Annotated in this window: 102 protein-coding genes, 3 tRNA genes, 1 pseudogene and 1 riboswitch (2 of these 107 only partly in view); of the genes and pseudogenes, 71 read left to right on the top strand and 35 right to left on the bottom strand. The window is 71.5% G+C overall.

Going from position 1 to position 113,398, the window contains the following annotated elements; translation table 11 throughout:
* Window positions 1-554 carry the 5' portion of a DUF695 domain-containing protein gene (locus HHX40_RS16735; protein WP_182881348.1) on the bottom strand. It extends 487 nt beyond the left edge of the window, so 554 of the gene's 1,041 nt are visible here — the first part of the coding sequence; it begins with the start codon at window positions 552-554; the stop codon falls past the left edge of the window.
* 76 nt (window positions 555-630) lie between these two features.
* Here HHX40_RS16735 and mnmA point away from each other — a divergent pair, with 76 nt between their 5' ends.
* A complete protein-coding gene (gene mnmA / locus HHX40_RS16740; RefSeq protein WP_259402541.1) occupies window positions 631-1,728 on the top strand; it encodes a tRNA 2-thiouridine(34) synthase MnmA in 1,098 nt (365 codons plus the stop codon).
* A 2-nt stretch (window positions 1,729-1,730) separates the two neighbouring features.
* Here the strand turns inward: mnmA and HHX40_RS16745 are convergent, their stop codons facing one another.
* The gene (locus tag HHX40_RS16745) at window positions 1,731-2,360 is read right to left on the bottom strand and encodes an MBL fold metallo-hydrolase (protein ID WP_182881349.1); all 630 of its coding nucleotides are present in this window, start codon (window positions 2,358-2,360) and stop codon (window positions 1,731-1,733) included.
* A gap of 18 nt (window positions 2,361-2,378) precedes the next feature.
* Here HHX40_RS16745 and HHX40_RS16750 point away from each other — a divergent pair, with 18 nt between their 5' ends.
* The 3 genes from HHX40_RS16750 to ligA all read left to right on the top strand — a co-directional run bounded on the left by HHX40_RS16750 (window position 2,379) and on the right by ligA (window position 6,582).
* Window positions 2,379-3,383, top strand: a complete 1,005-nt coding sequence (locus HHX40_RS16750; RefSeq protein ID WP_182881350.1) for a methionine synthase — start codon at window positions 2,379-2,381, stop codon at window positions 3,381-3,383.
* 121 nt (window positions 3,384-3,504) lie between these two features.
* Window positions 3,505-4,005: a hypothetical protein gene (locus HHX40_RS16755; RefSeq protein ID WP_182881351.1), complete on the top strand. Its 501-nt coding sequence runs from the start codon at window positions 3,505-3,507 to the stop codon at window positions 4,003-4,005.
* A gap of 267 nt (window positions 4,006-4,272) precedes the next feature.
* Window positions 4,273-6,582: an NAD-dependent DNA ligase LigA gene (gene ligA, locus HHX40_RS16760; RefSeq protein ID WP_310738142.1), complete on the top strand. Its 2,310-nt coding sequence runs from the start codon at window positions 4,273-4,275 to the stop codon at window positions 6,580-6,582.
* Between the two features lie 450 nt (window positions 6,583-7,032).
* On the opposite strand, the gene HHX40_RS16765 is transcribed toward ligA, so the two are convergent.
* The 4 genes from HHX40_RS16765 to HHX40_RS16780 all read right to left on the bottom strand — a co-directional run bounded on the left by HHX40_RS16765 (window position 7,033) and on the right by HHX40_RS16780 (window position 9,881).
* Complete coding sequence (locus HHX40_RS16765) at window positions 7,033-7,476, bottom strand: hypothetical protein (protein ID WP_182881352.1); 444 nt, start codon at window positions 7,474-7,476, stop codon at window positions 7,033-7,035.
* Entirely contained in the window at window positions 7,473-7,862 is a 390-nt protein-coding gene (locus HHX40_RS16770; protein WP_182881353.1) for a hypothetical protein, read from the bottom strand. The genes HHX40_RS16765 and HHX40_RS16770 overlap by 4 nt, the downstream gene beginning before the upstream one ends.
* Before the next feature lie 28 nt (window positions 7,863-7,890).
* Window positions 7,891-8,316: a hypothetical protein gene (locus tag HHX40_RS16775; protein ID WP_182875356.1), complete on the bottom strand. Its 426-nt coding sequence runs from the start codon at window positions 8,314-8,316 to the stop codon at window positions 7,891-7,893.
* A 152-nt stretch (window positions 8,317-8,468) separates the two neighbouring features.
* Window positions 8,469-9,881 (bottom strand): glycoside hydrolase family 6 protein, encoded by a 1,413-nt coding sequence (locus HHX40_RS16780; RefSeq protein ID WP_182881354.1) that lies wholly within the window; start codon window positions 9,879-9,881, stop codon window positions 8,469-8,471.
* Window positions 9,882-10,243: 362 nt separating this feature from the next.
* Between HHX40_RS16780 and HHX40_RS16785 the strand changes: the two genes are divergently transcribed.
* From HHX40_RS16785 to HHX40_RS36730, 7 genes and pseudogenes are all read left to right on the top strand, one after another.
* On the top strand, window positions 10,244-12,307 hold the full coding sequence (locus HHX40_RS16785; protein WP_396775866.1) for a putative bifunctional diguanylate cyclase/phosphodiesterase: 2,064 nt from the start codon (window positions 10,244-10,246) through the stop codon (window positions 12,305-12,307).
* 148 nt (window positions 12,308-12,455) lie between these two features.
* Window positions 12,456-12,755 (top strand): Asp-tRNA(Asn)/Glu-tRNA(Gln) amidotransferase subunit GatC, encoded by a 300-nt coding sequence (gene gatC, locus HHX40_RS16790; protein WP_111698808.1) that lies wholly within the window; start codon window positions 12,456-12,458, stop codon window positions 12,753-12,755.
* Window positions 12,752-14,242: an Asp-tRNA(Asn)/Glu-tRNA(Gln) amidotransferase subunit GatA gene (gatA, locus tag HHX40_RS16795; RefSeq protein ID WP_182881356.1), complete on the top strand. Its 1,491-nt coding sequence runs from the start codon at window positions 12,752-12,754 to the stop codon at window positions 14,240-14,242. The genes gatC and gatA overlap by 4 nt, the downstream gene beginning before the upstream one ends.
* Before the next feature lie 25 nt (window positions 14,243-14,267).
* On the top strand, window positions 14,268-15,443 hold the full coding sequence (locus HHX40_RS16800; RefSeq protein ID WP_182881357.1) for an AAA family ATPase: 1,176 nt from the start codon (window positions 14,268-14,270) through the stop codon (window positions 15,441-15,443).
* Complete coding sequence (locus HHX40_RS16805) at window positions 15,440-16,030, top strand: DUF4276 family protein (protein WP_182881358.1); 591 nt, start codon at window positions 15,440-15,442, stop codon at window positions 16,028-16,030. Before HHX40_RS16800 ends, HHX40_RS16805 begins: the two co-directional genes overlap by 4 nt.
* The gene (gatB, locus tag HHX40_RS16810; RefSeq protein WP_262367341.1) at window positions 16,027-17,535 is read left to right on the top strand and encodes an Asp-tRNA(Asn)/Glu-tRNA(Gln) amidotransferase subunit GatB; all 1,509 of its coding nucleotides are present in this window, start codon (window positions 16,027-16,029) and stop codon (window positions 17,533-17,535) included. The genes HHX40_RS16805 and gatB overlap by 4 nt, the downstream gene beginning before the upstream one ends.
* Window positions 17,536-18,202: 667 nt before the next feature.
* Window positions 18,203-19,543 (top strand): annotated as a pseudogene (locus HHX40_RS36730) (VanW family protein); the annotation flags it as partial.
* A gap of 426 nt (window positions 19,544-19,969) precedes the next feature.
* Here HHX40_RS36730 and HHX40_RS36735 read toward each other — a convergent pair.
* Complete coding sequence (locus HHX40_RS36735; protein ID WP_259403680.1) at window positions 19,970-21,190, bottom strand: PQQ-dependent sugar dehydrogenase; 1,221 nt, start codon at window positions 21,188-21,190, stop codon at window positions 19,970-19,972.
* 63 nt (window positions 21,191-21,253) lie between these two features.
* On the opposite strand from HHX40_RS36735, the gene HHX40_RS16820 reads away from it, so the two are divergent.
* The 5 genes from HHX40_RS16820 (at window position 21,254) to ilvC (ending at window position 28,968) form a co-directional block, all read left to right on the top strand.
* Window positions 21,254-22,174, top strand: coding sequence for a 2-hydroxyacid dehydrogenase (locus HHX40_RS16820; RefSeq protein WP_182881360.1), 921 nt, complete (start codon window positions 21,254-21,256; stop codon window positions 22,172-22,174).
* Window positions 22,175-22,475: 301 nt separating this feature from the next.
* Window positions 22,476-25,136, top strand: coding sequence for a bifunctional diguanylate cyclase/phosphodiesterase (locus HHX40_RS16825; protein WP_310738143.1), 2,661 nt, complete (start codon window positions 22,476-22,478; stop codon window positions 25,134-25,136).
* Window positions 25,137-25,325: 189 nt separating this feature from the next.
* Window positions 25,326-27,269 carry an acetolactate synthase large subunit gene (locus HHX40_RS16830; RefSeq protein WP_310738144.1) on the top strand — a complete coding sequence of 648 codons (1,944 nt, stop codon included), beginning with the start codon at window positions 25,326-25,328 and terminating at the stop codon, window positions 27,267-27,269.
* 121 nt (window positions 27,270-27,390) lie between these two features.
* Entirely contained in the window at window positions 27,391-27,915 is a 525-nt protein-coding gene (ilvN, locus tag HHX40_RS16835) for an acetolactate synthase small subunit (RefSeq protein WP_111698790.1), read from the top strand.
* A gap of 60 nt (window positions 27,916-27,975) precedes the next feature.
* Entirely contained in the window at window positions 27,976-28,968 is a 993-nt protein-coding gene (gene ilvC, locus HHX40_RS16840) for a ketol-acid reductoisomerase (RefSeq protein ID WP_111698911.1), read from the top strand.
* A gap of 210 nt (window positions 28,969-29,178) precedes the next feature.
* On the opposite strand, the gene HHX40_RS16845 is transcribed toward ilvC, so the two are convergent.
* On the bottom strand, window positions 29,179-29,712 hold the full coding sequence (locus HHX40_RS16845) for a DUF1707 and FHA domain-containing protein (RefSeq protein ID WP_111698788.1): 534 nt from the start codon (window positions 29,710-29,712) through the stop codon (window positions 29,179-29,181).
* Between the two features lie 229 nt (window positions 29,713-29,941).
* Between HHX40_RS16845 and HHX40_RS16850 the strand changes: the two genes are divergently transcribed.
* Both HHX40_RS16850 and HHX40_RS16855 read left to right on the top strand, forming a co-directional pair.
* Window positions 29,942-30,727, top strand: a complete 786-nt coding sequence (locus HHX40_RS16850) for a hypothetical protein (RefSeq protein ID WP_182881362.1) — start codon at window positions 29,942-29,944, stop codon at window positions 30,725-30,727.
* 395 nt (window positions 30,728-31,122) lie between these two features.
* On the top strand, window positions 31,123-31,908 hold the full coding sequence (locus HHX40_RS16855) for a hypothetical protein (RefSeq protein WP_111698784.1): 786 nt from the start codon (window positions 31,123-31,125) through the stop codon (window positions 31,906-31,908).
* Between the two features lie 87 nt (window positions 31,909-31,995).
* On the opposite strand, the gene HHX40_RS16860 is transcribed toward HHX40_RS16855, so the two are convergent.
* The 3 genes from HHX40_RS16860 to HHX40_RS16870 form a co-directional block, all read right to left on the bottom strand.
* A complete protein-coding gene (locus tag HHX40_RS16860) occupies window positions 31,996-32,889 on the bottom strand; it encodes a CAP domain-containing protein (protein WP_208868241.1) in 894 nt (297 codons plus the stop codon).
* A gap of 365 nt (window positions 32,890-33,254) precedes the next feature.
* Window positions 33,255-34,715, bottom strand: coding sequence for an MFS transporter (locus tag HHX40_RS16865; protein ID WP_220499229.1), 1,461 nt, complete (start codon window positions 34,713-34,715; stop codon window positions 33,255-33,257).
* 79 nt (window positions 34,716-34,794) lie between these two features.
* Window positions 34,795-35,682: a hypothetical protein gene (locus HHX40_RS16870; RefSeq protein ID WP_182875367.1), complete on the bottom strand. Its 888-nt coding sequence runs from the start codon at window positions 35,680-35,682 to the stop codon at window positions 34,795-34,797.
* A 374-nt stretch (window positions 35,683-36,056) separates the two neighbouring features.
* Here HHX40_RS16870 and serA point away from each other — a divergent pair, with 374 nt between their 5' ends.
* The 4 genes from serA to HHX40_RS16885 all read left to right on the top strand — a co-directional run bounded on the left by serA (window position 36,057) and on the right by HHX40_RS16885 (window position 40,482).
* On the top strand, window positions 36,057-37,646 hold the full coding sequence (serA, locus tag HHX40_RS16875; RefSeq protein WP_182881364.1) for a phosphoglycerate dehydrogenase: 1,590 nt from the start codon (window positions 36,057-36,059) through the stop codon (window positions 37,644-37,646).
* A 351-nt stretch (window positions 37,647-37,997) separates the two neighbouring features.
* Window positions 37,998-38,123 (top strand): hypothetical protein, encoded by a 126-nt coding sequence (locus tag HHX40_RS36740; protein ID WP_259402543.1) that lies wholly within the window; start codon window positions 37,998-38,000, stop codon window positions 38,121-38,123.
* 78 nt (window positions 38,124-38,201) lie between these two features.
* Entirely contained in the window at window positions 38,202-39,248 is a 1,047-nt protein-coding gene (locus tag HHX40_RS16880) for a 3-isopropylmalate dehydrogenase (RefSeq protein ID WP_182875369.1), read from the top strand.
* Window positions 39,249-39,390: 142 nt separating this feature from the next.
* Window positions 39,391-40,482 carry a branched-chain amino acid aminotransferase gene (locus tag HHX40_RS16885; protein ID WP_111698108.1) on the top strand — a complete coding sequence of 364 codons (1,092 nt, stop codon included), beginning with the start codon at window positions 39,391-39,393 and terminating at the stop codon, window positions 40,480-40,482.
* Window positions 40,483-40,518: 36 nt separating this feature from the next.
* Here the strand turns inward: HHX40_RS16885 and HHX40_RS16890 are convergent, their stop codons facing one another.
* Window positions 40,519-41,124 (bottom strand): hypothetical protein, encoded by a 606-nt coding sequence (locus HHX40_RS16890; RefSeq protein ID WP_182881365.1) that lies wholly within the window; start codon window positions 41,122-41,124, stop codon window positions 40,519-40,521.
* A gap of 270 nt (window positions 41,125-41,394) precedes the next feature.
* Between HHX40_RS16890 and HHX40_RS16895 the strand changes: the two genes are divergently transcribed.
* On the top strand, window positions 41,395-42,633 hold the full coding sequence (locus HHX40_RS16895; protein ID WP_182881366.1) for a PAS domain-containing sensor histidine kinase: 1,239 nt from the start codon (window positions 41,395-41,397) through the stop codon (window positions 42,631-42,633).
* Between the two features lie 64 nt (window positions 42,634-42,697).
* Here the strand turns inward: HHX40_RS16895 and HHX40_RS16900 are convergent, their stop codons facing one another.
* Window positions 42,698-43,366, bottom strand: a complete 669-nt coding sequence (locus tag HHX40_RS16900) for an O-methyltransferase (RefSeq protein ID WP_182881367.1) — start codon at window positions 43,364-43,366, stop codon at window positions 42,698-42,700.
* A 350-nt stretch (window positions 43,367-43,716) separates the two neighbouring features.
* Here HHX40_RS16900 and cimA point away from each other — a divergent pair, with 350 nt between their 5' ends.
* The 4 genes from cimA to HHX40_RS16920 all read left to right on the top strand — a co-directional run bounded on the left by cimA (window position 43,717) and on the right by HHX40_RS16920 (window position 47,844).
* Window positions 43,717-45,291 carry a citramalate synthase gene (gene cimA, locus HHX40_RS16905; protein WP_111698112.1) on the top strand — a complete coding sequence of 525 codons (1,575 nt, stop codon included), beginning with the start codon at window positions 43,717-43,719 and terminating at the stop codon, window positions 45,289-45,291.
* Window positions 45,292-45,685: 394 nt separating this feature from the next.
* Entirely contained in the window at window positions 45,686-46,081 is a 396-nt protein-coding gene (locus HHX40_RS16910; RefSeq protein ID WP_182881368.1) for a group I truncated hemoglobin, read from the top strand.
* Window positions 46,082-47,203: a globin domain-containing protein gene (locus HHX40_RS37730; protein WP_111698114.1), complete on the top strand. Its 1,122-nt coding sequence runs from the start codon at window positions 46,082-46,084 to the stop codon at window positions 47,201-47,203.
* The gene (locus HHX40_RS16920; RefSeq protein ID WP_310738145.1) at window positions 47,200-47,844 is read left to right on the top strand and encodes a DivIVA domain-containing protein; all 645 of its coding nucleotides are present in this window, start codon (window positions 47,200-47,202) and stop codon (window positions 47,842-47,844) included. Before HHX40_RS37730 ends, HHX40_RS16920 begins: the two co-directional genes overlap by 4 nt.
* A gap of 26 nt (window positions 47,845-47,870) precedes the next feature.
* On the opposite strand, the gene HHX40_RS16925 is transcribed toward HHX40_RS16920, so the two are convergent.
* The gene (locus tag HHX40_RS16925; RefSeq protein WP_138463131.1) at window positions 47,871-49,547 is read right to left on the bottom strand and encodes a heparinase II/III domain-containing protein; all 1,677 of its coding nucleotides are present in this window, start codon (window positions 49,545-49,547) and stop codon (window positions 47,871-47,873) included.
* A gap of 264 nt (window positions 49,548-49,811) precedes the next feature.
* On the opposite strand from HHX40_RS16925, the gene HHX40_RS16930 reads away from it, so the two are divergent.
* Window positions 49,812-50,414, top strand: coding sequence for a cyanamide hydratase (locus HHX40_RS16930; RefSeq protein ID WP_182881369.1), 603 nt, complete (start codon window positions 49,812-49,814; stop codon window positions 50,412-50,414).
* A gap of 48 nt (window positions 50,415-50,462) precedes the next feature.
* Here HHX40_RS16930 and HHX40_RS16935 read toward each other — a convergent pair whose 3' ends face one another.
* A complete protein-coding gene (locus tag HHX40_RS16935) occupies window positions 50,463-50,852 on the bottom strand; it encodes an antibiotic biosynthesis monooxygenase (protein ID WP_310738146.1) in 390 nt (129 codons plus the stop codon).
* Window positions 50,853-50,934: 82 nt separating this feature from the next.
* Between HHX40_RS16935 and HHX40_RS16940 the strand changes: the two genes are divergently transcribed.
* Together HHX40_RS16940 and gltX are read left to right on the top strand one after the other, a co-directional pair.
* The gene (locus tag HHX40_RS16940; protein ID WP_182875380.1) at window positions 50,935-51,705 is read left to right on the top strand and encodes a fumarylacetoacetate hydrolase family protein; all 771 of its coding nucleotides are present in this window, start codon (window positions 50,935-50,937) and stop codon (window positions 51,703-51,705) included.
* Window positions 51,698-53,071 carry a glutamate--tRNA ligase gene (gene gltX, locus HHX40_RS16945; RefSeq protein WP_182881370.1) on the top strand — a complete coding sequence of 458 codons (1,374 nt, stop codon included), beginning with the start codon at window positions 51,698-51,700 and terminating at the stop codon, window positions 53,069-53,071. The genes HHX40_RS16940 and gltX overlap by 8 nt, the downstream gene beginning before the upstream one ends.
* Window positions 53,072-53,083: 12 nt before the next feature.
* On the opposite strand, the gene HHX40_RS16950 is transcribed toward gltX, so the two are convergent.
* A complete protein-coding gene (locus HHX40_RS16950) occupies window positions 53,084-55,066 on the bottom strand; it encodes a M3 family metallopeptidase (protein ID WP_182881371.1) in 1,983 nt (660 codons plus the stop codon).
* Between the two features lie 184 nt (window positions 55,067-55,250).
* On the opposite strand from HHX40_RS16950, the gene HHX40_RS16955 reads away from it, so the two are divergent.
* The 5 genes from HHX40_RS16955 (at window position 55,251) to HHX40_RS16975 (ending at window position 57,147) form a co-directional block, all read left to right on the top strand.
* Window positions 55,251-55,322 (top strand) — tRNA-Gln (locus HHX40_RS16955).
* Window positions 55,323-55,365: 43 nt separating this feature from the next.
* Window positions 55,366-55,438 (top strand) — tRNA-Glu (locus HHX40_RS16960).
* A 13-nt stretch (window positions 55,439-55,451) separates the two neighbouring features.
* Window positions 55,452-55,524, top strand: a tRNA-Glu gene (locus tag HHX40_RS16965).
* Window positions 55,525-55,735: 211 nt separating this feature from the next.
* Window positions 55,736-56,173, top strand: coding sequence for a MerR family transcriptional regulator (locus tag HHX40_RS16970; RefSeq protein ID WP_182881372.1), 438 nt, complete (start codon window positions 55,736-55,738; stop codon window positions 56,171-56,173).
* The gene (locus HHX40_RS16975; RefSeq protein ID WP_182881373.1) at window positions 56,170-57,147 is read left to right on the top strand and encodes an SDR family oxidoreductase; all 978 of its coding nucleotides are present in this window, start codon (window positions 56,170-56,172) and stop codon (window positions 57,145-57,147) included. The genes HHX40_RS16970 and HHX40_RS16975 overlap by 4 nt, the downstream gene beginning before the upstream one ends.
* A gap of 47 nt (window positions 57,148-57,194) precedes the next feature.
* On the opposite strand, the gene HHX40_RS16980 is transcribed toward HHX40_RS16975, so the two are convergent.
* Window positions 57,195-57,917, bottom strand: coding sequence for an MgtC/SapB family protein (locus HHX40_RS16980; RefSeq protein WP_310738147.1), 723 nt, complete (start codon window positions 57,915-57,917; stop codon window positions 57,195-57,197).
* A 37-nt stretch (window positions 57,918-57,954) separates the two neighbouring features.
* The gene (locus HHX40_RS16985) at window positions 57,955-58,746 is read right to left on the bottom strand and encodes a helix-turn-helix domain-containing protein (RefSeq protein WP_182881374.1); all 792 of its coding nucleotides are present in this window, start codon (window positions 58,744-58,746) and stop codon (window positions 57,955-57,957) included.
* 88 nt (window positions 58,747-58,834) lie between these two features.
* Between HHX40_RS16985 and HHX40_RS16990 the strand changes: the two genes are divergently transcribed.
* A complete protein-coding gene (locus HHX40_RS16990; protein WP_182881375.1) occupies window positions 58,835-59,848 on the top strand; it encodes an LLM class flavin-dependent oxidoreductase in 1,014 nt (337 codons plus the stop codon).
* On the opposite strand, the gene HHX40_RS16995 is transcribed toward HHX40_RS16990, so the two are convergent.
* Both HHX40_RS16995 and HHX40_RS17000 read right to left on the bottom strand, forming a co-directional pair.
* Window positions 59,826-61,529, bottom strand: a complete 1,704-nt coding sequence (locus HHX40_RS16995) for a hypothetical protein (RefSeq protein WP_182881376.1) — start codon at window positions 61,527-61,529, stop codon at window positions 59,826-59,828. The two genes, HHX40_RS16990 and HHX40_RS16995, sit on opposite strands and share 23 nt — an antisense overlap.
* Before the next feature lie 73 nt (window positions 61,530-61,602).
* The gene (locus HHX40_RS17000; RefSeq protein WP_111698126.1) at window positions 61,603-62,319 is read right to left on the bottom strand and encodes an IclR family transcriptional regulator; all 717 of its coding nucleotides are present in this window, start codon (window positions 62,317-62,319) and stop codon (window positions 61,603-61,605) included.
* Window positions 62,320-62,455: 136 nt separating this feature from the next.
* Between HHX40_RS17000 and leuC the strand changes: the two genes are divergently transcribed.
* From leuC to HHX40_RS17025, 5 genes are all read left to right on the top strand, one after another.
* The gene (gene leuC, locus HHX40_RS17005; RefSeq protein WP_111698127.1) at window positions 62,456-63,841 is read left to right on the top strand and encodes a 3-isopropylmalate dehydratase large subunit; all 1,386 of its coding nucleotides are present in this window, start codon (window positions 62,456-62,458) and stop codon (window positions 63,839-63,841) included.
* Between the two features lie 28 nt (window positions 63,842-63,869).
* Window positions 63,870-64,457, top strand: a complete 588-nt coding sequence (leuD, locus tag HHX40_RS17010; protein WP_111698128.1) for a 3-isopropylmalate dehydratase small subunit — start codon at window positions 63,870-63,872, stop codon at window positions 64,455-64,457.
* Window positions 64,436-64,696 (top strand): hypothetical protein, encoded by a 261-nt coding sequence (locus tag HHX40_RS17015; protein WP_111698129.1) that lies wholly within the window; start codon window positions 64,436-64,438, stop codon window positions 64,694-64,696. The genes leuD and HHX40_RS17015 overlap by 22 nt, the downstream gene beginning before the upstream one ends.
* A gap of 51 nt (window positions 64,697-64,747) precedes the next feature.
* On the top strand, window positions 64,748-65,044 hold the full coding sequence (locus HHX40_RS17020; RefSeq protein ID WP_111698130.1) for an HU family DNA-binding protein: 297 nt from the start codon (window positions 64,748-64,750) through the stop codon (window positions 65,042-65,044).
* Between the two features lie 303 nt (window positions 65,045-65,347).
* Window positions 65,348-67,459, top strand: coding sequence for a SpoIIE family protein phosphatase (locus tag HHX40_RS17025; protein ID WP_310738148.1), 2,112 nt, complete (start codon window positions 65,348-65,350; stop codon window positions 67,457-67,459).
* 13 nt (window positions 67,460-67,472) lie between these two features.
* Here the strand turns inward: HHX40_RS17025 and HHX40_RS17030 are convergent, their stop codons facing one another.
* Together HHX40_RS17030 and HHX40_RS17035 are read right to left on the bottom strand one after the other, a co-directional pair.
* Window positions 67,473-67,655: a hypothetical protein gene (locus HHX40_RS17030; protein WP_182881377.1), complete on the bottom strand. Its 183-nt coding sequence runs from the start codon at window positions 67,653-67,655 to the stop codon at window positions 67,473-67,475.
* A 243-nt stretch (window positions 67,656-67,898) separates the two neighbouring features.
* Window positions 67,899-68,071, bottom strand: a riboswitch (M-box (ykoK) riboswitch).
* Window positions 68,072-68,104: 33 nt separating this feature from the next.
* Window positions 68,105-68,353 carry a cold-shock protein gene (locus HHX40_RS17035; RefSeq protein WP_259403681.1) on the bottom strand — a complete coding sequence of 83 codons (249 nt, stop codon included), beginning with the start codon at window positions 68,351-68,353 and terminating at the stop codon, window positions 68,105-68,107.
* Between the two features lie 112 nt (window positions 68,354-68,465).
* Here HHX40_RS17035 and HHX40_RS17040 point away from each other — a divergent pair, with 112 nt between their 5' ends.
* On the top strand, window positions 68,466-69,701 hold the full coding sequence (locus HHX40_RS17040; protein WP_310738149.1) for an MFS transporter: 1,236 nt from the start codon (window positions 68,466-68,468) through the stop codon (window positions 69,699-69,701).
* A gap of 3 nt (window positions 69,702-69,704) precedes the next feature.
* Here HHX40_RS17040 and HHX40_RS17045 read toward each other — a convergent pair whose 3' ends face one another.
* A complete protein-coding gene (locus tag HHX40_RS17045) occupies window positions 69,705-70,364 on the bottom strand; it encodes a TetR/AcrR family transcriptional regulator (RefSeq protein ID WP_310738150.1) in 660 nt (219 codons plus the stop codon).
* A 289-nt stretch (window positions 70,365-70,653) separates the two neighbouring features.
* On the opposite strand from HHX40_RS17045, the gene HHX40_RS17050 reads away from it, so the two are divergent.
* A complete protein-coding gene (locus HHX40_RS17050; RefSeq protein WP_182881379.1) occupies window positions 70,654-72,120 on the top strand; it encodes an MFS transporter in 1,467 nt (488 codons plus the stop codon).
* A gap of 89 nt (window positions 72,121-72,209) precedes the next feature.
* Here HHX40_RS17050 and cofC read toward each other — a convergent pair whose 3' ends face one another.
* Window positions 72,210-72,854 carry a 2-phospho-L-lactate guanylyltransferase gene (gene cofC, locus HHX40_RS17055; protein WP_182875390.1) on the bottom strand — a complete coding sequence of 215 codons (645 nt, stop codon included), beginning with the start codon at window positions 72,852-72,854 and terminating at the stop codon, window positions 72,210-72,212.
* A gap of 78 nt (window positions 72,855-72,932) precedes the next feature.
* Here cofC and HHX40_RS17060 point away from each other — a divergent pair, with 78 nt between their 5' ends.
* From HHX40_RS17060 to HHX40_RS17070, 3 genes are all read left to right on the top strand, one after another.
* Window positions 72,933-73,742, top strand: coding sequence for a lysophospholipid acyltransferase family protein (locus HHX40_RS17060; protein ID WP_310738151.1), 810 nt, complete (start codon window positions 72,933-72,935; stop codon window positions 73,740-73,742).
* Window positions 73,743-73,795: 53 nt separating this feature from the next.
* Window positions 73,796-74,803, top strand: a complete 1,008-nt coding sequence (locus tag HHX40_RS17065) for an NAD(P)H-dependent glycerol-3-phosphate dehydrogenase (protein WP_138462887.1) — start codon at window positions 73,796-73,798, stop codon at window positions 74,801-74,803.
* 73 nt (window positions 74,804-74,876) lie between these two features.
* Complete coding sequence (locus HHX40_RS17070) at window positions 74,877-75,992, top strand: D-alanine--D-alanine ligase family protein (protein ID WP_138462888.1); 1,116 nt, start codon at window positions 74,877-74,879, stop codon at window positions 75,990-75,992.
* Between the two features lie 21 nt (window positions 75,993-76,013).
* On the opposite strand, the gene HHX40_RS17075 is transcribed toward HHX40_RS17070, so the two are convergent.
* Complete coding sequence (locus tag HHX40_RS17075) at window positions 76,014-76,466, bottom strand: DUF3515 domain-containing protein (RefSeq protein ID WP_182881380.1); 453 nt, start codon at window positions 76,464-76,466, stop codon at window positions 76,014-76,016.
* Between the two features lie 22 nt (window positions 76,467-76,488).
* On the bottom strand, window positions 76,489-76,722 hold the full coding sequence (locus HHX40_RS17080) for an Lrp/AsnC family transcriptional regulator (protein WP_111698157.1): 234 nt from the start codon (window positions 76,720-76,722) through the stop codon (window positions 76,489-76,491).
* A 47-nt stretch (window positions 76,723-76,769) separates the two neighbouring features.
* Here HHX40_RS17080 and HHX40_RS17085 point away from each other — a divergent pair, with 47 nt between their 5' ends.
* The 3 genes from HHX40_RS17085 to thiD all read left to right on the top strand — a co-directional run bounded on the left by HHX40_RS17085 (window position 76,770) and on the right by thiD (window position 80,043).
* Complete coding sequence (locus HHX40_RS17085; RefSeq protein WP_182881381.1) at window positions 76,770-77,738, top strand: thiamine-phosphate kinase; 969 nt, start codon at window positions 76,770-76,772, stop codon at window positions 77,736-77,738.
* A gap of 142 nt (window positions 77,739-77,880) precedes the next feature.
* On the top strand, window positions 77,881-78,990 hold the full coding sequence (locus HHX40_RS17090) for a hypothetical protein (RefSeq protein WP_182881382.1): 1,110 nt from the start codon (window positions 77,881-77,883) through the stop codon (window positions 78,988-78,990).
* A gap of 255 nt (window positions 78,991-79,245) precedes the next feature.
* Window positions 79,246-80,043 (top strand): bifunctional hydroxymethylpyrimidine kinase/phosphomethylpyrimidine kinase, encoded by a 798-nt coding sequence (gene thiD / locus HHX40_RS17095; RefSeq protein ID WP_396775802.1) that lies wholly within the window; start codon window positions 79,246-79,248, stop codon window positions 80,041-80,043.
* A 56-nt stretch (window positions 80,044-80,099) separates the two neighbouring features.
* Here the strand turns inward: thiD and tsaA are convergent, their stop codons facing one another.
* On the bottom strand, window positions 80,100-80,504 hold the full coding sequence (gene tsaA / locus HHX40_RS17100; protein WP_182881384.1) for a tRNA (N6-threonylcarbamoyladenosine(37)-N6)-methyltransferase TrmO: 405 nt from the start codon (window positions 80,502-80,504) through the stop codon (window positions 80,100-80,102).
* Window positions 80,505-80,592: 88 nt separating this feature from the next.
* Window positions 80,593-80,778 (bottom strand): 50S ribosomal protein L28, encoded by a 186-nt coding sequence (gene rpmB, locus HHX40_RS17105; RefSeq protein WP_030506042.1) that lies wholly within the window; start codon window positions 80,776-80,778, stop codon window positions 80,593-80,595.
* Between the two features lie 205 nt (window positions 80,779-80,983).
* On the opposite strand from rpmB, the gene HHX40_RS17110 reads away from it, so the two are divergent.
* The 13 genes from HHX40_RS17110 to HHX40_RS17170 all read left to right on the top strand — a co-directional run bounded on the left by HHX40_RS17110 (window position 80,984) and on the right by HHX40_RS17170 (window position 95,640).
* Window positions 80,984-82,630 (top strand): DAK2 domain-containing protein, encoded by a 1,647-nt coding sequence (locus tag HHX40_RS17110; protein WP_182881385.1) that lies wholly within the window; start codon window positions 80,984-80,986, stop codon window positions 82,628-82,630.
* Window positions 82,631-82,667: 37 nt separating this feature from the next.
* Complete coding sequence (recG, locus tag HHX40_RS17115) at window positions 82,668-84,830, top strand: ATP-dependent DNA helicase RecG (RefSeq protein ID WP_111698195.1); 2,163 nt, start codon at window positions 82,668-82,670, stop codon at window positions 84,828-84,830.
* Window positions 84,831-85,243: 413 nt separating this feature from the next.
* The gene (rsmD, locus tag HHX40_RS17120) at window positions 85,244-85,813 is read left to right on the top strand and encodes a 16S rRNA (guanine(966)-N(2))-methyltransferase RsmD (RefSeq protein ID WP_138462893.1); all 570 of its coding nucleotides are present in this window, start codon (window positions 85,244-85,246) and stop codon (window positions 85,811-85,813) included.
* Between the two features lie 17 nt (window positions 85,814-85,830).
* Window positions 85,831-86,307: a pantetheine-phosphate adenylyltransferase gene (coaD, locus tag HHX40_RS17125; RefSeq protein ID WP_111698171.1), complete on the top strand. Its 477-nt coding sequence runs from the start codon at window positions 85,831-85,833 to the stop codon at window positions 86,305-86,307.
* 69 nt (window positions 86,308-86,376) lie between these two features.
* Window positions 86,377-86,931 carry a YceD family protein gene (locus HHX40_RS17130; protein WP_111698197.1) on the top strand — a complete coding sequence of 185 codons (555 nt, stop codon included), beginning with the start codon at window positions 86,377-86,379 and terminating at the stop codon, window positions 86,929-86,931.
* 1 nt (window position 86,932) lies between these two features.
* Entirely contained in the window at window positions 86,933-87,112 is a 180-nt protein-coding gene (gene rpmF, locus HHX40_RS17135; protein ID WP_111698173.1) for a 50S ribosomal protein L32, read from the top strand.
* A gap of 287 nt (window positions 87,113-87,399) precedes the next feature.
* Entirely contained in the window at window positions 87,400-88,149 is a 750-nt protein-coding gene (rnc, locus tag HHX40_RS17140; RefSeq protein WP_182881387.1) for a ribonuclease III, read from the top strand.
* Window positions 88,150-88,168: 19 nt separating this feature from the next.
* Complete coding sequence (gene mutM / locus HHX40_RS17145; RefSeq protein WP_182881388.1) at window positions 88,169-89,050, top strand: bifunctional DNA-formamidopyrimidine glycosylase/DNA-(apurinic or apyrimidinic site) lyase; 882 nt, start codon at window positions 88,169-88,171, stop codon at window positions 89,048-89,050.
* Between the two features lie 70 nt (window positions 89,051-89,120).
* Window positions 89,121-89,390, top strand: coding sequence for an acylphosphatase (locus tag HHX40_RS17150; protein WP_182875400.1), 270 nt, complete (start codon window positions 89,121-89,123; stop codon window positions 89,388-89,390).
* Window positions 89,391-89,578: 188 nt separating this feature from the next.
* Complete coding sequence (locus HHX40_RS17155) at window positions 89,579-89,773, top strand: hypothetical protein (protein WP_079312688.1); 195 nt, start codon at window positions 89,579-89,581, stop codon at window positions 89,771-89,773.
* A gap of 190 nt (window positions 89,774-89,963) precedes the next feature.
* Window positions 89,964-93,677: a chromosome segregation protein SMC gene (gene smc, locus HHX40_RS17160; protein WP_182881389.1), complete on the top strand. Its 3,714-nt coding sequence runs from the start codon at window positions 89,964-89,966 to the stop codon at window positions 93,675-93,677.
* A 113-nt stretch (window positions 93,678-93,790) separates the two neighbouring features.
* Entirely contained in the window at window positions 93,791-94,963 is a 1,173-nt protein-coding gene (gene ftsY, locus HHX40_RS17165; RefSeq protein WP_117408422.1) for a signal recognition particle-docking protein FtsY, read from the top strand.
* A gap of 134 nt (window positions 94,964-95,097) precedes the next feature.
* Window positions 95,098-95,640 carry a dihydrofolate reductase family protein gene (locus HHX40_RS17170; RefSeq protein WP_182881390.1) on the top strand — a complete coding sequence of 181 codons (543 nt, stop codon included), beginning with the start codon at window positions 95,098-95,100 and terminating at the stop codon, window positions 95,638-95,640.
* A 94-nt stretch (window positions 95,641-95,734) separates the two neighbouring features.
* Here the strand turns inward: HHX40_RS17170 and HHX40_RS17175 are convergent, their stop codons facing one another.
* Window positions 95,735-96,805, bottom strand: coding sequence for a PLP-dependent cysteine synthase family protein (locus tag HHX40_RS17175; RefSeq protein WP_182881391.1), 1,071 nt, complete (start codon window positions 96,803-96,805; stop codon window positions 95,735-95,737).
* 288 nt (window positions 96,806-97,093) lie between these two features.
* On the opposite strand from HHX40_RS17175, the gene HHX40_RS17180 reads away from it, so the two are divergent.
* The gene (locus tag HHX40_RS17180) at window positions 97,094-97,687 is read left to right on the top strand and encodes a sigma-70 family RNA polymerase sigma factor (RefSeq protein WP_117408425.1); all 594 of its coding nucleotides are present in this window, start codon (window positions 97,094-97,096) and stop codon (window positions 97,685-97,687) included.
* Between the two features lie 91 nt (window positions 97,688-97,778).
* Here the strand turns inward: HHX40_RS17180 and HHX40_RS17185 are convergent, their stop codons facing one another.
* Window positions 97,779-98,639: a DMT family transporter gene (locus HHX40_RS17185; protein WP_220499233.1), complete on the bottom strand. Its 861-nt coding sequence runs from the start codon at window positions 98,637-98,639 to the stop codon at window positions 97,779-97,781.
* A gap of 44 nt (window positions 98,640-98,683) precedes the next feature.
* Between HHX40_RS17185 and HHX40_RS17190 the strand changes: the two genes are divergently transcribed.
* From HHX40_RS17190 to HHX40_RS17200, 3 genes are all read left to right on the top strand, one after another.
* Window positions 98,684-99,259, top strand: a complete 576-nt coding sequence (locus tag HHX40_RS17190; protein ID WP_182881392.1) for a helix-turn-helix domain-containing protein — start codon at window positions 98,684-98,686, stop codon at window positions 99,257-99,259.
* Between the two features lie 161 nt (window positions 99,260-99,420).
* Window positions 99,421-99,726: a hypothetical protein gene (locus HHX40_RS17195; RefSeq protein WP_117408427.1), complete on the top strand. Its 306-nt coding sequence runs from the start codon at window positions 99,421-99,423 to the stop codon at window positions 99,724-99,726.
* Between the two features lie 34 nt (window positions 99,727-99,760).
* Window positions 99,761-100,597, top strand: a complete 837-nt coding sequence (locus HHX40_RS17200; protein WP_182875404.1) for a polysaccharide deacetylase family protein — start codon at window positions 99,761-99,763, stop codon at window positions 100,595-100,597.
* Window positions 100,598-100,661: 64 nt separating this feature from the next.
* Here the strand turns inward: HHX40_RS17200 and HHX40_RS17205 are convergent, their stop codons facing one another.
* A complete protein-coding gene (locus HHX40_RS17205; RefSeq protein ID WP_165900795.1) occupies window positions 100,662-101,300 on the bottom strand; it encodes a superoxide dismutase family protein in 639 nt (212 codons plus the stop codon).
* 136 nt (window positions 101,301-101,436) lie between these two features.
* Window positions 101,437-103,290, bottom strand: a complete 1,854-nt coding sequence (typA, locus tag HHX40_RS17210) for a translational GTPase TypA (protein ID WP_117408430.1) — start codon at window positions 103,288-103,290, stop codon at window positions 101,437-101,439.
* Window positions 103,291-103,593: 303 nt separating this feature from the next.
* Here typA and HHX40_RS17215 point away from each other — a divergent pair, with 303 nt between their 5' ends.
* The 4 genes from HHX40_RS17215 to HHX40_RS17230 all read left to right on the top strand — a co-directional run bounded on the left by HHX40_RS17215 (window position 103,594) and on the right by HHX40_RS17230 (window position 106,909).
* Window positions 103,594-104,037 carry a hypothetical protein gene (locus tag HHX40_RS17215; RefSeq protein ID WP_182881393.1) on the top strand — a complete coding sequence of 148 codons (444 nt, stop codon included), beginning with the start codon at window positions 103,594-103,596 and terminating at the stop codon, window positions 104,035-104,037.
* Entirely contained in the window at window positions 104,034-105,257 is a 1,224-nt protein-coding gene (locus HHX40_RS17220; RefSeq protein ID WP_182881394.1) for an NRAMP family divalent metal transporter, read from the top strand. The genes HHX40_RS17215 and HHX40_RS17220 overlap by 4 nt, the downstream gene beginning before the upstream one ends.
* Before the next feature lie 22 nt (window positions 105,258-105,279).
* Window positions 105,280-106,086: a hypothetical protein gene (locus tag HHX40_RS17225; protein ID WP_182881395.1), complete on the top strand. Its 807-nt coding sequence runs from the start codon at window positions 105,280-105,282 to the stop codon at window positions 106,084-106,086.
* Window positions 106,087-106,153: 67 nt separating this feature from the next.
* The gene (locus HHX40_RS17230; protein ID WP_259403682.1) at window positions 106,154-106,909 is read left to right on the top strand and encodes an alpha/beta hydrolase; all 756 of its coding nucleotides are present in this window, start codon (window positions 106,154-106,156) and stop codon (window positions 106,907-106,909) included.
* 239 nt (window positions 106,910-107,148) lie between these two features.
* Here the strand turns inward: HHX40_RS17230 and HHX40_RS17235 are convergent, their stop codons facing one another.
* Together HHX40_RS17235 and HHX40_RS17240 are read right to left on the bottom strand one after the other, a co-directional pair.
* Entirely contained in the window at window positions 107,149-108,585 is a 1,437-nt protein-coding gene (locus HHX40_RS17235; protein WP_182881396.1) for an aldehyde dehydrogenase, read from the bottom strand.
* 147 nt (window positions 108,586-108,732) lie between these two features.
* Window positions 108,733-111,795, bottom strand: coding sequence for a M14 family metallopeptidase (locus HHX40_RS17240; RefSeq protein ID WP_182881397.1), 3,063 nt, complete (start codon window positions 111,793-111,795; stop codon window positions 108,733-108,735).
* A 213-nt stretch (window positions 111,796-112,008) separates the two neighbouring features.
* On the opposite strand from HHX40_RS17240, the gene HHX40_RS17245 reads away from it, so the two are divergent.
* Window positions 112,009-112,905 carry a coiled-coil domain-containing protein gene (locus HHX40_RS17245; protein ID WP_182881398.1) on the top strand — a complete coding sequence of 299 codons (897 nt, stop codon included), beginning with the start codon at window positions 112,009-112,011 and terminating at the stop codon, window positions 112,903-112,905.
* Here HHX40_RS17245 and HHX40_RS17250 read toward each other — a convergent pair.
* On the bottom strand, window positions 112,887-113,398 hold the end of the coding sequence (locus HHX40_RS17250) for a GH1 family beta-glucosidase (protein ID WP_182881695.1). The gene runs 769 nt beyond the window's last position; only the last 512 of its 1,281 coding nucleotides appear in the window; its start codon lies beyond the right edge, outside the window; it ends in the stop codon at window positions 112,887-112,889. The two genes, HHX40_RS17245 and HHX40_RS17250, sit on opposite strands and share 19 nt — an antisense overlap.

The raw sequence follows: 113,398 nt of genomic DNA on the forward strand, positions 1-113,398 counted from the left end.
GCCCGGATCTCGCCGACCCAGCGGGCCACCTCGTCCTCGCCCAGCAGCCAGTCGAGGGCGGTGAGGGCCGCCTCCATCCGGGCGTCGTCATCGATGTCCGGAAATATGGGGTGAAAGGCGGTGACGTCCACGCGCGGCGTGCCGGGCGGCACGCGCAGCGCCACCACCAGCCGGTCGAGCCCGAACTCCCGCCCGGCGACGCCGACCGTGAGGTTCGCGGCCTGCGGGTTCGCCTGCCGGGACGGGTGGAACTCCCACATCGCGTCGACCGGCGGCGCGGCCAGGGCCCAGCGGTGGGCGAACGGCCGCAGCTCCGGATCGCCCGACGCGCTGACGACCAGCGCGTGCACGGCGAGACGCCCGGGCACGACCTCCCAGACGAGGGACGGGTGCAGCGCGGCGACGGCCGGGCCGATGGCCTCGGCCAGGGCCTCGGGATCCTCCGCCTCCACGTGCGCGTCGATCCCCGGACGGGCCTGTTCCCACCAGGCCCAGAACGCGGCGATGGCCTCGGCGGGGTCGGCGGACTCGCTCTCGCGCCCGAACAGTCGCATGACCCCGCATCCTCCCAGTCCGCCCGCCCCGATGCCAACGCGGGCGCGCGCCCGCGGGCGGTAACCTCGAACTGTTATGGCTCCCACAGCAAAGCCCACGGGAAAGCTCCGCGTCCTCGCCGCCATGTCCGGCGGGGTCGACTCCGCGGTGGCCGCCGCCCGGATCGCCGAGGCGGGGCACGACGTGACCGGCGTCCACCTGGCGCTGTCGTCCAACCCGCAGTCCTACCGCACCGGCGCGCGCGGCTGCTGCACCCTTGAGGACGCCCGCGACGCGCGCCGCGCCGCCGACGTCATCGGCATCCCCTTCTACGTGTGGGACATGGCCGAACGGTTCCACCGCGACGTGGTCGAGGACTTCGTCGGGGAGTACGCCGCCGGGCGCACCCCCAATCCCTGCCTGCGCTGCAACGAGAAGATCAAGTTCGAGGCGGTGCTCGACCGGGCGCTCGCGCTCGGCTTCGACGCCGTCGCCACCGGCCACCACGCGCGGCTCGAGGACGGCGTGCTGCGGCGCAGCGTCGACGACGCCAAGGACCAGTCGTACGTGCTGGGCGTGCTCACCCGTGAGCAGCTCGCGCACGCGATCTTCCCGCTGGGCGGCTCGACCAAGGCCGAGGTGCGCGAGGAGGCCGCGCGGCGCGGGCTGACCGTGGCCGACAAGCCGGACAGTCACGACATCTGCTTCATCGCCGACGGCGACACCCGGGCGTTCCTCGCCGAGCGGCTCGGCGCCGCCGAGGGGCCGATCGTCGACGCGCTCACCGGCCAGGTGGTCGGCAGCCACCAGGGGGCGTACGGCTTCACGATCGGGCAGCGCAAGGGCCTGCGCGTCGACCGGCCCGCCGCCGACGGCAGGCCGCGCTACGTGCTGTCGATCGAGCCGGTGTCCAACACGGTCACCGTCGGGCCGCGCGCCTCGCTGGAGGTGCGCGCCGTCGTGGGCGAGCGCCCGGTGTGGAACGGGCCGCTGCCGGAGCCGTACGAGCCGATCACGTGCCGGGTGCAGCTACGCGCGCACGGCGAGGTGTACGACTGCCGCGCCCAACTGTCCGGCGGCGAGCTGCACATCGAGCTGGACCGTCCGGCCACCGGCGTCGCGGCGGGCCAGGGGGCCGTCCTCTACGACGGGGACGCCGTCCTCGGCTCCGCCACGATCGCCTCGGCCGTCTGAGGTCAGACCTCCACGCTCTCGCCGACCGGGATGCGGCGGAAGTCGGCCTTCTGCCGGCCGGCCTCCATGCCGAGCCAGTTGTCGATCAGCGTCGCGCCGATGTCGTTGACGATGCCGTCATGGGTCGAGTACGCCCGCGCGGGACGGACGTACCGCAGGTAGAGCAGCATCTCGGCGGCCTTGAGCCATGGCGCGCTGGTCGGCACGAGCAGCGTCGGGACCTCGCGTCCCGGCGGCGTGAGGGCGTCGCCGGGGTAGAACACCTCGTCGTCCACGAAGAAGCCGATGTTCTCCACCGGCGGGACGTCGGGCAGGTTGAGCGCGTGCCACTCGCCGATCGCGCTGACGTGGAAGCCCGCCGTGTCGAAGCCGTCCCCGTGGGTGACGACCTGGACCTTCGCCGGGATGTCGCCGAGCTGGTCGGCGACGGCCCGGCAGGTGAAGACCTCCAGGTCGGGGCTCGCGTTCGCGAGCAGGCCCGCGTCCACGTGGTCGAAGTGCTCGTGGGTGATCAGCACCGCGTCCGCGCCGTCGAGAAGCCCCGGGCCGCTGAATGTGCCGGGGTCGATGACGAGCGTCCGCCCGTCCTTCTCCAGCCGCCAGCACGCGTGACCGAGTTTGGTGAGTTTCATGTCTCTAAGCTAGTGACCGTGAGCGAGTACCCGTGGAGCGAGGCCACGGCCACCGGGGTGGGGTCCTACCCGGGCGAGGACCATCTTGAGGCGTTGCGCACCGCGTTCGGCGAGCTGCCGATGCCGTATCTGCCCGAGTTGCCCGCCCGCGGAGTCGGCGCGGACATGATCGGCCGTACGGCGTCGCTGCTGGTCGAGCTGCCCGTCGAGGTGCAGCCGTCCGGCTGGCGGCTCTCCGACCGCCCGGGCCGGGATTTCAAGCGGGCCAGGGACCATCTCACCCGCGACCTCGACGGCTTGGAGGAGGTGACCCAGGGCTACCGGGGGCCGTTCAAGATCCAGGCGTGTGGCCCGTGGACGCTCGCCGGGGCGATCGAGCTCAGGTACGGCGACAAGGTGCTCGCCGACGCCGGAGCCGTACGCGACCTGACCGAGTCACTGGCCGAGGGACTGGCGCAGCACGTGGCGGAGGTCCGGCGGCGGGTCCCGGGAGCGGACCTCGTCGTCCAGATCGACGAGCCGGGGCTGCCCGGCGTGCTGGCGGGCACGGTGCCGACCGCGTCCGGCTTCGGGCGGCTGCCCGCCGTCGAGTCGCCCGTCGCGGCCGAGCGGCTGCGGACCGTGCTGTCCGCGCTCGCGCCCGCGTTCCCCGTCGTCCACTGCTGCGCGCCGGGCGTGCCGTACGAGGTGATCCGTACGTCGGGCGCGCGCGGCGTCTCGGTGGACGCGGGGCTGCTGCGACGCAGGGACGAGGACGAACTGGGCGAGACGATCGAGAAGGGCCTCGCGCTGCTGCTCGGCGTCGTGCCCGGCACGGACACCCGGCTGGCGGACGTCGGCGTGGTGGCGCGGCCGGCGGTGGAGCTGTGGCGGCGCCTCGGCTTCCCGCCCACCCGGCTCGCCGAGCAGGTCGTGCTCACCCCCGCCTGTGGCCTGGCCGGGGCCTCGCCCGCGTACGCCAGGGCGGCGCTGGCCCGGTGCCGGGAGGCGGCCCGGGTCCTGCGCGAGGACCCCGGCGAGTAAGAGGGGCGAGTGGGGGCGCCAGGGTGATCCAAGCGATCTCCCAGCCCGTTCCCAAGTGATTCACAAGCCCCGGGGCCTATCTCTTGACGTGCTGGAAGTTCACCCGTCAGGAGAAAGACCCATGCGAAGCGCCGCGCGCCTTCTGCTCCCTCTCGCCGCCACCGGCCTGTCCGCCGCCCTGTCCGTGGGGCTCGCCGCCGCTCCGGCCTCGGCCGCCACGGCAGCCACGTCGGCCACGGCCGCCACGTCAGCCACGGCCGCTTCCACCGCTTCCGCCGTTTCCGCCGCGGAGACCTGGAAGTGGGGGCCGACGGCGTCCTCCGACTACAAGGGCTGGGCGAGCGGATCGGTCCGGTCGACGTCGTCCGGCCTGCGTGTCGCCGGTGACCTCTACGACGCGGGCGGGGCCAGGACCTGCTCGTGGGTGACGATCAAGTGGCTGACCGACCACGGCAGGTACCGCACCGCGACCTTCCGCAACTGCTCGCAGTCCACTCCGCGCGCCTTCAAGGTGAACGCCGGATACATGCTGCTCGCCAAGGCCAGGGTCTGCCGGGGCACCGCGACCCGCGTCACCGGCCGTTGCTCGCGCTGGGAACGGGTCTGGACCCAGGGCGGCTGAGCTCTCGGGCCGGTCCCCCTCCATCCACCCTGACCGGCCCGAGTTGACCCGGACAAAAAGGAATGAAAGTGGGCTGCAAGCGGTCTACCGTAATTCTCGATCGCTCCTGAAAACGAGGGGCCGCGCGGTCTGGAGCGGTCCCCTCGCGGAGTGGTCCGGCGGGAGCCGTTCCTCGTCCTCGGCGCGGCTCCCGCCCCCGTCCTTCGCGTTCTGTCGGCCGCCGGAGATACGGTTGGCCTGGGTCGTTGACGAGGGGAGACGGGCGACGTGACCGACAGGGCGGACGGGCTCGACGACATCGTGGACGAGTTCGGGGATGTGACGGGCGAGCTCGCGGGGAGCGCGGAGAGCTCGGGAACGTCGCAGAGCGGGCAAGTCGCGGAGAGCGCGGAGGGCTCGGGAGGTGCGCAGAGCGCGCCGAGCGAGGCGCGGGAGCGGCACGCCGAGCTCGCGGAGCTGCTTCAGGACGCCAACTGGCGCTACTACGTGCTCGACTCGCCCACGGTGAGCGACGCCGAGTACGACGGCTGGATGCGGGAGATCCTCGCGCTGGAGGAGAGGCATCCCGACCTGCGGACGCCCGACTCGCCCACGCAGAACGTGGGAGCGCCGATCTCCACCGAGTTCGCCCCCGTCACCCATCTCCAGCGCATGGAGAGCCTCGACAACGCCTTCGACGACGCCGACCTCGCCGCCTGGCAGGCCAGGGCGGAACGGCTCATCGAGGCCGACCCCGGGCCCTACCTGTGCGAGCTGAAGATCGACGGCCTGGCCGTGGCGCTCGTGTACGAGAAGGGCCGCCTGGTGCGCGGCGCGACCCGGGGCGACGGGCGTACCGGCGACGACATCACCCCGAACGTCCGCACGCTCGGCGACGTGCCCGACCGCCTGACCGGGGACGACGTACCCGACCTGCTGGAGGTTCGCGGCGAGGTCTTCCTGCCGGTCGAGGGCTTCAAGAAGCTGAACGAGCAGCTCATGGACGCGGGCAAGCCGCCGTTCGCCAACCCGCGCAACTCGGCCGCGGGCTCGCTGCGGCAGAAGGACCCGCGCGTCACCGCGCAGCGGCCGCTCCGGATGATCGTCCACGGCGTGGGCAAGTGGGAGGGCGGCGGGCCGCTGCCGGGCACCCAGTCGGCGGTCTACGAGCGGCTGCGCGACCTCGGCCTCCCCGTCAGCGACCGCTACAGGGTCGTGGAGAGCCTCGACGAGATCCGCGGGTTCGTCGCCCACTACAACGAGCACCGGCACGATCCCGAATACGAGATCGACGGGGTGGTCGTCAAGATCGACCGGATTCCCGTGCAGCGGCAGCTCGGATCGACCAGCAGGGCGCCTCGCTGGGCGATCGCGTTCAAGTACCCGCCCGAGGAGGTCACCACGAAGCTCCTCGACATCCAGGTCGGTGTGGGCAGGACGGGCCGGGTCACGCCGTTCGGCGTGATGAAGCCGGTGGTGGTGGCGGGGTCGACCGTAGAGCGGGCGACGCTGCACAACGCCTCGGAGGTGGCGCGCAAGGGCGTGCTCATCGGCGACACCGTGGTGCTGCGCAAGGCGGGCGACGTCATCCCCGAGATCGTCGGTCCGGTCGTCGACCTGCGGCAGGGCGGCGAGCGGGAGTTCGTCATGCCCACACACTGCCCGGAGTGCGGCACCGCGCTGGCCTACGAGCGGGAGGGCGATGCCGACCTGCGCTGCCCGAACGCCCACTCGTGCCCCGCGCAACTCCGTGAGCGGATCTTCTTCGCGGCCGGGCGCAACGCGTTCGACATCGACGGGCTGGGCTATGTGGCCGCGACCGCGCTGACCCAGCCGCTGCCGCCGCAGGAGCCGCCGGTCCGCACCGAGGCCGACCTGTTCGACCTGACGATCGACAAGCTGCTGCCGATCAGGTCCGTGGTCCGCGACGCCGACACGGGTCTGCCGAAGACCGATCCGGAGACCGGCGAGCCGAAGGTGGTCTCGTTCTTCGCCAATATGTCCGGCGAGCCGAGCAAGCACGCGGAGCTGATCCTCCAGCAACTGGAGGAGAAGAAGGACCAGCCGTTGTGGCGGGTGCTCGTGGCGCTGACGATCCGGCACATCGGGCCGCCGACGGCCCGCGCGCTGGCGGACGAGTTCCGTTCGATCGACGCCATCGCCAAGGCGTCGGAGGAGGAGCTCGCGGCGGTGGAGGGCATCGGCCCGAGGGTCGCCGCCACGATCAAGGAATGGTTCGAGGTCGACTGGCATCGGGAGATCATCGAGAGATGGCGGGCCGCCGGAGTCCGGATGGCCGACGAGTCGGCGGCCGACGAGGGACCGCGCCCTCTTGAGGGGCTGACGTTCGTCGTCACCGGCACGCTCGCGGACTTCAGCCGCGACGAGGCGAGCGAGGCCATCGCCGCCCAGGGCGGCAAGGTCACCTCGTCGGTGTCAAAGAAGACCGGCTTCCTGGTGGTGGGGGACAACCCCGGCTCGAAGTACGACAAGGCGGTCAAGGCCGGCGTTCCCATCCTCAACGAGGAGGGTTTCCACACGCTCCTCCGTGAGGGCCCGGACGCCGCCCGCGCCGCCGCCGTCACCCCCGAGGACTGACCCCGGAGGGCTCCCCCACGCGCCCCAGTGTCCGCACCCGGAGTCAACAGTGTCTGCACCCGAGTCGCCGGCGCCCGCATCCGGTATTCGCCGCGAGTCCGATCAGTGGTGCGCGAGGTCTAGGGCTGCCAAGACGGCCGGCCCCGGGCCGTCACGGCCAGGCGGCCAGCAGCTCTTCGGGGCCCCAGTGCGCGGCGAGCGGCAGGTTGTCGTCGACACCCGACCGGGAGACGGCCGCGCCCGTAGGACTGCATCGCCTCAATTACCGAGAGGTGGCTGCCGACTAGGTCGTCCCGGATATACGTAGAACCGATCTAACGTAGATGCGACCTTACTTTGTGCGGTCCAGGTGCCTCCTGAGCCGGTGTCCGCAGAGCAGCGAAACAGCGCCCCCCGTCCTGTGCGGATCGGGGCGCGCCGTTGACCGACGGCTGCCTGAGGGAGCCGTTGTCAGCAGTCGACCAACTGCGCCATCGCGTTCTTGGTCTCGCTCGCGATGTCGAGGCCCATCGAGAGCTGGTCGAATACCGCTTTCAGCAGCCCCAGGCGCCGGATCGTCTCACCTTCGACGGGAGCGCCCGAACGAAGTCGCGCGTTGATGGCGAGAGCCGCCATGATCTGCTTGCCAGTGAACGCTTGATCGAGCAGGCGAGTGAAGTCTTCACCCTGGGCTTCCTGGATCTTCTGCGCCTCGGTTGCGTCAACGTGGGCATACACCCACACGTTGCCTTCCATGGCGTGGCCTTCAAGGCAGTCGAACACGAAGAGCTTGTGGTTCTGCCTGATCAGGCCGGCGGTAGGCATGTTGAGACGGTCGAAGACCTCGATCATCTTCGAGTCGAGGGTAGGCACCCAAGGGCGTTCTCCGATACCCAGCTTGATCAGGTCGCTCACAGGATGCCTTCCTTCCAGCTTGTCGACTCGAAGCAGGCGTCGAACCTGTCCCTCTCATCATTGGTCCACAGCCGGGCGTCGTCTACCAGTGCTACGGAGACATGCCCCGGTATACGCCTCGTTGGACTGGCCCATACCCGAAAACCGGCAGCTCGCAGCTTGCCGACCAGCGCATAGCGTACGCCCTCTCCCGGGATCGCTCCTTGAGCGCGTCGATGGTTCACCGCCATCGCTGCTTCGTCTGGCGTCTTCTTGCCACTGAGGAGGGAAAGCTCGCGTGGAACTTCGTGGGCCGAGGGACACCGTTTGAACGGTGTACCTTCGATCGGCTTGTGGATCGTTCCATACTGTGTGACCCAGTCCTCATCGCTGAGGTCGTCATTCATCTGCTCGCCTGTGGGGGTCGTCTTATGTTCAGGAGTTGATGGGGGCGCTTGACTCGATGAGGTTGTCGAAGGCGAGGGCGGCCATGGAGGGTCTGTCGGCGAAGAGCCCGTCCAGCAGGCGGATGAGGTCGTCACCCGCGGCGTTCTGGAGGCGGCTCACCTCGATCGCGTCGACCTGGGTGTAGGCCCAGAAGCTGACTTTCGACCCGCGACCGTCGATGCAGTCGAAAACGTAGAGCCTGCCGTCCTGTTCGATCAGTCCCGCCGTGGGCGGGTCGCATTCCTCGTAGATCTCGACCACACGGGTGTCGGAAGTAGGCCGCCAGGGGCGCTCTCCGATCTGCAGCCGGATCGGGTCACTCCCTCGCCGCCTGAAGGGGCGCAGCTCGACCACTTTGCCGTCGATCGCGTCGCGCCGGCTTGCCTGCTCTTCGCACAGGGCGTCGTCACCCATGAGCACCTACTGGGGGAGTAGTGACGGTAGTTGCAACACATCCTAAACGCTTCGCTGTCGATCGATCACCCAATGTGAGTGCCGGTGGGTAAAGCGAAGGCGTGCCGTACGGCTGGGGAGGACCGTACGGCACGCCTGGTTTCACGCGGGGATCAGGAAGCGGTGCAGCTCAGCGGGTTGGGAGTGGAGGGGGTTCCGCTGGAGTTGGCGAGGAAGCCGAACGTGGTGCTGGCACCCGGGGCGAGGTTCCCGTTCCAGTTCAGGTTCGAGGCCGTGATGCTGGTGGTGCCGGTCAGGTTGGCGTTCCACGACTGGGTGATGGACTGCCCGCCGGGCATGTTCCACTTGACCGTCCAGTTGCTGATCGCCGAGGAGCCCGCGTTGGTCACGGCGACCTCACCCTGGAAACCGCCGCCCCACGCGCTGACGACCTTGTAGACCGCCGTGCAGCCCTTGTCGCCGGTGAAGGTCGGCGACGCCGAAGGCGAGGCGGAGGGCGACCGGGTGGGCGAAGTGGACGGAGAGGGGGAGGGAGTCGGGGAGGGCGACGGCGACTGAGACGGGGACCGCGTCGGCGAGGCCGACGGGGACTGCGGCGGGGTGTACGGGGCGGCGATCGCCAGGTCGTACGCCCGCTGCGGGACGAACTGACCGGCCGGGGCGATGCAGCCGTCGGACTCGCCCGGAGGCTTGACCCACAGGTACGCGGCGATCGCCGAGTCGCCGGTGTTGGTGGTGCTCCAGGTGCCGGTGGCGCGGCCGGCCGGGTCACACCACTCGCTGCCGACCGGGCCGTTGCCGTTGCGGCTGGTGTCGATCACGGCCTTCAGCCAGGACAGGCCGGTGGCCCCGATGACGTTCTTGGCGTAGGAGACCGTGGGGGAGGTGGACCGGTAGTTGGAGACGTTGAGCGAGATGCCGTCCGCGCTGTTGGCGATGTCGGCGCCCCGCAGGCGGTTGGCCATGTCGGAGGCGCCCACCCAGGCCTCGTTGCCCGCGTCGAAGTAGACCTTGACCTGCGAGGAGGTGGCCTTGAACTTCTTGCCGGCGTACGCCATGGAGGCCTGGACCTCGGCCTGCTGCGAGGAGTTCATGCAGTTCGGCATGATCGCCAGCGCGTCGGGCTCCAGGATGATGTAGGCCGGACGCCCGCCGAGGCCCGCGGCGACCTGGTCGATCCAGGCGCGGTACGACGCGTGGTCGGGAGCGCCACCCGCGCTCGCGCCGCCGCAGTCGCGGTTCGGCATCTCGTAGACCACCATGATCGGGATCTTGCCGGCCGCCGCCGCCGCGCCCACGTAGGCGTCGACCTGGCTGCGCACCGCGGAGGGGTTGTAGCTGGCGAACCAGCGGCCCTGCGGGACGGCGGCGATGCGGTCCCGGATCACCGCGGTCTTGCTGTCATTGGGGTTGGCGGCGACCCACTTCGCGGCGCTGGTCGTCGGATCCACGTAGAAAACGGAGTCGGCGGCCTGGGCCGCGGTGGAGGTCACAACGGCCGCTCCCACCGCGGCCGTGGTGGCCGCAGCGAGAATGGCCGCCGTCAAGGGCCTTCTGCGAGACATGGAATTACTCCGTCCGGTAATGTGGGAGCGCTCCCACAGTTCCCTCGGATCGTAGGGACCGGGACGGGGGTCCAAGAAGGGCCGATGTGAGTTCGGCTGGACGATCAACCTAATAGGCGCAGGCGGGCGGGGGAATGGGCGCGTGGATCACTTGAAACTTTCACCACGAGTCCAGCCGTGCCGTGATTTCTCCGGAAATCATGGTAACTCAGTGTGCCCAACCGGTTTCGCGAAGTGGCCCACAGGCCGTACCCTCCGATAGTGACCTCTTGGGGGGTTTCTTACCTATGACGCTTTCACGCGGTCTCATGCCGCTCACCGGGGTGCCACGCGTTCTCCTCCCGGCCGCCGACCTGGGCGAACTGAGTGCGCCCGTCGACACCCGGGACACCGGACCACGCCCCGGATCGCCTTTATGGGCGTACCTCACGGTGGTCAGCGCCGCCGGCGTCTCCGCGCTCGCCATCGCCGAGTTCGGGCTGGGCGCCGGCCCGCTGGCCGAGGCCGCGCGCACCCCGTTGTTCTGGATGCTGACCGTCCTCGTGGTCCTCGGCGAGCTGCGTCCGATCATGTTCAGCTCCTCGACGCTGGTCGGGGGCACGCCGACCTCCACGATGTTCACCTTCGCCGTGCTCATGTACCAGGGCCTGCCGACGGCGGCGCTGATGCAGGCGGTCGCCGTGGTGGTCAGCGGGCTGGTGCACCGCAGGGCCTGGCACCGGGTGCTGTTCAACCTCGCCCAGGTGACCCTCGCCTGCACGGCCGCGGCCGGCGCCCTGGCCGCGTTCGGCGCGCACCCGGGGCCGCGCTCGCCGTGGACGCCCGACGGCATGGACATCCCCGCCATCGCGCTGGCCGCCGCGGCGTACTTCGTGGTCCGCGCCGTCCTGGTCTGCCAGGCGGTGGCGCTGCACGAGCGCCGCCCCCTGCTCCGGGTGATGAAGGCCTCGATCGGCCCGCAGGCGCTCGTCTACGGGACGCTGCTCGGCCTCGCGCCGCTGGTCGTGGTGGTGATGGCGCATTCACCCGCGCTGGTCCCGCTGTTCGTCGCGCCGCTGGCCGCCGTCCATTGGACCGCGACGCTTTCGCTCCGCCGCGACCACCAGGCGACGCACGACGGGCTCACCGGCCTGCCGAACCGAAAGATCCTGATCGTACGCACGGAGGAGGCGCTGGCCGAGGCGCGCGCGCACGAGCGGGTGGGGCTGCTGCTGCTCGACCTCGACCGCTTCAAGGAGGTCAACGACACGCTCGGCCATCCGGTCGGCGACCGGCTGCTGCAGATCGTGGCCCACCGGCTCACCCACAGCGTACGGCCGGGCGACGTGGTCGCCCGTCTCGGCGGGGACGAGTTCGCGGTGCTGCTCCCGTCCATCAGGGACGCGCAGGCGGCCAGGGAGGTCGCCTCGCGGCTGCGGGTCGCGCTGACCGAGCCGGTACGCCTTGAGGGCATGACGTTCGACCTCGACGCGTCGGTCGGCATCGCGCTCTATCCCGACCATGCCCCGGACTTCGAGCTGCTGATGCAGCGCTCCGACGTCGCGATGTACCTCGCCAAGGAGGGCCGCACCGGCGTCGAGTTCTACCTGCCGGGCAAGGACCGCAACTCGCCCGAGCGGCTGAGCCTGCTCGGTGACCTGCGGCGGGCCATCGACGCCGACGAGCTGGAGCTCCACTATCAGCCCAAGGTGAGCCTGGAGGACGGCAGGGTCGAGGGTGTCGAGGCGCTGCTGCGCTGGTGGCACCCGGTGCGCGGGCCGATCTCGCCCGCCGAGTTCATCCCGCTGGCCGAGCAGTCGTACCTCATGCGCGAGCTCACCCAGCACGTGATCGGGAAGGCGCTGCGGCAGGCGGCGCGCTGGTGGCACGCGGGCCTGGACGTGCCGGTCTCGGTGAACGTGTCGGCCCGCGACCTGCTCGACTCGGGCCTGCCCGAGCAGCTTGAGGCGGGGCTGGAGAAGCTGGACCTGCCGCCGGAGGCCATCCGGCTGGAGGTCACCGAGCGCATCCTGATGACCGACCAGGCCTACAGCGCCGAGGCCATCCGCACGCTGGCCGGGCTCGGCGTCCAGCTCTCGCTGGACGACTTCGGCACCGGCTACTCCTCCCTGGTCCGGCTCCAGCGGCTCCCGGTCTCCGAGGTCAAGATCGACGCGTCGTTCGTACGGCGGCTGGGGGAGCCGGGGGACGACGAGCGGATCGTCCGCTCGATCATCGACCTCGTCCGGTCCCTCGGGCTGAGGTCGGTCGCCGAGGGCGTCGAGTCGCCCGAGATCGCGGAGTCGCTGCGGGAGATGGGCTGCCACGCGGGGCAGGGGTGGTGGCTGGCCAAACCCATGTCCGCCGCCGATGCCACCACCTGGCTGCGCGACCGGCTCGGCGCCGCCCTGGGCTCCGCGGGTGACACCCGGCTCGCCTCGCACTGAATCGCCGTGGGCCGCCGGGTTCCCCGCCTCGGGGTGGGAAAGCTCGTATTAAGACCGTGTGACGCGGCGTCGCCGGGTCGGCCGCGCTCGGCGGCGAGCCCTAGGATGGGTGGGTCCAATCTCCATCATGAAACGGGTTCGACGACTCATGTCCGCCATAACCCGCGATGAGGTCGCTCACCTCGCCCGGCTGTCCCGGCTGGCACTGGCCGACGACGAGCTCGACCACTTCGCCGCCCAGCTCGACCAGATCGTCGGCGCCGTCGCCCGCGTCTCGGAGGTGGCGGCCGGCGACATCCCGCCGTCCTCGCACGCGCTGCCGCTGACCAACGTCTTCCGTCCCGACGCCGTACGGCCGGGTCTGACACCCGAGGGAGCCCTGTCCGGCGCGCCCGCGGTGGAGGACGACCGGTTCCGCGTGCCGCGGATCCTCGGGGAGGAAGAATGAGTTTGATCCGGAAGACCGCCGCCGAACTGGGCGCGCTCATCGCCGCCCGCGAGGTCAGCGCCGTCGAGGTCGCCCAGGCCCACCTCGACCGGATCGCCGAGGTCGACGGCCGCGTCAACTCCTTCCTGCACGTCGACGCCGAGTCGACGCTGGCCCAAGCCCGCCAGGTGGACGAGCGCCTGGCCGGGGGCGAGAACCCCGGCCCGCTGGCCGGGGTGCCCATCGCGCACAAGGACGTGTTCACCACGGCCGACATGCCGACGACGGCCGGTTCGAAGATCCTCGAAGGCTGGCGCCCGCCGTACGACGCGACCGTGACCGGCCGGCTGCGCGCGGCCGGGCTGGTGATCCTGGGCAAGACGAACCTCGACGAGTTCGCCATGGGGTCGTCCACGGAGAACTCGGCGTACGGGCCGACGCACAACCCGTGGGACCTGTCCCGGATCCCGGGCGGTTCGTCGGGTGGCTCGTCGGCCGCTGTTTCCGCCTACGAGGCGCCGCTCTCCACCGGCACCGACACCGGCGGCTCGATCCGCCAGCCGGCCGCGGTGACCGGCATCGTCGGCATGAAGCCGACGTACGGCGGCTCGTCCCGCTACGGCCTGATCGCGTTCGCGTCCTCGCTCGACACGCCCGGGCCGTTCGCCCGCACCGTGCTCGACGCGGCGCTGCTGCACGAGGCGTTCTCCGGCCACGACCCGCTCGACTCGACCTCCGTCGACGCGCCGGTGCCGCCGGTGGTGGAGGCCGCGCGGCAGGCCGACGTGGCGGGCATGCGGATCGGCGTGGTCAAGGAGTTCGCCGGGGAGGGCTACCAGCCCGGCGTGCTCGCCCGCTTCCACGAGGCCGTTGACCTGCTGGAGTCGCTCGGGGCCAAGGTCGTCGAGGTCTCCTGCCCGGCGTTCTCCTACGCGCTGCCCGCGTACTACCTCATCGCGCCGTCGGAGTGCTCGTCCAACCTGGCCCGCTTCGACGCCATGCGGTACGGCCTGCGCGTCGGCGACGACGGCACCCGCAGCGCCGAGGAGGTCATGGCGCTCACCCGCGCGGCCGGCTTCGGACCCGAGGTCAAGCGGCGCATCATGCTCGGCACGTACGCCCTGTCGTCGGGCTACTACGACGCCTACTACGGGCAGGCGCAGAAGGTCCGCACGCTGATCATGCGTGACTTCGAGGCGGCCTTCCAGCAGGTGGACGCGCTGGTCTCGCCGACCACGCCGACCACCGCGTTCCCGATCGGGGAGCGGGCCGACGACCCGATGGCGATGTACCTCGCCGACCTGTGCACGATCCCGACCAACCTGGCCGGAAACGCCGCGATCTCGGTGCCGTGCGGCCTGGCGGACGAGGACGGCCTTCCGGTCGGGCTCCAGGTCATGGCCCCGGTCCTCGCCGACGACCGCTGCTACCGCGTCGGCGCGGCCGTGGAGAAGGCCTTCGAGAGCCGGTGGGGCGGCCCGCTGCTGTCCCGCGCGCCCGCGCTCTGACCGCCGAGGGGAGGGGAACGGCGGCATGATCACCCGCATCGAGATCGACGGCTTCAAGTCCTTCCTGGACTTCCAGCTCGACATCCCGCCGTTCCTCGCCCTCGTCGGCCCCAACTCCAGCGGCAAGTCCAACCTTCTCGACGCGCTGGGCTACGTGCGCAGTGCCGGCTGGGGTGACGAGGAGGCGTTGACGTCCCGCCGGGGCCGGCCGCACGAGCTGTTCCACCGGGTCGGCAAGGGGCCGGCCACCAACTGCTTCGAGATCACCGTTCACGCCCTTCAGCAGTTGGGAGACACCGTCCTCACGCAGGTACTCGGGAGCGGAGCCGAGCTGGGGGAAGACGGGGTGCCGCGAGAGACCAGCTTCCGCTTCAACCCCAGTGCCAGCGTCACCGGACTGCCCCATTGGGTGATCGAACAGCGGCAAAAGGGGCTGGAGGTCCTGGGGCAGGCGGTGCAAAAGCTCATGGAGGAGCAGGTCGGTAGCCCCCGCCTTCGGCGCTTGCTGTACGGGGAACTGAGCAACTGGCGCCTGCATCAGCCGGATCCGAAGAACCTGCGTTCCCGGTCTTCGGCGGTGTCTGACGGGCCACTGGAATCTGGTGGCGGGAACCTGGCCACCGTCCTCGGCAGGCTCGCGGCGCACGGTGCCATCGAGGAACTCCTGGTGGATCTCGTGGCGCTCATCCCGGACATCGCCGGGATACAGCCTCTGCTGGACGACCGTTACCAGGAGTGGACGTTCGACGTGCTCGTGGACGGCCAGGGCAGCGTGCCGAGCACGCTGCTCTCGGACGGCACGCTCCGGGTCATCGCGCTGCTGGCCGCACTGCACGACCCTGACCATGCCGGGGTGCTGCTCATCGAGGAGATCGAGAACGGCCTGCATCCCAGCCGCCTGGCGGAACTGCTCCGCAGGATCCAGGAGAGGGTCACCGACCTCGACGACCCGGAGTGCGTCAACCGGCCACTGCGGCAGGTGATCCTCACCACGCATTCACCCGTTGTCGTCTCGGAGCTGTACCGCCTCAGGCCGGACGCGCTGGTGTTCCTCGACACCGCCGTACGCGTCGATCCCGAGAACGACAGGATCTCGCGGGTCACGGTGGCCAAGCCGGTGCGGTCGGAGGGAGAGCCCGGCACGTTCGTCTCTCCCCGTCAGGTGCGCAAGTATCTGAGCGCGGTGGGCGAGGTGCCATGAGCAGGCCGCTCGTGCCCGGACTCGTCGCCGAGGGGGAGACCGACGAGGTCTTCCTCGGCGTCGTGATCTCGCGGCAGCTCCGTGAGATCACCGTCCAGTCCTCTCGCTGCGCCGTCGACGTGGAGAGCACCGAGATCGGCTCCGGCCGATCGATCTACGACCACGACCGGACGGCGGGTGCACTCCGCGAGTTGGCGGGCGACTGTCATCTGCTCTTCGTGCACAACGATCACAGAGAGCGGGACAAGGCGGAGCGGGTCGTGCGCGACTCGGGCCTGTCCACGCCGGTGATCGCGCTGGTGCCCGTCCAGGAGACGGAGGCGTGGCTCCTGGCGGACGCCGGCGTGTGGCGCCGGTTGAGCGGGAGCGACCACGGACGGATGCCCGCCCGGCCCCGGGACGTCGAGAGGATCGCCGATCCCAAGAAGGTGCTCGCCGAGGTGGCTCCCCGTCGTGGGAAGCCGGTACGCGACTACTTCGAATACATCGCCAGAAACATCGACCTCGCAACCCTCGCGAAGGTGCCCGCGTACGCGGAGTGGGTCGTCGACGCGAGAAACGCATTGAAGGGACTTGGTTACCTGTGAGCAGCACTGAGACGCTCATGCCGTACGACGAGGCGCTGGAGCGCTTCGAGCCGGTGCTGGGGCTGGAGACGCACGTCGAACTGGGCACCGCGTCGAAGATGTTCTGCGGCTGTCCGACGGCCTTCGGAGCACCGCCGAACACGCAGGTCTGCCCGGTGTGCCTGGCGCTGCCCGGCTCGCTGCCGACGGCCAACGAGCAGGCGATCGAGTCGACGATCAGGATCGGCCTCGCGCTGAACTGCACCATCGCGACGTGGTGCAGGTTCGCCCGGAAGAACTACTTCTATCCGGACATGCCGAAGAACTACCAGATCAGCCAGTACGACGAGCCGCTGTGCGTCGACGGCTACCTCGACGTCGAGGTGGACGGCAGGACCGTCCGCGTGGAGATCGAGCGGGTGCACCTGGAGGAGGACACCGGCAAGTCCACCCATGTCGGCGGTGCGACCGGGCGCATCCACGGCGCCGACTACTCGATCGTCGACTACAACCGCGCCGGCATCCCGCTCGTCGAGATCGTGACCAAGCCCATCGCGGGCACCGACCGGCTCGCCCCCGAGGTCGCCCGTGCGTACGTGACCGAGCTGCGCGAGCTGATGCGCTCGCTCGGCGTGTCGGACGTGCGGATGGAGCAGGGCTCGCTGCGCTGCGACGTGAACGTCTCGCTGATGCCGCGCGGCGCGTCCGAGTGGGGCACCCGTACGGAGACCAAGAACGTCAACTCGCTGCGCAGCGTCGAGCGCGCGGTGCGCGGCGAGATCGAGCGCCAGGCGGGCGTCCTCGCCGCGGGCGGCCGGATCGTGCAGGAGACCCGCCACTTCCACGAGGACACCGGGCAGACGACCTCCGGGCGGTCGAAGGAGGAGGCGCAGGACTACCGCTACTTCCCCGAGCCCGACCTGCTGCCGATGGCGCCCGACCCGGCCTGGGTCGAGTCGCTCAAGGCCGCGCTGCCCGAGCTTCCGTCGGCCCGGCGCAGGAGGCTGCAGGACGAGTGGGGCGTGTCCGACCTGGACATGGCCGCCATGCACAACGCCGACGCGATCGACCTGGTCGAGGCGACCGTGGCCGCCGGAGCCCCGGCCGCCGACGCCCGCAAGTGGTGGATGGGCGAGCTGGCCCGGCGGGCCAACGAGTCGGCGACGACCCTCGCCGACCTGCCGATCACCCCGGCGCAGGTCGCCCGGGTGACGGAACTGGTCGCCTCCGGCGCGCTCAACGACAAGCTGGCCCGTCAGGTGCTGGAGGGCGTGCTGGCCGGTGAGGGCGGCCCGGACGAGGTCGTGGACAAGCGCGGGCTCCAGGTCGTCAGCGACGAGGGCGAGCTCATGTCGATCATCGATCAGGTGCTCGCGGACAACGCCGACGCGGCGGAGAAGGTGCGCGGCGGGAAGATCGCGGCCGTGGGCGCGCTGGTCGGCGGCGTGATGAAGGCCAGCCGCGGCAAGGCGGACGCGGGCCGCGCCCGTGAGCTGATCCTGGAGCGGCTCGGCGTCCAGGGGTAGTGAGCGTCCCGCGCCGCCCGCCGCGTAAGCGGTCGTCCGGCGCGGCGTTCGCTGTCCGGGTGACGCGCGCGTCGCGGCCCGGCGTTTTCGCCCATGCGCGCGCCGCCCGGGCCGGCTCCGCCGTGCGCGGGGCTGTGACCGGTCGGGCGGCGAAGGCGTGCGCGCTCCACGGAAAGAGCAGCAGAGCTGTTGCTTCCGGAGATATCCAGCGGAGGGTGTTTTAGGGTTAACTGATCGGAGTTGACCTTGAGCCTGAGGAGAGCGAGGCGTGCGTAACGCCGGAGCGTCCGTCGACCCGCCAACGGATCCCCCGGATCCGTCCGGGACCGCGCCCGCCCCGCCGCGTGTCCACCCGGTGCGCCGGGCCACGTCCCTGCCTCGGGGGGTGTCGGCGTTGCCCAAGGGGGTGTCGGCCGACATCTTCGCCGAACCGCCCGCCCCCGCGCCGCCCGCGTCCCGGCCGTCCGGCGCGGGCGCCGCTCCGCCGTCGGCGCCGCCGATCGAGCCGTGGCCGGTGCCGGACCGCACCGTCCGGGAGGAACCGGTCGTCGTCGGGACACCGGACCTCGACCTGCTCGACCCGCCGAAGAAGGGCGGCGTTCTCCGCCGCACGCTGATCGGCCTGGTGGCGCTGCTCGTCGTGCTCTATGTCGTGCCCGCCCTCACCATGGCAGGGAAGGTCCTGCCCGGCACCAGCGTGCTCGGCGTGGACATCGGCGGCCAGAGCCGGGCCGAGGCCGCCGCCACCCTCAACGAACGGCTGTACGCCCAGACCAGGACGCCGGTGATCGTACGGCAGGGAACGCGGCGGCTGACGGTGAGCCCGCGGGACGCCGGTCTCTCGCTCGACGTCGACGAGACGATTGGCCGGGCGGTGACCGGTTTCCCGAGCCCGTGGGCGGTGTGGGCCGCGCTCACCGGCAGCCGTGAGGTGGAGCCCGCGGTGTCGGTCGACCGGCGTCGCCTCGACGACCTGGTGGCGGACATCGCCGAGCGGCTGGAGAACCCGGCGCGGGAGGGCGGCGTCTCGTTCGACGGGATCACCCCGGTCCCGGTCTATCCAAGGGTGGGTCGCCTGGTCGACCGGAAGCTCACGGCCGAGCAGATCGTCAAGGGATACCTCGATCCCGAGATCGTCGTCGTGGCCCCCACCCTGCGGGACCTGCCGCACATCACCCGCGCCGAGGTGCACCGCGCCCTGCGCTGGGCGGGCCGGGCGGTGTCCGCGCCGCTCACGCTGACCAGCGGGACCGGCTCCGTCTCGCTGCCGCCGGCCGTGCTGGCGCGGCACCTGACGTTCACGCCGGACGGCGCGGTCCTGCGTCCCCGTTTCGACGCCGTCGCGGCGGTCGCCCCCGTCACGCCGAGACTGCTCGACCCCGGGCGGGCGTCCCGCGACGCCTCCTTCACGATCAGGGGCGGACGGCCTGCACTGGTCGGCGGGAGGCCGGGGGAACGGGTCGACACCGACCGCCTCGCGGCCGACGTGGTGACCGCCCTCGGCGCCGGCGACCGTACGGTGGCCGTGCGTGTCGTGGACGGGCCGCCTCGGAGCGGTGACGACGACGTGCGCCGCATGGGGATCAAGGAGGAGGTCGGCCGTTTCACGACCTCCTACGCCTGCTGCCCCCAGCGCGCCGGCAACATCCGGGCCGCGGCCGCGCTCCTGGACGGCCGCCTGGTCCGTCCGGGGGAGACCTTCTCCTTCAACGAGGCGCTCGGGCGGCGCGACGTGGACGCGGGGTTCGACGGCATCGTCCCCACGATGATCGACGGAAGGGCCGGCACCGACGCGCCGGGCATGTCCCAGGTCGCGACCACCCTGATGAACGCCGTGATCCGGGCCGGGTTCCAGGTCACCGAGCACACTCCGCCCGAGGTCCACGCCCCGCAGCTGCCGGTCGGCACCGAGGCCGCGGTGTCCTTTCCCGATCCGGACCTACGGTGGAAGAACGACTCGCCGTACGGGGTCTTCGTCCAGGCCTCGGCCACCGGCAGGTCGCTGGCCATCGCGTTGTGGAGCACCCGCCGGTACGCGGTGGACCTGCAGGGACCGGTCTCCGGCACCCGGGTCAAGCTGCCGACGATGACCGGGCACGGGCCCGGCTGCGTCGAGGCGCCGGGGCAGCCCGGGTTCACCGCCACCGTGACCCGCGTGCTGCGGCAGGGCGGCGAGGTCGTCTCCCGGCAGACCTTCCGGACCTCCTACCAGGCCCAGGCCAAGGTCGTCTGCCGTGCTGCCAAGGCACGCGGCGGCGGCAGCGGATCAGGACAAGGTCAGGGACAAGGCCAGGGTCAGGGTCAGGGTCAGGGACAAGGACAAGGACAAGGACAAGTCCAGGGACAGGGACAGGGACAGGGCCAAGGTCAGAGGCAGGGCCAAGGTCAGGGACAGGGACAGGGCCAAGGACAGGGCCAGGGGCAGAGCCACGGATCAGGACGAGGGAGCGGTGGGGGCAACCACCAGAATGCGGTCGTCGCCGTCCCTGGGAGAGCCCCGTCCGTCGCGGTTGCTGGTGCTCACCCACAGGGCGCCGCCGGGCGCGACGGCCACCGCGCGCAGCCTGCCGTACTCGCCTTCGTATAGCGCGGTGGGCCGCCCGGCGCGCCCTGACCCGTCCACCGGGACCCGCCAGAGTCGCTCGCCGCGCAGGGCGGCGGCCCACAGCGCTCCCCCCGCGTACGCGAGACCGGACGGCGACGCCTGGTCGGTCGACCAGGTCAGCAGGGGATCGGCGTATTCGGGACGGCCGCCCACGCCCTCGACCTCCGGCCAGCCATAGTTCCGGCCCTTCTCGATGAGGTTGATCTCGTCGTAGGTGTTCTGGCCGAACTCGGTGGCGTACATGTGGCCGCGTTCGTCCCAGGCGAGCCCCTGCACGTTGCGGTGGCCGTACGACCAGACCAGCGTCCCGAAGGGGTTGCCCGGTGCGGGCCGGCCGTCGGCGGTCATGCGCAGGATCTTGCCGCCCAGCGCGTTCCGGTCCTGGGCCATGCCGCGCTCGCCGGTCTCCCCGGTCGAGGCGTAGAGGTAGCCGTCGGGCCCGAAGGCGAGGCGGCCCCCGTTGTGGATGGCCCCCTTCGGGATGCCGCTGACGATCACCCGGCGCTCGGAGAGCCGTCCGTCGTAGCGGTAGCGGACGATCCTGTTGTCGCCGCCGGAGGTCAGGTAGACGAAGACGTGGTGGTCGCTCGCGTAGCGGGGCGACACGGCCACGCCCAGCAGGCCGCCCTCGCCGGCCGCCGACACCCCCTCGATCACTCCCGCCTCCCGGACCCCGCCTTCCGGCGTGATCCGCAGGAGCCGCGCCGACTCGCGTTCGGTCACCAGCGCGTCGCCGCCGGGCAGGAACGCGATCGCCCAGGGAACCGAGAGGCCGCGGACCAGCGTGCGCGGCCTGGCCGGGGCGACGGCGGTCGCGGCGCCGTCCGGGCCGGTCCCCGCGTCAGCGCCGGGGCTGCCCGCGCCGCTGGAGCCGCTGGAGCCGCTGGAGCCGCCGGGGCTGCCCGAGCCGCCGGTGGCGCTCGCGGCGGGTAGCGGCGGGGGAGTCCTGCCCAACTCTCCGGCCTGCCCGCACCCCGCGACCACCGGCAGAGCGACCGCCAGCAGCGCCGCCGCCGACAGGGCCGTGCCCGCGCCGTGCCTGTCCGTCATCTCGCGACCTCCTCGTCCATCCCTACTCGCGGGCCGTCGCGATGGTTCCCTAGGTTGTTACGTGTGAACATCTGGGTCGCCTCACAGGACATCGCCGACGATCTGTCCAGCCTGCCGGACGGGCTGCCCGTCCTCGACCGGAAGGTCTACGACGGGACGGGCCCGCTGCCGGGGCCGCCCGAGGAGGTGGAGATCTGGGTGCCGCCGCTGGTCCCGGTGCCGGGCATCCCCGGCCTGCTGAACCGCATGGGCAACCTCCGCCTGCTGCAGACCGTCACCGCGGGAGTCGAGCCGTACCTGCCGCACCTCCCGCCGAAGGCGGTGCTGTGCAACGCGCGCGGGGTCCACGACGCGGGTACGGCGGAGTGGGCCGTGGGCGCGATGATCGCGATGCGGCGGGACTTCCCCGGCTTCGTGGCCGCGCAGGCGCGCGGGGAGTGGAGCTACCACCACACCGGGGTCCTCGCCGACTCCACCGTGCTGATCGTCGGGTACGGCTCGATCGGCGAGGCGCTGGAACGGCGCCTGGCCGGGTTCGAGGTGGAGATCGTCCGGGTGGCCCGGACGGCCCGGGAGAACGTCCACGGCCAGGACGAGCTTCCCGCGCTGCTCCCGCACGCCGACGTGGTCGTGCTGCTCGTCCCCGCCACCGCGGGCACGTCCGGTCTGGTGGACGCGGAGTTCCTCGCCCGGATGAAGGACGGCGCGCTGCTGGTGAACGCGGCGCGCGGATCGGTGGTGGACGGCGACGCGCTGCTGGCGGAACTGCGGGCGGGCAGGTTGCTGGCGGCCCTCGACGTGACGCCGGTCGAGCCGCTGCCCTCCGATCACCCGCTGTGGACCGCGCCGGGAGTCTTCATCACGCCGCACGTGGCGGGAAGCACCCCCGCCTCCGTCCGGCGTATCCGCGTACTGGTACGCGAGCAGATCATCAGTCATCTGGCGGGCCGGCCCCTCGCTAACATGATCACCGGGCATTACTGACCGCTCCGTTAAGGATTCCGGAACGTGGCTGCGCCGTGACCTGCGGTGCGTAGGGTGAGGCTCATCGTGCACGGCTTGGTTATCAGATCGGTGACGACTCGTCGGTTGTCCTCCTCTCGATCAGCGGCTGTGCGCACACTGGCCATGTGACAGGGAGAGTAAAGCCGAGTCGGGGACGGGAGGGGCAGTGACGGCACACCCCACCGGAACCGGCGACGCTGACGCGACTCCGGACCCCGCCGAAACCCCGGCAGGCGCCTCCGCCACGGGTGAGGCGGCGACAGGTGCAGAGGCGACGCACGTGAACGTCAGGAGAGACCCCAGGGTCCCCCTCACCACCGCCGCCGGGCTCGGCGCGGTGGCGATCGTCGTGGCCCTGGTCACCGGGGGCTCCGCCCCGGTGGTGACCGCGGTCGCGGGAGTCGTCACCGGTCTTCTCTCGGCGGTGTCACTGATCATGGCCGCTTCCCGCGTGACTCCCGGTCACCGGCGCCAGCCCGCCGCCTGGCGGTGGATGGCCGCCGGGTCGCTCACCTGGCTCCTCGGCGTGGGCGTCCGCCCGGTGGCCGACGGCACGCCCTTCGTGCTCACCTTCGCCGACCTGCTCATACTCGCCGGATCCGTGCTGCTCGCGATCGGCTGCGGCCTCTCGGTGAAACCCCCGGCGTACACGCGGGGGGTGATCCGCCAGGCCGCCGACGCCTATCTCGGCGCGGCGTCGGTGTTCGCCGTGGCCTGGGTCGCCGTCCTCGGCCCGGCGTTCCGCCGGGCCGAGGACACCGGCGCGTTCTTCGTCGCGCTCGCGCTCCCCGTGATCTGCCTGCTCGCGACCTGCGCGGTGACGCCCGCGGTGGCCGCGTCCCGGTCGGGCAACCGGGTGGTCGGGCTCACCGGCGTCGGAGTGCTCGCCGCGATAACCGTCGCGGAACTCGCGACCGCGCTCGCCCGGCTCGGCGGCGACCATCCGCCCCTCGTCGCCGGACTCCTCGTGCCCGCCCTGCTGCTCGTCCTCGCCGTCACGCCGTGGGTGGAGCAGGACCGGCCGGCGAGGCCGCTGACGGCGGCGCTGACCGCCGCCGCCCCGCTGGTGCTGGTCGCCGTCGCGACGCTGGTCGCCACCCTGCACGCGATCGGGGGCAGCCGCGACGCCGCCCTGGCGGTCGTCGCCGCCTCGGTCGTGCTCGTCCTCCTCGGCCGCCTGTTCGTGCTGCTGGTCGAGACCGCCGGAATGCGCCGTCTCGTCGACGTGGGGGAGCAGCAACTGCGGCGGCTCGCCGAGAACACCGGCGACGTGGTGCTCGTCTGCGACCCCGAGGGGGTCGTCCAGGAGGCCGGTCCCGGCCTGGAGGCGACGTACGGCTACCGCCCGGAGGACCTCGCCTGCCGGCCGATCTTCGACTACGTCCACCCCGAGGACCTCCCGGCCGTGCAGGCGCTGCTCAGTCGCATGACGGACGAGGACGACGGGCCGGAGCAGGAGGGCGGCACCCGCGTCTCCTGCCGCTTCCGGGCCTCCGACGGCACCTGGCGGCCGACCGAGACGGTCGCCGCCCGCCACGTGCGCGACGACGACCTCGTCCTGGTCACGATCCGAGACCTCAGCGACCAGGTCGCCCTGCGCAACCAGGTCACCCATCTGACCTTCCACGACGGGGTCACCGGACTGCCCAACCGGGCCTACTTCGAGGAGCGGGCCCGCGAAGTGCTCACGCGCCGCGGCGCGGCCGGCACCGCGGTGATCTTCCTGGACCTCGACGGCTTCACCGCCGTCAACGACTCCGTCGGGCACGCCAGCGGCGACCACCTCCTCGGCCAGGCCGCCCGCCGCCTGCGGTCGGCCGTACGGGCCGACGACACGCTGGCCCGGTGGGGCGGGGACGAGTTCGCGGTGCTCCTGGAGGGCGGCGCGTCAGGCGGCATGTCCGGGGGCGCTTCCGGCGGCGGCGACGCGCAGACCGCCATCGACCTGGCCGAGCGGCTCGTCCGCGCGGTCTCCAACGAGCCCTTCCGGGTGGCCGACCGGGACATCGCGCTGACGGCCAGCGTCGGCGTCGCCTTCGCCGAGGAGGACCTGTCCTCCGGGGACCTGCTGCGCAACGCCGACGTGGCGATGTCGCGGGCCAAGGAGCTCGGCGGACGCCGGGTGGAGGTCTTCGCCACCCACATGCACGCCGACGTCGTACGCCGCCTGGAGATCGCCTCGGACCTGCAGCGGGCGCTGCTGGAGAACCAGTTCGCGATCGAATACCAGCCGGTCGTCGACCTCGCCACGTCGCGGGTGACCGCCGTGGAGGCGCTGATCCGCTGGTGGCGGGGAGGCACGTTCGTGCCGCCGGAGCAGTTCCTCGGGCCGGCCGAGGACACCGGGATCATCGTGCCGCTGAGCGAGTGGATCCTGCGCGAGGCGTGCCAGGAGGTGGCGGCCTGGCGCGCGTCCTCCTGGGACATCGGGCTCGCGCTGAACCTGTCCGCACGGCAGATCATGGCCCCGCGTTTCGTGGAGACCGTGTCGGAAGCCCTGAGCGACAGTGGGCTGCCGGCCAGCGCGCTCACCCTCGAAGTCATCGAGGAGATGCTGGTCGAGGACGCCGGCGAGATGATCGGCAGGCTGTCGGAGCTGAGAGCTCTCGGCGTACGGCTGGCCATCGACGACTTCGGCACCGGCTACGCGTCGCTCGCGTTCCTGCGCCAGCTTCCGGTCGACATGATCAAGATAGACCCCTCGTTCGTCTCCGGGCTGGGGCGCGACGACACGCTGACCCTGCTGACGAGGACGATCGTGCAGCTTGGCAACGACCTCGGCCTGATCGTCGTCGCCGAGGGCATCGAACGTCCCGAGCAGCTCGACCTGCTCCGTAAGATGGGCTGCACGCGTGGGCAGGGCTACCTGGTCGCCCGCCCGATGACCGCCCGCGGAGTCGACGACCTCATGCCGGGCACCCCCCTCCAGAACACCGCCTGACGCACGCGAAGCGTGCAATCCGAGCGAGCCGGAGGGGCGCGCCGGCGGTCTGGACTGAGGAGCGAGGGACGAGCGACGAGGGAAGCGCTCATTGCGCGCCTTCGGCACGACCAGCCGGGTGTGAGCGCCCCGACGGTGAGCGGGAAACACAGTCTCGATTGATGAGATGGGCGTCCCAGATGATTTGACGTGAGGGCGGTCCATCGGACATCGTGTAGCCATGCATCGCGGTGGGATCCTCGTAGTACTTCGCAGGCGCGCAGCCTGACGAAGTCCTCAGTCCTGCGCGCGCCCCAGCTCCGCTCAGCGGAACGGGGCATTTTTTATGCCGGTACAAGACCAGCCACCAGCACAGCCACCACAAGCTCAGCCACAAGGAACGAGCCGATGACCGAAAAGATGACAGGTGCACAGGCCCTGGTGCGGGCGCTGGAGCACGTCGGGGTCGAGACGGTGTTCGGGATCCCGGGCGGCGCCATTCTCCCCGCCTACGATCCCCTCTATGACTCGACCAAGGTCAGGCACGTGCTCGTACGGCACGAGCAGGGCGCCGGCCACGCGGCCGAGGGCTACGCGCAGGCTACCGGCAGGGTCGGGGTGTGCATGGCCACCAGCGGGCCGGGGGCGACCAACCTCGTCACCGCCATCGCGGACGCCTACATGGACTCGGTGCCGATCGTGGCGATCACGGGGCAGGTCGCGACCCCGCTCATCGGGACCGACGCCTTCCAGGAGGCGGACATCTCCGGCATCACCATGCCGATCACCAAGCACAACTTCCTGGTGACCGACGCCGACGACATCCCGCGGACGATCGCCGAGGCGTTCCACATCGCCGCGACCGGCCGCCCCGGGCCGGTCCTGGTGGACATCGCCAAGGACGCCCTGACGGCGACGACCACGTTCTCCTGGCCCCCGGTCATGCAGCTGCCCGGCTACCGCCCGGTGACCCGGCCTCACTCCAAGCAGATCCGCGAGGCCGCCCGGCTGATGACCGAGGCGCAGCGGCCGGTGCTCTACGTCGGCGGCGGCGTGCACAAGGCGCGGGCCTCGGCCGAACTGCTGGAGCTGGCCGAGCTGACCGGCATCCCGGTGGTCACCACCCTCATGGCGCGCGGCACCTTCCCCGACAGCCACCCCCAGCACATGGGCATGCCCGGCATGCACGGCAGTGTCTCGGCGGTCGGCGCCCTCCAGCGCTCGGATCTGCTGATCGCGCTCGGCACGCGGTTCGACGACCGCGTGACCGGCCAGCTGGCCAGCTTCGCCCCGCACGCCAAGGTCATCCACGCCGACATCGACCCGGCGGAGATCTCCAAGAACCGCCACGCCGACGTGCCGATCGTGGGCGACTGCCGTGAGGTGATCGGCGACCTGATCACCGCGGTCCGGGCCGAGCAGGCCGACGGGCGCAAGGGCGACTACACCGACTGGTGGCGGGTCCTCAACGGCTACAAGGAGACCTACCCGCTGGGGTACGAGGAGTTCGCCGACGGGTCGCTGGCTCCGCAGTACGTGATCGAGCGGCTGAGCGCGCTGGTGGGCCCGGAGGCGATCTACACGGCGGGCGTCGGCCAGCACCAGATGTGGACCGCGCAGTTCATCAAGTACGAGCACCCGGGGACGTTCATCAACTCCGGCGGCGCCGGCACGATGGGCTTCTCGGTCCCGGCCGCGATGGGCGCGAAGATGGGCTGCCCGGACAAGGTCGTGTGGGCGATCGACGGCGACGGTTGTTTCCAGATGACCAACCAGGAGCTGGCGACCTGCGCCATCGAAGGTGTGCCGATCAAGGTCGCTGTGATCAACAACGGCAACCTCGGCATGGTCCGCCAGTGGCAGACGCTGTTCTACGACGAGCGGTACTCCAACACCGACCTGCAGCAGGTCAAGCGGATTCCGGACTTCGTGAAGCTCGCCGAGGCGTACGGTTGTGTCGGCCTGCGGTGCGAGCGTCCCGAGGACGTGGACGCGACGATCGCGAAGGCGATGGAGATCAACGACGTGCCGGTCGTGATCGACTTCGTCGTCCACAAGGACGCCATGGTCTGGCCGATGGTCGCGGCCGGCACCAGCAACGACGACATCAAGTACGCCCGCGACATGGCGCCGAACTGGGAGGGCGGAGAATGAGCGCGATCCCGTCCCGAGTCCGGCCCGCAGCACGAGGAGTTGGCATGAGCGAGCGCAGCGAGCGAATCAGTGAACGCGGCTCCTGGCGCATGCCGCTCCGAGCCGAAGGCGAGGAGATGGCATGAGCCGCCACACGCTGTCCGTCCTGACGGAGAACAAGCCGGGCGTGCTGGCCCGGGTCGCCGCGCTGTTCAGCCGCCGCGGCTTCAACATCGACTCCCTGGCGGTCGGGCCGACCGAGCACGACGACATCTCGCGGATGACCATCGTCGTGAACGTCGAGGAACTCCCGCTGGAGCAGGTCACCAAACAGCTCAACAAGCTGGTCAACGTCATCAAGATCGTCGAGCTCGACAACAGCCAGTCGGTGCAGCGCGAGCTGATGTTGATCAAGGTGAGGACCGACTCCGAGAGCCGGTCCCACGTCCTCGAACTCGTGAACCTCTTCCGGGCGCGCTGCGTGGACGTGGCCCCGGACGCGGTCACGATCGAGGTCACCGGGACGACCGACAAGCTGGACGCGTTCGTCCGGGTCCTTGAGCCGTACGGCATCAAGGAGCTCGTGCAGTCGGGCATGGTGGCCATCGGCCGCGGCGCCCGTTCCATCACCGACCGCTCGCTCCGCGCGATCGACCGCAGCGCATAGCGCCGCGGTGGGACCGTACGGCGCGAGGGCAACTGTTCGAAAGGCAAGCATGTGACTGAGATCTTCTACGACGACGACGCCGATCTGTCGATCATCCAGGGCCGCCACGTCGCGGTGCTGGGCTACGGCAGCCAGGGCCACGCGCACGCGCTGAGCCTGCGTGACTCGGGCGTCGACGTCCGGGTCGGTCTGCCCGAGGGCTCCAAGAGCCGGGAGAAGGCCGAGGCCGACGGGCTGCGCGTGCTGTCGCCGGGCGAGGCCGTCGAAGAGGCCGACCTCACGATGATCCTCGCGCCGGACCACATCCAGCGGCACCTGTACGCCGAGCACGTCGCGCCGAACCTCGTCGAGGGCGACGCGCTGTTCTTCGGCCACGGCCTCAACATCCGCTACGGCCTCATCGAGGCTCCGTCGGGCGTCGACGTCGCCATGGTGGCGCCGAAGGGCCCCGGCCACCTCGTCCGCCGTCAGTACGCCGCCGGCCGCGGGGTGCCCTGCCTGGTCGCCGTCGAGCGCGACGCCACCGGCAGCGCCTGGCCGCTCGTGCTGTCGTACGCCAAGGGCATCGGCGGCACCCGGGCCGGCGCGCTCAAGACGACCTTCACCGAGGAGACCGAGACCGACCTGTTCGGCGAGCAGGCCGTGCTGTGCGGCGGTGTCTCCGAGCTGATCAAGGCCGGGTTCGAGACGCTGATCGAGGCCGGCTACCAGCCGGAGGTCGCCTACTTCGAGTGCCTCCACGAGATGAAGCTGATCGTCGACCTGATGTACGAGGGCGGCGTCTCCAAGATGTACTGGTCGGTGTCCGACACCGCGGAGTACGGCGGCTACACCCGTGGCCCGCGCGTCGTGAACGAGGAGACCAAGAAGGAGATGCGCCGCATCCTGGACGAGGTCCAGGACGGTCGCTTCGCCCGCGAGCTGGTCGAGGAGTTCGACGGCGGTCAGACCAACTTCAAGCGCTACCGCGAGGAGCTGGCCGCCCACCCCATCGAGGAGACCGGCGCCAAGCTCCGCCCGATGATGAGCTGGCTCAAGGGCGAGCAGGCCTGATCCTCCGGGCCGGGAAGCGTCTGACGCGACCTGAGGCCCGTCTGACCGCGGCGCCGTTCCCTGCCTGTGCGGCGGGGAGCGGCGCCGCGTCGCGTTTCCGGCTCCGCGTTCGTCAGCCCCGTGTCCGCCGGCCCCGTGTCCGCCGGCGCCGCGTTCACCGGCCCTGCGGGCGCGGTGCCGCGCCCTGATCAGACCTGCCCTCGCGGCTGGTCAGGCCGGCATGGAGACCAGGAACTCGCAGTCGCCGAAGGCCACCTCGTCGCCGGCCCTGACGGTGGCGGGGCCGACCAGCCGCCAGCCGTTCAGCCGGGTGCCGTTCATCGAGCCGAGGTCGACGAGCAGCCAGGAGTCGTCCTGCCGCCGCAGTTCGGCGTGCATCCGGGAGACGGTCAGGTCCGCGAGGACCAGGTCGCAGGCGGATCCACGGCCGACCAGATAGCGGGCCCGTCCGTCCGCGGGCAGGGCGAGGCGGGGGAGCCGCGGGCGCCGCCAGGCGGTCTCGATGCGGTTGCTCAGCTCCGACACCGAGGCGACCGCCTCGGTGATCCTTCTGCGCCAGCGCCCGCGCTGCGGGAGATCGGCGACCAGTTCGTCCAACTCGCCGCGGCTGCGCGCCCGAAGCGCCAGGTCGACCCGGCCGACGAAGGTCTCCATGGACAGGCGTCCTTCGGCGGCCCGGTCGCGGAGTTCGCTCAGCGCACGCTCGCGGTCCCCGTCGGAGGCGCGCACCGGGGGAGAGCTCATGACTGGAGTATCCGCCGCAGTGGTCCGAGGTGTCCAGAAGACGCCGTATTCCGCCGCCCCCGGCGTCGTCACGCACCCGTTCCCTCGCTGTGCGTGATCACCCTCTCCGGGTCCGACAAGATCGGTCGTCCGCAACATCAAGATCTGTGTCGTGTACCGAACGTGTACTCCGACAACTAGATCGTCTTTGACACTGACCTTTCGGTATTCCCTACTTAAGGAGAGACCGTTGGTCCGCTCCCTCCTCCGTGTCCGGTGGTTGGCCGCCGCTCTCATCGTGGCCTGCGTCGCGGTGTTCGGCACGACCCCGGCGAACGCCGTTCCGCACCCTCCGCCGACGGGCGTGACGACGGCAGGCGTGTACGCGCTCACCACGGGGTACAACGGCACGGTCGGCAACACCCGTGGCTGGACGGTCACCTGGAAGATCCCCACCCTCAGCAACGGCAGCACCGCCTGGGGTGCTGTCGGACAGTGGTACTACAACCTCGAGTCCGGCATCTATCACACACCCGGCGCCTGGTCGGTCTACTACTTCGGAGACGACAACGGCACGACCGGGAACAACTCGCTCTGCAACGCGAGCCTCTGGGGGACCGGGGGCACCTGCACCGGCGCCCTGACGGGCCTCAGCGCCGGGCAGGAGCTCACCTTCGTCTACGAGTGGTGTGACTCCAACCACTCGGCCAACGTGAACGGTGCCTTGATCTGCCTGTACGTCGACCTGAAGGACGGCAACGGCAGGCGCTTCCTGGCGGATGACAGCCGGTCGACCGTGGAGATGTACGCCCACGACATCGAGGACTTCTCCGACTCCGGTCCGTCGTACCCGATCCCGTCGATCAGTTGCACCCAGCCGACCGTCATGGTCGCGCAGACGGTGAAGTCCACGTCCGGCACCTGGAGCAACATGACCGGCAGCCAGTGGAACTTCAACGACAGCACGCCGAACTACAAGTTCCAGAACACCAACACCTCGGCCAACCCGGCCACCTGGCAGTCGTGCACCGGCTGACCTGATCCCCACTGATCGGCTCGCGCCGATCGACTCGCACCGATCCCGGCCCGCGGCACCGCCGCGGGCCGGGACCCCTGCACCCCCGCCTGGGCCGAGGGGTAGCCATGGCGATGTTCTCGGCGGCGGCGCGGAAGGAGTGGCCCGCGGCCTGGATGCGGTCCGCGAAGGACCGGCCGTCCTTGGCGGGGAGCCGCCGTATTCCGCCGCCCCCGGCCCCGTCGCGCACCCGTTCCCTCGCTGTGCGTGATCACATTTAAGCCTCCCTCGGGGAATCTGACAAGATCGGTTACCTCCAACATCAAGATCTTTGTCATGTGCCGAATGTGCATTCCGATCGAATAGATCGTCTTTGACACTCGATTTGTCGGCATTCCCTACTTAAGGAGAGACCGTTGGTCCGCTCCCTCCTCCGTGTCCGGTGGTTGGCCGCCGCTCTCATCGTGGCTTGCGTCGCGGTGTTCGGCACGACCCCGGCGAACGCCGTCCCTCACCCCCCGAAGTCGGGCGTGACGACGGCAGGCGTGTACGCGCTCACCACGGGGTACAACGGCACCATCGGCAACACCCGTGGCTGGACGGTCACCTGGAAGGTCCCCGCCCTCAACAACGGCGGCACCGCCTGGGGTGCCATCGGGCAGTGGTACTACAACCTGGAGTCCGGCATCTACCGCGGGCCCAGCTCCTGGTCGGTCTACTACTACGGAGACGACAACGGCACGACCGGGAACAACTCGCTCTGCAACGCGAGCCTCTGGGGAAGCGGGGGCACCTGCACCGGCGTCATGACGAACCTCAACGTCGGACAGGAGCTCACCTTCATCTACGAGTGGTGTGACTCCAACCACTCGGCCAACGTGAACGGCACCCTGCTCTGCCTGTACGTCGACCTGAAGGACGGCAACGGCAGGCGCTTCCTGGCGGACGACACCCGGACGACCGTGGAGATGTACGCCCACGACATCGAGGACTTCTCCGACTCCGGTCCGTCGTACCCGATCCCGCAGATCAGCTGCACCCAGCCGACCGTCATGGTCGCGCAGACGGTGAAGTCCACCTCCGGCACCTGGAGCAACATGACCGGCAGCCAGTGGAACTTCAACGACAGCACGCCGAACTACAAGTTCCAGAACACCAACACCTCGGCCAACCCGGCCACCTGGCAGTCGTGCACCGGCTGACCTGACCCGCACTGATCGGCTCGCGCCGATCGACTCGCACTGATCCCGGCCCGCGGCACCGCCGCGGGCCGGGACTTTGTGCGGGGGTTACTGCCGGCCGAAGTCCTGCGTCCAGTAGTTGCCGGAGGCGACGTATCCCACGCCGATGTCGGTGTAGGTGCAGTTGAGGATGTTCTGCCGGTGTCCGGAGCTGTTCATCCACCCCTGCACCACCGCCTGGGCCGAGGGGTAGCCCATGGCGATGTTCTCGGCGGCGGCGCGGAAGGAGTAGCCCGCGGCCTTGATGCGGTCCGCGAAGGACCGGCCGTCCTTCGACGTGTGGTCGAAGTACTTCTGCGCGGACATGTCGGCCGAGTGGCCGTACGCGGCGGTGCGCAGCCGCGCGTCGTGCTTCAGCGGGCCGCAGCCCGCCTTGGCCCGCTCGACGTTGGTGAGGCGGACGACCTCGTTCTCGACGGCGGTGCCCACCGTCGTGCCGCTCGTCGGAGAGGCGCTGGGCGCCTGACTGACGGTCGGCTTCGCCGACGGGCTGGGGGCGGGGGTCCCAGGGGTGGGGGTCACGGGACCGGGTGTGGGGGTGGTCGCCGAAGGACTCGGCACGGGTGTGGGGGAGGAGCAGTCGAGCCGCACCGGCTTCGACCGCGACACGTGGCCGCGGTAGTCGGTGACGAAGCTGTAGTAGACGCCGTTGACGCAGGTCACGTTCACCGTGACGCGTGCGTTGCGGACCGCCTTCGAGCCGCTCTTGACCACGCGGTCGGGGCCCGGCCTGCTCTTCAGGATCCGGACCCGGAACCGGGCGCCGTTCTCGCAACCGGCCCGCGAGCCCGCCGCGCGGATCTTTCCGTCCACGGTGACGTACGGCTTCGCGGCGGCGACCCGGCAGCCCGCGTGCTGGACCTCGGCCTGAGCGGGGCCGGCGGACAAGCCGATGGCCGCGACGCTCCCGAGGCACAGGACCGCTCCGAGCGCTCTGTTCACGATCATTCCTCCAGTGGGGGTTAGACGCTGGGGAAGTCGTCATTATGGTGCGCTCCGACCTCACATGTCCGGAAAAATCCCCCCGACCTCGTAAATATCTACCTTCCCTTAAGTTTCACTTATCCCTCCCACCTCAAGCGACGGCGGATAACCCGCAGGTCACGGTCGTGTTACGAGGAGGGGGCCGCCTTAAGGTCCGGTCAACCGTCCGGGGGCGCCTCGGAGGGTCTCGGCGCGGCGTGTGGAGCGGCCGGGGAAGCGCTCCAGCTCAGCGGCGCGGCCAGGGGAGCGGCGCGGCCGGGGGAGCAGAGCGGCTCGGCGCTCCGGAGAGGTGTGGTCCCGCCGGAGAAGGAGGGGGCAGGTCGCTATGCGCCGGACCGCTCGGAGCCGGACCACTCTGAGCCGGACCGCTCCGAGCCGGACCGCTCCGAGCCGGACCGCTCCGAGCCGGACCGCTCCGAGCCGGACCGTTCTGGGCGCGCGTGCGCCATCGCCTCGGCCAGGCGGGCGGCGGTCAGGTCGTACCGGAACGTCATCAGCACGCCCGCGAACGTGATCAGGGCGGGCACCGCCGTCACGCCGATCATCACGGCGAGGTGGGCGCTCTCGGGCTGGGTCACCGGGTGGTCGGGATCGGACGACAGGAAGCCTCCGGCGCTCAGCACCCAGCCGTAGATGGTCGCGCCCAGCGCCGCCACCGCGTTCTCCACGGCCGTCCACAGGCCTGTGAAGACGCCGCCCCTGCGCTCGCCGCTCACCACGCCGTCATGGGCGATCACGTCGGCGAGCATGGAGTACTGCAGCAGCTGCAGACCGGCGTAGCCGATGCCGACGACCATCACGCACAGGTGCGCGTACAGGGCGCCGAGGGCCGGCGTCGCGAGGAGCAGCAGCCCGCCGCCCGCGAACATCGTGCCGGAGAGGATCATCGCGCCGCGCTTGTCGAGTCTGCGGGCCAGCCACACCCACAGCGGCATGGTGACCAGCATCGGGCCGACGAGCGCCGCGAAGAGCGTGGTGGTGGCGTCCGGGTCGCCGATGATGTAGGCGGCGAAGTAGGGCGAGCCGGCCAGCATCACGCCCACCCCGAGCGTCTGCGCCGAGCTCAGCCCGAGCAGCCACATGAAGGGCCTGCTCGTGCGAGCCGCGGCGAGTTGCTCCCGCAGCGTCCCCTCGGACTTCTGCTGCCCGGTGAAGGGGGCGCGGGCGGTGCCGAAGAACGAGGCCAGCATCGAGGCGAGCAGGACCAGGCCGAAGACGACGCCCATGGTCCGGTATCCCCCGGCCGTCCCGCCGGCGATCGCGGGCGCGAGGATGCCGCTCATCGCGATCGAGATCGCGATGAGCACCATGCGCCACTGCAGCAGCGAGGTCCGCTCGTGGTAGTCCGTGGTCATCTCCGCCGGCATCGCCTTGTACGGCACCTCGTACAGGGCGTATCCGGTCGCGGCGGCCAGGAACGTGAGGCCCACGTAGACGGCGGCGGGCGCCCCGGTCAGCGGCGGCCCGGCGAACATCAGGGCGAACGACACCGGCAGCACGACCGCCCCGGCGAGCAGCCAGGGACGGCGGGGACCCCAGCGCGAGACCGTGCGGTCCGACCAGCGGCCGACCAGCGTGTTGGCGATCAGGTCCCACGCCTTGGGGAGGAAGAGCACGACGCCCGCGAGCGCGGCCGGCACCGCCAGCACGTTGGTCATGTAGAAGAGCAGCAGCAGCCCGGGGATCGTGGAGAAGTTGGCCGTGCAGAACGAGCCGACGGCGTACCCGAGGCGCACACCGAGGGACACTGCGGAGGGGGAGGGCGTCGCCGCGGTGGGAGCCATGGCGTCATTCAAGCCGAGCGCGGGCTCCGCCGGAAGATCCCCCCGGCAACGGTTCGGCGGCTACCGGCTCCGGGCTCGCTCAGTCGCGTACGTCGGGGCAGACGACGTGCGCGCCGATCTCGATCAGGCGGCGCTCGGTGTGCGCGTCGGCGACGCGGGCCATGAGCACCGGGGCCTCGCTCGCGGCGAGCTGCGGCAGCCGGGCCCGCACGCGGCGGTGCAGTTCCTTCACGATGTCGTCGGCGACGGGGGTGCGCACCTTGACGTGCAGCATGATCCCCCACAGGCCCGCGGCGGTCCGCGCCTCGCAGATCCACACGTGGTGGACGAGGGGATACTCCCGCAGCAACTCGGCGATCGCCACCCGCAGCGCGGGCAGGATCGGGTGACTCGTCCTGCGGTAGCCGGGATCGACGACCTGCATCGCCCCCGACAGGTGCTGGCGGGGCGCCGGGATCCACTGCGACGGCAGCCCGGCGGGCGCGGCCGGAGCCGGGGCCGGGGCGGGCGGCGGAGCGGCCGGCCGCGCGGCCTGCGCGCGGCTCACGGTCGCCATCGCCCCCGTGGCGTACGCCGTGGGGACGGGTGAGCCCAGGGCCGACAGGGCCGGTGTGGGCCCGGTGCGGGTCGCCTCCAGGTAACGCCGCAGGTCGTCGATCGGCACCGCGGCGGCGGCGGGACCGGCCGCGTCGATCACGATCTCCCGCACGCCGGTGACGCGCTGGATGTCGAGGACGGTGTCGGCGTCGCAGGCCGACAGGGAGTGGCTGCCACGGTGCCGGGCGTACGTCGCCTCGGACGTGTAGCCGAGCAGAACGCGTTCGCCGTTCTGCGTCGTGCCGAGCACCACGGAGCGGTCGGGACGGACCGCCACCAGGATGCCCCACTCCGCGAGGGCCGCCAGGAGCTGCCGGGGGCTGCCATGCCGCGCGAGAACGTCGCCCAGGGAGGGGTTCCCGATGCTCATAGCCAGCACGATAGGGACTGGACCATGGCGAAACAGGCTAATCCCCAAGATTAGGTGCGATCAATACCAAGATGGCGACAGTCCGGATGGGATCTCGCGAGGCGGGGTACACCGACCGATCGGGCCTTTACATGAGGGAGTCTCATGACTCCCCTCCGTCACAGAGGCACCTCCGCCGCGGCCCTCGGCCGCGGCGCGGGCCCGGCGGAACCGGCCGCGCCGGGGGCGCCGATCTGAGACCTGGTCGTCGTGCCGCCGCGACGCCTACGTGACCTTGGCCGCCGTCTCGTATGCCGGGCTCTCGTGAGGACTTTCACAAGCCCCGGATAGACTCGCGTCGTCCAGGCAGTCGCACCTCACGAAGGACTCATCCAGTGACCAAGCCCGTCGTACTCGTCGCAGAAGAGCTCTCCGAAGCGGGCCTCGCCGTGCTCGGCGCGGATTTCGAGGTCCGGCAGACCGACGGCGCCGACCGGTCGCAGCTGCTGCCCGCCCTCGCCGACGTGGACGCCCTGATCGTCCGCAGCGCCACCCAGGTGGACGCGGAGGCCATCGCCGCCGCGCCGAAGCTGCGCGTCGTCGCCCGCGCGGGCGTGGGCCTGGACAACGTCGACGTCGAGGCCGCGACCAAGGCCGGCGTGATGGTCGTCAACGCGCCCACCTCCAACATCACCAGCGCCGCCGAGCACACGGTCGCCCTGATCCTCGCCAGCGCCCGCAACGTCGCCCAGGCGCACACCGCGCTCAAGGGCGGCGAGTGGAAGCGCTCGAAGTACACCGGTGTCGAGCTGGACGAGAAGGTCGTCGGCATCCTCGGCCTCGGCAAGATCGGTCAGCTCGTGGCGCAGCGGCTCCAGCCGTTCGGTGTGGAGCTGATCGCCTACGACCCCTACCTGCAGCCGGCCCGCGCCGCCCAGATGGGCGTGCGGCTGGTGTCGCTGGACGAGCTCCTCCAGCAGGCCGACTTCATCACGGTCCACCTGCCCAAGTCGAAGGAGACCGTCGGTCTCATCGGCGACCGCGAGCTGCACATCGTCAAGCCGACCGTCCGGCTGGTCAACGTCGCCCGCGGCGGGATCATCGACGAGAACGCCCTCTACTCCGCGCTGAAGGAGGGCCGCGTCGCGGGCGCCGGCATCGACGTCTTCGCCAAGGAGCCCTGCACCGACAGCCCGCTGTTCGAGTTCGACCAGGTCGTGGCCACGCCGCACCTCGGCGCCTCCACCCACGAGGCCCAGGAGAAGGCCGGCACGCAGGTCGCCCGCAGCGTCAAGCTCGCGCTCGCCGGGGAGTTCGTGCCCGACGCGGTGAACGTCCAGGGCGGCGCGGTGGCCGAGGACGTCAAGCCGGGCCTGCCGCTCACCGAGAAGCTCGGGCGCATCTTCACCGGGCTCGCCGGGGAGGTCGCGACCAGCCTGGACATCGAGGTGCGCGGCGAGATCTCCGCGCAGGACGTGCGGGTGCTGGAGCTGGCCGCGCTCAAGGGCGTCTTCTCCGGAGTGGTGGAGGACGCGGTGACCTACGTCAACGCGCCGCTGCTGGCCAAGGACCGCGGGGTGGTCGTCGAGCTGGTCACCAGCGCGGAGAGCCCCGACTGGCGCAACGTCATCACGGTCCGCGGCGTGCTCGCCGACGGCCGTACGGTCTCGGTCTCCGGCACGCTGTCCGGCCCGCGGCAGATCACCAAGATCGTCGAGGTCAACGGCTACGCGATGGAGATCGAGCCCACCGAGCACCTGGCGTTCTTCACCTACGCCGACCGTCCCGGCATCGTGGGCACCGTCGGCCGCCTGCTCGGCGAGCACGGCGTGAACATCGCCTCGATGCAGGTCTCCCGTGACGTGAAGGGCGGCAAGGCGCTGATCGCGCTGACCGTCGACACCGCGATCCCGTCCGAGGTCGTCGAGCAGATCGCCGGGGAGATCGGGGCCGACAGCGGCCGCTCGGTCGACCTGGAGGACTGATCCCCCGGAGGTCCGGTCATTCGGAACCGTCGAGAACGGCCCGGCGCGCACGCGCCGGGCCGTTCTGTTCTCCTCCCGTTCGCGGACCGATGTCTCACGATGCGAGATACTAGGTCGTCCTAAGAGATTCTGGGGTACTGTTTCAGATGACGCCCCGCACTTCGCACCTGCCGCGACGGAGCCTGATCAGGGCAGGCCGGTCCGCCGTGGAGCGTGACGTCATCGGCCTTCGGCCCACCTGTGGCGCGTGACCCGCGGTCCACCGGTGGCCCGGGTACCAGGATCCGCGACGCGCGGAGACGCACCGCAGACGTACGGACATTCACTCCTCGGTCGAAGTGGGATTTCGCCATGTACGAGATGTATCCCTGGAACCGCGCCCCCTCGAACCGCGCCGACGAGGCGGAGGACGAGGCGGCCGCCGCCCTGCAGATCGCGCTGGACCGCCGCGACAACGGGGGCGCGCCCCAGCGCTGACCCCGGCGCCGACCCCGGCAGCGGACCGAATGGTGAGATCGGTGTTTCGGTCTCCGAGACAACCGGTAAGGTGAACGCATGGAGTCGAGCAACATCCGCCTGGCAGTCATCCCCGGTGACGGTATCGGCACCGAGGTCGTCGCCGAAGGCCTCAAGGTCCTCAACGCCGCGGGCGTCAAGTCCGAGACCACCGAATACGATCTCGGCGCCAGGCGTTACCACGCCTCCGGTGAGACGCTTCCCGACGAGGTGCTCGACGAGCTGCGCGGCTACGACGCGATCCTGCTGGGCGCGGTGGGCGACCCGAGTGTGCCGCCCGGCGTCCTGGAGCGCGAACTGCTGCTGCGCCTGCGCTTCGAGCTCGACCACTACGTGAACCTCCGCCCGGTCAAGCTGTTCCCCGGTGTGGCGACCCCGCTCGGGCAGGCGGGCCCCGAGGACATCGACATGGTCGTCGTCCGGGAGGGCACCGAGGGCCCGTACGCCGGGGCGGGCGGCGTCATGCGCCGCGGCACCCCGCACGAGATCGCCACCCAGGAGTCGCTGAACACGGCTTACGGCGTCGAGCGCGTCGTGCGCTACGCCTTCGAGAAGGCGCTGGCCCGGCCGCGCCGCAAGCTGACCCTCGTGCACAAGACCAACGTGCTGACCTACGCGGGCGACCTGTGGGCCCGCACCGTCGACCGGCTGAGCCTGGAGTTCCCGGAGGTCGAGACCGACTACTGCCACGTCGACGCGGCCTCGATGTTCTTCGTCAGCCAGCCGCAGCGCTTCGACGTCATCGTCACCGACAACCTGTTCGGCGACATCCTGACCGACATCGGTGCGGCGGTGGCGGGCGGCATCGGCCTCGCGGCCAGCGGAAACGTCAACCCGGCCCGCACGGCGCCGTCCATGTTCGAGCCCGTCCACGGCAGCGCCCCCGACATCGCCGGCCAGGGCAAGGCCGACCCGACCGCCACGATCCTGTCGGTCGCCATGCTCCTCGACCATCTCGGCCACGCCGGGACCGCGGCCCGCGTCGAGCAGGCCGTGGCCGACGACCTGGTGGAGCGCCAGAGCGCCTGGACCGCCCGGTCCACCCGTGAGATCGGCGACGACATCGCCGCCCGAGTAGCCGGCTGATCCCGGCCGCTCATCCAGACGACGCGCATGGCGGCCCGGTATGGGCCGCCATGCGCTTTTTCATACCTGTCGAATGCCCTAGTTTTCCCTTAGCCGACTCGTCGCACAATGACTACGACGACGAAGAGAGAAGGACCTCGCCATGACCACCCATCTCAGGTTCGACGTGCAGCACAACCCCCAGGCCCGCGGTGCGGCCGAGCGTGAGCGGATGCTGGCGAGCCCCGGCTTCGGCCAGGTCTTCACCGACCACATGGTCTCCATCGACTACACCGAGGGGGAGGGCTGGCACGACGCGAGGCTCCAGCCGTACGGCCCGCTGGTGCTCGATCCCGCCACCGCGGTGTTCCACTACGCCCAGGAGCTGTTCGAGGGGCTCAAGGCCTACCGGCAGTCGAACGGGTCGATCGTCGCCTTCCGGCCGTACGCGAACGCGGCGAGGTTCAACCAGTCCGCGGCCCGGATGGCGATGCCCGCGCTCCCGGAGGAGACGTTCGTCGAGTCGCTCGAACTCCTCGTCCAGACCGACCGCGAATGGGTGCCGACGGCCGAGGGCCACAGCCTCTACCTACGCCCCTTCATGATCGCCACGCAGACCGCGCTGGGGGTGAACCACCCCTCGCAGAAGTACAAGTTCCTGGTCATCGCCTCGCCCGCCGCGTCGTACTTCACCGGCGGCCTGAAGCCGGTGTCGGTCTGGCTGTCCACCGAGTACACCCGGGCGGCGCCCGGCGGCACCGGGTTCGCCAAGTGCGGCGGCAACTACGCGGCGGCCTTCGTGGCCCAGCGGCAGGCCGTCGAGGAGGGCTGCGACCAGGTGGTCTGGCTCGACGCCTTCGAGCACCGGTGGGTCGAGGAGATGGGCGGGATGAACCTGTTCTTCGTCTTCGGCGACCGCCTCGTCACCCCGTCGCTCACCGGGACCCTGCTGCCGGGCATCACCCGTGACTCGATCCTGAGCCTCGCCGGCGAGCTGGGCTACACGGTCGAGGAGGGCAAGATCTCGATCGAGGACTGGCAGGCGGGCTGCGAGTCGGGCGAGCTCACCGAGGTCTTCGCCTGCGGCACCGCGGCGGTCGTGACCCCCGTCGGCTCGGTGAAGGGCACCGACCGGAGCTGGACCGTGGGCGACGGCACCCCCGGCCCCGTCACGATGCGGATCCGCGAGGAACTCGTCGGCATCCAGTACGGCGCCCGCCCCGACACCCACCACTGGGTGCACAAGATCTGCTGACCTGGGTCGCGGCGGCCCGCGCCGCCGGACTCACACTCAGCCGGGACAGGTCGTGCCCCCTCCGAGGAGGGACAGCGACAGCAGCCCGCCGAGCAGGCCGGCTCCGCCCCTGCCGTCGTCACCCAGCAGGGGCCGGGGGGCCGGGCACGGCGCCGGCGTCGCCGGAACGGTGGGAGAGGTCGGAAGGGGCGCCGGCGCGGGTGCCGGGGTCATCGTGACCGTGACGGTGACCGTGGGCACCGGAGCCGGTCTGGCCGCGGGCGTCGCTCGCGGCGAGGGGGCGGCACTCACGGTCACGCGGGGGCCGGCGATGGTGACGTGCTGGGTGATGTTGCAGACCCGGGCGCGCCGGCACAGCGCGTTCTGCACGTTCGAGGAGCCGCCGGAGGTGTTCGCCGAGGTGTGCTGGTAGCCGTGGTTGCGGGTGGAACCGCCCGTGACCGACCTGTTCCCCTGGGCGTTGCCCGGCTGCTCCCCACCGGGGGCCCGGACGACGTTCCGCTCGGCGCGGCCGTGCCCGTTGTCGGCGGCGGCGCCCATCGGAGCGACGCCGCTGATGAAGGCGGCCGAGGCCGAGGCGCCGGCGACGAGGAGACCGGCGACCCTGCCTGTGAGAAAAGCCCCGCCGCGCCGGTGAGTCATTCGTCGCCCCCTGCTTCTTCCTGTGCGTCACGCTTTCCGGGCATGACGTTCTCCCGCGAACGAGCCGGGTGGTCGGCCCGCGAACAAGAACCGCTTCGCGAGCGTACTCGCCGAAGGAACGCCGATCATGAGTCCGGCGCCTTCATGGCGGGTTATTACTCCGCCATTGCCCTGGCGCGTACGGCCGCGCGCCGAGGGTTGCCACAGCAGGGGTGACCTGGGCGTTCGCCTACTCTGGAAAGGGGAGGCGGGAGGAAGGGCGCCGCGGTGATGAAGCCGACGATCGACTACGAGGCGGTGTTCAGGGCGGGCCAGGCCCCCTCGCTGATCCTGACTCCCGATCTCGTCATCGTCGCCGCCAACGACGCGTACCTGAAGGTGGTCGGCCGTACGGCGAAGGACCTGCTGGGCAGGCCTCTGTTCGCCGCCTTCCCGCCCAACCCCGGGGTGCCCCCGGACGCCGGGGCGCAGGGGGCGGACAGCCTGCGCACCTCGCTGGAGCAGGTGCTCACCACGCGGCGGCGGGACTTCATGCCGCTGCAGCGGTACGACGTCGAGGCGCCCGGCAGCCCGGGGGTGTTCGAGGAGCGCTACTGGAGCACGGTCAACACACCCGTGCTCAGCCCGCACGGCGAGGTGCTGTGGATCATCCTCAGCACCGAGGAGGTCACCGATCTCGTCGAGACGCTTCGGCGGCAGCCGCCGGCGGACGCCGAAGGGGGCAGGGCCGGCGAGGGCGGTCCCCCGGCCAGGGACGTGGACGCCTTCGCCCGTGGGTTGCAGGCGCTCAACGAGGAACTCAGGCAGGCGCACAGGGAGCAGCGCGAAACGACCTCCGCGCTGCGGGAGGCGATCGAGCGGCAGCGGCGGCTGGTCTTCGAAGCCTCGCACGACCTCCGCAACCCCATCACCGGCCTGATGATCGAGCTGGAGTGCGCGCTTTCCGAACCCGGCATCGACCTGCAGCGGATTCTGCGGAAGTCCCTTTGCGACGCCGAACGGCTCAACGACATCGTGGCCGACCTGCTCGACCTCGCGCGGCTGGACGCCGAGTCCGGCGAGCCTCCCGCCCAGACGGTCGACCTCGCCGAACTCGTCGCCGACGAGCTGGACCGCCACGCTCCGGCCGCCGCGGTCGCCGTCCACACCCGCCTCGCCCCTGACGTACCGGTGCGGGCCTCGCGGATCCGGCTGGCCCGCCTGCTGGGCAACCTGATGGCCAACGCCGAACGGCACGCCCGCACGAAGATCGAGATCCTCGTGTGCGCCGATCCGCCCGACGCGGTCCTGGAGGTCGTCGACGACGGTCCCGGAATCCCTCCGGCGGACCGCGAGCGGATCTTCGAGCGAATGTACCGCGGGAAGGGCGCCAGGGAACGGGACCCCGGCGGCTCGGGGCTCGGCCTGACCATCGCACGGTCGATCGCCGAGAAGTACGGCGGCACCGTGTACGTCGCCGACAGCCCCGTCGGCGCCAGGCTCGTCATGCGGCTGCCCCTCGCGTCGTAGAGGCGGGCCGGTCAGGCGGAGCGCCAGGGGGTCCGCGGGCGGTGGACGCGGTTCCGCGTTCCGATCAGCGGGTGCCGCCGGCGTGCTTCCGGATGAGGGTGAGCCCGTCGGCGACGGACAGCAGCACGCTGGTGACCCTCTCGTCACGCGCCACCAGGGCGTTGAACTCCCGCATCGCCGGGACGTTGCCGCCCGCGGCGGGGTCGGTGATCGCACCGTGCTGGAGCGTGTTGTCCACCGCGATCAGGCCGCCGGGCCGCAGCCGGGTCAGGACCTCCTCGTAGTAGACGGGATAACCCGCCTTGTCGGCGTCGATGAAGGCGAAGTCGATGTGCTCGTCCGTGGGCATCGCCCGCAGCGTGTCGGCGGCCGGGCCGAGGCGCAGCTCGACGCGGCCGTCGAGCCCCTCCTTCGCCCAGTAACGCCGGGCCACGGAGGTCCACTCCTCGCTCACGTCGCAGGCGATCAACCGGCCGTCGGCGGGCAGCCCTCTGGCGATGCAGATGGAGGAGTACCCGGTGAAGGTCCCCACCTCGACGGCAAGCCGGGCACCGCTGAGCTGGACGAGCAGGGTGAGCAGGGTGCCCTGCTCCGGGGCGATCTGCATGGTGCTGCGGTCGCCCATCAGCCGGCGGGTCTCCTCCGCCAGTTCGGCGAGCAGGGCGTCGGGCGGGGTGGTGTGCGCGGTGGCGTACTCGGCGACGGCGGGCGTGATGAATTCGGCGGCCTTCATGGTGATCACTCTAGGCCGTGACCCGCTGAGCTGGCCGGACACTCGCGCACATCTCGTAGGATGAGATCGATGTGCCAGAGGGTGACCGGCTGTGGCAAACTGCTGAGCACCATGAACAACGGTCTGCTCATTATCGGCAGGCGCGCCGGCTGAAGGACATCGCCGGCGCGCAGACCTCTCACGTCCGTGAGGGGTCTTTTTGTTTGGGCCCCGCACCGGTGAACAGGTCGGCGAAGACAGTTCCGTGAACACAGGCCAACGAACCCAGGCCAACGAATACAGGCCGACGAACACAGCCCGGTGAACATAGCGCGCGGCGAGACACGCGACCCCGCGAAGGAGACACAGAGATGGCCGACGACCGCTTCCACGTGTACGACACGACGCTCCGGGACGGGGCCCAGCAGGAGGGGCTCAACCTGAGCGTCGCCGACAAGCTGGCCATCGCGCGGCACCTGGACGGCCTCGGAGTCGGCTTCATCGAGGGCGGCTGGCCGGGCGCCAACCCCAAGGACACCGAGTTCTTCCGGCGGGCTCAGACCGAGCTCGACCTGAAGCACGCGCAGCTCGCCGCTTTCGGCGCGACCCGCCGGGCGGGCCTGAAGGCCGCCGACGACCCTCTGGTGGCCGCGCTGCGCGAATCCGGCGCGCCGGTCGTGACGCTTGTCGCCAAGAGTCACGACCGGCACGTCGAACTGGCCCTGCGGACCACGCTGGAGGAGAACCTCGCGATGGTCCGCGACACGGTCTCCCACCTGGTCACGGAGGGCCAGCGGGTCTTCCTCGACGCCGAGCACTTCTTCGACGGCTACCGGTCGAATCCCGCGTACGCGCTGGAGGTGCTGCGCACGGCGGCGGAGGCGGGGGCCTCGGTGATCGCGCTGTGCGACACCAACGGCGGCATGCTCCCCGACGAGCTGGCCGACGTGGTGCACGACGCGGTCGGCACGGGGGCCCGCGTCGGCATCCACTGCCACGACGACACGGGCTGCGCGGTCGCCAACACCCTCGCCGCGGTCAGGGCCGGCGCCACCCACGTGCAGGGCTGCGCCAACGGGTACGGCGAGCGCTCCGGCAACGCCAACCTGTTCACCGTGGTCGCGAACCTCCAGCTCAAGCGGGGTTTCGACCTGGTGCCGCCGCAGTCGCTCCGCGACATGACCCGCATCGCGCACGCGATCACCGAGGTCACCAACGTCACGCCCAACTCCCATCAGCCGTACGTCGGCATGTCGGCCTTCGCGCACAAGGCGGGCCTGCACGCCTCCGCGATCAAGGTGGACCCGAACCTCTACCAGCACATCGACCCCGCCCAGGTCGGCAACGACATGCGCATGCTCGTCTCCGACATGGCCGGCCGGGCCTCGGTCGAGCTCAAGGGCCGCGAGCTGGGTTACGAGCTCAGCGGCGACCAGTCGCGGTGGCTGGTCGAGCGGGTGAAGGAGCTGGAGGCCAAGGGGCACACGTTCGACGCCGCCGACGCGTCCTTCGAGCTGCTGCTGCGCGACATGGTCGAGGGCGGGAACCGGCGCCACTTCACGGTCGAGTCGTGGCGGGTCATCGTCGAGCGCCGGCCGGGCGGCGACGTGGTCAGCGAGGCGACGGTGAAGCTGCACGCCAAGGGGGAGCGGATCGTCGCGACCGGCGAGGGCAACGGCCCGGTGAACGCGCTCGACCGCGCGGTGCGACTCGGCCTGGAGAAGCTGTACCCTGAGCTGGCCGAGGTCGAGCTGATCGACTTCAAGGTGCGGATCCTCGAAGGCACCCACGGCACGGACGCGGTGACGCGGGTGCTGATCACCTCCAGCGACGCGACCGGCGAGTGGGCCACGGTCGGTGTCGCGGAGAACGTCATCGAGGCGTCCTGGCAGGCGCTGGAGCAGGCGGTGACCTATGGTCTGCTGCGGGCCGGCCACAGCGCCTGATCCTGCGGCGCCCGACGGGCCGGGATGCTCGGATTGCGACCGGATGCTCACGGGACGTGAGAAAACGTCTGTGGTTTTAGTGACATTTGGTCTACTTAGTGCTTAGATAGGCGAAGCTCCTGAGGCGGTCTTCGCCATGACGGCGATCCCGGCCACGGTTCCAGCCTCAGCGTCCATGCTCTGGCTCAACGGAGGGTGACGGCAAGAAGCATCTGCGCACCGAACCCCGTGCTGTCGCGACCTGCCCGGCTTCTGATCGTCCCCCCGGGAGCGGCCGGCGTCGCGAGAGCCGAGCCACGTCCATCACCATGACCAGCCACGTGACTGCTTTGGTTCGAACACTTTTCGGACATCAGTCATCCCCTCGCTGGCACACCCGGAATGGGAGGGTCTTGTGATCACCTCGCCGTCTTACTACGACCAGATCGGTGGCGCGCCGGTCGTGCGCGACGTCGTCGACGCCTTCTACGTGCGCGTGCTCGCCGACGACGACCTGAAGCCGTACTTCGCCGGCATCGACATGCCCAGGCTGAAGCGGCACATGGTCGTGCTGCTGTGCTCCGTCCTCGGCGGCCCGGAGCCGTACGAGGGCCGTGACCTCGGAGAGGCGCACGCCGGCATGGGCGTCACGTCCGAGCACTACGACAAGGTCGGCGAGCACCTGTTCGCCGTCCTGGAGGCGGGCGGCGTCGGCGAGGACATCCTGCGTGACGTCGGCCTGGTGCTGGGCAAGGTGAAGCCGTCCATCGTGGCCGGCCCCTCGGATACGACGGCGGAAACGGCCGGCTGAGTGGACACGCAGGCTCTCAAGGACAGCTGGCACCTCGTCTCCCGTTCGGGTGACCAGGTGCCGCTGTACTTCTACTCCGTTCTTTTCCTGATGAATCCGGACGTGCGGGACATGTTCCCCGTGTCCATGGCGCGTCAGCGCGACCGGCTCGTGGGCGCGCTCGGGCACGTCGTCAGCAACGTCGACCAGGTGGAGGACGTCGTCCCGTTCCTCCAGCAGCTCGGCCGCGACCACCGCAAGTTCGCGGTGACCGCCGCGCACTACCCCGCCGTCGGCCAGGCCCTGCTCGCCACGCTCGAACACTTCCTCGGCGACCGGTGGACCCCCGCCCTCGCGCACGACTGGACGCAGGCCTACAACCTGGTCGCCCAGGTGATGGTCGAGGCGTCCAACGAGGCCGCGAAGGTGTCCCCGCCGTGGTGGGAGGCCGAGATCATCGGCCAGGAGAACCGCACGCTCGACATCGCCGTCATCCGGGCGCGGCTGAACTACCAGTACCCCTTCCGCCCGGGACAGTCGGCGTCGATCTCCTACTCCATGCGGCCGCGCATCTGGCGGTTCTACTCGTTCGCCAACGCCCCGCGCCAGGACAACACCATCGACCTGCACGTACGCATGGTCGACGGCGGCGCGCTCAGCTCCGCGCTGGTGATGGGCGCGCGCCGCGGCGACGTCCTGCGCGTCGGCGCGGCCGTGGGCGAACGGCTGACGCTCGCCCCGGAGGTCCAGGGCGACCTGCTCATGATCGCGGGCGGCACCGGCCTCGCGCCGCTCAAGGCCCTGGTGGAGCAGATCGCCTTCGAGGGCCCGTCGCGCAGGGTGGACCTCGTCGTCGGCGCCCGTACGTCGAGGGACTTGTACGACCTGGAGGCGCTGGGCAAGATGGCGGCCGAGCACCCCTGGCTCAACGTCGTCCCGGTCGTCTCCCACGACCCGTTCTACCGGGGCACCCGCGGATACGCCGTGGACGTCGCGTTGCAGGGATGGCGTGGCCAGCACGTCTTCGTCTGCGGCTCGGAGGAGATGGTGCAGGCCACGAACGGACGGCTGCTGGACGCCGGCGTGCCGTCCGAGCAGATCCACTTCGACGAGTTCACGAGCGACAGAGGTCGGGAGTCATGACGGCGGAGATGCCTTGGGGAAGCCCGGCGGGTGAGCGCCAGCCCCTCACCCCGGATCGGGTACGCAAGCACGAGTTCACGCGCACCCCCCTTGGGCGCCGTGGCTACAGCGAGGACGAGGTCCGGGCGTTCCTGTACCGGGTCGCGGACGACATGGCCGCCAGCGACAAGGAGAAGGCGGACCTGCGGGCGTACATCGACCGCATGAAGCAGTGGTACAAGGAGCACGGCCTCAACCCCGAGCAGGCCACCGGGCCGCAGACCCCGAGCGTCGACGCGATCAACATCCTCTCCCGCGCGCAGCAGACCGCCGACGCCCAGATCGCCGAGGCGGAGGACTACGCCCGGCGGATCGTCGGCCAGGCCCGCCAGCAGTACGAGGAGATGCTGACGGAGGCGCAGCGCCAGGCGGAGGAGGCGGCCAACCAGGCGGTCGGCGCCTACCGCGCGGGCGACGGGGTCCAGAGTGCCGAGGCAGAGGAGCTGGAGCGCCGGATCGCCTACCTGCGTACGTTCGCCGACGTCACGCAGGTGCAGTTGCGCGCGGTCCTGGAGGGGCTCGCCAACGAGGTCGGCAAGCTCGGCCACGTGCCGGACAAGGCCAAGCAGGTCGCGGCCGGCTCCCCTTCGGTCTACGGGTAGCCGCCCGCCGGCCCCCAGGGGGAGGGCTACGACAGCGTGCCGGACGAACTCGTGCGCAGCGTGACCGGACCGGCCGGAGTGTGCACGATCAGCGTGCGTCCCGAGCAGGTGACATCCGGCCGGTCGGTCCCGGGCACCACCACGGTCAGCAGCGAGCGGGCCACGGGCGAGACGATCACGCCGGCGGGCTCCTTGCGCATGTATCCCGGCGAGATCCAGCCCTGGTAGGGCGAGGTCCGCCCGCGCACCACCCGCTGGCCTCCGACCGGCCGGCACGACGGCATCGCGAGCTGGACGATCGACGCCTTCCACCCGCCGTCGGCGACCACCACCCGGCCGCCCGCGTTCGACACGACCTTCAGGTCCGGGGCGAGGTGCCACAGGTTGCGCAGCTTGCCGCCGCCGCCGTCGAGCACCGCCATCACGTCCTGGTGATGGCTGACCAGCACCGACCGCGTGCGCGCCACGCCGTACGCCCGGTCGGTGAACGTGAACGACTGCCGTTCCTTGTCCAGCGACCGGCGCACGAGCTTGGTGGGGGTGTGCCCCCGGAACCTCCGGCCCACGAGGACCGGCACGTTGTGGGCCTCCGGGCTCAGCGTCCACCGCCGGTACGGCGTGTTCTCGTAGGAGTGGAAGCCCGCCTCCGTGAGGATCGAGCGGCCCTGGGCGTAGTAGGTGACGCCCATGTGGTCCTCGTGGCCGTGGAACTTCAGCGCCGGGCCGAACCGGATCGAATAGTAGGCCGACTGCGGGTCGGCCCAGGCCGTACGGCCGAAGACGTATCCCGCGTCGAAGACCTGCACGGTGGCGTCGGCGTGGTCGAACGCGGCGGGCTGGACGTCCGCGGGCCCGTCGCCGATCGGCACCATGTAGCCGTTCGGCTGGGTCGCGGCGCTGATGTGCCGGGGCAGGCTCTCCCAGCGGCTCGCCAGCGCCGCCGGCACCTTCATCCCGCAGTCCTTGATCGTGTCGACCGCCACCCTGAGCCGGTCGTGCACGTAGATCGCGTAGCGCGGCGCCTGCTCGCGCAGGGCGCCCTGCCCGTCGATGTCGAGCGTCATCGACTTGACCATCCGGCGTACGGCGAGGTTCTTCCACGCCGGGTTGCCGTAGCGGCAGCCGATGCGCAGCAGGCCGATGTCTTGGTCGAGCCCGTGGTTGTGGCCGAGTTCGTAGTGCTTGGGGTCCGCCAGCAGCTTCGCGTGCAGGGCGAGGCTCGACGTGAGCCAGCGCTCCTTCACGTACCTGCTCAGGCACACCAGGGCCGGGGCGCGCAGCGCGATGGGATGCTCGGCCCAGGCGTACCTGGCGGTCGTCCGGCCGCCGTACGGGTTGTCCGCGACCCAGTCCCTGGCGATCTCGACGGCCCGGTCGAGGTAGTCGGTCTTGCCCGTCGACTCGTAGTCGGCCACGAGCCGGCCCATCCACCGCAGCGACTGGAACACCATCTGCCAGGACCGGTTCCGGTACGGGTCCAGGCGCCAGTTGACGTCCTTGCCCACGGTGACGGCGGGGAGAGCGAGGAAGGACAGCCTGCCGTTCATGATGTCGGGGGAGGTGGGGGTGGCGGGCAGCCAGTCCCCCTGGCACTCCGGCGTGCGCTGCGGCGTCCGGGCCGCGGCGGGCACGGCCGTCGTGGCGGCGAGCGCGCTCAGGGGGAGCGCGGCCGACAGGAGGAGGGCGGTGAGGCGGCGGGGCACGCCGGTTCCTTCCGGGATTCAGGGCAGGGGTGCGCCATGCTGTCCGGTTTTTGATGATCTGGTCAAGCCGCTTTGATCACAACTACGCAACTGACCTCGGTCTTCGCCCTGTCGTCACCCGGTGATCGCCCCGCTGTCGCCCCGCCGTACCTCCGTCGTCGCTCACCGTGGCGAACGCGCCCTGCCGTCCTTGGCCGGATCCTTGCGCGAAACGGCCGTCCGGCCGCTCGTGCGTCCCGGACGGGGTCTGCCAGCCTGGTCGCCATGCTCGCACCGTTCCCCGAGACTCCCGCCGCCGCGGCGGCGCTGGCCACGGCGACCAGGTTCTGCCCGCCCGCGCTGCTCAACCACTCGATCAGGTCCTACCTGTGGGGCGCCGGGTACGCTCGCGCGCACGGGATCGGCTTCGACGACGAGCTGTACTACGTGTCGTCCCTGCTGCACGACGCCGGGCTGACCGAGACGTTCGACAGCCACCGCGTGCCGTTCGAGGAGGCGGGAGGACGTCTCGCCTGGGTCTTCGGCCTGGCGGCGGGATGGCCGGCGGAGCGGGCCGCGCGGGCCGAGGAGATCATCGTCCTGCACATGCGCGACGACGTCTCCGCGTCGGAGGACCCCGAGTCGCACCTCCTGCAGGTCGCCACGTCCTGGGACGTGTCCGGGCGGCGGCCCGGGGAGTTCCCGGAGGACGCCCGGGCCGCCGTGCTGAGCCGCTATCCCCGGCTCGGGTTCGGCGCGGAGTTCCTGGCCGCCTTCGAGGAGCAGGCGCGGCGCAAGCCGGGCTGCGCGGCGGCCCGCTCCGTCGACGGCGGCGTCGGCGCCCGGATCGCCGCCAACCCCCTGGACGCCAACCCCCTGGACGCCTGATCCCGCCGCCTGGCCGACCGCCCGGTGCGACCGGGCGGCCCGGCCGGGTCAGCCCTCCTTGGGCCCGGCGCTCTCGACCACCTCGAAGGACCACAGCTCGGAGCCGGTCGCGGCGGGACCGCCGTGCCCGTGGCCGTGACCCTGCCCGTGCCCGTGCCCATGGCCCTGGTTCTCCCCCTGTGCGGCGGCCTCGGCCGCGGCCCGCGCGTGTCCCGCCTGGAACGCCTGGCTCTCCTGCCAGCGCCGGAAGTCCTCCTCGCTGCGCCAGCGGGTGTAGACCAGGTAGCGGTCGCCGCCCTCGACCGGCCGCAGCAGCTCGAACCACTCGAACCCGTCGGCGGACTCCACCATCCCGGCCCGGCCCGCGAACCGCTGCTCCAGTTCGCGCCGCATCTCCTCGGGCACCGTCAGCACGTTGATCTTCACGACCGAAGGCACATCGACTCCCGTACGCTCGACTTCATCCGACAGCAGACCACCTTAAGCACGTCCATTGGGCGTACCCCACTAGGCTCGTGACGTGCGTATCGCGAGGTTCTCGATGGGCGACCAGGTCGCCTTCGGCGTGGTGGAAGAGGGCGAGCAGGTCATCGCCAGGATCGGCGGGCACCCCTTCCACGGGGTGGAGTTCACCGGTGAGCGGTTCCCGCTGGCCGAGGTCCGCCTGGTCGCCCCCATGTTGCCCAGCAAGATCATCGCAATCGGCAAGAACTACGCCGACCACGCCAGGGAGATGGGCGGCGAGCCCCCGGCCGAGCCGGTCGTGTTCCTCAAGCCCAACACGACCGTGATCGGGCCGTCGGAGGCGATCGCGTACCCGGGGAAGCTGTCGGAGCGGGTCGACTTCGAGGGCGAGCTCGCCGTGGTGATCGGCCGGCTCTGCCGCGACGTGCCGGCCGAGCGGGCCGGTGAGGTGATCTTCGGCTACACCTGCGCGAACGACGTGACCGCACGCGACCTGCAGGCCAGGGACGGCCAGTGGGCCAGGGCCAAGGGCTTCGACACGTTCTGCCCGCTCGGCCCCTGGATCGAGACCGAGCTCGACCCGGCCGACCTGGCGATCACGACCACGCTCAACGGCGAGGTCAGGCAGAGCGCCCGCACCTCCCTGCTGCTGCACGACATCCCCGCGCTCGTCGCGTACGTGAGCGCGGTCATGACCCTGCTGCCCGGCGACGTCATCCTGACCGGCACCCCCGCCGGGGTGGGCCCGATGTCCGTCGGCGACGAGGTCGGGGTCTCCATCGAAGGAATCGGAACTCTCACTAACCGGGTGATCTCACGTGACTAGGGTGCGCTTCGCCCCTTCGCCCACCGGCATGTTCCACGTCGGTGGCGCTCGTTCGGCGCTTTTCAACTGGGCGATCGCCGAGCGGTCCGGCGGCACGTTCGTGCTGCGCATCGAGGACACGGACGCCGCGCGCAACCGGCCGGAGTGGACCGAGGGCATCATCTCGGCCCTCGCCTGGATCGGCATCAACGGCGACTCGCCCCGGTTCGAGGGGCCCTACTTCCAGTCGGCGTACGAGCAGCAGCACCGCGAGGCGGCCGCGAAGCTGCTCAAGGACGGCAAGGCCTACCACTGCACCTGCACGCGGGACGACGTGAAGGCCAGGACCGGCTCCGAGCACCAGGGCTACGACGGGCACTGCCGCGACCTCGGCCTGACCGAGGGCGCCGTGCGGTTCCGCACGCCCGACGAGGGCGTGACGGTCGTGGACGACAAGGTCCGCGGGCGGGTGGAGTTCCCGAACGCCGCGATGGAGGACTTCGTCATCGTCCGGGGGGACGGCTCACCGCTGTTCATCCTCGCCAACGTGGTCGACGACATGGAGATGCGGATCGACCACGTGGTCCGCGCCGAGGAGCACCTGTCGAACACGCCCAAGCAGCAGTTGCTGTGGCGGGCGCTCGGCGCCGAGCCGCCGGTCTGGGCGCACGTGCCCGTGATCGTCAACGAGAAGCGGCAGAAGCTGTCCAAGCGGCGTGACAAGGTCGCCCTGGAGTCCTACCGCGACGAGGGCTACCTCGCCGAGGCGATGGTCAACTACCTGATGCTGCTCGGCTGGGGGCCGGGCGACGACCGCGAGATCATGCCGTGGTCGGAGATGATGCCGCTGTTCCGGCTGGAGGACGTGAACCAGGCCCCGGCGTTCTTCGACGAGAAGAAGCTGCGGGCCTTCAACGGCGAGTACATCCGGGCGCTGCCCCGCGAGGTGTTCGCCGCCCGCTGCGAGCCGTGGCTCGACCCGTCCTGGGACAGCGACGTGTTCGCCCGCGTGGCCGACCTGGTGCAGACCCGGGTCGCGGTGCTGTCGGAGGTCACCGCCAACGTCGACTTCCTGTTCCTGGACGAGCCCGTCTTCGACCAGCAGTCCTGGGACAAGGCGATGAAGCCGGGGGCGGACGCGATCCTCGCCGGGTACGCCGAGCGCCTGGAGACGGTGAGCTGGGACCCCGACTCGCTGAAGACCGCGCTGGAGGAGGTGGGCCTCGCCCACGGCCTCAAGCTCGGCAAGGCGCAGGCGCCGGTCCGGGTGGCGATCACCGGCCGGACCGTGGGCCTGCCGCTCTTCGAGTCGATCGAGGTGCTCGGCCGGGAGCGTTCGCTCGACCGCCTCCGCGCCGCCCTCACCCGCCTCCAGGGCGCGTCCTGATCCCCTGAGGGATCAGCGGAGGCCGCGGCGGTCGAGGAGAGGGGCGATCTCCGGGTCCCGGCCGCGGAAGGCCCGGAACGCCGCCATCGAGTCCACGCTGCCGCCCCGGGAGAGCAGGGCCGCACGGAAGGCGTCCCCGTTCTCCCGGCGCAGCCCGCCGTTCTCGCCGAACCACTCGACCGTGTCGGCGTCGAGCACCTCGCTCCAGATGTAGGAGTAGTAGCCGGCGCTGTAGCCGCCCGCCCAGATGTGGGCGAAGTACGTGCTGCGGTACCTCGGCGGGACGGCGGGCAGGTCCACCCCGGCGTCCCTGAGCGCCCGCCGCTCGAACTCCTCCACGTCTTCGTCGCCGTCGTACGCCGTGTGCCAGGCCCAGTCGAGCAGGGTCGCGGCGAGGTACTCCAGTGTGGCGAAGCCCTGGCCGAACTTCTGGGTCTCCAGCATCCGGTCGACGAGGTCGCGCGGCATCGGCTCGCCCGTCTCGTGGTGCCGCGCGTACTCCGCCAGGATCTCCGGATGCGTCGCCCACATCTCGTTGACCTGCGAGGGATACTCCACGAAGTCGCGCGGCACGGCCGTACCGGAGAACCGGGGGAACCGCACGTCGGAGAACAGGCCGTGCAGCGCGTGCCCGAACTCGTGGAACATCGTGTTGACCTCGTCGAACGTCATGAGGGTCGGCTCGCCCCTGACGATGTTGAGGTTGTTGACCACCACCGGCCGGGTGCCCTCCAGGCCCGACTGCTTCACGAGGCTGTTCATCCACGCCCCGCCCCGCTTGGACGCCCTGGTGTGGAAGTCGCCCAGGAACAGGCCCAGCGGCGAGCCGTCCTCGTCCCGCACCTCGAATACCCGCACCTCCGGGTGGTAGCCCCGCAGGTCCGGGCGCTCGTGGAAGGTGACGCCGTAGAGGCGCGTCGCCGCGTTGAAGACGCCCTTCTCCAGCACGGTGTTCAGCTCGAAGTACGGCCGCATGCGGCGGCTGTCGATGTCGTGGCGGGCCTTGCGCACCTTCTCCGCGTAGAACGCCCAGTCCCACGGCTCGATCGGGTGCCCGGCGATCTCCTCCAGGTCGGCCTGCTCCTTGCGGGCGTTGGCCACGGCGGGCGGCACGAGCCGGTCCAGCATCTCGGTCACGGCCCGTGTCGTGCCCGCGGTCTGGTCGGCCAGGACGTACTCCGCGTGGTTCTCGTAGCCGAGCAGCCGCGCCCGCTCCCGGCGCAGGGCGGCCATCTCCCTGATGAGGCCGGCGTTCCCGGCGCCGCGTCCGGCGGAGGCGCGGTAGATCCGCTCGCGCAGGGACCGGTCGGTCAGCTCGGCCAGGGCGGGCTGACCGGTGGGCAGGACCAGCGAGATCAGGTAACTGCCGTGCAGGCCGCGCTCCCCGGCCTGGTCGGCGAGCGCCTGGACGGCGTCCGGCGAGAGCCCGTCGAGCTCGGCGACGTCCTCGACCACCACCGCGCGCTCGTTGGTGTCGGCGAGCAGGTTCTGCTGGAACGTGGTCCCGAGGGCCGAGAGCCGCTCGTTGATCTCCCTCAGCCGGTCCTGGTCCCGCTCGTCGAGCGTGGCGCCCGCGCGGGTGAAGTCGGTGAGGTAGCGCTTCAGCAGCCACCGCTGCTCCTCGTCGGCCGCCTCGACCGCCTGGACGCGCTCGAACAGCCTCCGGTCGAGGTGGATCGCGTCGGCGTGCTGGGCGAGCCTGGGCGTGACGGCCTGCTGGATCTCCTGCACACCCGGAGTGGTGTCGGACGACGCCTGGTTGAAGAACACCGCCGAGACGCGGTCGAGCAGCCCGCCCGACCTCTCCATCGCCTCGATGGTGTTCTCGAACGTCGGAGGCTCCGGATTCGCGGCGATCGCCTCGACCTCCGCGAGGTGCTCGGCCATGCCCTGCTCGAACGCCGGCGCGTAGTGCTCCTCCCTGATCTCCTCGAACGGAGGCAGCCCGTACGGCAGGTCGCTGGGGCTGAGGAAGGGGTTCGCGGCCGAGGTCATGGCGGGCGGCTCCTCACGTGGCGCTGGCGTTTGTCCCAGCCTCGCACAGAAGCGCCGGAGCCTTCGCCCGGGAGGATCGGATCACGAGATCGCGGGGCGCGCCGCAATCGTTTTGGTAGTGGGTCGCAAGCTGGGCTATCCTTTCGGAGTCGCAAGCGGGAGCCGCGAGGCCCCCGCGAGCAGATGGGGTATGGGGTAATTGGCAGCCCGACGGATTCTGGCTCCGTTAGTCTAGGTTCGAGTCCTGGTACCCCAGCTGGATCCCCCCAAGGGATTCTGCTGGAAGCAGCGCAGTGCATGGTCCCGTCGTCTAGTGGCCTAGGACGCCGCCCTCTCAAGGCGGTAACGGCGGTTCGAATCCGCTCGGGACTACTTCACTGCACTCGGCTCCGTCGTCTAGTGGCCTAGGACGCCGCCCTCTCAAGGCGGTAGCGCCGGTTCGAATCCGGTCGGGGCTACATCTCCGAAACCCTCGGCACCTCCCCGTGCCGGGGGTTTCGTCGTTACGAGGACGCCGCACCCTGTTCATGGCCCGCAGTGCGGGCGCGAATCCGGTCGGGGCTACCTCACCGAAACCTCGGCACCTCCCCGTGCCGGGGGTTTCGCCGTGACAAGGGACCGACGGTCCGCGGTTGACTTCAAGCGCTTGAGGGATGTTCTGCTGGGCGCATGACGAGCTTCACCATCCAGGACGTTTCCCGGCACAGCGGGCTGAGTGAGCCGACGCTGCGCTACTACGAAGAGGCCGGGCTGGTCGGGCCGATCGGCCGTGACGAGAGCAGCGGACATCGCCGCTACCAGGACGAGGACCTTGAGGTGATCGAGGTGCTGGCCTGCCTTCGCGCGGTCGGCATGGGCATCGAGGCCATGCGTACCTACCTGGCCAACCGCACGCGCGGGCGGGCCGCGGCGGCGGAGCAGCGCGACCTGCTGCTGCGACAGGCCGAGCGGATCGAGGCCGAGATCTCCGCTCAGCGGGCGCGGCTCGGCTACCTGCGCGAGAAGGCGGCCCTGTGGGACGCCCGCGACCGGGGCGACGCCGGCGCGGAGGCCGAGGCGATGCGGCGAGTCATGGACGCGGTGGCCCGTCTGGAGCTGCCGCGATGAGCCGGGTTCTGGTCACCGGCGGGTCCGGTTACCTGGGCACGCATCTGGTCGCCGCGCTGCTGCGGGCCGGTGGCGAGGTGCGTGCCACGGCGCGCTCGGCGGCCCGCGAGGCGGAGCTGCGCGCGGCGGTGCGTCGCGGCGGTGCCGACGACGCCGGCTTGGAGATCGTCGCCGCGGAGCTGACGACCGACGACGGGTGGGCCGCCGCGCTGGCGGGTTGCGACGAGGTCCATCACGTCGCGTCGCCCATCCCCGTCGTCCAGCCGGAGGACCCCGACGAGCTGATCGTCCCCGCCCGTGACGGTGCGTTGCGGGTGCTGCGCGCCGCGCGGGACGCGGGAGTCCGGCGCGTCGTGCTCACCTCGTCCTTCGCCGCGGTCGGATACACCCCCAAGCCCGGCGCCGAGTTCACCGAGGCCGACTGGACCGACCCCGACATGCCGGGGCTGGCGCCCTACCCACGCTCGAAGACGATCGCCGAGCGGGCCGCGTGGGACTGGACGAAGCGCGAAGGCGGCGACACCGAACTCGTCGTGGTCAACCCGACCGCCATCCTCGGGCCCACCCTGACGACCGGCCTGCGCTCCTCGACCCAGCTGGTCAAGGCGATGCTCGACGGGAGCATGAGCGTCGCGCCCCGGCAGCGCTTCGGCGTCGTAGACGTGCGCGACGTGGCCGACCTGCACATCCGCGCCATGGCCGCGCCCGAGGCCGCGGGCAAGCGCTTCCTGGCCGTCGCCGACGGTCCGGTGCTGAGCTTTCTGGAGGTGGCCGAGATCCTGCGCCGGCGGCTCGGTACGCTCGCCGCACGGGTTCCGACGCGGGAGGCGGCGGGGGACGAACCGCCACGGCCGGTCATCCACAACGATCGAGCCCGCGACGAGCTCGGATGGCGTCCGCGCCCCGCCGAGACGGCGATCGTGCAGACGGCCGAGAGCCTGCGCGAGCTGGGTCTGCTGGAGGCGGAGAGCTGACGGCGCGAGAGCCGCGGACGCACGGCCACCGGGGTTCGTGTCGTGCCCTAGAGATGCCGGGCGCCGGCGTCCAGGCTGGAGACGGTCAGCACGCCGTCGATGCCGGCGAGCGCGGCGGTGAGGTCGCCGATCGAGCCGGGGCCGTGGACCGTCATGGAGACGGTGACCGTACGGCCCTCGCGGAGTTCGCCGGGCTGTTCGAGCGACAGCTCGCTCACGGCGAAGTCGCGTGCGCCGCACTCGGTCAGGATCCGGGAGAACGCGCCGCGGCCGTCGACGTAGGACAGCGTCAGGGCATACGGCGTGTGCCGGGAGCGGGGGAACCGGGCGGCCAGCGGGGTGAGCCCGAGCATCACGACGAAGTGCCCCACGGTCGCCAGGGCGGCCAGCAGCCACAGACCGGCGCCCGCGGCCATGCCCACACCGGCGGTGAGCCAGACGGCGGCGGCGGTGGTCAGTCCCTTCACCGCGTCGCGCCGCACGAAGATCAGTCCACCGCCGATGAAACCGATGCCGGAGATGATCTGGGCGGCCACCCGGGACGGGTCGAGTGTGACGTGCTCACCGAGGACGTCGGAGAAGCCGTGCTTGGACACGAGCATGAACAGCGCGGCCCCGAACCCCACGAGTGTGTGCGTGCGCAGCCCGGCGCTCTTCTGCCGGATCTCCCGTTCCGCCCCGATGGCGGCCGACAGCACCAGCGCGATGCCGAGGTCCACCGCCTGCTCCAGTTCCGGGACCGCCTCCACGGCCAGTGATACGGGCGTCACGAGAACCAGCCTAAGACCGGCCCCGGCCACCGGCCGGTCATCCGGGCTCCTGAGCCCGGCCCGGCGCCGCCCCGGGTCCGGTGCCGTCCGTTCCGCCGGCGAGCGTCCGGAGGATCCCGGCCGTCGTGGTGTCCACCGGCAGGAACGCCTCCAGTTTCAGCTCGGAGAGCGTGACGTCGACGGCGGTGGCGAAGGTCGTCACGGTCGTCATGAGACGCAGCTCGCCGAGCGAGGTGCGCAGGTGGAGCGGCACCGCGAAGCCGAGCTGCCCGGCGGACGGCTCCGGCGCGGGCACGTACCGCGTCAGCTCGTCGCGCAGCTCCGGCAGGTGGCCAAGGCGCGTCAGGATGTGCCGGGCCCATTCGGCGAGGTTCCCTATGCGCGGCGCCAGGCCGCGCGGATGCAGCGCGAGGCGGTACACGTTCGCCCCGGCGCCGAGCAGCTCGGGATCCGCGCCCTCGGTGATCAGGCCGAAGGCCTCGTTAGCGGCGATCAGGCCGCCGTCGCGGTCCACGACCAGCGCGGGGTACGGCAGGTGCCCGCGCAGGATGTGGCCGATCGCCGTGCGCACCGGGGCGAGCACCGGGTCGTCGAGCGGGCTTTCCGGATAGGCGGGGGCGTACCCGGCCGCCACGAGCAGTTCGTTGCGTTCGCGCAGCGGCAGTTCGAGCCCTTCGGCGAGCCGTACGACCATGTTCCGGCCGGGCACGGACCTGCCGGACTCGATGAAGCTGAGGTGCCGCTGGGTGGTGCCCGCCCGCAGCGCCAGCTCCAGCTGGCTGAGGCGACGGCGGGTCCGGCGGTCGCGGAGCGCGCGGGGGAAGTCCACGGTGACCCTTTTAGCGGCATCCGCGGCGTCCCGGCCATTCCCTGCGGGGAATTGCCGCCGGCCCGCGCGGATCGCGAGCATCGCCGGCATGGACATCGGTGTACTGCTTCCGACCGGAACCGCCCAGTGGGGCGCGGACGGCGATCCCAGAGAGCTGGTCGCCCTCGGCCGCCAGGCGGAACGCGCGGGGTTCTCCTCGCTCTTCGTCAACGACTCCCTGATCAGCCCGCGCGTCGAGGCGCTGACCATGCTGGCGGCGCTCGCCCCGGCGACCGGCCACGTGACCCTGGGGACGGGCGCGCTGCTGCCCTTCCTGCGGCGGCCGATCCAGGCCGCCCAGTCCCTCGCGTCGATCGACCTGCTCAGCGGGGGCCGGCTGACGGTCGCGGTCGGCGCCGGGTTCCCCGGCCGGTTCGGCCGGCCGTTCTACACCCTGTCGGAGGTGCCGTGGGAGCGCCGCTTCACGCGGCTCGACGAGACCGTGGCGCTCTGGCGCGCGCTGTGGAAGGGCGAGACCTCCTTCCGCGGCGAGATCCTCCGATTCGACGACATCCCGCCCGCCACCCGGCCGTTCCGCCCCGGCGGGCCGCCGATCTGGCTCGGCGGCGCCACACCGGCCGCGCTCGCCCGCGCGGGACGGCACTACGACGGGTGGCTGCCCTATCCGCCCGACCCGGCCGACTACGCCGCCGGGCTCGCGGCCGTACGGGAAGCGGCGGGCACGGCGGGCCGGCGGCCCGAGGACGTCACCCCGGCCCTGTTCGTCTCCGTGTGGATCGACGAGGACGGCCCCGAGGCCGGTCGCCGGGCCCTCGACGCGTACGCACGGGCCGCGTACGGCATGCCGCTGGAGGAACTGGAGCGGATCCAGGCGGTCGTCACCGGCACCGCCGATCAGGTGCTCGCGGGCCTGTGCCGCTACGTGGCCGCCGGGGCGCGGCACCTGGTCGTCCGCCTGGGCGCGCTGAGCCTGCACGGCCAGCGCGACCAGCTCGACCGGGTCGCCGAGCTGATCGCACCCCTCCGACGGGCCCGGCCGGAGCCGGAGGCCGGGCTCGCCTACGAAGGGGTGGGGCCGGTCATCGTCCCGAGCGCGCCTTGAACAGGGCCCGCTTGGCGGCCTTGCCCACCTGCTTGTCCGGGTGGGCCTCGTCGATGAGCTCCAGCAGCTCCTCCAGGTGCGGGTGCCGGACCTTCCAGATCACGTCGAGCAGCCCGATGAGCGTCGGCGCCGGGCCGATGTCGTGCAGGCTGGACACGAACTCCGGCCGGCCGAGCCCCGCGGAGATCGTCCACATGTCCAGGATCAGCCAGTGGGTGTCCGCCTGCGTGGGCTCGGGGGCGTCCTCGACGTCCATCTGGGTGAGGTGCGTCGCGGCGTACGGCCGCAGGGACGGCTCCTTCAGCGCCTCCTGCCAGGCCGGTATGGCGGCCTCGCCCAGCGAGCCCACCAGGCTGGCCGCCTGCACCCGGACGAGGGCGTCCGCCTCCTCCTCGGCGGCGGCGCCCAGCAGCTCGGCGGCGGCCCGCGCCGGGTCGCGCAGGGCGAGCCACGCGGCGAACTCCTCGTCGGCCTCCTCCTCGGACATGTCCGCGCTGAACGACAGCAGGTCGAGGGCGGTCATCGCGTCGATCGCGGGCCGGGCGTCGACCTCGATGTCCTCGTCGTCCAGCAGGTGGACGAGGCCCTCGGCGCCGAGCGGCGTCAGGGTCACCGTGTCGTTCTCTACGGTCACCATGCCGTACCCGGTCAGCCAGGCGAGGACGGAGGCGAGCGGGTCGCCCGCGGCGGCCCAGGCGTCGGCGCCGAGATCGTCGTACTCGGCCGCCGCCTCGGCCAGTTCCTCACGCAGCTCGGGCACCCGCCGGCCGCCCCCCGCCAGCAGCAGGCGGACGAGCAGCGCACGGGTCAGGCCGGACAGGGCCAGCGTGAGGTCGTCGTCGTCCAGCTCGGGGTCGCCGTAGTCGACCGAGTGCAGGCCGAGCATCCAGACGTCGAGGACGTCGTCGTCGTCCTCGTAGGGCCAGCCCTCGGTGTCGGAGTCGACGCTGACCGTGTCGTCGCCGTCGGGGGCGAGGAACTCCAGGTCGATGGCGAGGTTCCAGAGGTTCCAGATGTTGCGCGGATCGGACAGGCCGATCGTGCGCACGGCCTCGTCCACCTCGGCCTCGCCGAGCAGGGTCTCCTCGCCCACCTTGCGCCCGGTGCCGACCCACAGGGCCAGGTCGCGGGCCTGGGCGATGAGCGTGACCCCGCGCGCCGCCTCGGCCAGCTCGACGTCGGGGCGCAGCCGGACCGTGGGCAGCGCCGCGATCTCGTCGGCGAACGGCTCGAAGTCGCCGAGGCCCTCGTCGGACCCCTCCTCGTCGAGCTCGTCCTCCTCCTCGTCCCAGTCGCGTTCGGCGATGACGTCCTCCATCGCCTCCACGAAGTCGTCCTCGACCTCGTCCAGCTCGGCCAGCAGGGTCTCCAGGGAGTCCGAGCCGGGCGTGAGCCGTCCGGTGCCGGACAGGAAGGTCAGGTAGGCCCGGACGGCCGGGATCATCCCGTCCGCCGCGGCGTCGGGGTCCTCCACGACCTGGGGCATGCGTTCGAGGAGGATCGTGCGCAGATCGCCGCGCTTCCAGAGCCCGACGTCGGTACGGGCGATCAGGCGATGCCACAGTGCCACCGGACCCACGAGATCGGGGTCGCTGCCCGGCGCGTTGCCCGGCGTCCAGAGGATGAATTCTTGGAGCAGGGGGCGCAGTTCAGCGGCGGCTGCCTCGATGCGATCTGTCACCCCGCCAGCCTAGGGCTATCGGGAGGCCGCTCTCCAATCAGTTCGGCCCCTCAGTTGCACCCGGTTCGCGGGTTCAGTTCGCCCGGCGCATGGCCTCGGTGATCCGCTCGGCCGCGGTGACGACCGGCGCGGCGTGCATGCGGCCGGGCGTACGGGTCAGCCGCTCGATGGGCCCGGACACGGAGACCGCGGCGATCACCTTGCCGCCCGCGCCGCGGATGGGCGCCGACACGCTCGCCACGCCCTGCTCGCGCTCGCCGACGCTGTGCGCCCAGCCCCTCCTGCGTACGCTCGCGAGCGTGGCGGCGGTGAACTTGGCGCCGCGCAGGCCGCGGTGCAGCCGGTCGGGCTCCTCCCAGGCGAGCAGGATCTGCGCGGCGGACCCGGCGGTCATGGGCAGCGCGGAGCCGACGGGCACGGTGTCGCGCAGGCCGCTCGCGCGCTCGGCGGCGGCCACGCAGACCCGCTCGTCGCCCTGGCGGCGGTAGAGTTGGGCGCTCTCGCCGGTGAGGTCGCGGAGCTGGATGAGCACCGGCCCGGCGACGGCCAGCAGGCGGTCCTCGCCCGCGGCGGTGGACAGCTCCGAGAGCCGGGGGCCGAGGATGAAGCGGCCCTGCGTGTCGCGGGAGACGATGCGGTGGTGCTCCAGGGCGACCGCCAGCCGGTGGGCCGTGGGCCTGGCCAGACCGGTCGCCTGGACGAGCTGTGCCAGGGAAGCGGGGCCCGCCTCCAGGGCGTTTAGCACGAGAACCGCCTTGTCGAGTACTCCGACCCCGCTAGAGTTGTCCATACCCCGATACTGCCGTCTCGCCATACGAGATGCAAACGCAATGGTGGGGATAACTAGATAGACTGTCCATATCCCGATATATCCGTCTCATCATGAGAGACATTGCCGGGGGCCTGAGCGCGAGGAGGCGTCAACCATGGGTCGAACACTGGCTGAGAAAGTCTGGGAGCAGCACGTCGTACGCCGGGCCGAGGGCGAGCCCGACCTGCTCTACATCGACCTGCACCTCATCCACGAGGTGACCAGCCCGCAGGCGTTCGACGGCCTGCGCATGGCCGGCCGTCCCGTGCGCCGTCCGGAGCTCACGATCGCCACCGAGGACCACAACGTGCCGACCGTGCTCGGGCCGATCGCCGACCCGGTGTCGCGTGCGCAGGTCGAGACGCTGCGCAAGAACGCCGCCGAGTTCGGTGTCCGCCTGCACCCGATGGGCGACGCCGGCCAGGGCGTGGTGCACATCATCGGCCCGCAGTTCGGGCTGACCCAGCCCGGCATGACCATCGTCTGCGGCGACTCGCACACCTCGACCCACGGCGCGTTCGGGGCCATCGCGTTCGGCATCGGCACCTCCGAGGTCGAGCACGTGCTGGCCACCCAGACGCTGCCCGCCTACCGGCCCAAGACGATGGCCATCGAGGTCAAGGGCGAGCTTCCGGTCGGCGTGACCGCCAAGGACCTGATCCTCGCGATCATCGCGAAGATCGGCACCGGCGGCGGGCAGGGTCACATCGTCGAGTACCGCGGCGAGGCCGTGCGCAGGCTCTCCATGGAGGGCCGCATGACCGTATGCAACATGTCGATCGAGGCCGGCGCGCGGGCGGGCCTGATCGCCCCCGACGAGACCACGTTCGAGTACCTGCGCGGCCGTGCGCACGCGCCTTCCGGCGAGGCCTGGGACCGGGCGGTCGAGTACTGGAAGACGCTGCGCACCGACGACGACGCCGTGTTCGACAAGGTCGTGGAGATCGACGCCGCGACCCTCACGCCGTTCGTCACCTGGGGCACCAACCCGGGACAGGGCGCGCCGCTCGGCGCCGCCGTGCCGTCGCCCGAGCAGTTCGCCGACCCGGTCGAGCGGGCCGCCGCCGAGCGGGCGCTGGAGTACATGGGCCTCACCGCCGGCACGCCGCTGCGCGACGTCCAGGTCGACACGGTCTTCGTGGGATCGTGCACCAACGGCCGCATCGAGGACCTGCGCGCCGCCGCCGAGATCCTGCGCGGCCGCTCGGTCGTCACCCGTACGCTGATCGTCCCGGGCTCCATGGGGGTCAAGAAGGCCGCGGAGGAGGAGGGCCTGCACGAGGTCTTCACGGCGGCCGGCGCCGAGTGGCGCGAGGCCGGCTGCTCGATGTGCCTCGGCATGAACCCCGACACGCTGAAGCCGGGTGAGCGCAGCGCCTCGACCTCCAACCGCAACTTCGAGGGCCGCCAGGGCAAGGGCGGGCGCACTCATCTCGTGTCGCCGCAGGTCGCGGCGGCGACCGCGGTGACCGGCCGGCTGACCGCCCCCGCCGACCTCTAGTCCGCCCACGTCCCAGGAGAAGATCATCATGGACGCCTTCACCACGCACACCGGCCGGGCCGTGCCGCTGCGCCGCAGCAACGTGGACACCGACCAGATCATCCCGGCCGTCTGGCTCAAGCAGGTCAGCCGTACGGGCTTCGAGAAGGGCCTGTTCGCCGCCTGGCGGGAGGACCCGTCGTTCGTGCTCAACGACCCGGCGTACGAGGGCGCGTCGATCCTCGTCTCCGGACCCGACTTCGGCACCGGCTCCTCGCGTGAGCACGCCGTCTGGGCCCTGCAGCAGTACGGCTTCCGCGCCGTGATCGCCTCGCGGTTCGGCGACATCTTCCGCAACAACTCCACCAAGATGGGCCTGCTGCCGGTCGTCCTGCCCGAGGACGTCGTCAAGAGCCTGCAGGACGCGGTGGAGGCCGACCCGAAGACGGAGATCACCGTCGACCTCGTGGAACGCCAGGTGCGCGCGGGGGACCTGGTCGCGTCGTTCGAGATCGACGACTACACCCGCTGGCGGCTGCTGGAGGGTCTCGACGACATCGGCCTGACCCTGCGTCACGCGGACGCCATCGAGGAGTACGAGAATGGGCGGCAGCCATGGCTGCCGACGACCGTCTGAACGAGCCTCAGACCGAAGACGCGCTGCTGGCGCGGCGACTGCGTGATGCGCACCGCCGCGTCAGGGCGTTAGCCTTACCACAGGAGGAGCAGGCCCGCCTGGCGCGACGGCTGCTTGCTATCTGTGACGTGGCAAAGCGGGACATAGCCCATGCGGCCGCCCGGCTGGACGTCTTCATCGCCTATCTGGACGGCGCATCCGACACGCCGAGCAGGCGAAACATGCCCCCCGGTGATTGAGTCCCGCGACCTCGTCCCCTAATTTCAAGCGCGTAAGGGGGAGGAACCGAAATGAACAAGAAGGAACTCGTCGACGCGATCACGGATCGTGTCGGTGACAAGAAGACGGCCACCGAGGCCGTCAACGCCGTCCTCGACGCCATCCAGGGTGCCGTCGCCAGTGGCGACAAGGTCTCGATCACCGGCTTCGGCGCCTTCGAGATGGTGCACAAGCCCGCCCGTACGGCTCGCAACCCCTCCACAGGCGACCCGATCAAGGTGGAGGAGAGCTGGGCGCCAAGGTTCCGCCCTGGCGCGGACTTCAAGGAGCAGGTCAACGCGGGCGGCAAGGCCGCCAAGAAGAAGTAGCCGGCCCGCGGGGTCCGGCGACGGCCGGCCCTGTGGTCGTCGCCGGCGTTGTCGTCTCTGCAAGGGCGTTCCGGCAGGAACGTTCAAGCGGGATCGTTCAAGCAAGGCTCACGCAGGTTCAGCACTGTGGACGGCGCTCGGGTTCCCGGGCGCCGTTCGTCTTGTGCCCGTCATGACGGGGTAAACAGCGCGAAACTCCACCCTGAACTGCGCAAACGTGTGCAACCATCGGGAAAGCGAATCGCCGGGGCGCCTCCCGGACCCCCGGTGGTCCGCGCGCGATGCGACCGGGGGATTGAGTCAGTGCACGTCGGCCACGAACGAGAGACCAGCCGCATTCCACTGGACCTGTTCGACCAGGCGCCGGTCGGGGTCCTGGTGACCCGGGGCGAGGACCATCGGCTCGTCTACACGAACGCCGCCGTCGCCGCCATGTTCGGCGAGCGGCCGGACGGTGAGTGGTCGGTCGACGGGTGGACGTGCGGCGACCGTGCGGCCGGCGGGTGGCCGGCCGGGACGCCCGTCCGGGAGGCCCTCCCCGGCCTCGTCCGGCGGCTCTCGCCCGGCACGCTCGGCCACGTCCTGGAGACGGGGGAGGCGGCCTGCCTCGACGAGGTCGTCGTCACGGTGACCGGTCCCGGCGGCGCGTCCCGTGAGGGCTCCTTCCGCCTGAGCCTGTCCAGGGTGCCCCTCACGTGCGGGGAGAACGGTCTGCTGGCGGTGGTCCAGGAGATCACGGCGCATCTCGCCGCCGCCCGGCGCGTCCGGGTCATGGAGAAGGAGTGGCGCCGCATCCAGCGCCGCTACCAGAGCATGGTGTGGGCGGACGCGCATCTGGTGTGGGTGACCGGCCCGCACGGCGAGGCCAGGGAGATGAGCCAGGGCTGGCAGCGGCTGACGGGGCAGAGCGTGGAGGAGAGCCTCGGCGACGGGTGGTTCCGGGCCGTCCACCCCGAGGACCGCGCGGCCGCCGTTGAGTCCTGGGACAGGGCCACCGAAGAGGCCGTCTCGCTCTACGAGCAGATCTACCGCGTCCGCACCCCCGACGGCCGCTACCGTCACGTCCGCTACCGGGCCGTGCCCGTGCACGAGGACGGCGAGGTGGTGGAGTGGGTGGGCGCCTCCACCGACGTCGAGCAGGAGTGGCAGGAGGCCCGGCGTCGCCGGCTGCTGGACCGCGCCGCCGCCGCCGCGAGCGACATCTCCAACATCGAGGAGATGTGCCAGGAGTTCGCCAACGTGATCGTGCCGGAGCTGGCCGACTCGTGCTACGTCTACCTGCTGCCCGAGGCGATCGGCGCGCCGCCCGCGTCGATCGTCACCGAGCGCGTCGCCTCCGCCGTACGGGAGGGGCTGCCGAGCCTGCCGGCGCGGCGCAAGGAGTACCACCCCGCCGACAGCGGGTTCGTACGCGCGGTGCGGCAGCGCCGGCCCCTGCAGGCGACCTTCCCGCCGGGACGGCCGCCGTTCCCCTGCGCGGACAACGTGACGGCCTGGATCGAGGAGGCCGGGGAGCACAGCCTGGCCATCATGCCGGTCGTCGTCGAGGGCGAGGTGGCGACGGTGGTCGTGACCGGAGTCTGCGGGGACCGCCCTCCGATCGCGCCGGACGACGTCCGGTTGATGCGGGAGATGCTCGACCACACGCACGACGCGGTCAGCAAGGCCCTGCGGTTCCGCCGCAACCAGAGAGTGGCGCTGGCCCTGCAGCACAGCCTGCTGGCGGAGCCGCCCCGGGTGCCCGGCCTGGAGATCGCCGCGCGCTACCAGGCGAGCCCGACCGCCGCGGAGATCGGCGGAGACTGGTACGACGCGTTCGTGCCGTCCGGCGGCGCCCTCGACCTGGTGATCGGTGACGTGGCCGGGCACGACCTCGCCGCGGCCGTGTGCATGAGCCAGGTGCGGAACATGCTGCGGGCGCTCGCCGTCGACCGCGACGAGTCCCCCGGGCACGTCCTGCGGCGGCTCAACACGGCCCTGGGGACCCTGAACGGCGAGAGCACCGCGACCTGCGTCCTGACCCGCGCCGAGAGGGACGAGAAGGGCGGCTGGCGGCTGGCCTACTCGGTGGCCGGGCATCCGCCGCCGTTGCTGGTGACCGGCGACGGGCGGAGCCGCTTTCTGCGGGACGGGCGCAACCCCCTCCTCGGCCTGGATCACGACAGGCCGTGGGCCAGTGCCGTGGAGCCGCTGCCGCCGCACGCCACCCTGCTGCTCTACACCGACGGCCTCGTCGAACGGCGGGGCGAGGACATCGGCGACGGGCTCGAACGGCTGCGGCGGTGCGCCGAGCCGCTCGCCCGCGCACCCCTGGGCCGGTTCTGCGACGAACTGCTCACCGGGATGCCCCTGACGGGAGAGGACGACATCGCCATGATCGCCCTGCGTCTGCCACCGGCGGCCGCCCTCTCCTGATGCCGTACGGCGGTCAGGTCCCCAGCAGATGCCGCAGGATCGCGAGCCCGATCTCCAGCCCCACGACGAGGCCGACTCCCGCGTCGGCGGTGCCCACCAGCGCGAGGGCCAGCGGCATCAGGACGGGGAACAGGGCGCGAGCCGCCCTGACCAGGGTCGGCGGCAGCGCGAACGGGACAGAAATCGTGATGGTCATGACGGACCTCCTGTCACGCGCCGGACATCCGGGCACGGATGGGCACCCGTCACACGCCGGGCGGCGGGGCCGGACGCGCCTGCGCGGTCTCGGCCCGCGCGACGAGCCGGATCACCTCCGGCGGAGCCCGCCGGGCGCGGGAAGGGTGACGGGACGGAACGGATGTGGACTGCCGGAACTCATCCCGACCACCTCCTCACGGTCATGGGGCGACGACCGCGCCCCTCGCCGTACCGCGTCGCGCACGCACCCCTCACGTAAGAGCTTCGGCACTGCGCGGCGTGATCCCCGCGAGCGGGGAAGCCACTTGGGGTCACCCCTTAAGCCGGGGAGACCTGTCCTGACCCGGGACGTCTCTCGACGAGGAGGGTCAGTGGCCTGTGTCCGCGCAGACGCCTCACCGAACGAGATGCCTGCCCTTTCAGTACACCCCTGGCCAGGGCGTCCGGTCAAACCCGCCCGGTGTCAACCATGAGGTCCCCTTCTCCGGGCACCGGGAAGGTCGACAGCGTGAGGTAGGAGACCCGGCCGTCCGCCATGAGGAGGGCGACCCGCTGACCGGGACGCAGGTGTCGCAGCGGCCCGGCGTCGAACGCCTCGCGGTCGAAGGGGACGCGGGCGCCGTCGTCGAGGAGGACCACGCCCGACCGGCTCTCCGGATCGAAGCTCCGCACCGTAGCCTGCACCGTCACCCGCACGTCGTCAGCCTATCGCCGCGTCCCGTACCGCCGTGAAACTCCGTTGACGTCCTGATCGTGCGGGTGCCAGCATCGTCCGGCGTGACCACGACGGCGAGCCGGAGCCTGTGGCGTGCCCGGGACTTCCGGCGCTACGCCGGCGCCGACGCGATCAGCAAGGTCGGCAGCCAGGTCTCCCTGGTCGCCCTGCCGCTCACGGCGGCGATCACCCTGCACGCGAGCCCCGTTCCAGGTGGGCCTGCTCACCGCCGCGGAGATGCTGGCCTTCCTGCTCGTCGGGCTGCCCGCCGGAGCCTGGGTCGACCGGATGCCGCGCCGTCCGGTGCTGGTCGCGGCCGACGTGGTCCGCGCGGCGGCGCTGCTGTCGATTCCCGCCGCCGCGGCGGCCGGCGCGCTCGGACTTCCGCAGATGTACGCGGTGGCCCTGCTGACCGGGTTGTGCACGGTCTTCTTCGACGTGGCGCACCAGAGCTACCTGCCCGCCATCGTGGGCCCGCGGGGCCTCGCCCGCGGGCACGGCGTGCTGGCCGCGAACGTCTCGGTCGCCGAACTGTCGGGCCCCGCGATCGGCGGCTGGCTGGTCCAGGCGCTCACCGCGCCCATGGCGGTCGTCGCCGACGCCCTCAGCTACGCCGTCTCCGCGCTGCTGCTCGTCCGCGTACGGACGGACGGGGGGCGAGGACGGGCCGGGAGCCCGGGCGAGAGGCAGGGCACAGAGCAGGGCGAGGCGGCGCGCGGCGGGTTGCGGTCCGAGATCGCCGAAGGGCTCCGGTTCGTCCTCGGGCAGCCCGTCCTGCGCCGCGTCGCCATGGTCGGGGCGCTGACGATGACGTCGTTCGGCCTGTGGTCGGCCACCGTGCCGCTGTACCTCGTCCGTGAGGTCGGCGTGTCCCCGGGCGCGTACGGCACGCTGCTGTCCGCGGGCGCGGCCGGCGGGGTGTTCGGCGCCTGGCTCGGCCCGAGAGCCGTCGCCCGGATGGGCACGGGCCGGGCCATGTACGCGTCGGCGCTGGCGGCCACGCTGTTCATCCCTCCGCTCGCGTTCACCGGGGGAGGCGCGCGCCTGCTGATCTTCCCGGCGGCCCTCGCTGCCAGTGGGGTCGCGACGACCGTCTTCTCCGTGGCGCAGGGGACCTACCGTCAGTCGATCTGCCCACCGCACCTGCTCGGCCGCCTGAGCGCCACCATGCGGTTCCTCATGTGGGGCCCGGCGCCGCTCGGCGGCCTGCTGGCGGGCACGCTCGGGCAGCTCGCCGGGGTGCGCGTGGCGTTCTGGACGGCCTGCGGCGCGTACGCGCTCGCGCATCTGCCGATCCTGCTGGCGCCGGGCATCCGCCGGGTGAGCTGAGGCTCAGCCCGGTTCCGGCTGGTCGTCCCCGGGGTCCGGCTCGCCGATGTAGGAGGCGATGCCGCGCAGGATGATCTCGACGCCGAGCTCGAACCGGTAGTCGTTCGACTCGTCCACCATGACGTCGGCCAGCTCCACCAGGTTCGGGAACCGGTCCGGCGGCAGCGAGGCGAAGTAGCTCTGGATCTCCTCGCGCATCTTCTCCGGGGCCGCTCCGCCGTTCTCCGGATAGCGGTCCCGCCAGAGGCTCTCCTCCAGCACGAACCCGTCCATGTACGTCGACAGCAGGTCGCCCGCGATGGCGACGACCTTCCGCGGCAGCCCGGCGGCGGTGAACATCGCCAGCATCCGTTCGACGTGGGGGAGCAGCTCCGGGGTGAAGGGGACGTGGGCCATCGAGATCTTCGCCATGTCCCGGTGGCTGAGCAGGCGCTGCCTTCCCTGACGGGCGAAGTTCCTGAGCTGCTCCCTCCACTGCTCGGGATCGGGTTCGGGCAGCTCGTAGCCGTCGAAGAGCCGGTTGTACATCAGCTGCAGCAACTCGTCCTTGTCGCGCACGTGGACGTACAGCGCCGAGACGGCGACGTGCAGCTCGGCGGCCACCTGGCGCATGCTCAGCCCGTCGTAGCCCTCCCGGTCGAGGACCGCGTACGCGGCGTCCACGATGCGCTCCCGGCTCAGGGGCGCCCTGGGCGGCCTCCGTCGCTTCGGCGGGCGTTCCCACGGCGGCGTCGGCATGTCCGGCTGCGTCAACGAGAACCTCCCACTCTCACGCCCATGGTAGTGAACACCGCTCCTGCTCAGCGAACACCGCTCTCCAAACGAGATATATCTTGTGTGTCGCGGGAACGAGATATATCGTGAGAACAGCGGACTTTGAACTGAACGCTGTTCAATGATAGAACAGCGCTCAGTTATTGGTGAACACTGTTCAGAAACTCAAGGAGGGGTGATGGCGAACACCGTCAGCACCGCGGCGTCCGAGGCGCCGGTGGATGAGGCGCCCGCGTACCGGTGGCGCTGGGCCGCTCTCTTCGTGATCCTCGCGGCCGAGATCATGGATCTGCTCGACGCGATGGTCACCAACATCGCGGCCCCGAGCATGCGCGCCGACCTGGGCGGATCGGAGTCCGTCATCCAGTGGCTGGGCGCCGCCTACACGCTGGCCATGGCCGTGGGCCTGATCACCGGCGGCCGGCTGGGCGACATCTTCGGGCGGAAGCGGATGTTCCTGATCGGGGCCGCCGGATTCACCGCGGGCTCCCTGCTGTGCGCCGTCGCGCAGTCGCCCGAGATGCTCATCGGAGCCCGGGTGGTGCAGGGCCTGTTCGGCGCGGTCATGCTGCCCCAGGGGCTCGGCATGATCAAGGAGATGTTCCCGCCGTCCGAGATGGGCAAGGCGTTCGGCATGTTCGGGCCGATGATGGGCCTGTCCGCCGTGGGCGGCCCGATCCTGGCCGGCTGGCTCGTGGAGGCCGACTACTGGGGCACCGGCTGGCGCATGATCTTCCTGGTCAACCTGCCGCTCGGCCTCGCCGCGCTGGCCGCCGGTCTGCGCTTCCTGCCCGAGTCGCGGTCGCCGCACCCGCTGCGGCTCGACCTGGGCGGCGTCGTCCTCGCCTCCCTGGGCGGCTTCCTGGTGATCTACCCCCTCGTGCAGGGGCGTGAGCACGACTGGCCGGCGTGGGCGTTCGTCATGCTCGCCGCCTCGGTGGTGGTCTTCGCCGCCTTCGGGTGGTTCCAGTCCCGCAGGAGCCGCGCGGGCGGCGACCCGCTGATCGTGCCGAGCCTGTTCCGCAAGCGCGCGTTCACCGGCGGCCTGTTCACCGGGCTGGTGTTCTTCTCCGGCATGGCCGGGTTCATGCTGGCGTTCAACCTCTACTGCCAGATCGGGCTGCACTACTCCGCGCTGAAGGCCGGCCTGGTGATGGTCCCGTGGTCCGCCGGCATGATCGTCGGCTTCGGGGTCGCCCAGCCGCTGCAGAAGCTCGGCCGCCGGCTGCTGCACCTCGGCACGCTGGTCATGACGCTGGGGGTCCTCGGCGTCCTGCTCACGCTGACCGTCACCGGGACGCAGGTGACCGCCTGGCAGCTCGTCCCCGCCCTGCTGGTGAGCGGGGTCGGCATGGGCATGCTGATGTCGCCGTTCTTCGACATCGTCCTGGCCGGGGTGGAGGAGCACGAGACCGGCTCGGCCTCCGGCACGATGACCGCGGTCCAGCAGCTGGGCAACGCCTTCGGCGTGGCCCTGCTCGGCACGATCTTCTTCGACCTGCTCGGCGACCTGCCCACAGCCGCGAGCTTCGACCAGGCCATGAAGGTCACCCTCTGGGTCGTCGCCGGGATGCTCCTCGTGACGTTCGCGGTGGCGTTCCTCCTGCCCAGGCACGCCCGCGAGAACGCGGAGGCGACCCACTAGCGGGCACGACGGAGTCGCGGGCGGTCATGCCGGAGCGGGGGCTCGGCGTGACCGCCTTTCCCTGCCACCACGGTCTGGCCGCTGACGCGTCAGCGCGGTGCGCCGCCGAGGATCCGGGCGGCGACCTCGGCGGTCGCGGGGCCGACTCCGAGGGCGAGGGCCTCGCGCAGGTCCTCGACCGTGTCGACGTCCCGGCGTACCGAGGCGATCCCGGGCGGGGCCAGCTCCTTGGCCCCCCGCGAGAGGTGCCGGGCCCGTGACTCGCCGCCGAATCCCGGCCGGAAGGGCACGCCGGGCCGTACGCCGTAGAACGTGGTGCCGACCTCGGCGGCGTCGGGGACGAACGCCTGGTCGAACTCCGGCGCGGCCCCGAGCACCGTCTCCAGCTCCGCGGGCCGCAGGGCGGGCAGGTCGGCCTGCAGGGCGCCGACCGCGTCGCCCGGCGCGAGCCGTACGGCCTCCTCCGCGCCGGTCCGCAGGGCCGTGTTCAGGCCCCGGTCGGGATCGGCCACCACGTGGGCGCCCAGGGCGGCCAGCCGCCGCGCGGGCAGCGGGTCGGCCGTCACGACCACCACCCGCGCCACGAGGCGGCAGCGCAGCGCCGCCGCCACGGTGTCGAGGGCCACCGCCACCGCCAGGTCGGCGCGGTACGGCCCCGCCGCGGCGGCGAGCCGGGTCTTGGCCCGGATCAGGGTCTTCACCGGAACCACAATTGACCATCGCACCAGGGGCATGGTTGTAGCATCCCGCCTCGACATCGCGCATGGCCAACCGGGAGACTTGTCCCGGATTCTGGTGATTTTGGAGACCTTGTGAGCCACCCCAGCGACCCCGCACCCGACCCGAGCACTCCCGCACCCCGCGCCGTCGACCCCGGTTCCGGTCGTCCCCAAGGGGTGGTGAGCCGGCGGGCCGGGCGGCCGCCCCGCCGGTGGGAGGCGCTCGCGGTCGTCGTCGTCAAGCCGATCTCCCGGCTGTTCGTACGGCGGAAGTGGCGCGGCGGGGAGAACATCCCGCGCACGGGAGGGCTGATCATCGCGGCCAACCACCTGTCGTGGTCCGACCCCGTGCTGCTCGCCCACTACCTCTACAACAACGGGCGGTGGCCGACGATCCTGGCCAAGGCCGGCCTCTTCCGGCTGCCCCTCCTCGGCCGCGCCGTCAGGCAGCTCCAGGCCATCCCGGTCGAGCGCAACAGCACCGAGGCCACGCGGTCGCTCAAGATCGCCGAAGAGCGGCTGCGGAACGGCGCCTGCATCATGTTCTATCCCGAGGGCACGATCAGCCGCGATCCCGAGATGTGGCCGATGGCGGGCAAGACCGGCGTCGCCCGGCTGGCCCTGACGAGCGGCGTGCCGGTCATCCCGATCGCTCACTGGGGCGCCCAGGAGCTGCTGCCGTACGGCGAGAAGAAGCCTCGCCTCCTGCCCCGCACGACCTTCCACGTGCTCGCCGGGCCGCCGGTCGACCTGTCCCGGTACGCCGGACAGCCCCTGCGCGGCTCGGTCCTGCGCGACGCGACCGCGGACATCATGGCGGCCATCACCGCCCTGCTCGCCGAGATTCGGGATGAGAAGGCGCCAGAGGTCCCCTATGACCCGAAGAACGACTCCAACGGCTGACCGGAGCGTACGGTGAGGGGTGAGCGCGCGAGGCAAGAGGAGTGGTGCGTCCAGTGACCAGGGCGGCTGTGTTTGGTACGGGCTCGTGGGGCACCACGTTCGCGATGATCCTCGCCGAGGCGGGCACCACTCCGACCCTCTGGGGCAGGCGGGCGCAGATCGTCGACGCGATCAACGAGACCCGGGAGAACCCGGAGTACCTGCCGGGGACGCGGCTGCCCGACACCCTGCGCGCGACGACCGACCCCGCCGAGGCCATGGACGGCGCGGACTTCGTGGTCCTCGCCATCCCGTCCCAGACGCTGCGCGGCAACCTCCAGGTGTGGAAGCACCACATCCCGCCCGGGGCCGTGCTGGTCAGCCTGATGAAGGGCGTCGAACTCGGCACCTGCAAGCGAATGAGCGAGGTCGTCTGCGAGGTGGCGGAGGTGCCGGAGAGCCGGGTGGCCGTGGTCTCCGGGCCCAACCTGGTCCCCGAACTGGCCCGGCGGCAGCCCGCCGCGGCCGTCGTCGCCTGCACCGACGAGGAGGTGGCGGCCCGGCTGCAGGAGGCGTGCCACCTGCCGTGGTTCCGGACGTACACGAACCCGGACGTGGTCGGCGTCGAACTTGGCGGCGCGGTCAAGAACGTCATCGCGCTGGCCGTCGGCGTCGCGGCCGGCATGGGCCTGGGCGACAACGTGCGCGCCACGCTCATGACCCGGGGGCTCGCCGAGATCGCCCGGCTGGGCGCGGCGCTCGGCGCCGACCAGCACACCTTCGCGGGCCTCGCCGGCATGGGCGACCTCGTCGCGACCTGCACCTCGCCGCTGTCGCGCAACCGGACCTTCGGCGAGAACCTGGGCCGCGGGATGACGATGGCCGAGGTCGTCGCGGCCACGAAGCAGACCGCCGAGGGCGTCAAGTCGTGTGAGTCGGTGCTCGAACTGGCCAGGAAGCACGATGTGGAGATGCCGATCACCGAGGTGGTCGTGGGGGTCGTCCACGACGGCATGACCCCCGGAGAGGCCGCCGTGCTGCTCATGTCCCGCACGCCGAAACCGGAGCGCTACGGCGTCTGACCAGCCGTCCGGCTCTCCGCCGCGCGCGGCTGACAAGCCGTTATGCCCCTCGAACACGGTAGATTCGGGCATCATGAATGAGGATCGCGAGTCCCCGTCACGCGTGCGCGTGGCAGTCGTCTTCGGCGGGCGCAACTCCGAGCACGCCGTCTCGCTGATGGGCGCGGGCAGCGTGCTGCAGGCCATCGACCGGACGAAGTACGAGGTCGTCCCCATCGGCATCGCCCAGGACGGGCGCTGGGTGCTGGCCTCCGGCAGCCAGACGTACGCGATCGAGTCGGGCCGCCTCCCCGTCGTGGACGACTCGGGCACGGCGCTCGCGCTGCCCGCGGATTCGGGCGCGCTCGTGGCCCTGGAGCCCGGCGAGATCCCGCTCCCGCTCGGGCAGGTGGACGTCGTCTTCCCGGTCATGCACGGCCCGTTCGGCGAGGACGGAACCATCCAGGGCCTGCTGGAGATGGCCGGGGTCCGTTACGTCGGCTCGGGCGTGCTGGCCAGCGCGGTCGGGATGGACAAGGCGTACATGAAGCTCGTCCTGCGCGCCGCCGGCCTGCCGGTCGGCCCGTTCGTGGTCGTACGGGACCGCGACTGGCGCCTCGACCGCGGCCGGGTGCTGAAGGAGATCGAGGAACTGGGCTGGCCGGTGTTCGTCAAGCCGTCCAGGGCCGGGTCGTCGCAGGGCATCTCCAAGGCGCACGATCCCGAGTCGCTGGAGCAGGCGATCGAGCGGGCCCGCGAGCACGACCCGAAGGTGCTGGTCGAGGCCGCCGTCGTCGGCCGGGAGATCGAGTGCGCGGTGCTGGAGTCGCCGGACGGCGCCGCTCCCGAGGCCAGCGTCCCCGGCGAGGTGCTGGTGCGGGGCGAGCGCGAGTTCTTCGACTTCGAGGCCAAGTATCACCCCGGCCAGATGGAGCTGCGGGCCCCGGCCGACATCCCCGCCGAGGTGGCCGAGACGATCCGGGCCATGGCGGTGCGCGCGTACGAGGCGCTCGGCTGCGAGGGACTGTCGAGGGTCGACTTCTTCTACACGCCGTCCGGGGAGCTGATCGTCAACGAGATCAACACCATGCCGGGCTTCACCTCGCTGTCGGTCGCGCCGCAGCTGTGGGCCGCCACCGGGCTGCCGTACGCCGACCTGGTGGACCGCCTGATCCAGCTCGCCCTGCGCCGCCCCGCCGGGCTGCGCTGACCGTGCCGTCCCAGGCGCCGACTACTCGGGGACGTTGCGTTTGACCGGCCCGGCGAGATCGACCAGCACCGCGGCCGGTTGGTGGTTCTTGGCGATGGTGACCTCGACGTACGCCACCCGGTTGACCGAGGTGAACAGCGTCGGCAGCCGGGGGTCCTGGAACCAGCCGACGCCGTTGACGTCGACGACCTCGGCCGTCGGCTCCATGGCGGCCGGCCGGGGCACACCGCAGCGCAGGGCGATCTGGCCGTCGCCCCAGACGGCGACGTACGGCGAGGGCGGCTCGGAACCGGCCCGGCCGAGCCCGTCGAGCGTCTCCGGCAGGGCCGCGCCGAGCCTGCGGCAGGCCGCCGCGGCCTCGCCGGCGGGAGTGGGCGGCTCCACGTGGACGGTGGACGAGCAGGCCGCGAGCAGGGCCAACGTCACACCCGCCGCGGCCGTGCCCACCGCCCCGGGCCGCCTCGCCACGCGCATCGTCCCCCCGGTCGGTTCGCGGTCAGATGTGGACGATCGGACACGTCAGTGTACGAGTGATGCCCTGCACCGCCTGGATCTGGGCCACCACGAGCTTGCCGAGTTCGTCCACGTTGTTGGCCCGGGCGCGGACGATCACGTCGTAGGGGCCGGTGACATCCTCGGCCTGCGTCACCCCAGGGATGGACGAGATCTCCTCGGCCACGTTGGCCGCCCTGCCGACCTCGGTCTGGATAAGGATGTAGGCCTGCACCATGATGCCCTCCGGGTAGAGATCAGTGCCGGAGCGTAACCGTACCTCGGATGCACAAGGGGTGTGCTATCACAGTCGGAGAACTGGGCGAATTCGGAGTAATTCAGCGAATATCGGGACGGCTTACCCAGGGTGCGGCCGTGCTGCTGGGCCCCGGTGACGACGCCGCGATCCTGCGCGCGCCCGACGGCCGGGTGGTGGTGAGCACGGACCTTCTGGTCGAGGGACGGCACTTCCGCCGCGACTGGTCGGGTGGCTACGACATCGGCCGCAAGGCGGCGGCGCAGAACCTCGCCGACATCGCCGCCATGGGAGCCGATCCCACCGCGCTGGTGGTCGGGCTCGGCCTGCCCCCGGACGCCGCCGCCGACTGGCTGGACGCGCTGACCGACGGCTTCCGCGACGAGTGCGACCTCGTCGGCGCGACCGTGGCGGGGGGCGACGTCACGCGTTCGGAGATCGTCGTGCTCGGGGTGACCGCGCTCGGGGACCTCGGCGGACGGCCGCCGGTGACCCGGTCGGGCGCGCGGCCCGGGGACGTGGTCGCGGTGGCGGGACGCCTCGGTCACGCGGCGGCGGGTCTCGCCCTGCTCACGGCGGGGGCGGGCGCCGGGGCGCCGGAGTTGCGGGAGCTTCCGGAGGCGCACCGGCGCCCCCGGCCGCCGTACGCCTGCGGGCCCCGGGCCGCGCTGCTCGGCGCGACGGCCATGCTCGACGTGAGCGACGGCCTGCTGCAGGACCTCGGGCACGTCGCGGAGGCCTCGGGAGTGGCCGTCGCCCTGGACGCCGCCGCCCTGCCCGTGGCGGAGGTCCTGGCCGCGGCGGCCGGCGAACTGGGGGCCGACCCGCTGGAGTGGGTGCTGACCGGCGGCGACGACCACGCGCTCGCCGCGACCTTCCCTCCCGCCGTACGGCTGCCGCCGGAGTGGACGGTCATCGGCGAGGTCGAGCAGGGTCAGGGCGTCCGCGTGGACGGGCAGGTCAGGACGGTGGGGGGATGGGACCACTTCCGTGAATGATGTGAAATTTGTGACATACGTGTATTAGATCTGTTATTAAGTATGGCGGTCGGCGACAGAGAGGACCGCCATGGGCCGTCACGCGGCAGGACGAAACACCGGAGAAGGTCACCTCCCCCCGGCAGGGGAGGGGACGCCGGACGTGGGTGACCCCGGCGACCCGGAACCGGGGCCGGGCACCAGGACCTTCGCCGCGCTGTCTCCCGAGAGCCTCGCCTCCCACGACGACGCCCCTCGCGGCTTCCTCGGAGCCGGCTGGAACGACCGGCCGGAGCCGCCGAAGCGCCTGCGGCGGATGGCCTTGGTGTCCGGCCTGTCGGTGCTGCTGGCCGTCGGCGTGACGACGGGCGGGGCGCGGCTGATGGCCGGGCGGACCACGCTGACCGTCGACCCGCCCCGGCAGGCCTGCGTGTCCACCGCGGAGTGTGCCGCGAACAGCGCCCCCTCTCTCGGCGCGGGGGCGCCGCAGGAGACCGGCTCCGCCCCGCAGACAGGCGACGCGGCGGGAAGCGCTGTGGGAGACGGAGCCGCGGACGGCCGGACCGGCGAGGACCCGGCACAGGGCGACACCGGTCCCGGCGCGTCACCCCGTCCCGACTCCCAGCCCGATTCCGGCCCCGTCCCGGGCGCCGATCCGGGTCGTGGCCGGGAGAAGGCGCGGACCTCGTCCTCCGCCTCCCCGAAGCCGCGTGCCACGTCGCCCGCCGGGAACCGGAGCGGCGCGCGGACCGGCGCCGGATCCACGCCCGCCGACGTCGGCGCTCCCGCGACGGCCGACGCCCCCGGAGCGGGCGGCACGACGGGTGGCACGGACCCGGGCGGCCCCGTCGCCCTGGACACCTCGGAGCCGGACGAGGCGGGCTCGGCGAACTCTGGCGGGGAGGCCCCGCACACCGACTCGGCCGCCCCAGCCGCCGCGCGGGGCGGCGGCGCCGTCCGCGTGACCTACTCGGCGGCGGGCAGGCGCGGCGCGGCCTACACCGCCAGGCTCGCCGTACGCAACGAGGGCCCGGCGCTGCCCTCCTGGACGCTCCGGCTGCCGGTCGGCGGGCGGGTGACGGCGGTGCGGGGCGCCTCCGGCTGGGAGCAGCAGGGGGACACCCTGGTCGTCACCGGCGAGTCGCTCGCCGAGGGCGGCGAGATCGGCGTCGCCTTCGACGCGGAGGGCACCTCCCGCACCCCGGCCGAATGCTCACTCGCCGAAGGGAGCTGCGCCGTCGCGAGCGGCTCGTCCCGCCACCGTCACCGCTGACGCTCGCGCCCAGGTCCCGTGCCCCGGCGGCGGTCACCGAGGAGTGACGCGCCGCTGCGTGCCTCGCCGCCACCGCTGACCCCGCCGGGAGGTGCCTCGCCGGCGTGGTCACCGAGGTGTGGTGTGCCGTCGTGGGCGGCTCGCCGCGCGTCACGGCGTGCGGTGAGGTCAGCGCCGGAGCCCGGGTGGCCGGGCCCGGGTGTACCCGCGAAGGGGCGCGGCTCGCGTCAAAGGGGACCTGGTTGGATGGTGGCCATGACCACCCCACCACGTGTTCTGACGATCGCGGGCTCCGACTCCGGCGGCGGCGCCGGCATCCAGGCCGACCTGAAGACCATGCTGGCCCTCGGCGTGCACGGCATGAGCGTGATCGCCGCGGTGACGGCGCAGAACTCGCTGGGCGTGCAGGGCTACTGGGAGCTGCCCCCGGAGGCGGTGCGGGCGCAGCTCGACTCGGTCCTCGGCGACATCGGAGCGCAGGCGATCAAGACGGGCATGCTGGCCTCGCCGGCGCTGGTGGAGACCGTCGCCGAGGTCCTCGCGGGCGTGGCCGTTCCCGTCGTGGTGGACCCCGTCGGTGTGTCCAAGCACGGTGACAGCCTGCTCCGGCCGGAGGCCGTGGAGACGGTCAGGAGGACGCTGCTGCCCACGGCGACCGTGGTCACCCCCAACCTGTGGGAGGTCGAGCAACTCACGAACGTCAAGGTCGAAGACGAGGCCGACCTGCCCCGCGCCGCCGAGGCGGTGCTGGCGCTCGGCCCGAAGTGGGCGCTCATCAAGGGAGGGCACCTGCCCGGCGAGCCGGTCGACCTGCTGACCGACGGATCGGCCGAGCACCGCTTCACCGCCGAGCGGCTCGACAACCGGCACACCCACGGCACCGGCTGCACGCTCGCCTCCGCCATCGCGTCCTACCTCGCCCTCGGCGAGGACGTCCCCGGCGCCGTACGGCGGGCCAAGGAGTACGTCACGGGCGCGATCGCGCACGGGTTCCCGCTGGGCGCGGGCATCGGCCCCGTGGACCACGGCTGGCGAACGCGCGCGGACGTCTGAGCGGGATCACGCCGACCGCGCCCGTACCGTGGCGCGGCCGGCGGCGGTCCGTCGCGTCACCGGTCCGGCGTGAGGAGAGGCTTGACGTCGAGGATCGGGGTTCCGTCGAGAGCTTCGAGGTTGCCGACCTGGACGCGCGTTCCGGCGATGGCGAGGATGCGGACCTCGTGCAGGCCGATCGGGTTGGGCCGGTCGGGACTGCGGGTGGTGAAGACGCCGGCGCGCGGACGCGTGGCGTCGCCGCGCGGGTGGACGGCGAGTGTGTCGCGGTCGGCACGGTCGAGCCAGGTGAGCAGGAGCACGTCGGTGCCCGGCGACAGGCCCTCCAGGGCGGGCGCGTACCGCTCGTCGAAGACGAGCCAGGCGCCGGGGGCGCCTTCGTCGGCTTGCAGGGGTGCCGCCGCTCGGTCGGTGAGGGGCGACTCCACTCGCCCGATCACGCGCAGCGTGTATTCGCTCAACAGCCCGAACCCTTCCTGGCTCGCCGATGTCCCGGGAGTGCGAGAGCCCGCCACCGAACCGGTGGCGGGCTCTCGCGGAGTCACACGGTCAGCGGGTGACCTTGCCCGCCTTGATGCAGGAGGTGCAGACGTTCATCCGCTTCGGCGTCCCGTTGACCACCGCGCGCACGGTCTGGATGTTGGGGTTCCAGCGGCGGCGGGTGCGGCGGTGCGAGTGGGAGATGTTGTTGCCGAAAATCGGCTTCTTGGCGCAGACGTCGCAGACGGAAGCCACGGTAATCGCTCCTTTGAATCAGTCGATCGGCCCGGCGCCGGTGCAGCGGCTCATCCGAGCAATGCCGGGACAACCGGCTGGCCACACGAGGATATCCGATGTGCGCCGGTCCACGCCAAACGGGAGCCCGGCGAACGGGGATAGTCTCGTACCCGCCAACGGTAGCGCATCGCGGGGCCGGAGCGCGCGGAAGGAAGGACGGCGGATGCTCAAGGAGCTCGATCCCCCCGCCGTACGGCGCTGGTCCCGGCACTGCGCCACGTCGCTCGGCCGGGCCAGGGCGGAGATCGACGCGCTCAACGTCTTCCCTGTGCCGGACGGGGACACCGGGACGAACCTGCACCTCACGCTCCTTTCCGCGGCCGACGCGCTGGACGCGCTGCCCCCGGGCGCGGACGCCGGCGCCACCTGGGCGGCGCTGGCACGCGGGGCGCTGCTCGGCGCGCGGGGCAACTCCGGCGTGATCGTCAGCCAGGCGCTCAAGGGGCTGGCCGACACGCTCGGCCCGGCCCGGGGCGACGGCGCCGGCCTGCGCGCCGGCCTCGTGAGAGCGGCCGAGACGGCCAGGGCGGCGGTGGCCAGGCCGGTGGAGGGCACCCTGCTCACCGTGCTGTCCGCCGCCGCGCGGGCCGTACGGGACGCGCCGGACGACCTGGCCGGGGTGGCCCGCCTGGCGGCGGACGAGGCACGGCGGGCGCTGCGCCGCACGACCGGGCAGCTCGACGTGCTGTCCCGCAACGGGGTGGTCGACGCGGGCGCGGCCGGGCTGGTGATCGTCCTGGAGAGCCTGGCCGAGGTGGTGACCGAGGCGTACAGCGAGCGGCACGAGGTGCCCGCCCCGGCCGGTCGGGTCGCGCCGGAGGCCCGCGTTGAAGTCGCGCCGGAGGCGCGCGGAGGGATCGCGCCGGAGGCGCGCGGGAGCATCGCGGAGGAGGAGGCGGGGCGGCGGCACGGGGACGGCCCCGGTTACGAGGTCATGTACCTCCTGGACGCGGGCGCGGACGAGGTGGGCCGGCTGAGGGCGGAGCTGGACGCGCTCGGGGACAGCCTCGTGATCGTCGGCGGGGAGGACCTGTGGAACGTCCACGTCCACGTGGACGACGCGGGCGCGGCCGTCGAGGCCGGGCTGCGGGCCGGGCGCCCGCACCGGATCAAGGTCACCTGGCTCGGGGGACGGCCGCACGAGCCGGGCCCGGCCAGGGGAGTGGTCGCGGTCGCCGCCGGAGATGGCCTGGCGGGCCTGTTCGCGGAGGCGGGAGCGGTGGTCGTACGGCGCGAGCCGGGGTCGGTGCCGCCGGTCGCCGCGCTGGTGCGGGCGATCCGCGGGGCCGGCGCCGAGGTCGCGGTGCTGCCCAACGACGCCGCCGTGTACGACGTGGCCGTGGCCGCCGCCGAGATCGCCAGGGAGGAGGGCGCGACCGTCAGCGTCCTGCCCACCCGGGCCTCTGTGCAGGGCCTCGCCGCGTTGGCCGTGCACGACGCCCTCCGCCGGTTCGACGACGACGTCGTGGCGATGACCGACGCGGCCGGGCACACCCGCCACGGGCACGTGTGGGTGGCCGACCGGGCGGCGGTGACCAGTGCCGGCCTGTGCCGTCCCGGCGAGGTCCTCGGCGTGGTGGACGGCGAGGTCGCGCTGATCGGCGCGGACCTGGCGGAGACCGCCGTCGAGGTCGCCCGGCGCCTGGTGTCGGGCGGCACCGAGATGGTCACGCTGGTCGTCGGCGCGGGCGCCCCGCCCGAGGTCCCGCGGGCCGTCGAGGACCACCTGGAGCGGACGCGGCCCGACCTGGAGATCGTCGTCTATGAGGGCGGGCAGGGCGGGTATCCCCTCCTGATCGGCGCCGAGTGAGCCCGATTGTCGGCGCGTACGGGTAGTAATGAGTGTCGTGACGAGCTTCGACGAGCCGCTCAAGAAGGCGGTCGGCAGGTCCGCCGCCCCGCTGGAGAGCGCGCTGGGCATCAGCACGGTCGGCGAACTGCTGCGCCACTATCCGCGGCGCTACGCCCAGCGGGGTGAGCTGACGTCGATCGCGTCGCTGGAGCACGACGAGCACGTGACCGTGGTCGCCAAGGTGTCGTCCGCGGTCCGCCGGCCGATGAAGAACCGGCAGGGCACCTGGCTCGACATGGTGGTGACGGACGGCAGGGAGCGGCTGCACCTGGCCTTCTTCGGCAAGGGCGCCTACGTCGCCGAGCAGCGGCTCCCGCCGGGCACCGAGGCGATGTTCTCGGGGAAGGTCAACGTCTTCGTCGCCGGGAAGTCCCGGCGCGTCTCGCTCACCCATCCCGAGTACGAGTCGTTCGACGAGACGGCGGAGACGGCCGAGGAGTTCGCCTCCGCGCTGGTGCCGATCTATCCCTCGGCCCAGGGGCTGCCGAGCTGGAAGATCCGCCGGGCCGTGCAGACCGTGCTCGACGTGCTCAGCCTGGACGACCCCGTCCCCGGCGAGCTGCGGGAGCGGCTGGGCCTGCTGCCGATCGAGGACGCCCTGCGCCTGGTCCACCGGCCGCGCGGCCAGGGGGACGTTGCGCGGGCCCATGACCGGCTGAAGTTCGACGAGGCGTTCGTGCTGCAGGCCGTCCTGGTGCGGCGGCGGATCGAGGCCTCCGCGTGGGCCGCCACACCACGCGCCCCGCGCGACGGCGGGCTGCTCGGGGAGTTCGACAAGCGGCTGCCGTTCGAGCTCACCGAGGGGCAGCGGCGGGTCGGCGAGGAGATCGCGGCCGACCTCGCCCGCGCGCACCCCATGCACCGGCTCCTGCAGGGCGAGGTCGGCGCGGGCAAGACCGTGGTCGCGCTGCGCGCGATGCTCCAGGTGGTCGACTCCGGCGGCCAGGCCGTGCTGCTCGCCCCCACCGAGGTGCTCGCCCAGCAGCACCACCGGTCGATCGTGGCCATGCTGGGCGATCTCGCGGGCGGCGGCATGCTCGGCGGCACGGCGGTCGCGCTGCTCACTGGGTCCATGGGCGCGGCGGCGCGCAGGAGCGCGCTGCTCGACGCGGCCTCCGGCACGGCCGGCATCGTGATCGGCACCCATGCCGTGCTCCAGGAGCACGTCCAGTTCTTCGACCTCGGGCTGGTCGTGGTCGACGAGCAGCACAGGTTCGGCGTCGAGCAGCGCGACGCGCTGCGCGAGAAGGGCGGCGGCGGGCGGCCCCACGTGCTGGTCATGACGGCGACGCCGATACCGCGCACCGTCGCGATGACCGTGTTCGGCGACCTGGAGGTCTCCACGCTGTCCCAGCTTCCCTCCGGCCGCGCCCCGATCACCACGCACGTGGTGCCCGCCGCCGAGAAGCCCCACTACCTCGACCGGGCGTGGCAGCGGGTCCGCGAGGAGACCGGCCTCGGCCGTCAGGCGTACGTGGTGTGCCCGCGGATCGGCGACCAGGAGGGCGACGAGGGCGACCTGGCGAAGGCCGACGACGAGCGCCGGCCGCCCCTGGCGGTGCTCGACGTCGCGCGGACGCTCGCGGAGGGGCCCCTCGCCGGGCTGCGGATCGAGGCGCTGCACGGCAAGCTGGCGCCCGAGGACAAGGACGCGGTGATGCGCGCCTTCGCCCGGGGGGAGATCGACGTCCTGGTGGCGACCACGGTCATCGAGGTCGGCGTCGACGTCCCCAACTCGTCGGTCATGGTCATCATGGACGCCGACCGCTTCGGCGTCTCCCAGCTGCACCAGCTGCGCGGCCGGGTCGGACGGGGCGGCCTGCCCGGGCTGTGCCTGCTGGTGAGCGAGGCGCCGGAGGGCACCGCGGCGCGCCGCAGGCTCGACGCGGTGGCGACGACCCTCGACGGCTTCGAGCTGTCCCGGGTCGACCTGGAGCAACGCCGGGAGGGCGACGTGCTCGGCGCCGCCCAGTCCGGGCGCAGGTCGTCGCTCAAGCTGCTGCAGTTGCTGCGGGACGAGGACGTCATCGAGGCCGCCCGCGCCGAGGCGACCTCGCTGCTGTCCGCCGACCCCGGGCTGTCGGGCCACCCGGCGCTGCGCGCCGAGATCGACGCCCTGGTCTCCGACGAACGCGCCGAGTTCCTGGAGAAGGCCTGACCGGCCCGATCGGCAGTCCGGCGGCGTGGGGCTCGATGGAAGCCCGGGGAAAGCCTGGGAGAGCCGGGGAAGCCGGAGGAAATTGGAACGGGCGCCGTGCGAACACGACGCCCGTGTGACGACCCAGAGCCCGGCTCAGGGGACGGCCTCCCCCCGAATGCCGTCCCCGGCCGGGCCCGCCTCCGGGTCAGGTGCCGGAGGCGCCGACGTGCGGAAGGGCTCACGATCACGCCGGCCGGCCTCCCGCTGGGTCACCGTGGAGGCCGCAGAACTCATGATGCGCATGGGACAGGGCCAGGGATACGGCTCTTACCCTTTCCTCGCCGCCGCTTGCCCACTCTTGACCGGGCCGATCTACGCCCGGCCCGTTGCCGGAGTGCCGCGGCGGCCGTCGCGGGCGGGACAATGAGGACGTGACGCGGGTGATCGCAGGGACGGCGGGGGGCCGCAGGCTGGCCGTCCCGCCGGGGAGATCGACCAGGCCGACGAGCGACCGCACCCGGGAGGGGGTGTTCGCGACGGTCGGCTCCACGCTCGGGCCGCTGGACGGGACCCGGGCGCTCGACCTGTACGCCGGATCGGGAGCCGTGGGCCTGGAGGCGCTGAGCCGGGGGGCCGCCCACGCGCTGCTGGTCGAGTCGGACGCCAGGGCCGCGCGGACGATCAGGGAGAACATCGCGTCGCTCGGGCTGCCGGGGGCATTCCTGCGGGCCGAGAAGGTCGAGCGGGTGGTCGGCCGCCCGTGCGAGGAGCCGTACGACTTCGTCTTCGCCGACCCGCCCTACGCGGTCTCGGACGAGGCCGTCTCGCGGGTGCTCGCGGCGCTGCGCGACAACGGCTGGCTGGCGGAGGGCGCGCTGGTCGCCGTCGAGCGGGAGTCCAGGGGTAAGGACCTGGTGTGGCCGGAGGGATTCACCGAGGACAGGGTCCGCCGGTACGGCGAAGCGGCCGTTTGGTACGGTCGCGCCGCCGGGAACCCGTGAATCTATGGGGGTGCGCGTTGCGTCGCGTCGTCTGCCCGGGGTCGTTCGATCCCGTCACCAACGGACATCTGGACATCATCGGCCGGACGTCACGGCTGTACGACGAGGTCGTCGTGGCCGTGTTGATCAACATCGAGAAGCGCAGCCTGTTCACCGTCGACGAGCGCATCGAGATGCTCCAGGCGGTGACGAAGGAGTACGGCAACATCCGGGTCGAGAAGTTCCACGGTCTGCTGGTGGACTTCTGCAGGCAGCAGGGCATCCCGGCCATCGTGAAGGGCCTGCGGGCGGTCAGCGACTTCGACTACGAGCTGCAGATGGCCCAGCTCAACTATCGGATGTCGGGGGTGGAGACGCTGTTCATGTCCACCAACCCGGAGTACTCGTTCCTGTCGTCGAGCAGGCTCAAGGAGATCGCCCGGTACGGCGGCGACGTGTCGGGCCTGGTCCCGGACCTCGTCCACCAGCTGCTCATCGAGCGGCTCAGAGGCTGAACGGGGCTGGTATTCTTGCCTTTCAGCCTTGCACGACGGCGGTGATTCGCCATGCCTAACGAGAGCAGGATGAGTCTGCGCAGCCTCGATCCCCGTGCCCCCTGGGTGATTTCCACCCATGATCTGGGACGCCGACCGGGATCGATGCGCACCCTCGCCCCGACCCTCCCGGCGCCGGTGGACCTCGCGGTCGGAATGATCGGCGTTCCCAAGGACGCCGACGTCGAGCTGGACATCCGGCTCGAGGCGGTGATGGAGGGCGTGCTCGTGACGGGCACGGCGCAGGCTCCCCTCACGGGGGAGTGCTCGCGCTGCCTGGATCCGTTGACCTCGGAGATCGAGGTCGACTTCCAGGAGCTCTACTTCTACTCGGCGGAGGACGCCGGAGAGGACGATCTGCTCCTCGACGGCGAACTGCTCGATCTCGAGCCGGTATTCCGTGACGCGGTGGTGCTCGCACTGCCGCTGAGCCCGGTGTGCGGTGAAGATTGCCCCGGTCTCTGCGCGGAGTGCGGAGTCAGGCTGGCGGAGGCCGGCCCGGACCACCGGCACGAGACGGCCGACCCCCGCTGGGCGGCGCTGCAGGGTTTGGTTGTGGAACAGGAAGACGATCAGGAGGGTTGACGTGGCCGTCCCCAAGCGGAGAATGTCGCGGAGCAACACCCGCGCCCGCAGGTCCCAGTGGAAGGCGGCGGCAGTCGCACTCGTGAGCTGCCCGCAGTGCCGCTCGCCCAAGCGCCCGCACGTGGCGTGCCCGACCTGCGGCACCTACAACCGCCGTCAGGTCGTCGAGCCGTCGGCCTGATCGCGCGCAAGCTGCCGCGAGCACGGCCCGGAGACCCGTCTCCGGGCCGCGCACAGTAATCGGGACGCCGGCCGGATCGTCAACAGGACCCGGCCGGCGTTACCGTTCTTCGAGGAACGTGCGGCGGTAGGACGGTAGACACGCACCGGCATGCACGCCCGCGGCCGTGGTGGACGCCGGGGCCATCGGCTCCCGGCGGACCGGCGTCCACCACGCCTTCGGGCCATCGGCGGATCCACCTGCCTCCCGCGCACGGACCTGTCCCGCGCAGGAGTTGGGAGGAATCCATGGCCGCACCATCGGCGAAACCCGTGCCCGTCGAGATCGCCAGAGACGAGCTTCACCAGTTGCTGGACGTCCGGCTCACCACCGGAATCCTGGAGCGGGCGCTGACGCACCGCTCGTACGCGTACGAGAACGGCGGGCTGCCGACCAACGAGCGCCTGGAGTTCCTGGGTGACTCGGTGCTCGGCCTGGTGGTGACGGACACGCTGTACCGCAACCACCCGGACCTGCCGGAGGGCCAGCTCGCGAAGCTGCGCGCCGCCGTGGTCAACATGCGGGCGCTCGCGGACGTCGCCAGGACGCTCGACCTCGGCAAGTACCTGCGGCTCGGCCGCGGCGAGGAGGGCACCGGCGGACGGGACAAGTCCTCCATCCTGGCCGACACGCTGGAGGCCCTGATCGGCACCGTGTACGTCGACAAGGGCCTGGACGAGGCGTTCCGCGTCGTCCACCTGCTGTTCGACCCGCTCATCACGCGGTCGGCGTCGCTCGGCGCCGGGCTCGACTGGAAGACGTCCCTGCAGGAGCTCACCGCCGCCGAGATGCTCGGCGTGCCGGAGTACCACGTCGACGAGAGCGGGCCCGACCACGCCAAGTCCTTCTCGGCCGTCGTGCGCGTGGGCGGCAAGGAGTACGGCAAGGGCGCCGGGCGCAGCAAGAAGGAGGCCGAGCAGCAGGCGGCCGAGGCGGCCTGGACCGCGATCCGCGCGATGCGCGACGCCCGCGAGGGCGCCGGCCCCGTCCGCGCCTGACCCCGCCCGGGGAGGGAACATGCCCGAACTGCCCGAGGTCGAGGTCGTACGCAGGGGCCTGGAACGCTGGGTCGCCGGCCGGACGGTCGTCGCGGCCGAGGTGCTCAACCCCCGGGCGGTCCGCCGCAACACCGGCGATCTGGCCGCCCAGCTCAAGGACCGCACCCTCGCCTCGGCCGAGCGCAGGGGCAAGTACCTGTGGCTGCCCCTGCTGGACGGTCCCGCGGGTGCGGAGGAGGCGGGGGAGTCGCTGCTCGCCCACCTGGGCATGAGCGGCCAGCTTCTCGTCGTGGACCCGACCGCGCCGATCGAGAAGCATCTGCGGGTCCGCATGGGCTTCGCCGACGGCGGGCCGGAGTTACGCTTCGTCGACCAGCGCACCTTCGGGCACCTGCTGGTCGCCCCGATGACCGCGGGGCGGGGCCGGGCGGTGCCCGAGCCGGTGGCGCACATCGCCGCCGACCCGCTGGAGGACGCCTTCGACGACGCCGAGTTCGCCGTCCGGCTGCGGCTACGCCGTACCGGGATCAAACGGGCACTGCTCGACCAGTCGCTGATCAGCGGGGTCGGCAACATCTACGCGGACGAGGCGTTGTGGCGGGCGCGGCTGCACTGGGCGCGCCCGACCGAGGCGCTGACCCGGCCGAAGATCTTCGAGCTGCTCGCGGCGGTCCGCGCCGTCATGACCGAGGCCCTCGGCCAGGGCGGCACGTCCTTCGACAGCCTGTACGTCAACGTGAACGGCGAGAGCGGCTACTTCGACCGGTCGCTCGCGGTGTACGGCAGGCGCGACGAGCCCTGCCGCCGGTGCGGCACGCCGGTCAGGCGGGAGGCGTTCATGAACCGGTCCTCCTACAGCTGCCCGAAGTGCCAGCCCCGCCCGAGGAACGCGCGCCCCTAGCCCGGCCCCAGCCCGCCCGTAGCCCCACCCCCGGCGATCGCCGCCGGAGGCGATCTGGATACTTGTATTCGTGATTCGGTTGACGGCTTGGGTCCGGGGACGGGTGCAGGGTGTGGGGTTCCGCTGGTGGACCCGCGCCCGCGCGCTGGAACTCGGGCTGGTCGGGTGGGCCGCGAACCTGGCCGACGGAAGGGTCGAGGTCGTCGCCGAGGGTCCCAGGGAGTCGTGTGACAAGCTCCTGGACCTGTTACGCGGCGGTGACACGCCCGGCCACGTCGAGGGGGTGGTCGAGCGCTGGAGCGAAGCGAAGCGGAGTATCGCCGGGTTTGTCGAGAGGTAGGGCTTCCCTCAAACCCCGTAAATCCGGTATATTTACCTAGCGAGAGTGCCCACCGGCTTCATCGTGCGGAGCGTTCAACTTGACCGTCTCCAATGCCGGTGCGACTCTTGAGAGGAACCACGCGCACCCCTCCCGCGGCATGAAGTGCGCGAACCAGTCTGGTCACTCAGCGTGGAGGACCCTTTACTATGGCGAAGGCTCTACTCGGCCACGTCGGCGGTCCTGATCCTCGAATGATCTCGGAAATGCGTCGCCTCCAGCAGCGCATCCGCGACCTCGAGGCAGAACTCAACCGGCTCCAGGCCCAGAACGACGCGCTCGCGGCGCAAACTCGTGATGAGGCCCTGGTCCGGCTGCAGGATCGCGAGCCGGCTCTCACCTGAGGGACCGGCCGGAACAGGAAAAGGATTGTAGGGACGCCCCGCAAAGGCGTCCCTTGCCATTTCCGGAACTGTTCCACGGGAATTGCCACCCCGGCCGGCCGGATGTCAAGCGGCGTCTATTCCGCGTACTCCGGCCCCGGGACCTGTAGTCTTTCCCCCCAGCCGACGGGCGAGACCGAGGGGGGCGGACGTGTACCTGAAGACGCTCACCTTACGCGGTTTCAAGTCGTTCGCCTCGGCCACCGCCCTCCGTTTCGAGCCCGGCATCACGGCGGTGGTCGGCCCCAACGGATCCGGCAAGTCCAACGTCGTCGACGCCCTCGCCTGGGTGATGGGCGAGCACAGCGCCAAGTCGCTGCGCGGCGGCAAGATGGAGGACGTCATCTTCGCGGGCACCTCCAGCCGCCCGCCCCTCGGCCGCGCCGAGGTCACCCTGACGATCGACAACGGTGACGGCGCGCTGCCGATCGACTACACCGAGGTCACGATCAGCCGGCTGATGTTCCGGTCGGGCCAGAGCGAGTACGCCATCAACGGCGACACCTGCCGCCTGCTCGACATCCAGGAACTGCTGTCCGACTCCGGCATCGGCCGGGAGATGCACGTCATCGTCGGCCAGGGCCAGCTCGACCAGGTGCTGCACGCCGGCCCCGAGGAGCGCAGGGCGTTCATCGAAGAGGCCGCGGGCGTGCTCAAGCACCGCAAGCGCAAGGAGAAGGCGCTCCGCAAGCTCGACGCGATGCAGGCCAACCTCACCCGCGTCCAGGACCTCGTGGCCGAGCTGCGCCGCCAGCTCAAGCCGCTCGGCCGGCAGGCCGAGATCGCCAGGAAGGCGGCCGTCATCCAGGCCGACCTGCGCGACGCGCGGCTGCGCCTGCTCGCCGACGACGTCGTGACCCTCCGCGACACCCTGCAGCGCGAGGAGGCCGACGAGGCGGCCGTACAGGCCAGGAGGGCCCGGGTGGAGGCCGAGCTGGCCGAGGGCCAGCGGCGGGAGGCCGAGCTGGAGACCGCCGAGAACGAGGCCCAGCCGCGGCTGAAGGCGGCCCAGGAGACCTTCTACCACCTCTCTGGCCTGCGGGAGCGGCTGCGCGGCGTGGAGAGCCTGGCGGCCGAGCGCAGGCGGCACGCCGCCGACGCCGCGTCCGTCGAACGGCGCGGGCGCGATCCGGAGGAACTGGAGCGCGAGGCCGCCGAGGTGCGCGAGCAGGAGCGGGTGCTGGCCGACGAGCTGGACGAGGCGCGCGAGCGGCTCGCCGCCGCCGTCGAGGTGCGTGCCGAGGCCGAGGAGGCGCTGGCCGCCGAGGAGCGGCGCCTCTCGGTCGCCGCCCGCGCCGCGGCCGACCGCAGGGAGGCGCTCGCCCGCCTGCGCGGCCAGGTCGAGTCGGCCAGGAGCCGGGCCAGGGCCGCCGGGGACGAGATCGGCCGGCTCACCAGGGCCGTCGAGGACGCCACCCGCCGCGCCGAGCAGGCCCAGGACGAGCTGGACACGGGTGTGCTCGACGAGCCCGCGGCCGACCCCGAACTCGTAGCGGAGCTGGAGAGCGCGCAGGAGGGCGTCGACCTCGCCCGCGCCGCGGTGGAGGAGGCCAGGGCCGTCGCCGAGCAGGCCGGGGCCGTGGTGGAACGGGAGCGGGCCGCCCTGGCCGCGCCCGGCGCCGCGCTGGCCGCCGCGAAGGCCGCCGTCGGCGCCGCCCGCGCCGCCGACTCCGAGTCGCAGCGCGCCGTCGCCGCCCTGCAGGCCCGGTGCGAGGCCCTGGAGATGAGCCTCGCCGGAGGCGCCGACGGGGCCGCCGCGCTGCTCGGGGCGGGCCTGCCCGGGGTGCTCGGCCCCGTCGCCACGCTGCTGGCCGTACGGCCGGGGGCGGAGGCCGCCGTCGCGGCCGTGCTGGCGGTGGACGGCGTGGCCGTCGCCTCGCTCACCGCCGCCGTGGCGGCCGTCGAGCATCTGCGTGAGGCCGGCGCCGGCCGCGCCGCACTGCTCGTCGCGGCGGACCGGCACGAAGCCTGCGACCGGCCGGAGCCGCCCGTCGCGGGCGCGGAGTGGGCGGCCGACCTGGTGGCCGTGCCGGACGAGCTGCGCCCGGCGGTGGAGGCGCTGCTGTCCGACGTGGTCGTGGTGTCCGACCTGCCGGCCGCGCGCAAGGTCGTGGACTCCCATCCGGAGCTGCGGGCCGTCACCACGTCGGGCGACCTGCTCGGGGTCCACGCGGCGCACGGCGGCTCCGGCGGGGGGTCCTCGCTGCTGCAGATGCGGACCGCCCTCGACGAGGCCGCCGCCGACCTGGCCACCGCCAGGGCCGGGGCCGAGCGGCACGCCGAGGCGCTCGCGGAGGCCGTGGCCGCCGAGCGGGAGTGCCAGCTCGCGCTGGAGGAGGCCCAGACGCGGGTGGCCGAGGCGCAGAGCGGTGTGAGCGCCGCCCAGAGCGGCGTCAACGACGCCCAGAACGGGCTGAACGCGGCGCAGGCGGTGCTCGACCGGCTGCGCGGCAGGCAGCGGGAGGCCGACCAGAGGGCCGCCGCCGCGGCCAAGCAGCTCGCCCGGCTGGAGGCAGCCGTCAAGGCCGCCCAGGACGAGGCGGCCCGGCTGGGCGGGTCGGTGCGCGACGCGCAGGAGGCCCGCGAACAGGCCCAGGCCGTGGTGGTGGAGCTGGAGGAACAGCTCGCCGAGGCGGAGTACGCCGCCGAGCTGGAGGCCGAGCCGACCACCGACACCCGTGACGAGCTGGCCACCGTCTGCGGCGTCACCCGCCAGGCCGAGATGGAGGCCCGGCTGACCGTCCGTACGGCGGAGGAGCGGTCGCGGGGCATCGCGGGCCGCGCCGACGGCCTGCTCCGCGCGGCCCAGCGGGAGCGGCAGGACCGCGCGCGGGCCGCGGCGGACCGGGAACGCCGGCGCAGGCAGGCCGAGATCGCCGCCGCGGTCGCCGAGGGCGCCCGCACCGCGCTGACCGCACTGGAGGGCTCGCTCGCGCGGGCCGCCGAGGAGCGCGACGAGGCCGAGCGGGCGCGCGGGCAGATCGACGCCGAGCTGAAGCAGGTGCGCCTGCGCGTCCGCGAGCTCGGCTCGGAGCTGGACGCCCTCGTCAACCGGGTCCACGGCAGCGAGATGGCGAGGACGGAGCGGCGGCTGCGCCTGGAGCAGATGGAGCAGCGGGCCCTGGAGGAGTACGGCATCGAGCTGGAACCCCTCATCGCCGAGTACGGTCCCACGGCGCCGGTGCCGGGCGAGCCGCCCGTGCCGTACGTGCGGGAGGAGCAGGAGAAACGGGCCAGGACGGCCGAGCGGCAGATGACCCAGCTCGGCAAGGTCAATCCGCTGGCGCTGGAGGAGTTCGCCGCGCTGGAGGAACGGCACGCCTTCCTGACCTCCCAACTGGAGGACCTCAAGAAGACCCGGCGCGACCTGCTGCTCGTGGTCAAGGAGGTCGACGACCGGGTCGAGCAGGTCTTCGCGGCGGCGTACGAGGACGTGGCGCGCGAGTTCGAGCAGATCTTCGGCCGGGTCTTCCCCGGCGGGGAGGGCCGCCTGCTGCTGACCGACCCCTCCGACATGCTGACCACCGGAGTCGAGGTCGAGGCCCGGCCGCCGGGCAAGAAGGTCAAGCGGCTGTCGCTGCTGTCCGGCGGCGAGCGGTCGCTGACGGCGGTGGCGTTCCTCATCTCGATCTTCAAGGCCCGTCCGTCGCCGTTCTACGTCATGGACGAGGTCGAGGCGGCCCTGGACGACACCAACACCCAGCGGCTGCTGACTCTCTTCGAGGAACTGAGACAGACCTCACAGCTCATCGTGATCACGCACCAGAAGCGCACCATGGAGATCGCCGACGCGCTGTACGGCGTGTCGATGCGCGGCGACGGCGTCACCCAGGTCGTGAGCCAGCGTCTGCGGGAGAAGGTCTAGCCCCGCCCGGTCTCCGGGCGCCCCGATCCGGTGACGGCCGGGGCGTGCCGGAGGCGCGCGGCGGGCGGGTCCGCGCGACCGAGCACTGCCGGTTGTCTGGGAAACTGCATGGTGTGGACGGTTACCTCGGCATCATCGTGATCGTGGCCATCGTCGCCATACTGGCGGTGGGTGGCCTGTGGCTGCTGTTCCGGCCGAAGGCGAAGGACCTGCCGCCCGCGCCGCCGGCCCCGCCCGAGCCGAAGGCTCCCGTCGTGGAGGAGCCGCTCAAGGCGGGACTGGGTGAGGAGGACGGCGGCACGACGACCACGCTGCCTCCCCCCATCGAGGAGCTGATCAAGGCTCCGGAGATCGAGGTCCCGCCGCCGTCGGCGGGACGGATGGTCCGGCTGCGCAGCCGCCTGGCTCGCTCGCAGAACGTCCTCGGCAGGGGACTGCTCGAACTGCTGTCGCGGGACCGGCTCGACGACGACGTCTGGGACGAGATCGAGGAGACCCTGATCACCGCCGACGTCGGCGTCGCGCCCACCCGCGCGATGGTGGAGGAACTGCGGACGAAGGTGAAGGTGCTCGGCAGCCGCACCCCCGACGAGGTGCGCAGGCTGCTGCGCGAGGAACTGCTCACGCAGATCGCGCCGGACCTCGACCGCACCCTCCACACCCGGCCGCACGGGGAGCGGCCCGCCGTCGTGCTCGTCGTCGGCGTCAACGGCACCGGCAAGACCACCACCTCGGGCAAGCTCGCCCGGGTGCTGGTCGGCGACGGCGGGAAGGTCGTGCTCGGCGCCGCCGACACCTTCCGGGCCGCCGCCACCGACCAGCTCCAGACGTGGGGCGACCGGGTGGGCGCGGGCGTCGTACGCGGACCCGAGGGCGGCGACCCGGCGTCCGTGGCGTTCGACGCCGTGGCCAAGGGCATCGAGGACAAGGCCGACACCGTGATCATCGACACCGCGGGACGGCTGCACACCAAGACCGGGCTCATGGACGAGCTGGGCAAGGTCAAGCGGGTGATCGAGAAGAAGGCGACGGTGGACGAGGTGCTGCTCGTCCTCGACGCCACCACCGGCCAGAACGGCATGCGCCAGGCGCAGGTCTTCGCCGAGGTGGTCAACGTGACCGGCATCGCCCTGACCAAGCTGGACGGCACCGCCAAGGGCGGCATCGTGATCTCGGTCCAGCGCGAGCTGGGCGTGCCGGTGAAGCTCGTCGGCCTCGGCGAGGGCCCGGACGACCTCGCGCCGTTCGACCCCGAGGTCTTCGTGGACGCCCTCATCGGCGAGTAGCGGCGGGGGGCGGGCCCGGCGGCCCGCCCCGGACCCGCCGGTCGTCGTCACGGCCGGTTGTCGTCAGGGCCGGTTGTTTGTCAGGGCCGCTCGCTATCTTGCCTCGACAAGGATCCATCCTGTGGAGGTAGGTCATGGCGAAGATGCTGTACTCGGCCACGATGTCGGTGGACGGCTACATCGCGGGACCCGGCGGCGACATGTCCTGGCTGACCGAGCACATCGGGCCGAACCCGCTGGTGGATCGGCTGATCCGCGACATCGGCGCGCTGCTCGTCGGCAACCGCACGTTCGGCGGCGACGACCCGCATCGGGGCACCGACAAGGAGGGCAAGCCCTTCGGCGGCGGGTGGGAGGGGCCGCAGTTCGTGCTCACCCACCTCGCCCCGGCGACGCCCGTGCCGGGTGTCACCTTCGTCGGCGACCTGATGGAGGGTGTCGCCGCCGCCAAGGCCGCGGCGGGTGACAAGTACGTCAACATCCTCGGCGCCGAGGTCGCCCGGCAGTGCGTCGAGGCTGGGGTTCTCGACGAGATCCTCGTGTTCGTGGCGCCCGTCCTGCTCGGGGACGGGGTTCGGCTGTTCGAGCACGCGGGCGGCGCCCGGGTCCGGCTGGAACGCCTCAGCCTGACCGAGACGCCGGCCGCGACGACCATCTGGCTGCGCGTCGTCCGATAGGAGCCCTGGCCGGGGGCCGGGTCGCCCCGGCCAGGCCGGCTCAGCTCGGGTCAGCGCAGCTCAGGTCAGGTCAGCGCAGCCCGATCGGCTCGGGTCAGCTCGCGAGGAACGCGCGCAGGTCGCCGAGGTGGGGCCCGATGTCGATGCCCTGGTCGGCGAGCCAGCGCGGGCTGCCGTAGGTGTCGCGGTAGCGCTCCGCGCCGTCGCAGATCAGGGTGACCACGCTGCCCCGCTCGCCCCGTTCGCGCATCTCCCGGATGATCTGTACGGCCGCCGCGATGTTGGTGCCGGTCGAGCCGCCGACCTCCCGGCGGGTGACCTCCCTGACCCAGTGCATGGCCGCGATCGACAGCGCGTCCGGGACCTGGCACATCCTGTCGATGACCGTCGGCAGGAACGACGGCTCGACCCTCGGCCGGCCGATCCCCTCGATCCGCGATCCGGCGCCGCCGCGCTCCTCGCCGGAGACCCAGGACGGGTAGAACGCCGAGCCCTCCGGGTCCGCCACGCACAGCCGGGTCTGATGGCGGCGGTAGCGGATGTAGCGGCCGATCGTCGCCGAGGTCCCGCCGGTCCCCGCGCCGACCACGATCCAGGCGGGCTCGGGGTGCCGCTCCAGGGCCATCTGCTGGAAGACGCTCTCGGCGATGTTGTTGTTGCCCCGCCAGTCCGTCGCCCGTTCCGCGTAGGTGAACTGGTCCATGTAATGGCCGCCGGTCTCGGCGGCGAGGCGGTGTGACTCGTCGTAGATGGCCCTCGGGTCGTCCACGAGGTGACACTTGCCGCCGTAGAACTCGATGATCTCCCGCTTCTCCGGGGACGTGCCCGCCGGGATCACCGCGATGAACGGCAGGCCGAGCAGGCGGGCGAAGTACGCCTCGCTCACGGCGGTGGACCCGCTGGACGCCTCGATGACCGTCGTGGTGGGGCCGATCCAGCCGTTGGCGAGGCCGTACAGGAAGAGGGACCGGGCGAGACGGTGCTTGAGTGAACCGGTCGGGTGTACCGACTCGTCTTTCAAGTAGAGGTCGACACCCCAGTGCGAAGGGAGCGGGAAGGCGTGGAGATGAGTGTCGCAGCTTCGGTTGGCGTCGGCCTCGACGGCCTGGATGGCCTCGGCCACCCACGCCCGCGTCGCGGCGTCATGCCGGTCCAGGTGGTTCATGGCGCCACTTTAGCCAGTGAACTCCGCCACATTTTACGCCGGATTGAGGCTTCAGTGTTACGCTAACGAGACTTGTTCGGCCTGCGCGTGACCTGGCCGCGTGGGACCGGCCCCGGAAGCGATGGCGCTGAGTGATGGGGCTGAGGGATGAGGATGACCACTCCGGACGAGCTAACGGCGTGCTTAGGCCCTGACCGGCACGATGTCCTTGGCAGAACAATGAACGGTCGTCCTCGCATGTGTTCGGGCCGGACGGGTAACGGGGGATAAGTTCCGTAGGGGGAAGAGATGATCTCGACCGACGAGCAGCGGCAGACATGGTTCGAGCGTGAGGTCGTGCCGGTGACGAGCCAGCTCTACGCCTCCGCCATGCGCCTGACGCGCAACCCCGCCGACGCGGAGGACCTGGTCCAGGAGACGGTCGCCAAGGCGTACACCTCCTACCACCAGTTCCGCGAGGGCACGAACCTCAAGGCGTGGCTGCACAGGATCCTGACCAACAACTTCATCAACGACTACCGCAAGAGGCAGCGGTCGCCCAAGCTGTCGGCCGCCGAGGAGATCGAGGACTGGCAGCTCGCCGCGGCGGAGTCGCACATGTCGACCGGCCTGCGCTCCGCCGAGACCGAGGCGCTCGACCTGATCCCCGACAGCGTCGTGATGAACGCCCTGCGCGCACTGCCGGAGGAGTTCCGGGTGGCGGTCTACCTGGCCGACGTGGAAGGGTTCGCGTACAAGGAGATCGCCGACCGGATGGGCACCCCGATCGGCACCGTCATGTCCCGCCTGCACCGGGGCCGCCGGCAGCTGCGGGGAATGCTCGAGGGCTACGCCCGCGAGGAGGGCGTCGTCCGGGTGCCCGAACCCGCCTGCGCTGCCTGAGTCCGGCCTTTCCGAGCCGGGCTGTGCAGCCTGAGTCCGGCCTTTCCGAGCCGGGCCGCGCCGCCTGAGCCCGGCCTCTCAGCGGGGCTGGTCAGGCGGCGGCGATGAGGGCGATCGCGCCGAGCGCGAAGCCGACGCCGGTGATCTGCACGGGGCTCAGCCGTTCGCCCAGCACGTACCTCGCCAGCAGCAGCGTGCTCGCCGGATAGAGCGACACCAGGACCGCCACCAGGGTGAGCATCCCCCGCTGCGCCGCGAAGAGATACAGCACGTTGGCGGCCATGTCGAGCACGCCGGCCACGACCGTCACCCGAAGGGAGCCCGGCGCCGGGCGCAGGCCCCTGCGCGTGGCGAGGGCGAGCAGGGCGACGAGCGTGATCGACGCGAGCCTCGCGCCCAGCAGCGGCCAGGCCCCCGAGTCGGCCGGAGCAAGCTTGAGCAGCACGAAGAACCCGCCGAAGCCCGCTCCCGACACCAGCGCGGCGACGACCGGACCGAGCCTCGGACGGCTCGCCCCGCCGCCCGGCTCCCGGCTGACCAGCAGGACGGCGAACAGGCCGAGCGCGACCCCGCCCAGCGCCAGGGGCGACGGACGGTCGCCGGTGAGCAGGCCGAAGACCACCGGGACCGCCATCGCGGTCGTGGCGGTGGTGGGGGCGACCACGGACATCATGCCGGTGGCCAGGCCGCGGTAGAACAGCACGATGCCGAAGGCCCCGGCGACGCCCGACGCCGTCCCCCAGAGCAGCGCCGCCGTGCTGGCGTGCCCCGGCAGGATCGGGAGGAGGGCGACGACCAGCAGCATGCCGCCCAGTTGCGAGAGCACGACGACGGCCAGCACCTTCGATCGTCTGGTGGCGAGGCCCCCGAAGAAGTCGGCCGTACCGAAGATCACCGCGCATGCGGTCGCGAGCGTGATCGCCGTCACGACCAACCCCCAAGAAAACTTCATGAATAGTGCAATGGACTGCAATAGTAGACCAATATAATGGACGCATGCCGGAACCCGGGACGATCACCGCGGCCATCGCCGCGAACGTGCGCGGCCAGCGCGCCCACCGGGGGATGACCCTCGACGAACTCGCGGCCAGGTCGAACGTGAGCCGCGGCATGCTCGTGCAGATCGAGCAGGGCCGCACCAACCCCAGCGTCAACACGCTCACGCGCATCGCCGACGCGCTCGGCGTCACCCTCGCCCGGCTGGTGGAGGTCGCCGACACGCCGGTCGTCCGGATCGTGCCCGAGTCGGAGGTCGTGACGTTCGAGCAGCCCGGGGGAGGATCGGCCCGCCTGCTCGTCGGGACCGACGCGCCCGCGATCCTCGAACTCTGGGACTGGCGCCTCGGGCCGGGCGAGCACCACGACGGCGACGCGCACCCCGCGGGCACCCGCGAGATGCTCACCGTGCTGGAGGGGCGGCTCACCCTCGGCGTGTACGGCCGGAGCCACGTCGTCGGGACCGGCGACGCGGTCGTGTTCAGCGCCGACCGCCCGCACCGGTACGCCAACGAAGGCGACGCGCCGCTGCGGTTCGTGATGGTCGTCACCGAACCCAGGGAGCCCTCGCCCTAGATCGCGGCCATCCCGCCGCGCCTGGGGCCACATGACTCACGAGTAAGGGCTGCGCGGTGACGCTGAGTGGTCGATGATTACAGAATGAATCGGAAGGCGCCGCCTCAAGCTTGGGTACATCCCTTTTTGTACGTGTCTGGTGGGCAGGGGGGCGGTGCCCGGTGAGCGAGTCGCGGGTCGCGGTGGAAAAACTTCGCGCGGAACTCGCCGCGCTCGGGGTGGCCGACGCGTACGAGATCGGCGACGAGGCTACCCTCTCGGTGTGGATAGGCCTCGTCGTGACCTTCCGTGACGGGTTTTACCGTTGGCGCGAGGGTGCCGTGAAGTGCCGGCACCTGGGTACGGATCCCGCAGGGTGCGCCGTCCGGGTGGCTCGCAGACACGCCGAACTGAAAGCGGACGTGCCGCCCTGGTGGGAGGAGCTGGACAGGGTTCTGCGGGGGGGAGCCGCCGGCGGCTATCCGTGACGTTCGTGGCCCCCCGCCTGCTCCGGGGGGTCGTATGCGGATCGGATTCGTGCTGCTGTCGTTGGCGCTGGTCGCCGGATGCGCCCAGAGCAGGTCCGCGCCTTCGCTGCGGGGAGCCGAGCGCAAGGCGGTGCGGGCCGTGGCGCCGCACTTCCGTTTCGGGCCGGTGCGGCGGTTCGACGCCGACCTGCTGCGCTGGCGGCTCGCCGGGGCGCAGCGGGGAGCGCCCGGGGCACGCCTGCCCGCGGTGCCGCCGCCCCGGCAGATCGACTGCCGGCAGCACCGGTGCGTGGCGCTGACCTTCGACGACGGGCCCGCCGAGTACACCGGGCACGTGCTCGACCTGCTCGCCGCCCATCACGCCCGGGCCACGTTCTTCATGCTCGGCCAGATGATCACGGGGGAGACCCGGGACTTCGTCCGCCGCATGGCCTCCGAGGGGCACGAGCTCGGCAACCACTCCTGGGACCACGCCTCGCTGTCCGGCCTCGCGCCCGAGGCCCTGCGGCGCGAGCTGGAGCGGACCCAGGAGGCCGTAAGGACGGTCACCGGTGTCCGGATGCGGCTCATGCGCCCGCCGTACGGCGCGACGAACAAGTCGGTGGAGGAGGAGTCGAAGCAGGAGGGCCTCGCCCAGATCCTGTGGGCGGTCGACACCCTCGACTGGCTCAACCGCAACCCCACCGTGATCGCCCAGCGCAGCGCCGCGGCCAAGCCGGGCGACATCGTGCTGATGCACGACATCCACCCCACCACCGTGCAGGCGCTGCCCCACCTGCTCGACGAGCTCGACCGCAAGGGCTTCACGTACGTCACCGTCTCCGAGCTGCTCGGCAGCCCCGCACCGGGGAAGACGTACACGAACCGCTGACGGCGTGGCGCCGGGAGCGTTCCCGCCGTCCGTCCACCCCGGGCATGCGGGTCGGGCACGCCGGTCAGGCGCGCGGCCTGACGACACCGCAGCCGACGCGCGCGCCGGCGTCGCCGGTCCTGCGGGTGGTCAGGTCCGGGCCGGTGGCTCCCATCGAGTCGGGGCGGTGGAAGTACCTTTTCGGGATGTGGGCGAAGTTGTCCGGTCCGGCGTGCACCACGACCGCGCTTCCGTTGGCGTCCGCGAGATCCTCCAGCGTGAACCGGTCGGTCACGAAGGAGGCGGAGGCGGTTCCGTCGTCCGCGGCCAGCAGCGGAGGCATGTCCCCGGCCCCGGCGCCGTGCGTGCCCGGGCCGAGGTGGCTTCCGGCGCTGGAGAACGGCGTGCCCGTGGCCCGGTCGACGGCACGCGGGTCGCACACGCCCGCCGCGTGGATGTGGAAGCCGTGGAACCCGGGGGCGAGCCCGCGCACGCTGACGCTGACCCTGGTCTTCTCCAGGTCGTACCGCTCGAACCGGACGCTGCCCAGGACGCGCCCGGAGGCGTCCCTGACGACGGCGGCCGCCGTCCCACCGGTGCGTGACGGTGTCGCGGGAGCGGCGGACGCCCCGGGGACGGCCGTGGCGGCGAGTCCCAGGGCGAGGCCGCCGGCCACGGCGAGTCCCAGCGAGAGACCCAGGGCGAAACGGGGTGGGCGAGGCATGGCGCTGTCCTCCTCAGACGCTTGACGCATCCGACAGCAGAGCACGGTGAGCCGGGCCGAGGAGGACGAACGACGCCGTCTGTGCCCGCCGTTTACCCGTTCTTGGCGTCGCGGGCCGGGCGAGCGGGTGACAAGGTCAGTTGGCGCGCTTGGCGCGGGCGGCGGCGCGGCCCCGGAGGGCGGAGTCCAGGACGACCTTCCGGATGCGCACGGTCTGCGGGGTGATCTCCACGCACTCGTCGTCGCGGATGAACTCCAGGGCCTGCTCCAGCGACAGCACGCGCGGCGGGATCAGCTTCTCGGTCTCCTCGCTGGTGGAGGAGCGCATGTTCGTGAGCTTCTTCTCCTTGGTGATGTTCACGTCCATGTCGTCCGAGCGCGAGTTCTCGCCGACGATCATTCCCTCGTACACCTCGGTGCTGGGCGAGACGAACAGGGTGCCGCGCTCCTGCAGGTTCATCATGGCGAACGCGGTGACCTGGCCCGACCGGTCGGCGACCAGCGAACCGGTGTTGCGGGTGCGCAGCTCGCCGAACCACGGCTCGTAGCCGTCGAAGACGTGGTGGACCAGGCCGGTGCCGCGGGTCTCGGTGAGGAACTCGGTGCGGAAGCCGATCAGGCCGCGCGACGGCACCACGAACTCCATGCGGATCCAGCCGGTGCCGTGGTTCGTCATGTGCTCCATGCGGCCCTTGCGCACGGCCAAAAGCTGGGTGACCGCGCCCAGGTACTCCTCCGGGCAGTCGACGGTGAGGCGCTCGACCGGCTCGTGCAGCTTCCCGTCGATCGTCCTGGTCACGACCTGCGGCTTGCCGACGGTCAGCTCGTAGCCCTCGCGGCGCATCTGCTCCACCAGGATCGCCAGGGCGAGCTCGCCGCGGCCCTGGACCTCCCACGCGTCCGGGGTCTCGGTGGGCAGCACGCGCAGCGAGACGTTGCCGACCAGTTCCTTGTCGAGGCGGTCCTTCACCAGGCGGGCGGTGACCTTGGCGCCCTTGACCTTGCCCACCAGCGGGCTGGTGTTGGTGCCGATCGTCATGGAGATCGCCGGCTCGTCGACCGTGATCAGCGGCAGCGGGCGCGGGTCGTCCGGGTCGGCCAGCGTCTCACCGATCATGATCTCCGGGATGCCGGCGATGGCGATGATGTCGCCCGGCCCGGCCTCCTCGGCGGGCTTGCGCTCCAGCGCCTCGGTCATCAGCAGCTCGGAGATCTTGACGCGCTGGACGGTGCCGTCGGTGCGGCACCAGGCGACCTGCTGGCCCTTGCGGATGGTGCCGTGGTGGACCCGGCACAGCGCGATCCGGCCCAGGTAGCTGGAGGCGTCGAGGTTGGTGACGTGCGCCTGGAGCGGCGCGGAGGGGTCGTACACCGGCGCCGGGATCGTCTTCTTGATCGTCTCGAATAGCGGCTCAAGGTCGGGCGAGTCGGGCATGCCGCCGTCGGCGGGACGCGCCAGCGACGCCCGGCCCGCCTTGGCCGAGGCGTACACGATCGGGAAGTCGATCTGCTCCTCGGTGGCGTCCAGGTCGATGAACAGCTCGTACACCTCGTCGACGACCTCGGCGATCCGGGCGTCCGGGCGGTCGACCTTGTTGATGCACAGGATGACCGGCATCTTGGCCGACAGCGCCTTGCGCAGCACGAAGCGGGTCTGCGGCAGCGGGCCCTCGGAGGCGTCCACCAGCAGCACGACGCCGTCGACCATCGACAGCCCGCGCTCGACCTCGCCGCCGAAGTCGGCGTGGCCGGGGGTGTCGATGATGTTCAGCGTCATGCCGCCGTGCCTGACGGCGGTGTTCTTGGCGAGAATGGTGATGCCCTTCTCGCGCTCCAGGTCGTTGGAGTCCATGACGCGCTCGTCCACGTCCTGGTTGGCCCGGAACGCGCCGGACTGCCAGAGCATGGCGTCGACCAGCGTGGTCTTGCCGTGGTCGACGTGCGCGATGATCGCGATGTTCCGCAGGTCGTCGCGGGTGTTCATAGGCATAGGGAAGTCTCGCTCTGGTTCGTCGGGGTGTCGTCCGCGTCCCGGGACCGAAGCGAGACGCACAGCAGCCGCAAGACGCGGCCATACCAGTTTAGTTGATCCCGATCGCCGGCACGCGCCGACGGCTCCGGGGCCCTCGATGGCAACGCCGGCGCCGCCGCTCGCATTCCACTCCGTTCAAAGGCCTGCCGTCCGGGCAGGTGAATCGGCTGTGACGGATGAAGGACTCGTGCTGCTGATCGCCTGGGCGGAGTTGCTCGTGCCGCTCCTCGTCCTCGCCTACCTCCTGCTGCGGCGGCGCACATGATCCCGCTTGCTCGGCTGGCTCCGCTCGCCCTCCTGACGGCACTCCTGCTGTCCGCCTGCGTCAGCCCCGCGTGGGACGACCACGACTACGCGCTCAAGGCCGGGAAGACGGCCGAGTCGGCCGTCTCGGCCGTGCGGTTCGCGCGTTCCGTCGTGGCGCACCGGGACCGGATGACGGGGCCGTACGCCGAGGTGGTGCTGACCGAGGCGGTGCAGGACCTGAGCAGCGTGAACGACCAGTTCGGCGGCGTGCAACCGCCCTCGGACTCCTCGGACCGCGTCAGGGACGAGGTGCTGCGCCTGACCGAGAGGGCCGAGAGCGAGGTGGCGGACCTGCTCATCCAGTGGCGTCGCGACGGGGTCAAGGACCCGGAGGCGGCCGTACGGGACCTGGACGGGCTCGCGAGCGAGCTGAGCGACTTCGCGGAGAAGCACAGATGAAGAGACTCCTCGCGGTCACGCTCGGCATCCTGACGGCCTTCGGCGGCTTCGTGGACATCGGCGACCTGGTCGCCAACGCCGTCGTGGGGTCGAGGTTCGGGATGTCCCTCGCGTGGGTGGTGATCGTCGGCATCATCGGGATCTGCGTCTTCGCCGAGATGTCCGGCAGGATCGCGGCGGTGTCGCAGCGGCCGGTCTTCGATCTCGTCCGCGAGCGCATGGGTCCGCGTGCCGGGCTGGTCAACCTCGGCGCGTCGTTCTTCATCAACGTGCTCACGCTCGCGGCCGAGATCGGCGGCTCCGCGCTCGCGCTGGAGCTGGTGACCGGGATCAACTACCTGTTGTGGGTGCCGCCGGTGGCCCTGGTCGCCTGGCTGGTCATGTGGCGGGTGAAGTTCGAGACCATGGAACGCGTCTTCGGGCTCGCCGGGCTCGCGCTCGTCGTGTTCATCGTCGCGCTGTGGCAGCTCGGGCCCGACTGGGGCGAGCTGACCACGCAGCTCGCCCGGCCGCCGCAGGACGAGGGGGTGCCGACCTACCTCTACTACGCGATCGCGCTGCTCGGCGGGGCGATGACGCCGTACGAGGTGTTCTTCTTCTCCTCGGGCGGCGTCGAGGAGAAGTGGACGCGCAAGGACCTGGTGACCGCGCGGGCGAACGTGTTCGTCGGCTTCCCCCTCGGCGGTGCGCTGTCGCTGGCGATCGCGGCGTGCGCGGCGACCGTCTTCATGCCGGCCGAGGCCGAGCCAGGCTCGCTCGGGCAGATGGTGCTGCCGGTCGCCGAGGGACTGGGCAAGGTCGGGCTCGGTGTGGTGATCCTCGGGGTGTTCGCGGCCACGTTCGGCGCGACGCTGGAGACCGCCCTGTCGTCGGGCTACTCGCTGAGCCAGTATTTCGGCTGGCAGTGGGGCAAGTATGTGGTGCCCGGCCGCGCCGCCCGGTTCCACGTGACCGTGCTCGCCTCGGTGATCGTCGCGACCGCGCTGATCCTCACCACCATCGACCCGATCAAGGTGACCGAGTATTCGCTGGTCTTCTCGGCCGCGGCCCTGCCGCTCACCTACCTGCCGGTTCTCATGATCGCCAACGATCCCGACTACATGGGGGCGAAGGTCAACGGCAGATTCAGCAACGTGCTGGGCAGCTTCTACATGGTGCTGCTGCTCGTCGTGGCGCTCGCGGCCATCCCCCTGATGATCGCGACGAAGGCGGGCCAGTGACGACCCGGGAGGCGAGGGAACCGTGAACGAGCACGCGCGGGTGCTGCACGCCCGCCTGCACCTGCTCGACCGGCAGGTCGTCAGGGAGAGCGACGACCGCCTGCTGTGCAAGGTGGACGACCTGGAGGTGCGGCCCGGCGACCGGCCGTACGTCACGGCGATCCTGTCGGGGCCGCTGGCGCTCGGTCCACGTCTCGGCGGTCTGCCGGGATGGCTGATGACGGAGACCGACCGCCTCTTCCGGGGGGAGGCGCGGCCCGGGCCGTACCGCATCGACATGAGCCTGGTGACCGACGTCGGCAGCGCCGTGCGGGTGGCCGGCCACCCGCAGGACCTGGCGCTGGAGCGCTGGCTGACCAGGAACGTCGTCGGCCGGATCCCGGGAGCGGCGGGCACACCCGAGCAGGATGTTCCCGAAAGCGCGGCGGGGGACGCGTCGGAGCAGACCCTCAGGGTGCGGGAGAGGGAGGAGGACAGGCCGGACACGATGCGGCTCGGCGGACTGATCGGCCGTACGGTCCGCGGCCCGTCGGGGGAGGTCGCCGGTGACACGGCGGACGTCCGCCTCGTTCAGGACGGGCCGCTGCTCGCGGAGGTCCGGCAGGCCTTCCGGCTCGCCGGTCTGCTGATCGCCCGGCGGCGTGCCGGGCGGCTCTTCGGGTACGAGCGCGGTCCTGGTCTCTGGCGGCCGTCGCTGCTCGGCGCCCTCGTGCGGCGCATGCACGGCGAGATCCGGTACGCCGAGTGGGACCAGATCGAGTCGCTCGACGACGACGAGGTCAGGCTGGGGGTCGCCTGGGACCGGCTGCGCTCGACCGCCGACCTGTGACAGTTTCCCGTCGCGTGGGGGCGGCATGCGGGAGAGAAGTGACATGGGGGGAAATAAGGTCGGAGGCATGGCTCTCGCTGCTGCTTACGGAGCGATGCTGCGCACGGCGGACGGCGTCCGCATCGACGCGGCGCACACGCCCAACGGCTCTCTCGACCTCGGCGTCGTGGTCGCGCACGGGTTCACCGGCACGTGGAGAGGGCCGGACACCCGGCGCATCGTGCACGTCCTGTCGAGGTTCGGCGGGGTGGTGTCGTTCGACTTCCGGGGCCACGGACGCTCCGGCGGCCGGTCGACGGTCGGTGACCTGGAAGTCCTCGACGTGGACGCGGCGGTCAAGCTCGCCCGCTCGATCGGTTACCGCCGGATCGTCACGCTCGGCTTCTCGATGGGCGCGGCCGTCGTCGTACGGCACGCCGCGCTGCACGGGGGCGTGGACGCGGTGGTCTCGGTGAGCGGTCCGGCCCGCTGGTACTACCGGGGCACCAAGCCCATGCGCCAGGTGCACTGGGCGATCGAGCGCTGGCACGGGCGGCTGGCGGTCCGGCTGGCCAAGCGGACCAGGATCGCGGTCGAAGGATGGGACCCCGTGCCGCTCCCGCCGCACGAGGCGGCGCCGATGGTCGCCCCCACGCCCTTGCTGATCGTGCACGGGGACCGGGACCCGTTCTTCCCCGTCGAACACGCCCACCAGCTCTACGAAAGCGCCGGGGAGCCGAAGGAGCTCTGGATCGAGCCCGGCTACGGCCACGCCGAGGCGGCGGCCACCCCCGATCTGATTCGCAGAATTGGTCGGTGGATTTCGCGAACCAAACCCGCGTAAGGGTCGTCTATATGGCCAGAGCGAGCCTGAGGGGCGCGCCGGCGTCTGGACTGAGGAGTGCGCGGGAGCGAAGCGACCAGAGCACGACGAGGGAAGTGTTCATGGCGTGCCTCCGGCACGACCTGCCGGGTGTGAGCGCCTCGAAGGTGAGCGGGAAGCGCAGCGTCGCGGGGGCGCGCTGGGCGGTCCACCGGCCTGGTGCGGCACGCGTGCCGCACCAGGCCGGAGGGACGCACGCATCAGCCCAGGCGGGCGATGGACTTGTGCTCCAGGTAGGCCGAAAGGCCCTCGGGGCCGAGTTCACGGCCGAGGCCGCTGGCCTTGAACCCGCCGAACGGGGTGTTCGGGTCGAGCGTGTGCATCGTGTTGACGCCGTACGTGCCGGTACGCACCTGGCGGGCGATCCCCATGCCGTGTTCGGCGTCGCCGGTCCAGACCGAGCCGGACAGGCCGTAGTCGCTGTCGTTGGCGATCCGCACGGCGTCCGCCTCGTCCTCGTACGGGATCACCGTGAGGACCGGGCCGAAGATCTCCTCGCGGGCGATGCGCATGTCGTTGGTGGCGCCGGCGAAGACGGTGGGGGCGACGTACCAGCCCCGGTCGTACGGCCGGTCGAGGCCGCCGACGACGGGCTTGGCCCCCTCCTCGACGCCCGACCTGATGTAACCCTCGACCCGCTCCTGCTGGCGCCGGGCCACCAGCGGGCCGATGCCGGTGGCCGGGTCGGCGGGGTCGCCCACCCGCTGGCTCGTCACCATGTGGGCGACGGCCTGCACCACCTCGTCGTACCGGGCGCGGGAGGCGAGGACGCGGGTCTGCGCCACGCACGCCTGGCCGTTGTTCATCAGCGTGGCCATCGACAGCATGCCCATGGCCGAGGGCAGGTCGCAGTCGTCCAGGATGATCGCCGCCGACTTGCCGCCCAGCTCCAGGGTGCACCGCTTGAGCCGCTCGCCGCAGATCGCGGCGATCCGGCGGCCGGCCGCGGTCGAGCCGGTGAAGGCGACCTTGTCGACGCCCGGGTGGGAGACGAGGTGCTCGCCCGCCTCACGGCCGGCCGGGACGATGTTCACGACCCCGGCGGGGACCCCGGCGTCGTGGATCATCTCGGCGAGCAGGTAGGCGTCGAGAGGCGTCTCGGGGGCGGGCTTGAGCACGACGGTGCAGCCCGCGACGAGCGCCGGGGCCAGCTTGCTCATCGTGACGAACTGGGGGACGTTCCAGGGGACCACGGCCGCGACGACGCCGACCGGTTCGCGGCGGACGGTCACGGGGCCGAACAGGCCGGGCCGCTCCTCCTCGACGGGGAAGGCGGCGCCGAGACCGGCGAAGTACTTCAGCATCCCCAGCGGCTGCGGGGTCTGGGCGAGCCGGGAGAACGTGATCGGGGCGCCCATCTCCAGCGTGATCAGCTCGGCCATCTCGGCCTGGCGCGCCTCGTAGATCTCCGCGAGGCGTCCCACCACCGCCGCGCGCTCGGCCATCGTCATGCGTGGCCACGGCCCGTTGTCGAAGGCGTCTCTGGCGGCCGCGACCGCGCGGTTCATGTCGGCCGCGGTGCCGTCCGGGACCCGGCCGACGACCTCCTCGGTGTGCGGGGAGACCACCTCGATCGTGCCCGTGCCCGCGGGGGCCACCCAGTCGCCGCCGACGAACAGCGTGTCGTGCTGCCGCATGCCTGCCTCCCCGATCGGGCTTGACCACACACGGAGACCGAATCATGTTCTGCTCGGTGTTGGCAAGAGCCGGCACGGCAGGAGCGCGGCCGTGGCCCGGCCCTCGCCGTACGGCGAGGACCGGGCCACGGGTTCTCCGGCGCAGCCCTACGGAAGGGCCGGTCCGAGCAGGTGCCGCATCGACCGGCGGACCAGGTCGGTCCGCATGGCCTGGGTCGTCGCACCCTCGGCGCCGAAGCCGAAGTAGACCGTGTCCTGCGTCGTGACGCCCGCGCCGTCCTCCAGTGTCTGGTCGCTGCGCGTCCAGTCGTTCAGCGCGTCCGCCGAGCCCGGGGGCGGGCCCGCGACGGTCCAGCCGCCGAGGCCGTCCTCGAACGAGGTCTGCGAGACGACCGCGCCGTCGGCCTTGACCGTCGCGTCGTCCAGCCAGACGCCGAGGCCCTGGGTGCCCCAGTCGCTGATGTAGGAGATCGACACCTCGACCTGCTTGCCCGCGTACGCCGTCAGGTCGATCGTCCACTGCTGCCAGCCGTTCGACGAGCCGGAGGCCGCGTTCCAGGCGCCGGTGGTGCCGGTCGCCGTGCACGACGAGGCGCCGTCGTACGTCTGGTAGTGGGCGGTGAACGGGTGGAGGTCCGCCCAGCCGCCGGCGCAGCTCTCACCGGGCTCCTGCGTGGTGTGCCCGTTCGCGTCGGGGAGCGTCGTCCAGTCGTCCTGGCCGGCCGTGTGCGCCTCGACGGTCAGGAAGTCCCAGTCCGGCTCGGTGTTGTACGACGTCCAGAACGACAGCTCGCCACTGGTCTTGCCGGTGAGGTCGATCGTCCTCGTGAGCCGCTTGTACGACTGGTCCGCCTCGCCGCTCTGCACGTCCCACGCGCCGGTGTGCGGCGCGAAGGGCGAGCCCCCGGCGTACTGCCACTTCAGCGGGGCCGCACTGGCGAACTGCGGGAACCGGCCGACCGGCAGCACCGACGAGGTCGTGACGAACGCGGAGGTGTGGTTCTGGTTGCCGGGCGAGTCGCCGCCGTTGAGCGTGCCGAGGAACCCGGCGAAGGCGCCGCTCGTGCCCTGCAGCGGCACCGTGGCGCCGTCCGCGTCCTGGCCGCCGCCTTCCACGAAGGTGTAGGCGCCGAGGTAGTACTGCACGAAGTCGTTGCTGAGCGCCAGGCACGGCGGCTTGCTCAGCGTCGTGCACTCGGGCTGCGCCGGATAGTCCGGCTCGTACCAGTAGGCGCCGTCGACGTTCTGGCCGTACAACGCGTACTTTCCGGTGACGAGCAGTTTGCCGCCCTCGTTGAGGTAGTCGCGGAACGCGAGTTCCAGCTCCTCGGCCAGGTTCGCGGCGGTGCCGCCGGGCTGCCCGGCCGCGCGGGGGATGATGTCGTCGCCGGTCTCCCAGACGACGGCCTTGTAGTGGCTGAGGACCCCGAGCGGGTGGGGCGCCTTCCGGCCGTTCTTGTCCACGTCGTACACGTCGGAGGAGTAGCCGGACCCGGTCAGCGCCGTGGTGTAGGCCCCGGCGTACTTCGCCTCGGTCGCGCCCTGCGCGGGGCTGATCCCCGTGACGTCCTCCGCCGCGACGACCAGCACCTTCCCGCCGATGTCCGTGGACACCGTGTAGGTGAAGTCGTCGCTCTTCCTGAGGAGCGAGGTGAACCAGACCTTCACCCGGTCACCGGGCTTGGCGCCCTTCACCGTGCCCCTCAGCCGGTGGAAGTAGGTGTCGTAGCCCTCGCCGTACCGCTCGCCGCCCTTCCACTCGCTCGTTGGCGCGATCTTCGTCCGTCCGCCGTTGATCTGGTAGTTGAGGACGACGGGACCGAGCTTGCGCTTGGCGTCGACCTGCACGACCTGGTCGGTGCCGTAGCTGACGTCGAACGGGTCGACGACGAAGTCGGGGACCGTGTTGCCGAGGTGGCTGACGGGCTCGCTCGGGTTCAGCGCCGACTTCGCGATGTCCAGCGCGAACGGCAGTTGCTTCTCGAACTCGGCCTGCACCAGCCCCTCGTCGTCGGGGAACACGAAGCCGCAGCCGTCACAGCCCTCCTCCAGCTCCGGCGTCCAGGCGAGCGTGCCGTACGCCTTGTGCGCGTGGTCGGTGGTCTCGCCGTTGGTGGTGTAGAGCTCGGCGCCGACGCCGGGGTCGAAGCCGGGCACGGCGGGCTTCTCGTCGGTCCCGGTCAGGGCCAGGTAGATGGGATCGTCCGCGGTCGTCGTCTGGACCTGCCAGCCCTCGGGATAGAGCAGCAGCGGGCCGTACGAGTGGTAGTTGACCTGGGCCTTGAAGCGCAGCCGCTTGAGCAGGCCGTCCAGGGCCCGGGTCTCGGGCTCCGACGCCGGGGCGGTGCCGCGGTAGGTCTCGCTGCTGAAGACGCTGGAGGAGCCCTCCTCGTCGTATCCCCACTTGGTGGGGTAGTTGCGGTTGGGGTCGACCCCGTCGACGCCGGTGATCTGGCCGTCGCCGTCGTTGTCGCGGAGGTTCTTGCGCCAGAGCCGGTTGCCCTCGGTGAAGGTGAAGTCGTAGCCGTCGGGGTTGGCCACCGGCACGAACCACACCTCGGTGGTGGCCAGCAGCTTCGCGACGTCGGACTTGCCCTTGTTGGCCACCAGGTACTTCAGCAGCCGCATGTCGACCTCGGTCGCGATCCACTCCCGGGCGTGCTGGGTGGCGGAGTAGAGCACGGCGGGCTTCAGGCCGTCGGGCAGCACCCGGGCCAGCGCGGTCAGCTTGAGGGCGAGGATGTCCTTACCCTGGACGGTCTTCCCGATCGACTCCAGCTTCGCGACGTCCTTGTTGGCGTCCGCGATGGCCTTGAGCTGGTCGGCGATGCCGCCCTTCTCCGAGTAGGACCTCCAGACGGTGTATCCGCCGGCCGCCTGGGCCCTGGCCGCCTGCAACTGCGTCTGGCCCTGGGGGTTGCGAACCGGTTGCGGCCGGTAGCCGAGGATCTGGAGCTTCTTGACGTCGGCGGGCGTCGCCGTCAGCTCGACGTGCTCCTGGTCGCCCGAGGGGTGCTGCTGGACGACGTCGAAGCCCTTCTGGTTCAGCGTGGCCGCGGTTCCGGGCGCGCTGTCGAGCTGGTAGAGGTCGATCTGGTCCGTGGGCGGGAGCGGGTCGCCCTGGCCGGCCTGCGCCGGCACGGCCGGCGCCAGGAGCGCCGCGCCGAGGGCCACGGCGGCCAGGGTCGAGACGATCACTCGTCGGGACATCGAGGAGCCCTTCGTGAGGGGTAGCGATCTCCCGAATCTCCGTCGCGGTCAATCCACGTTCAAGTGCAGTAAGGCGACGCGTAAGTCTCGAATCGATCACAGAACGCGGAACCCGACGATTGCTCGCTTTCAACCCAACAGTTTCTCCTGTTCCGCTAGCAGACATAAAGATCGTCTCCTATAGTTTCGGACCGAATCCGAGTGGAGGTCGACGTGCGGTCGGGACGCTGGGCCAGACTGGCGGTGGTCACCACCGTGCTCCTCGCCGCACCCGCTGTCTCAGGCGCGTTCACCGCCTCGGCCGAGCCCGGCCAGCAGGCCAAACTGCGCAGGCTGACGAAGGAGGCCGCCGCGCTGCAGAAGGAGTACCGCGGGGAGATCCTCAGCCTGGAGGACGCGGAACTGGCCGCCAAGAAGGCGTCCGCCAAGGTCGGGAAGCTGAAGGTGGACCTGCGCGCGGCCCAGCGGGCGGTCACCCAGTTCGCCCAGACCTCCTACATGAGCGGCGGCATGGACGCCTCACAGCTCTTCTCGGTGTCGGGCGACCTGAACTCGCTGTCGACGCTGGCCTATCTGGGCGACGCGAAGTCGGAGCGGCTGAACGGCATCAGGGCGTTGATCGCCAAGCAGCGGAAGGCGAGCCGCGACGCCGACGCCGAGATCGACAAGCTGCAGCGCCACATCAAGGAGCTGAAGGCGAAGCGGCGCGAGATCGAGACCCTGATGGCCAAGTACGGCTTCCAGGCCCCCGACGCCGGCAGCGGCCTGACCCAGCGCATGATCACGGTGCGCAACGCGATCATGTCGCAGTTCCCGATGCCCTTCAGCGTCGGCTGCCTGCGGCCGGGGGACCCGGGCGAACACGGCAAGGGCCGCGCCTGCGACTTCATGATGAGCAGCGGCGGCCGCATGCCCGACGCGGTGGCCAAGGAGCGGGGCGACGCCCTCGCCCAGTGGTGCATCCAGCACGCGAGCCAGTACGGGATCATGTACATCATCTGGCAGCAGCGCTTCTACGACATGCGCACCGGGGCCGGGTGGCGGATGATGTCCGACCGCGGGGGGATCACCGCCAACCACTACGACCACGTTCACGTGTCGGTGCTCTGAGCCTTCAGGAAGTCCGCGAACCAGTGGTAGGACGCCTTCGGGGTGCGCCTCAGGGTCTCGAAGTCGACGTGGACCAGGCCGAACCGCTGATGGTAGCCCTCGGCCCACTCGAAGTTGTCCAGCAGCGACCAGACGAAGTAGCCGCGCACGTCCGCGTCCGCCTCCCGCATCGCCCGGATGTGGCCGTCGAGGTAGGCGATCCGCTCCTGGTCGTCCAGGCCGTCGTACGAGCAGCCGTTCTCGGTGACGTAGACGGGCGGGAGCGCGTCGCCGTACCGGGCGGTGAGGGAGCCGAGCAGCTCGCGGAGGCCGCCGGGGACGACGGGCCAGCCGAAGGCGGTCACGGGATGACCGGAGATCGGCTCGAACTCGAACGGCAGGTCGCCCCCGCCGGGGCCGGAAATCCGCGTCGGCATGTAGTAGTTGACGCCCAGGCCGTCGAGCGGCTGGGCGATCGTCTCCAGGTCGCCTGTCTTCACGGGCAGTTCCACGC

Origin of the sequence: Microbispora sp. H10949 (assembly GCF_014161435.1) — a bacterium.
GTDB lineage: Bacteria > Actinomycetota > Actinomycetes > Streptosporangiales > Streptosporangiaceae > Microbispora > Microbispora triticiradicis.

What these genes read in the sequence shown, in the direction of transcription:
- HHX40_RS16900 (WP_182881367.1), bottom strand. Translation starts at nt 43,366, where the DNA reads ATGAAGGCCGCCGAATTCATCACGCCCGCCGTCGCCGAGTACGCCACC.
- gatA (WP_182881356.1), top strand. Translation starts at nt 12,752, where the DNA reads ATGAGTTTGATCCGGAAGACCGCCGCCGAACTGGGCGCGCTCATCGCC.
- HHX40_RS17000 (WP_111698126.1), bottom strand. Translation starts at nt 62,319, where the DNA reads ATGGACAACTCTAGCGGGGTCGGAGTACTCGACAAGGCGGTTCTCGTG.
- HHX40_RS16930 (WP_182881369.1), top strand. Translation starts at nt 49,812, where the DNA reads ATGCTCGCACCGTTCCCCGAGACTCCCGCCGCCGCGGCGGCGCTGGCC.
- cofC (WP_182875390.1), bottom strand. Translation starts at nt 72,854, where the DNA reads ATGCCCCTGGTGCGATGGTCAATTGTGGTTCCGGTGAAGACCCTGATC.
- HHX40_RS17235 (WP_182881396.1), bottom strand. Translation starts at nt 108,585, where the DNA reads ATGCGGCAGCACGACACGCTGTTCGTCGGCGGCGACTGGGTGGCCCCC.
- ilvN (WP_111698790.1), top strand. Translation starts at nt 27,391, where the DNA reads ATGAGCCGCCACACGCTGTCCGTCCTGACGGAGAACAAGCCGGGCGTG.
- HHX40_RS16970 (WP_182881372.1), top strand. Translation starts at nt 55,736, where the DNA reads ATGACGAGCTTCACCATCCAGGACGTTTCCCGGCACAGCGGGCTGAGT.
- HHX40_RS16870 (WP_182875367.1), bottom strand. Translation starts at nt 35,682, where the DNA reads ATGAGCATCGGGAACCCCTCCCTGGGCGACGTTCTCGCGCGGCATGGC.
- HHX40_RS16775 (WP_182875356.1), bottom strand. Translation starts at nt 8,316, where the DNA reads ATGGGTGACGACGCCCTGTGCGAAGAGCAGGCAAGCCGGCGCGACGCG.
- HHX40_RS17030 (WP_182881377.1), bottom strand. Translation starts at nt 67,655, where the DNA reads ATGACCATCACGATTTCTGTCCCGTTCGCGCTGCCGCCGACCCTGGTC.
- HHX40_RS17220 (WP_182881394.1), top strand. Translation starts at nt 104,034, where the DNA reads ATGAAGAGACTCCTCGCGGTCACGCTCGGCATCCTGACGGCCTTCGGC.
- HHX40_RS17050 (WP_182881379.1), top strand. Translation starts at nt 70,654, where the DNA reads ATGGCGAACACCGTCAGCACCGCGGCGTCCGAGGCGCCGGTGGATGAG.
- mnmA (WP_259402541.1), top strand. Translation starts at nt 631, where the DNA reads ATGGCTCCCACAGCAAAGCCCACGGGAAAGCTCCGCGTCCTCGCCGCC.
- HHX40_RS17215 (WP_182881393.1), top strand. Translation starts at nt 103,594, where the DNA reads ATGATCCCGCTTGCTCGGCTGGCTCCGCTCGCCCTCCTGACGGCACTC.
- HHX40_RS16755 (WP_182881351.1), top strand. Translation starts at nt 3,505, where the DNA reads ATGCGAAGCGCCGCGCGCCTTCTGCTCCCTCTCGCCGCCACCGGCCTG.
- thiD (WP_396775802.1), top strand. Translation starts at nt 79,246, where the DNA reads ATGACCACCCCACCACGTGTTCTGACGATCGCGGGCTCCGACTCCGGC.
- HHX40_RS17130 (WP_111698197.1), top strand. Translation starts at nt 86,377, where the DNA reads ATGAGTCTGCGCAGCCTCGATCCCCGTGCCCCCTGGGTGATTTCCACC.
- HHX40_RS17075 (WP_182881380.1), bottom strand. Translation starts at nt 76,466, where the DNA reads ATGCGCGTGGCGAGGCGGCCCGGGGCGGTGGGCACGGCCGCGGCGGGT.
- HHX40_RS17170 (WP_182881390.1), top strand. Translation starts at nt 95,098, where the DNA reads ATGGCGAAGATGCTGTACTCGGCCACGATGTCGGTGGACGGCTACATC.
- HHX40_RS17085 (WP_182881381.1), top strand. Translation starts at nt 76,770, where the DNA reads ATGCACAAGGGGTGTGCTATCACAGTCGGAGAACTGGGCGAATTCGGA.
- HHX40_RS17205 (WP_165900795.1), bottom strand. Translation starts at nt 101,300, where the DNA reads ATGCCTCGCCCACCCCGTTTCGCCCTGGGTCTCTCGCTGGGACTCGCC.
- HHX40_RS16770 (WP_182881353.1), bottom strand. Translation starts at nt 7,862, where the DNA reads ATGAATGACGACCTCAGCGATGAGGACTGGGTCACACAGTATGGAACG.
- HHX40_RS36735 (WP_259403680.1), bottom strand. Translation starts at nt 21,190, where the DNA reads ATGACGGACAGGCACGGCGCGGGCACGGCCCTGTCGGCGGCGGCGCTG.
- HHX40_RS17175 (WP_182881391.1), bottom strand. Translation starts at nt 96,805, where the DNA reads ATGAACCACCTGGACCGGCATGACGCCGCGACGCGGGCGTGGGTGGCC.
- HHX40_RS17185 (WP_220499233.1), bottom strand. Translation starts at nt 98,639, where the DNA reads ATGAAGTTTTCTTGGGGGTTGGTCGTGACGGCGATCACGCTCGCGACC.
- HHX40_RS16845 (WP_111698788.1), bottom strand. Translation starts at nt 29,712, where the DNA reads ATGAGCTCTCCCCCGGTGCGCGCCTCCGACGGGGACCGCGAGCGTGCG.
- HHX40_RS17180 (WP_117408425.1), top strand. Translation starts at nt 97,094, where the DNA reads ATGATCTCGACCGACGAGCAGCGGCAGACATGGTTCGAGCGTGAGGTC.
- HHX40_RS36740 (WP_259402543.1), top strand. Translation starts at nt 37,998, where the DNA reads ATGTACGAGATGTATCCCTGGAACCGCGCCCCCTCGAACCGCGCCGAC.
- HHX40_RS17230 (WP_259403682.1), top strand. Translation starts at nt 106,154, where the DNA reads ATGGCTCTCGCTGCTGCTTACGGAGCGATGCTGCGCACGGCGGACGGC.
- HHX40_RS17190 (WP_182881392.1), top strand. Translation starts at nt 98,684, where the DNA reads ATGCCGGAACCCGGGACGATCACCGCGGCCATCGCCGCGAACGTGCGC.
- HHX40_RS16885 (WP_111698108.1), top strand. Translation starts at nt 39,391, where the DNA reads ATGACCACCCATCTCAGGTTCGACGTGCAGCACAACCCCCAGGCCCGC.
- HHX40_RS16890 (WP_182881365.1), bottom strand. Translation starts at nt 41,124, where the DNA reads ATGACTCACCGGCGCGGCGGGGCTTTTCTCACAGGCAGGGTCGCCGGT.
- HHX40_RS16745 (WP_182881349.1), bottom strand. Translation starts at nt 2,360, where the DNA reads ATGAAACTCACCAAACTCGGTCACGCGTGCTGGCGGCTGGAGAAGGAC.
- HHX40_RS17020 (WP_111698130.1), top strand. Translation starts at nt 64,748, where the DNA reads ATGAACAAGAAGGAACTCGTCGACGCGATCACGGATCGTGTCGGTGAC.
- mutM (WP_182881388.1), top strand. Translation starts at nt 88,169, where the DNA reads ATGCCCGAACTGCCCGAGGTCGAGGTCGTACGCAGGGGCCTGGAACGC.
- HHX40_RS16800 (WP_182881357.1), top strand. Translation starts at nt 14,268, where the DNA reads ATGATCACCCGCATCGAGATCGACGGCTTCAAGTCCTTCCTGGACTTC.
- HHX40_RS17240 (WP_182881397.1), bottom strand. Translation starts at nt 111,795, where the DNA reads ATGTCCCGACGAGTGATCGTCTCGACCCTGGCCGCCGTGGCCCTCGGC.
- HHX40_RS17070 (WP_138462888.1), top strand. Translation starts at nt 74,877, where the DNA reads ATGAATGAGGATCGCGAGTCCCCGTCACGCGTGCGCGTGGCAGTCGTC.
- HHX40_RS16895 (WP_182881366.1), top strand. Translation starts at nt 41,395, where the DNA reads ATGAAGCCGACGATCGACTACGAGGCGGTGTTCAGGGCGGGCCAGGCC.
- HHX40_RS16990 (WP_182881375.1), top strand. Translation starts at nt 58,835, where the DNA reads ATGGACATCGGTGTACTGCTTCCGACCGGAACCGCCCAGTGGGGCGCG.
- HHX40_RS17015 (WP_111698129.1), top strand. Translation starts at nt 64,436, where the DNA reads ATGGCTGCCGACGACCGTCTGAACGAGCCTCAGACCGAAGACGCGCTG.
- leuC (WP_111698127.1), top strand. Translation starts at nt 62,456, where the DNA reads ATGGGTCGAACACTGGCTGAGAAAGTCTGGGAGCAGCACGTCGTACGC.
- gatC (WP_111698808.1), top strand. Translation starts at nt 12,456, where the DNA reads ATGTCCGCCATAACCCGCGATGAGGTCGCTCACCTCGCCCGGCTGTCC.
- typA (WP_117408430.1), bottom strand. Translation starts at nt 103,290, where the DNA reads ATGCCTATGAACACCCGCGACGACCTGCGGAACATCGCGATCATCGCG.
- HHX40_RS16780 (WP_182881354.1), bottom strand. Translation starts at nt 9,881, where the DNA reads ATGTCTCGCAGAAGGCCCTTGACGGCGGCCATTCTCGCTGCGGCCACC.
- HHX40_RS16865 (WP_220499229.1), bottom strand. Translation starts at nt 34,715, where the DNA reads ATGGCTCCCACCGCGGCGACGCCCTCCCCCTCCGCAGTGTCCCTCGGT.
- HHX40_RS17080 (WP_111698157.1), bottom strand. Translation starts at nt 76,722, where the DNA reads ATGGTGCAGGCCTACATCCTTATCCAGACCGAGGTCGGCAGGGCGGCC.
- HHX40_RS17110 (WP_182881385.1), top strand. Translation starts at nt 80,984, where the DNA reads ATGCTCAAGGAGCTCGATCCCCCCGCCGTACGGCGCTGGTCCCGGCAC.
- HHX40_RS16950 (WP_182881371.1), bottom strand. Translation starts at nt 55,066, where the DNA reads ATGACCTCGGCCGCGAACCCCTTCCTCAGCCCCAGCGACCTGCCGTAC.
- leuD (WP_111698128.1), top strand. Translation starts at nt 63,870, where the DNA reads ATGGACGCCTTCACCACGCACACCGGCCGGGCCGTGCCGCTGCGCCGC.
- HHX40_RS16920 (WP_310738145.1), top strand. Translation starts at nt 47,200, where the DNA reads ATGACGGCGGAGATGCCTTGGGGAAGCCCGGCGGGTGAGCGCCAGCCC.
- cimA (WP_111698112.1), top strand. Translation starts at nt 43,717, where the DNA reads ATGGCCGACGACCGCTTCCACGTGTACGACACGACGCTCCGGGACGGG.
- rnc (WP_182881387.1), top strand. Translation starts at nt 87,400, where the DNA reads ATGGCCGCACCATCGGCGAAACCCGTGCCCGTCGAGATCGCCAGAGAC.
- HHX40_RS16880 (WP_182875369.1), top strand. Translation starts at nt 38,202, where the DNA reads ATGGAGTCGAGCAACATCCGCCTGGCAGTCATCCCCGGTGACGGTATC.
- HHX40_RS17200 (WP_182875404.1), top strand. Translation starts at nt 99,761, where the DNA reads ATGCGGATCGGATTCGTGCTGCTGTCGTTGGCGCTGGTCGCCGGATGC.
- HHX40_RS16975 (WP_182881373.1), top strand. Translation starts at nt 56,170, where the DNA reads ATGAGCCGGGTTCTGGTCACCGGCGGGTCCGGTTACCTGGGCACGCAT.
- HHX40_RS17155 (WP_079312688.1), top strand. Translation starts at nt 89,579, where the DNA reads ATGGCGAAGGCTCTACTCGGCCACGTCGGCGGTCCTGATCCTCGAATG.
- HHX40_RS16805 (WP_182881358.1), top strand. Translation starts at nt 15,440, where the DNA reads ATGAGCAGGCCGCTCGTGCCCGGACTCGTCGCCGAGGGGGAGACCGAC.